Origin of the sequence: Aquirufa originis (assembly GCF_042714495.1) — a bacterium.
Lineage (GTDB): Bacteria > Bacteroidota > Bacteroidia > Cytophagales > Spirosomataceae > Aquirufa > Aquirufa originis.
Genome location: NZ_JBBKXY010000003.1, coordinates 115,343 through 230,685, shown reverse-complemented (window position 1 = coordinate 230,685; position 115,343 = coordinate 115,343). Strand labels below are relative to the sequence as shown.

104 protein-coding genes, 1 tRNA gene and 1 riboswitch (1 of these 106 cut by a window edge) are annotated in these 115,343 nt (G+C 43.3%); of the genes, 39 read left to right on the top strand and 66 right to left on the bottom strand.

The annotated features are described in order from the left end of the window. Window positions 1-198: 198 nt before the first annotated feature. Window positions 199-423 (bottom strand): membrane protein insertion efficiency factor YidD, encoded by a 225-nt coding sequence (gene yidD, locus SKC35_RS09400; RefSeq protein ID WP_377979131.1) that lies wholly within the window; start codon window positions 421-423, stop codon window positions 199-201. Between the two features lie 71 nt (window positions 424-494). On the opposite strand from yidD, the gene SKC35_RS09395 reads away from it, so the two are divergent. Both SKC35_RS09395 and SKC35_RS09390 read left to right on the top strand, forming a co-directional pair. Next, window positions 495-1,721 carry a serine hydrolase domain-containing protein gene (locus tag SKC35_RS09395; protein ID WP_377979130.1) on the top strand — a complete coding sequence of 409 codons (1,227 nt, stop codon included), beginning with the start codon at window positions 495-497 and terminating at the stop codon, window positions 1,719-1,721. A gap of 11 nt (window positions 1,722-1,732) precedes the next feature. Beyond that, on the top strand, window positions 1,733-2,251 hold the full coding sequence (locus SKC35_RS09390) for a nuclear transport factor 2 family protein (RefSeq protein WP_377979129.1): 519 nt from the start codon (window positions 1,733-1,735) through the stop codon (window positions 2,249-2,251). Window positions 2,252-2,567: 316 nt separating this feature from the next. Here SKC35_RS09390 and SKC35_RS09385 read toward each other — a convergent pair whose 3' ends face one another. Both SKC35_RS09385 and SKC35_RS09380 read right to left on the bottom strand, forming a co-directional pair. Next, a complete protein-coding gene (locus SKC35_RS09385) occupies window positions 2,568-3,395 on the bottom strand; it encodes an inositol oxygenase family protein (RefSeq protein WP_377979128.1) in 828 nt (275 codons plus the stop codon). A gap of 47 nt (window positions 3,396-3,442) precedes the next feature. Then, on the bottom strand, window positions 3,443-3,907 hold the full coding sequence (locus SKC35_RS09380; protein WP_377979127.1) for a DUF3592 domain-containing protein: 465 nt from the start codon (window positions 3,905-3,907) through the stop codon (window positions 3,443-3,445). A 292-nt stretch (window positions 3,908-4,199) separates the two neighbouring features. Between SKC35_RS09380 and SKC35_RS09375 the strand changes: the two genes are divergently transcribed. Continuing rightward, window positions 4,200-5,396: a nucleoside permease gene (locus tag SKC35_RS09375; protein WP_377979126.1), complete on the top strand. Its 1,197-nt coding sequence runs from the start codon at window positions 4,200-4,202 to the stop codon at window positions 5,394-5,396. On the opposite strand, the gene SKC35_RS09370 is transcribed toward SKC35_RS09375, so the two are convergent. Both SKC35_RS09370 and SKC35_RS09365 read right to left on the bottom strand, forming a co-directional pair. Next, a complete protein-coding gene (locus SKC35_RS09370; RefSeq protein WP_377979125.1) occupies window positions 5,383-6,168 on the bottom strand; it encodes an SDR family oxidoreductase in 786 nt (261 codons plus the stop codon). The two genes, SKC35_RS09375 and SKC35_RS09370, sit on opposite strands and share 14 nt — an antisense overlap. After that, window positions 6,152-7,252 carry a homoserine O-acetyltransferase family protein gene (locus SKC35_RS09365; RefSeq protein ID WP_377979124.1) on the bottom strand — a complete coding sequence of 367 codons (1,101 nt, stop codon included), beginning with the start codon at window positions 7,250-7,252 and terminating at the stop codon, window positions 6,152-6,154. The genes SKC35_RS09370 and SKC35_RS09365 overlap by 17 nt, the downstream gene beginning before the upstream one ends. A 9-nt stretch (window positions 7,253-7,261) precedes the next feature. Further along, a riboswitch (SAM riboswitch) is annotated at window positions 7,262-7,379 on the bottom strand. 108 nt (window positions 7,380-7,487) lie between these two features. On the opposite strand from SKC35_RS09365, the gene SKC35_RS09360 reads away from it, so the two are divergent. The 6 genes from SKC35_RS09360 to SKC35_RS09335 all read left to right on the top strand — a co-directional run bounded on the left by SKC35_RS09360 (window position 7,488) and on the right by SKC35_RS09335 (window position 10,825). Then, window positions 7,488-7,838, top strand: coding sequence for a hypothetical protein (locus SKC35_RS09360; protein WP_377979123.1), 351 nt, complete (start codon window positions 7,488-7,490; stop codon window positions 7,836-7,838). Window positions 7,839-7,889: 51 nt separating this feature from the next. Next, window positions 7,890-8,960 carry a F0F1 ATP synthase subunit A gene (atpB, locus tag SKC35_RS09355; RefSeq protein ID WP_377979122.1) on the top strand — a complete coding sequence of 357 codons (1,071 nt, stop codon included), beginning with the start codon at window positions 7,890-7,892 and terminating at the stop codon, window positions 8,958-8,960. A gap of 35 nt (window positions 8,961-8,995) precedes the next feature. Then, on the top strand, window positions 8,996-9,241 hold the full coding sequence (atpE, locus tag SKC35_RS09350) for an ATP synthase F0 subunit C (RefSeq protein WP_130894949.1): 246 nt from the start codon (window positions 8,996-8,998) through the stop codon (window positions 9,239-9,241). Window positions 9,242-9,368: 127 nt separating this feature from the next. Continuing rightward, window positions 9,369-9,863, top strand: coding sequence for a F0F1 ATP synthase subunit B (atpF, locus tag SKC35_RS09345; RefSeq protein WP_130894948.1), 495 nt, complete (start codon window positions 9,369-9,371; stop codon window positions 9,861-9,863). Between the two features lie 11 nt (window positions 9,864-9,874). Then, window positions 9,875-10,411, top strand: coding sequence for an ATP synthase F1 subunit delta (atpH, locus tag SKC35_RS09340; RefSeq protein ID WP_130922823.1), 537 nt, complete (start codon window positions 9,875-9,877; stop codon window positions 10,409-10,411). Between the two features lie 42 nt (window positions 10,412-10,453). After that, the gene (locus tag SKC35_RS09335) at window positions 10,454-10,825 is read left to right on the top strand and encodes a DUF423 domain-containing protein (protein ID WP_377979121.1); all 372 of its coding nucleotides are present in this window, start codon (window positions 10,454-10,456) and stop codon (window positions 10,823-10,825) included. Here SKC35_RS09335 and SKC35_RS09330 read toward each other — a convergent pair whose 3' ends face one another. Genes SKC35_RS09330 through SKC35_RS09310 form a run of 5 tightly spaced genes read right to left on the bottom strand, consistent with a single transcriptional unit; the run spans window position 10,826 to window position 16,463 of the window. Then, window positions 10,826-11,848, bottom strand: coding sequence for a hypothetical protein (locus tag SKC35_RS09330; protein WP_377979120.1), 1,023 nt, complete (start codon window positions 11,846-11,848; stop codon window positions 10,826-10,828). Then, window positions 11,848-13,080, bottom strand: a complete 1,233-nt coding sequence (locus SKC35_RS09325) for an MFS transporter (protein WP_377979119.1) — start codon at window positions 13,078-13,080, stop codon at window positions 11,848-11,850. Before SKC35_RS09325 ends, SKC35_RS09330 begins: the two co-directional genes overlap by 1 nt. A gap of 1 nt (window position 13,081) precedes the next feature. Beyond that, window positions 13,082-14,371: a rod shape-determining protein RodA gene (rodA, locus tag SKC35_RS09320; RefSeq protein ID WP_377979118.1), complete on the bottom strand. Its 1,290-nt coding sequence runs from the start codon at window positions 14,369-14,371 to the stop codon at window positions 13,082-13,084. Continuing rightward, complete coding sequence (locus SKC35_RS09315) at window positions 14,368-16,224, bottom strand: penicillin-binding transpeptidase domain-containing protein (protein ID WP_377979117.1); 1,857 nt, start codon at window positions 16,222-16,224, stop codon at window positions 14,368-14,370. The genes rodA and SKC35_RS09315 overlap by 4 nt, the downstream gene beginning before the upstream one ends. A 53-nt stretch (window positions 16,225-16,277) precedes the next feature. Further along, window positions 16,278-16,463, bottom strand: coding sequence for an AtpZ/AtpI family protein (locus SKC35_RS09310; RefSeq protein ID WP_130894941.1), 186 nt, complete (start codon window positions 16,461-16,463; stop codon window positions 16,278-16,280). A 68-nt stretch (window positions 16,464-16,531) separates the two neighbouring features. Here SKC35_RS09310 and porW point away from each other — a divergent pair, with 68 nt between their 5' ends. Genes porW through SKC35_RS09295 form a run of 3 tightly spaced genes read left to right on the top strand, consistent with a single transcriptional unit; the run spans window position 16,532 to window position 22,349 of the window. Beyond that, the gene (gene porW / locus SKC35_RS09305; protein ID WP_377979116.1) at window positions 16,532-18,565 is read left to right on the top strand and encodes a type IX secretion system periplasmic lipoprotein PorW/SprE; all 2,034 of its coding nucleotides are present in this window, start codon (window positions 16,532-16,534) and stop codon (window positions 18,563-18,565) included. Further along, window positions 18,562-20,883, top strand: a complete 2,322-nt coding sequence (locus SKC35_RS09300; RefSeq protein WP_377979115.1) for a penicillin-binding protein 1A — start codon at window positions 18,562-18,564, stop codon at window positions 20,881-20,883. The genes porW and SKC35_RS09300 overlap by 4 nt, the downstream gene beginning before the upstream one ends. Further along, a complete protein-coding gene (locus SKC35_RS09295) occupies window positions 20,880-22,349 on the top strand; it encodes an FG-GAP repeat domain-containing protein (RefSeq protein WP_377979114.1) in 1,470 nt (489 codons plus the stop codon). The genes SKC35_RS09300 and SKC35_RS09295 overlap by 4 nt, the downstream gene beginning before the upstream one ends. Here the strand turns inward: SKC35_RS09295 and SKC35_RS09290 are convergent. The 3 genes from SKC35_RS09290 to SKC35_RS09280 form a co-directional block, all read right to left on the bottom strand. Continuing rightward, window positions 22,346-25,831 (bottom strand): VCBS repeat-containing protein, encoded by a 3,486-nt coding sequence (locus SKC35_RS09290; RefSeq protein WP_377979113.1) that lies wholly within the window; start codon window positions 25,829-25,831, stop codon window positions 22,346-22,348. The genes SKC35_RS09295 and SKC35_RS09290 overlap by 4 nt on opposite strands. 77 nt (window positions 25,832-25,908) lie before the next feature. Then, the gene (locus SKC35_RS09285) at window positions 25,909-27,657 is read right to left on the bottom strand and encodes a RagB/SusD family nutrient uptake outer membrane protein (protein WP_377979112.1); all 1,749 of its coding nucleotides are present in this window, start codon (window positions 27,655-27,657) and stop codon (window positions 25,909-25,911) included. A gap of 31 nt (window positions 27,658-27,688) precedes the next feature. Then, a complete protein-coding gene (locus tag SKC35_RS09280; RefSeq protein WP_377979111.1) occupies window positions 27,689-30,922 on the bottom strand; it encodes a SusC/RagA family TonB-linked outer membrane protein in 3,234 nt (1,077 codons plus the stop codon). Between the two features lie 492 nt (window positions 30,923-31,414). Between SKC35_RS09280 and uvrC the strand changes: the two genes are divergently transcribed. Next, window positions 31,415-33,217, top strand: coding sequence for an excinuclease ABC subunit UvrC (gene uvrC / locus SKC35_RS09275; RefSeq protein WP_377979110.1), 1,803 nt, complete (start codon window positions 31,415-31,417; stop codon window positions 33,215-33,217). Here the strand turns inward: uvrC and nuoK are convergent. Genes nuoK through SKC35_RS09255 form a run of 4 tightly spaced genes read right to left on the bottom strand, consistent with a single transcriptional unit; the run spans window position 33,214 to window position 37,174 of the window. Beyond that, window positions 33,214-33,519, bottom strand: coding sequence for an NADH-quinone oxidoreductase subunit NuoK (gene nuoK, locus SKC35_RS09270; RefSeq protein ID WP_377979109.1), 306 nt, complete (start codon window positions 33,517-33,519; stop codon window positions 33,214-33,216). The genes uvrC and nuoK overlap by 4 nt on opposite strands. Continuing rightward, a complete protein-coding gene (locus SKC35_RS09265; protein ID WP_377979108.1) occupies window positions 33,512-34,018 on the bottom strand; it encodes an NADH-quinone oxidoreductase subunit J family protein in 507 nt (168 codons plus the stop codon). Before SKC35_RS09265 ends, nuoK begins: the two co-directional genes overlap by 8 nt. Further along, the gene (locus SKC35_RS09260) at window positions 34,015-34,761 is read right to left on the bottom strand and encodes a 4Fe-4S binding protein (RefSeq protein WP_377979107.1); all 747 of its coding nucleotides are present in this window, start codon (window positions 34,759-34,761) and stop codon (window positions 34,015-34,017) included. The genes SKC35_RS09265 and SKC35_RS09260 overlap by 4 nt, the downstream gene beginning before the upstream one ends. A gap of 1 nt (window position 34,762) precedes the next feature. After that, window positions 34,763-37,174: an alpha-ketoacid dehydrogenase subunit alpha/beta gene (locus tag SKC35_RS09255; protein ID WP_377979106.1), complete on the bottom strand. Its 2,412-nt coding sequence runs from the start codon at window positions 37,172-37,174 to the stop codon at window positions 34,763-34,765. Between the two features lie 132 nt (window positions 37,175-37,306). On the opposite strand from SKC35_RS09255, the gene SKC35_RS09250 reads away from it, so the two are divergent. Next, entirely contained in the window at window positions 37,307-37,684 is a 378-nt protein-coding gene (locus tag SKC35_RS09250) for a DUF1573 domain-containing protein (RefSeq protein WP_377979105.1), read from the top strand. A 53-nt stretch (window positions 37,685-37,737) separates the two neighbouring features. Here SKC35_RS09250 and SKC35_RS09245 read toward each other — a convergent pair whose 3' ends face one another. Both SKC35_RS09245 and SKC35_RS09240 read right to left on the bottom strand, forming a co-directional pair. After that, the gene (locus SKC35_RS09245; RefSeq protein WP_377979104.1) at window positions 37,738-39,576 is read right to left on the bottom strand and encodes a hypothetical protein; all 1,839 of its coding nucleotides are present in this window, start codon (window positions 39,574-39,576) and stop codon (window positions 37,738-37,740) included. A gap of 2 nt (window positions 39,577-39,578) precedes the next feature. Continuing rightward, window positions 39,579-41,369, bottom strand: coding sequence for a 3-keto-alpha-glucoside-1,2-lyase-like domain-containing protein (locus SKC35_RS09240; protein ID WP_377979103.1), 1,791 nt, complete (start codon window positions 41,367-41,369; stop codon window positions 39,579-39,581). A gap of 147 nt (window positions 41,370-41,516) precedes the next feature. Between SKC35_RS09240 and SKC35_RS09235 the strand changes: the two genes are divergently transcribed. The 7 genes from SKC35_RS09235 (at window position 41,517) to SKC35_RS09205 (ending at window position 47,608) form a co-directional block, all read left to right on the top strand. Next, a complete protein-coding gene (locus SKC35_RS09235; RefSeq protein ID WP_377979102.1) occupies window positions 41,517-42,578 on the top strand; it encodes a sensor histidine kinase in 1,062 nt (353 codons plus the stop codon). A gap of 1 nt (window position 42,579) precedes the next feature. Next, the gene (locus tag SKC35_RS09230) at window positions 42,580-43,332 is read left to right on the top strand and encodes a LytR/AlgR family response regulator transcription factor (RefSeq protein ID WP_377979101.1); all 753 of its coding nucleotides are present in this window, start codon (window positions 42,580-42,582) and stop codon (window positions 43,330-43,332) included. Window positions 43,333-43,366: 34 nt separating this feature from the next. Continuing rightward, window positions 43,367-44,860, top strand: a complete 1,494-nt coding sequence (locus SKC35_RS09225; protein WP_377979100.1) for a lipopolysaccharide biosynthesis protein — start codon at window positions 43,367-43,369, stop codon at window positions 44,858-44,860. After that, window positions 44,857-45,186, top strand: coding sequence for a ubiquitin family protein (locus SKC35_RS09220; protein ID WP_377979099.1), 330 nt, complete (start codon window positions 44,857-44,859; stop codon window positions 45,184-45,186). Before SKC35_RS09225 ends, SKC35_RS09220 begins: the two co-directional genes overlap by 4 nt. Then, a complete protein-coding gene (locus tag SKC35_RS09215) occupies window positions 45,183-45,473 on the top strand; it encodes a cell division protein ZapA (RefSeq protein ID WP_377979098.1) in 291 nt (96 codons plus the stop codon). Before SKC35_RS09220 ends, SKC35_RS09215 begins: the two co-directional genes overlap by 4 nt. Before the next feature lie 57 nt (window positions 45,474-45,530). Next, a complete protein-coding gene (rny, locus tag SKC35_RS09210; RefSeq protein ID WP_377979097.1) occupies window positions 45,531-47,114 on the top strand; it encodes a ribonuclease Y in 1,584 nt (527 codons plus the stop codon). A 62-nt stretch (window positions 47,115-47,176) separates the two neighbouring features. Continuing rightward, window positions 47,177-47,608 (top strand): GNAT family N-acetyltransferase, encoded by a 432-nt coding sequence (locus SKC35_RS09205; protein WP_377979096.1) that lies wholly within the window; start codon window positions 47,177-47,179, stop codon window positions 47,606-47,608. A 49-nt stretch (window positions 47,609-47,657) separates the two neighbouring features. On the opposite strand, the gene bioB is transcribed toward SKC35_RS09205, so the two are convergent. Genes bioB through SKC35_RS09190 form a run of 3 tightly spaced genes read right to left on the bottom strand, consistent with a single transcriptional unit; the run spans window position 47,658 to window position 51,099 of the window. After that, on the bottom strand, window positions 47,658-48,677 hold the full coding sequence (gene bioB, locus SKC35_RS09200; RefSeq protein WP_223131123.1) for a biotin synthase BioB: 1,020 nt from the start codon (window positions 48,675-48,677) through the stop codon (window positions 47,658-47,660). A 13-nt stretch (window positions 48,678-48,690) separates the two neighbouring features. After that, window positions 48,691-50,460 (bottom strand): signal peptide peptidase SppA, encoded by a 1,770-nt coding sequence (sppA, locus tag SKC35_RS09195; protein ID WP_377979095.1) that lies wholly within the window; start codon window positions 50,458-50,460, stop codon window positions 48,691-48,693. Between the two features lie 21 nt (window positions 50,461-50,481). Beyond that, window positions 50,482-51,099: an inorganic pyrophosphatase gene (locus tag SKC35_RS09190; protein ID WP_223131121.1), complete on the bottom strand. Its 618-nt coding sequence runs from the start codon at window positions 51,097-51,099 to the stop codon at window positions 50,482-50,484. Window positions 51,100-51,200: 101 nt separating this feature from the next. On the opposite strand from SKC35_RS09190, the gene def reads away from it, so the two are divergent. Together def and pheT are read left to right on the top strand one after the other, a co-directional pair. After that, window positions 51,201-51,773 (top strand): peptide deformylase, encoded by a 573-nt coding sequence (gene def, locus SKC35_RS09185; RefSeq protein ID WP_377979094.1) that lies wholly within the window; start codon window positions 51,201-51,203, stop codon window positions 51,771-51,773. 8 nt (window positions 51,774-51,781) lie between these two features. Next, the gene (gene pheT, locus SKC35_RS09180; protein ID WP_377979093.1) at window positions 51,782-54,214 is read left to right on the top strand and encodes a phenylalanine--tRNA ligase subunit beta; all 2,433 of its coding nucleotides are present in this window, start codon (window positions 51,782-51,784) and stop codon (window positions 54,212-54,214) included. On the opposite strand, the gene ffh is transcribed toward pheT, so the two are convergent. Next, window positions 54,215-55,549, bottom strand: a complete 1,335-nt coding sequence (gene ffh / locus SKC35_RS09175) for a signal recognition particle protein (protein ID WP_377979092.1) — start codon at window positions 55,547-55,549, stop codon at window positions 54,215-54,217. Between the two features lie 200 nt (window positions 55,550-55,749). On the opposite strand from ffh, the gene SKC35_RS09170 reads away from it, so the two are divergent. Beyond that, a complete protein-coding gene (locus SKC35_RS09170; protein ID WP_130922799.1) occupies window positions 55,750-56,979 on the top strand; it encodes an isocitrate dehydrogenase (NADP(+)) in 1,230 nt (409 codons plus the stop codon). Between the two features lie 339 nt (window positions 56,980-57,318). Here SKC35_RS09170 and rplI read toward each other — a convergent pair whose 3' ends face one another. The 4 genes from rplI to SKC35_RS09150 form a co-directional block, all read right to left on the bottom strand. Next, window positions 57,319-57,762 (bottom strand): 50S ribosomal protein L9, encoded by a 444-nt coding sequence (gene rplI, locus SKC35_RS09165; RefSeq protein WP_130894913.1) that lies wholly within the window; start codon window positions 57,760-57,762, stop codon window positions 57,319-57,321. Between the two features lie 36 nt (window positions 57,763-57,798). Continuing rightward, window positions 57,799-58,050, bottom strand: a complete 252-nt coding sequence (gene rpsR, locus SKC35_RS09160) for a 30S ribosomal protein S18 (protein WP_130894912.1) — start codon at window positions 58,048-58,050, stop codon at window positions 57,799-57,801. Window position 58,051: 1 nt separating this feature from the next. Then, window positions 58,052-58,414, bottom strand: a complete 363-nt coding sequence (gene rpsF, locus SKC35_RS09155) for a 30S ribosomal protein S6 (RefSeq protein ID WP_130894911.1) — start codon at window positions 58,412-58,414, stop codon at window positions 58,052-58,054. A gap of 93 nt (window positions 58,415-58,507) precedes the next feature. Beyond that, window positions 58,508-59,482, bottom strand: coding sequence for a hypothetical protein (locus tag SKC35_RS09150; RefSeq protein WP_377979091.1), 975 nt, complete (start codon window positions 59,480-59,482; stop codon window positions 58,508-58,510). A 97-nt stretch (window positions 59,483-59,579) separates the two neighbouring features. Between SKC35_RS09150 and SKC35_RS09145 the strand changes: the two genes are divergently transcribed. Next, window positions 59,580-60,257: a YggS family pyridoxal phosphate-dependent enzyme gene (locus SKC35_RS09145; protein WP_130922797.1), complete on the top strand. Its 678-nt coding sequence runs from the start codon at window positions 59,580-59,582 to the stop codon at window positions 60,255-60,257. Here the strand turns inward: SKC35_RS09145 and greA are convergent. Continuing rightward, entirely contained in the window at window positions 60,254-60,727 is a 474-nt protein-coding gene (gene greA, locus SKC35_RS09140; RefSeq protein ID WP_377979090.1) for a transcription elongation factor GreA, read from the bottom strand. The genes SKC35_RS09145 and greA overlap by 4 nt on opposite strands. A gap of 195 nt (window positions 60,728-60,922) precedes the next feature. Between greA and fmt the strand changes: the two genes are divergently transcribed. Further along, window positions 60,923-61,840, top strand: a complete 918-nt coding sequence (gene fmt, locus SKC35_RS09135) for a methionyl-tRNA formyltransferase (RefSeq protein ID WP_377979089.1) — start codon at window positions 60,923-60,925, stop codon at window positions 61,838-61,840. Here the strand turns inward: fmt and SKC35_RS09130 are convergent. Genes SKC35_RS09130 through SKC35_RS09115 form a run of 4 tightly spaced genes read right to left on the bottom strand, consistent with a single transcriptional unit; the run spans window position 61,837 to window position 64,994 of the window. Continuing rightward, a complete protein-coding gene (locus SKC35_RS09130) occupies window positions 61,837-62,736 on the bottom strand; it encodes a M15 family metallopeptidase (RefSeq protein ID WP_377979088.1) in 900 nt (299 codons plus the stop codon). The two genes, fmt and SKC35_RS09130, sit on opposite strands and share 4 nt — an antisense overlap. Further along, window positions 62,733-63,359 carry a LysM peptidoglycan-binding domain-containing protein gene (locus tag SKC35_RS09125; RefSeq protein ID WP_377979087.1) on the bottom strand — a complete coding sequence of 209 codons (627 nt, stop codon included), beginning with the start codon at window positions 63,357-63,359 and terminating at the stop codon, window positions 62,733-62,735. Before SKC35_RS09125 ends, SKC35_RS09130 begins: the two co-directional genes overlap by 4 nt. Then, entirely contained in the window at window positions 63,359-63,850 is a 492-nt protein-coding gene (gene purE, locus SKC35_RS09120; protein ID WP_377979086.1) for a 5-(carboxyamino)imidazole ribonucleotide mutase, read from the bottom strand. The genes SKC35_RS09125 and purE overlap by 1 nt, the downstream gene beginning before the upstream one ends. 10 nt (window positions 63,851-63,860) lie before the next feature. Further along, window positions 63,861-64,994 (bottom strand): 5-(carboxyamino)imidazole ribonucleotide synthase, encoded by a 1,134-nt coding sequence (locus SKC35_RS09115; protein WP_377979085.1) that lies wholly within the window; start codon window positions 64,992-64,994, stop codon window positions 63,861-63,863. 100 nt (window positions 64,995-65,094) lie between these two features. On the opposite strand from SKC35_RS09115, the gene SKC35_RS09110 reads away from it, so the two are divergent. Beyond that, entirely contained in the window at window positions 65,095-65,640 is a 546-nt protein-coding gene (locus SKC35_RS09110; protein ID WP_377979084.1) for a DUF6580 family putative transport protein, read from the top strand. A gap of 65 nt (window positions 65,641-65,705) precedes the next feature. Here the strand turns inward: SKC35_RS09110 and SKC35_RS09105 are convergent, their stop codons facing one another. Genes SKC35_RS09105 through rsmH form a run of 7 tightly spaced genes read right to left on the bottom strand, consistent with a single transcriptional unit; the run spans window position 65,706 to window position 74,333 of the window. Continuing rightward, window positions 65,706-66,980 carry a metal-dependent hydrolase family protein gene (locus SKC35_RS09105; protein ID WP_377979083.1) on the bottom strand — a complete coding sequence of 425 codons (1,275 nt, stop codon included), beginning with the start codon at window positions 66,978-66,980 and terminating at the stop codon, window positions 65,706-65,708. Further along, window positions 66,977-68,215, bottom strand: coding sequence for a 3-phosphoshikimate 1-carboxyvinyltransferase (locus SKC35_RS09100; protein WP_377979082.1), 1,239 nt, complete (start codon window positions 68,213-68,215; stop codon window positions 66,977-66,979). The genes SKC35_RS09105 and SKC35_RS09100 overlap by 4 nt, the downstream gene beginning before the upstream one ends. A gap of 12 nt (window positions 68,216-68,227) precedes the next feature. Next, on the bottom strand, window positions 68,228-69,412 hold the full coding sequence (mraY, locus tag SKC35_RS09095; protein WP_130894899.1) for a phospho-N-acetylmuramoyl-pentapeptide-transferase: 1,185 nt from the start codon (window positions 69,410-69,412) through the stop codon (window positions 68,228-68,230). A 51-nt stretch (window positions 69,413-69,463) separates the two neighbouring features. Then, a complete protein-coding gene (locus SKC35_RS09090) occupies window positions 69,464-70,882 on the bottom strand; it encodes a UDP-N-acetylmuramoyl-L-alanyl-D-glutamate--2,6-diaminopimelate ligase (protein WP_377979081.1) in 1,419 nt (472 codons plus the stop codon). A gap of 1 nt (window position 70,883) precedes the next feature. After that, entirely contained in the window at window positions 70,884-73,034 is a 2,151-nt protein-coding gene (locus SKC35_RS09085; RefSeq protein ID WP_377979080.1) for a penicillin-binding protein, read from the bottom strand. Beyond that, window positions 73,034-73,417 carry an FtsL-like putative cell division protein gene (locus tag SKC35_RS09080; protein WP_377979079.1) on the bottom strand — a complete coding sequence of 128 codons (384 nt, stop codon included), beginning with the start codon at window positions 73,415-73,417 and terminating at the stop codon, window positions 73,034-73,036. Before SKC35_RS09080 ends, SKC35_RS09085 begins: the two co-directional genes overlap by 1 nt. A gap of 1 nt (window position 73,418) precedes the next feature. Then, on the bottom strand, window positions 73,419-74,333 hold the full coding sequence (gene rsmH, locus SKC35_RS09075; RefSeq protein ID WP_377979078.1) for a 16S rRNA (cytosine(1402)-N(4))-methyltransferase RsmH: 915 nt from the start codon (window positions 74,331-74,333) through the stop codon (window positions 73,419-73,421). Between the two features lie 40 nt (window positions 74,334-74,373). On the opposite strand from rsmH, the gene SKC35_RS09070 reads away from it, so the two are divergent. Beyond that, a complete protein-coding gene (locus SKC35_RS09070) occupies window positions 74,374-75,678 on the top strand; it encodes a peroxiredoxin family protein (protein ID WP_377979077.1) in 1,305 nt (434 codons plus the stop codon). After that, complete coding sequence (locus tag SKC35_RS09065; protein WP_377979076.1) at window positions 75,678-76,349, top strand: phosphatase PAP2 family protein; 672 nt, start codon at window positions 75,678-75,680, stop codon at window positions 76,347-76,349. The genes SKC35_RS09070 and SKC35_RS09065 overlap by 1 nt, the downstream gene beginning before the upstream one ends. On the opposite strand, the gene nhaD is transcribed toward SKC35_RS09065, so the two are convergent. From nhaD to SKC35_RS09050, 3 genes are all read right to left on the bottom strand, one after another. Beyond that, window positions 76,346-77,599, bottom strand: coding sequence for a sodium:proton antiporter NhaD (gene nhaD, locus SKC35_RS09060; protein WP_377979075.1), 1,254 nt, complete (start codon window positions 77,597-77,599; stop codon window positions 76,346-76,348). The two genes, SKC35_RS09065 and nhaD, sit on opposite strands and share 4 nt — an antisense overlap. 1 nt (window position 77,600) lies before the next feature. Next, entirely contained in the window at window positions 77,601-78,803 is a 1,203-nt protein-coding gene (locus SKC35_RS09055; protein WP_269008768.1) for a pyridoxal phosphate-dependent aminotransferase, read from the bottom strand. Window positions 78,804-78,900: 97 nt separating this feature from the next. Next, on the bottom strand, window positions 78,901-80,736 hold the full coding sequence (locus SKC35_RS09050) for an ABC transporter ATP-binding protein (protein ID WP_377979074.1): 1,836 nt from the start codon (window positions 80,734-80,736) through the stop codon (window positions 78,901-78,903). A gap of 58 nt (window positions 80,737-80,794) precedes the next feature. Here SKC35_RS09050 and SKC35_RS09045 point away from each other — a divergent pair, with 58 nt between their 5' ends. Further along, a complete protein-coding gene (locus tag SKC35_RS09045) occupies window positions 80,795-81,700 on the top strand; it encodes a glycosyltransferase (protein ID WP_377979073.1) in 906 nt (301 codons plus the stop codon). Here the strand turns inward: SKC35_RS09045 and SKC35_RS09040 are convergent. From SKC35_RS09040 to SKC35_RS09025, 4 genes are read right to left on the bottom strand one after another with little or no spacing between them, the layout of a single operon-like run. Then, window positions 81,690-82,580, bottom strand: a complete 891-nt coding sequence (locus SKC35_RS09040) for a glycosyltransferase family 2 protein (protein WP_377979072.1) — start codon at window positions 82,578-82,580, stop codon at window positions 81,690-81,692. The genes SKC35_RS09045 and SKC35_RS09040 overlap by 11 nt on opposite strands. Further along, complete coding sequence (locus tag SKC35_RS09035) at window positions 82,580-83,455, bottom strand: glycosyltransferase family 2 protein (RefSeq protein ID WP_377979071.1); 876 nt, start codon at window positions 83,453-83,455, stop codon at window positions 82,580-82,582. The genes SKC35_RS09040 and SKC35_RS09035 overlap by 1 nt, the downstream gene beginning before the upstream one ends. Continuing rightward, entirely contained in the window at window positions 83,452-83,931 is a 480-nt protein-coding gene (locus SKC35_RS09030; protein WP_377979070.1) for an NADH-quinone oxidoreductase subunit C, read from the bottom strand. Before SKC35_RS09030 ends, SKC35_RS09035 begins: the two co-directional genes overlap by 4 nt. Before the next feature lies 1 nt (window position 83,932). Beyond that, a complete protein-coding gene (locus tag SKC35_RS09025; RefSeq protein WP_130922779.1) occupies window positions 83,933-84,448 on the bottom strand; it encodes an NADH-quinone oxidoreductase subunit B in 516 nt (171 codons plus the stop codon). Between the two features lie 61 nt (window positions 84,449-84,509). Here SKC35_RS09025 and recG point away from each other — a divergent pair, with 61 nt between their 5' ends. Then, window positions 84,510-86,609: an ATP-dependent DNA helicase RecG gene (gene recG, locus SKC35_RS09020; protein ID WP_377979069.1), complete on the top strand. Its 2,100-nt coding sequence runs from the start codon at window positions 84,510-84,512 to the stop codon at window positions 86,607-86,609. On the opposite strand, the gene SKC35_RS09015 is transcribed toward recG, so the two are convergent. Continuing rightward, a complete protein-coding gene (locus tag SKC35_RS09015; RefSeq protein WP_377979068.1) occupies window positions 86,606-87,169 on the bottom strand; it encodes a YqgE/AlgH family protein in 564 nt (187 codons plus the stop codon). The two genes, recG and SKC35_RS09015, sit on opposite strands and share 4 nt — an antisense overlap. A gap of 30 nt (window positions 87,170-87,199) precedes the next feature. Here SKC35_RS09015 and folK point away from each other — a divergent pair, with 30 nt between their 5' ends. Next, window positions 87,200-87,685 (top strand): 2-amino-4-hydroxy-6-hydroxymethyldihydropteridine diphosphokinase, encoded by a 486-nt coding sequence (gene folK, locus SKC35_RS09010; protein WP_377979067.1) that lies wholly within the window; start codon window positions 87,200-87,202, stop codon window positions 87,683-87,685. On the opposite strand, the gene bshA is transcribed toward folK, so the two are convergent. After that, on the bottom strand, window positions 87,669-88,820 hold the full coding sequence (bshA, locus tag SKC35_RS09005; RefSeq protein ID WP_377979066.1) for an N-acetyl-alpha-D-glucosaminyl L-malate synthase BshA: 1,152 nt from the start codon (window positions 88,818-88,820) through the stop codon (window positions 87,669-87,671). The two genes, folK and bshA, sit on opposite strands and share 17 nt — an antisense overlap. A 52-nt stretch (window positions 88,821-88,872) precedes the next feature. Here bshA and purN point away from each other — a divergent pair, with 52 nt between their 5' ends. Beyond that, the gene (purN, locus tag SKC35_RS09000; RefSeq protein WP_377979065.1) at window positions 88,873-89,436 is read left to right on the top strand and encodes a phosphoribosylglycinamide formyltransferase; all 564 of its coding nucleotides are present in this window, start codon (window positions 88,873-88,875) and stop codon (window positions 89,434-89,436) included. On the opposite strand, the gene SKC35_RS08995 is transcribed toward purN, so the two are convergent. Next, the gene (locus SKC35_RS08995) at window positions 89,429-89,683 is read right to left on the bottom strand and encodes a DUF4834 family protein (RefSeq protein WP_377979064.1); all 255 of its coding nucleotides are present in this window, start codon (window positions 89,681-89,683) and stop codon (window positions 89,429-89,431) included. The genes purN and SKC35_RS08995 overlap by 8 nt on opposite strands. A gap of 1 nt (window position 89,684) precedes the next feature. After that, the gene (gene carB / locus SKC35_RS08990) at window positions 89,685-92,519 is read right to left on the bottom strand and encodes a carbamoyl-phosphate synthase large subunit (RefSeq protein WP_377979063.1); all 2,835 of its coding nucleotides are present in this window, start codon (window positions 92,517-92,519) and stop codon (window positions 89,685-89,687) included. 174 nt (window positions 92,520-92,693) lie between these two features. Between carB and SKC35_RS08985 the strand changes: the two genes are divergently transcribed. Continuing rightward, a complete protein-coding gene (locus SKC35_RS08985; protein WP_130894872.1) occupies window positions 92,694-93,182 on the top strand; it encodes a dihydrofolate reductase in 489 nt (162 codons plus the stop codon). Further along, window positions 93,179-93,598, top strand: coding sequence for a molybdenum cofactor biosynthesis protein MoaE (locus SKC35_RS08980; protein WP_377979062.1), 420 nt, complete (start codon window positions 93,179-93,181; stop codon window positions 93,596-93,598). Before SKC35_RS08985 ends, SKC35_RS08980 begins: the two co-directional genes overlap by 4 nt. Here the strand turns inward: SKC35_RS08980 and SKC35_RS08975 are convergent. Then, window positions 93,581-94,621 (bottom strand): acyl transferase, encoded by a 1,041-nt coding sequence (locus SKC35_RS08975; RefSeq protein WP_377979061.1) that lies wholly within the window; start codon window positions 94,619-94,621, stop codon window positions 93,581-93,583. The genes SKC35_RS08980 and SKC35_RS08975 overlap by 18 nt on opposite strands. Window positions 94,622-94,692: 71 nt before the next feature. On the opposite strand from SKC35_RS08975, the gene SKC35_RS08970 reads away from it, so the two are divergent. Further along, window positions 94,693-95,238, top strand: coding sequence for a hypothetical protein (locus SKC35_RS08970; RefSeq protein WP_377979060.1), 546 nt, complete (start codon window positions 94,693-94,695; stop codon window positions 95,236-95,238). Here the strand turns inward: SKC35_RS08970 and SKC35_RS08965 are convergent. Further along, window positions 95,235-96,653, bottom strand: coding sequence for a hypothetical protein (locus SKC35_RS08965; RefSeq protein WP_377979059.1), 1,419 nt, complete (start codon window positions 96,651-96,653; stop codon window positions 95,235-95,237). The two genes, SKC35_RS08970 and SKC35_RS08965, sit on opposite strands and share 4 nt — an antisense overlap. Window positions 96,654-96,721: 68 nt before the next feature. Here SKC35_RS08965 and SKC35_RS08960 point away from each other — a divergent pair, with 68 nt between their 5' ends. Beyond that, on the top strand, window positions 96,722-97,381 hold the full coding sequence (locus SKC35_RS08960; RefSeq protein ID WP_377979058.1) for a phosphatidylserine decarboxylase family protein: 660 nt from the start codon (window positions 96,722-96,724) through the stop codon (window positions 97,379-97,381). On the opposite strand, the gene SKC35_RS08955 is transcribed toward SKC35_RS08960, so the two are convergent. From SKC35_RS08955 to SKC35_RS08920, 8 genes are all read right to left on the bottom strand, one after another. Next, complete coding sequence (locus SKC35_RS08955) at window positions 97,378-97,869, bottom strand: GAF domain-containing protein (protein WP_377979057.1); 492 nt, start codon at window positions 97,867-97,869, stop codon at window positions 97,378-97,380. The two genes, SKC35_RS08960 and SKC35_RS08955, sit on opposite strands and share 4 nt — an antisense overlap. Before the next feature lies 1 nt (window position 97,870). Next, the gene (locus tag SKC35_RS08950) at window positions 97,871-98,344 is read right to left on the bottom strand and encodes a hypothetical protein (RefSeq protein ID WP_377979056.1); all 474 of its coding nucleotides are present in this window, start codon (window positions 98,342-98,344) and stop codon (window positions 97,871-97,873) included. Between the two features lie 3 nt (window positions 98,345-98,347). Then, entirely contained in the window at window positions 98,348-99,121 is a 774-nt protein-coding gene (locus SKC35_RS08945; protein ID WP_377979055.1) for a (Fe-S)-binding protein, read from the bottom strand. After that, the gene (locus tag SKC35_RS08940; protein ID WP_377979054.1) at window positions 99,121-99,990 is read right to left on the bottom strand and encodes a sterol desaturase family protein; all 870 of its coding nucleotides are present in this window, start codon (window positions 99,988-99,990) and stop codon (window positions 99,121-99,123) included. The genes SKC35_RS08945 and SKC35_RS08940 overlap by 1 nt, the downstream gene beginning before the upstream one ends. Window position 99,991: 1 nt before the next feature. Next, window positions 99,992-100,981 carry an alpha/beta hydrolase gene (locus SKC35_RS08935; RefSeq protein ID WP_377979053.1) on the bottom strand — a complete coding sequence of 330 codons (990 nt, stop codon included), beginning with the start codon at window positions 100,979-100,981 and terminating at the stop codon, window positions 99,992-99,994. A 3-nt stretch (window positions 100,982-100,984) separates the two neighbouring features. Further along, a complete protein-coding gene (locus SKC35_RS08930; RefSeq protein WP_377979052.1) occupies window positions 100,985-102,253 on the bottom strand; it encodes a 4Fe-4S dicluster domain-containing protein in 1,269 nt (422 codons plus the stop codon). 81 nt (window positions 102,254-102,334) lie between these two features. Beyond that, a complete protein-coding gene (uvrA, locus tag SKC35_RS08925) occupies window positions 102,335-105,169 on the bottom strand; it encodes an excinuclease ABC subunit UvrA (protein WP_377979051.1) in 2,835 nt (944 codons plus the stop codon). Between the two features lie 83 nt (window positions 105,170-105,252). Then, window positions 105,253-108,135 carry a TonB-dependent receptor gene (locus SKC35_RS08920; protein ID WP_377979050.1) on the bottom strand — a complete coding sequence of 961 codons (2,883 nt, stop codon included), beginning with the start codon at window positions 108,133-108,135 and terminating at the stop codon, window positions 105,253-105,255. A 208-nt stretch (window positions 108,136-108,343) separates the two neighbouring features. Between SKC35_RS08920 and SKC35_RS08915 the strand changes: the two genes are divergently transcribed. Together SKC35_RS08915 and SKC35_RS08910 are read left to right on the top strand one after the other, a co-directional pair. Further along, a complete protein-coding gene (locus SKC35_RS08915) occupies window positions 108,344-109,375 on the top strand; it encodes a DUF3089 domain-containing protein (protein ID WP_377979049.1) in 1,032 nt (343 codons plus the stop codon). 4 nt (window positions 109,376-109,379) lie between these two features. Beyond that, window positions 109,380-110,441 (top strand): mannose-1-phosphate guanylyltransferase, encoded by a 1,062-nt coding sequence (locus tag SKC35_RS08910; RefSeq protein ID WP_377979048.1) that lies wholly within the window; start codon window positions 109,380-109,382, stop codon window positions 110,439-110,441. Here the strand turns inward: SKC35_RS08910 and SKC35_RS08905 are convergent. The 6 genes from SKC35_RS08905 to SKC35_RS08880 all read right to left on the bottom strand — a co-directional run. After that, window positions 110,438-111,319 (bottom strand): MerR family transcriptional regulator, encoded by an 882-nt coding sequence (locus tag SKC35_RS08905; protein ID WP_377979047.1) that lies wholly within the window; start codon window positions 111,317-111,319, stop codon window positions 110,438-110,440. The genes SKC35_RS08910 and SKC35_RS08905 overlap by 4 nt on opposite strands. Before the next feature lie 31 nt (window positions 111,320-111,350). Continuing rightward, on the bottom strand, window positions 111,351-111,989 hold the full coding sequence (locus tag SKC35_RS08900) for a carotenoid biosynthesis protein (protein WP_130894857.1): 639 nt from the start codon (window positions 111,987-111,989) through the stop codon (window positions 111,351-111,353). Window positions 111,990-111,998: 9 nt separating this feature from the next. After that, the gene (locus tag SKC35_RS08895) at window positions 111,999-112,625 is read right to left on the bottom strand and encodes an NYN domain-containing protein (RefSeq protein WP_130894856.1); all 627 of its coding nucleotides are present in this window, start codon (window positions 112,623-112,625) and stop codon (window positions 111,999-112,001) included. A 158-nt stretch (window positions 112,626-112,783) separates the two neighbouring features. Next, window positions 112,784-112,857, bottom strand: a tRNA-His gene (locus tag SKC35_RS08890). A 91-nt stretch (window positions 112,858-112,948) separates the two neighbouring features. Beyond that, entirely contained in the window at window positions 112,949-113,560 is a 612-nt protein-coding gene (locus tag SKC35_RS08885; protein WP_130922756.1) for a superoxide dismutase, read from the bottom strand. A 218-nt stretch (window positions 113,561-113,778) separates the two neighbouring features. Then, window positions 113,779-115,343, bottom strand: partial view of a hypothetical protein gene (locus SKC35_RS08880; RefSeq protein ID WP_377979046.1) — the 3' portion only. It continues 1,000 nt past the right edge of the window; only the last 1,565 of its 2,565 coding nucleotides appear in the window; the start codon falls outside the window, past its right edge; the stop codon is at window positions 113,779-113,781.

Here is a 115,343-nt window from a genome sequence, read left to right as displayed (position 1 = left end):
TAATTATAAACAGAGCCCCTATTTCAGAGGCATTTTTTGGCCAAAACCTCCATTAAAGCTCGCATTCGATTGTATTTTTTCAATAGAAACTTTTTTGAAAAAAAAATCACTTTTTTTTCGGTAATCTAATGCCAAAAATAATTTAGGATAAAATTAGAATAATACAATTAAGACAGTGCTATACTGTTGCACTAAAGATCAAGGTACCGGATCGTGGCCACTTCCACCCCACGGATGGCAACTTCCTACCCGCTTCAGGGTAAGGCGCAAACCTTCAATCAATCCGTGTTTTTGAAAGGCCTGCTTAGCATATTCGGAACAAGTAGGTGTATAGCGACAGGAATTAGGTAAAAAGGGTGAAATCATCCCTTGGTAAATACGGATTAGAAGAAGAAAAAAGAAAACAAAAATCCGCTGTAGCATCGAGTTTGAAATAAGGCCTTTTCTGATTAAATTGCTCTTAAATTTAACAAATACATTTCGCAATTTCGCATATGAATCGTAGGTCTTTGGCACTTAGTATTTTGGCATCCTTATTCTGCATGGCCTCCTGCAACAATGTTCCTAGTCATTTTTTTGCCAAAAACAGCTCAGTCGAAAAGCGAAACGACAGTATAGCTAGCTTGTTTGACCCTAAGATAGCGCAACAGAAAGCTGTTAAATTAGACACCTTCTTTAAAACCTTACAGAAGAAAACCGGCTTTAACGGAACGGTGCTTGTAGCGCAATACGGAAAGATCATTTATAAACGCGCTTTTGGAATTGCAAACAACTTCACCAAAGCCCAATTAAATACACGTACTCCCTTTCAGTTAGCCTCCGTTTCCAAGCAATTCACCGCTGTTTCCATCTTGCAATTAATGGAACAAGGGAAATTAAAGTTAGACGATCGCGTGGAACAGCATATTCCTGGATTCCCCTACGACTCCAGCATTACTATACGCAGTTTATTAACTCATAAATCAGGTCTACCTAATTACGCCTATTGTTTAGATAAATATTATGACAAAAAAGCTCCGTTAACAAATGCTAAGGTGGTTGAACTATTTAATAAGATCAAACCAGGCATCGATTACCACCCGAACCGCCAATTTCATTACAATAATACCAATTACATTTTGTTGGCTTATATCGTAGAGCGAATCAGCGGTAAAGGGTTTAGAGAATATGTAAAAGAGAACATCTTCACTCCTGCGGGCATGAGCGAATCTTTCGTATATGATCCACAGCATCCTGAATTATTGAAAAAATCAGCTACTGGCTATCAGCCTAAGCGCTCGGGACTAGCCGTAGTAGGCTTTGACCATTTAGACGGCGTTACAGGAGACAAAGGAATCTATTCCACCGTGGAAGATATGTTTATGTGGGACCAAGCATTGAATTCCGAGACCGTAGTCAAATTGAGTTCGCTGGCAGAAGCCTTCACTCCACAACATACGAAACCCAAAGTATTAACGACGAATTATGGCCTAGGCTGGCGACTGAAGCAATTAGAGAATGGCGAATGGCTGACCTACCACACAGGCTGGTGGCACGGGTTCAAAAATTATTATTTGCATAATCAAAAAGACAATTCAGCCATTATTATTTTAGGTAATATGGCGAATCATTCTTTGGCCAAAGTCAATATCGTTCAATCCATCTTGTACCCTGAAAAAGCGAAGTTATTTCTAAAGGGAGAAAATCTCCCAGCAGAAGGTGAATCTTCAGGAGGCAATTAATTTAACAAACCATGAAAAATCTATTTATTGCGCTATTATGCCTATTAGGCACCACGGCTTTCGCACAATCGGAAGACGAAGGCATTAAATCTGCCATTAACTCATACACAGAAGGCTTCACTAAAGGGGATACCGCGAGCTTAGGTCGCGCCTTTGCTAGCAACGCCCTGTTAAGAAACCTAAATACATCGACTGGAAAGATTGTAGACATGCCTTTGCGTAAATTCATCGCCGGTATGCCAGTAGGCGGCGCAAAAGCAACCGGAGCTCTATTAAATTACTCTTATGCTGGTACTTCAGCAGTGGCGACGGTGGAATTCAAATTCGACGATTTCAAATACATCGATCTACTAAGTTTGATGAAAATCAATGACGATTGGAAAATCGTTTGCCGCGTTTTCAGTCGTGTAGCGTTAGATGTAAATCTGGCGACGGGTCAGGGTGCCAAAACAGGTACAACGAAGTCGACTCCGGCAGCAAAGAAACAAACTGCTCCAGCGCCGAAGGCTAAGAAAGACGATGGATGGTGATAAAACAATATAGGGGTTCCTAAAACGGCGCAAGCACATGTTTTCGAAACCCCTACATTGTTTTATCTCTGAAAGAGAGGTGGCGATTCCTAACCCCAATCTACAATTTAGTCAGACAGTGAGATTAAAATTAAAAGACCCCGTAGAAAATAGGTGCTTGCGCCGTTTTCTTGGGGTATATTAGTTTTATGAGGCCAATTTGATCATCAACTAACAATTAGTTAAGATCGGAAAAAGAGTCCATTCTTATTGATCATATAGTTTAGGCTCCGCGGAAAACATGTGCTTGCGCCGTTTTCTAGGAGCCTGAACTATATTACCAATATATGGGCCCTTTACCGAGATACTTCTCCGCAATCGGCTTATAATACGCCTTCAATTCCTCATACACCGGAATCACTGGGGATTTGGTATACAAATCGTATTGATTAAAGTCGCGGATCCACTCAAGGTATTGCGCGTCCTTTTCGTTTAACAAAGCTTTATAGCTACCGCCTGAGTGCCAAGGATAGAACGAATGATACCGAATCATGGCCATTCCTGCTTCGGGAATCGAATTTGATGAGTGATTTTTCAGCACTTGATATAAATACTCGTCGTGTCCCCAAGCCAGATGAAGATTGTCTAGACCACAGCCTGTTTCATAAATGCCTAATTCGGTATTGTAACGAGGGTCTTGCATATCAGGATTCAAGGCGTTGAACTCTGGATAAACACAAGAGTCTGGAAGTTTGCAGCCTACGACGAACACATCACCTACTAATCCCCATTGTTCGGCTTGCGAGGTGCCATCTTCGTCAGACCCGAACAGGTACATTGCCTTGCCTAAATCGTGGATTAGGCCCACTAACTGCATCCAATCAGGGCGATTGTCCGCGCGCATGCCTTCTGCGGATTGCAAAAGGTGAATAATGTTAGGTAGATTTAAATCCGGATCGGAAACATCGATGAGGACGTTTAAGCGCTCCATCATTTCCCATAAATCCATGGGACGCTCGAAGGTGAGGTATTTGGCCTTCATGCGCTGAACATATTCATATGTTTGGCGAGAGCGCATCTTGCGGTAATGTTCTTTTACAGCAGCAGTAATATCACCTTGATCGTAATTTCTGAACTGCTCTTTTTCTTTAATAGGGGTTTCCATCGTCCTAGATTTTGGACTAATTTACAAAAAGGCTTCGAAAAATGAAATTAGGATTTCATGATCAATAGAATGATCGCGCTGGCAAGCATCAACAGGCCCATCGCAAAGAAGATCGATGGATTTAAGCCGGGAACGGTATTTTCTGCCAAAGAGGCTTCGTAGGGGTTCTCAGATAGGTAACGAACGGGAATTTCTTGCCCTATTTCACAGTTTTTGGCCAAACCTTTGTCCGCTTCGCGTCTAAATTCTAAACCATTCACATAATAGGAGACAATCGGGAAATAAATAGGGAAGCGACCGCTATGGTCATCGCGGGAATAACGCTTCGAAATTTCAACGATTTTTCCGTAAGTCATCTTTGAATTGTGGACCCACTCTTTGCGCTTTTTAAAAAGAACTATCCCAAAACCAATTAATACCACGGAGATCACCGTAAATGCTCCCAAAAACAAGGGCATCGATCCGTGAAATTCGCCTGTTGGCCGCGCCGATATTAATAAGATTCCGAACATAATGAGGGGCTGAAAACAATTCAGTCCTCAAAAAAACGACAAATAATACTGATTATCAAATAAATAGCCCGATAGCGAAAAGTGGAGTCTAGTAGTGTTTTTAGGGGATAAAATGAGATTTTTGCCATAATTACAAAAACCCGATGCAAAAACAGACTCATCTTTCGAAAAAATAGAAAAAATACAGAAAACAGGTATTCGAAAACCGACAAAATGGCCGAAAAATATATTTTCAGAAAATTTTAAATATCACACAAATTTGTATTTTTGGTCTCTCTAAACCTAAAAAACGATGAAAAGTAGTGTAAAATTCCAACTCATGTCCATGATGTTCCTAATGTTCTTCGGATGGGGCGCCTGGTATGGTCAAATGAGTAAATACTTATTAGATAATTTACACGCTACGGGCGATCAAGTGGGAAATGCTTACACCACTTTTGCGATTGCTTCCATCTTTGCTCCCTTCTTTGTGGGCCTGATTTCTGACCGCTTTTTTGCTGCTCAAAAAGTGATGGGCATTTTGAATATTTTGGGTGGTGTAATCCTCTACTTCTTGAGTTTAGAGAGAGATCCTGAGGCCTTCTTTTGGTATATTTTAGCCTATACCTTATGCTTCGCCCCTAATTTGGCCTTATCGAATTCGATTGCCATGAACCAAATGTCCAATCCAGAAAAGGAATTCCCTAGCATCCGAGTGACCGGAACCATCGCCTGGATTGTGGTGACGAATATTATTGGATTTTATGCCCTTGGAGACAAGGTGGCCATTTTTGAGATCGCGATGTACACCTCCTTCCTATTAGGAATATACTCGTTTACCTTACCCAATACGCCTCCAAAAGGCGACAAGAACGCTTCTGTGGCACAAATTTTGGGTTTAGATGCACTGAAGCTTTTCAAAGACCGCTCGTTCTTGATCTTCTTTATTTCTTCCATTCTGATCTGCATTCCGTTGTCCTTCTATTATGCGATGGCAAATCCATCCTTAACGGATGCACACATGAGCAATGTAGAGAACAAAATGTCCTTAGGACAGGCTTCTGAAGTGATTTTCATGTTGTTAATTCCGATCGCCTTTACGCGGTTAGGGGTTAAGAAAATGCTCGTAGTGGGACTTGTGGCGTGGATTATTCGATTCCTATGCTTCGGTTATGGGGATGGGATTTCGAGTGAATGGATCCTGTATATCGGGATTATTCTGCACGGCGTTTGCTACGATTTCTTCTTTGTGACGGGACAGATTTATACGGACCAAAAAGCCGGCGAGAAAATCAAGAATTCCGCACAAGGCCTCATCACTTTTGCCACCTATGGTATCGGAATGGGAATTGGCTCTAAGCTATCAGGAATCGTATTAGATTATTATACTATAAATGACGTCAAGAATTGGCAAGCGGTTTGGATGGTTCCGGCTGCGATTGCAGGAGTCGTGCTACTATTATTCGTGTTCTTCTTTAGCGAGAGTAAAAGTAAACCTACGTATTCTTAATCTTCCGAAGCATAAAAGGCATAATCGAAGGAAAGAAGCGCTTAACGAATAGGCCAAATCCTTCGAGGAAACCTCCTACAAAGAATTCATTTTTCTCTGCTAGCACGGCTTGCAAGATTTTCTGTGCGGTAACGTTGGGATCTAAGCCTTTGGCCTGATTCGGATCCATCTTTCCATAGGCCTCCCCTTTCTCGTTCATAGCGTGTAAGGAAATATTCGTCTTGATGTAACCCGGCAAAATCGTGGTCACGCGAATGCCATCATTGAAAACCTCCGCGCGAACTGAATCAAAGAATCCGATTAACGCGTGTTTCGTCGCACCATAAGCGGCTCTACGCGGAGTAGAAATACGTCCAGCGACCGAAGCAATCGGAACAAAAACGCCCGATTTTTGGGCGGTAAAGACAGGCAAAACAGCCTGTGTCAAAGAGACAATCGAAAAGAAATTCACCTCAAAAAGACGGCGATACACGTCGAATTCCGTATCTTTTACAAAAGAACGCTGAGAAACTCCGGCATTCAAAACCAAATAATCGATACGACCATAGGTTTGAATGACATCCTGCACTCGATCTGCGTGTTCTGACAAGGAAAGCATGTCGAAAGGAAGCACGTAGGCATTGTCGCAGGCTTTGGCAACCCGCTGCAATTCGGCTTCTCTTCGCGCTGACAAAACTAACAGCGCGCCTTCTGCCGCAAAAGCGTAGGCTAAGGCTTCACCGATTCCAGAGGAAGCACCTGTAATCCAAACAACTTTATTGTGAAATTTCATGGGATGCGAGTTTTGCTTCTAATGCTTGGAAGAAATCAGCCATCGGATTGACTTCGAGGCGTTGTAATTTCTGCCATAATCGAACGGCTTTGGTCATCAATCCACTTTCGATTAAGAATCCATCGTGCCCATACAGGGAGTCGATGACATGGAAAGAGGCATCGGGAATGTATTTAGCCAAAAACTCTTGCTCCACAATCGGGAACAAGGCATCGGATTTAATACCAATGACCAGCGTTTTTGATTGAATCAGTTTCAATGCAGCAATGGCTCCACCGCGATTTCTACCCACATCCTGCGAATCCATCATCTTCGATAACTGAAAATAAGAATAGGCATTGAAGCGTTGGGCTAATTTCTCGCCTTGGTAGCGCTGATAGGAAACGGCACGAAGGGAAGAACCATAGGTATTTTCCTTACGTGCTTGAGTAATTTGATAGGTTTCGTAATTCCGGTAAGAGATCAAAGCGGTCGCACGAGCAGCCTTCATCCCTTCTAAACCGGCTTTAGGCTGTGATTCTTTCCAAGAGGGGTCGACTTCGATGGCCATTCTTTGGGACTCATTAAAGGCGATTCCCCAAGGTGAATGCACGGCGTTCGTCGCTACTAAAATAAGATTTTCGATTAAACCGGGATTCACAATCGCCCATTCTACCGCTTGCTGACCTCCAAGAGAGCCTCCAATGCAGGTTTTGATGCGATTAATCTTCAATTCCTTGCGCAGAATCTCGAAACTAGAAACCACGTCGCGAATCGTCACGTCCGGAAACGAGTGAAAATAAGGTTTGCCGGTTCTCGGATCGACGGTTAAAGGGCCAGACGAACCATAATGAGAACCCAAAATATTCACGCAGACAATTAAATTATTCTCCGGATTAAACAGTTTTCCTGGACCTACGAGGCCTTGCCACCATTCTGCCACATCGTGACTTCCGGTGAAGGCGTGGCAAATCCAGACCACATTGTCTTTTTTAGCGTTGAGTTTGCCCCAGGTTTGGTAAGCTAAATCCAAAGCAGGTAATTCTCCCCCTAATTCAAGGGCAAATGGGGACGCGGAATGAAAATGATGAAACTCAGCTTGCATGCACAAAATGGTTTATATTTCCCTAAACAGGCACCGCCTGGGGTAGGAATTAGCACCGGGGTCTGCAATTGCAGACGGGTTGCCAGAAGTTCATTGAGCCTAGTCTCTCCCTTCTTCTTTATAAATCAACAAGCGAGGCTTTTTGATTTGAGGATGCAATTAACAGCCGAAATCGCTTTTTTCCAAAAACTTTGCCGATTAATTCCTTTCTACCGATATTTGTCCCATGTTAAAAATGGCGATTTTTTACGGTCTTCTAGGTGGTATTCTGTATGCTCTTGCACAGACCTCATTCCTAACCTATTTACACCCGGACTTGAAATTCATCTTTGTCTTTCTGTTGTTCCAAACCTATTTGACCTTCAACCTCGCCCAACTCGGTTTGAAAAACGAAGGCGAGAAATTCATTCCTTTTCAGATGATTTCCTTGACGATTCGCTTTATTTTAAGCGTCGTTTTTATCGGTTTCTTCGCCTATATCCACACCCCAAACCTTATCTTGTTCGTGAGCAACTTTTTTGTACTCTATTTATGTAGTACAAATTTTGAAATTTTTGGTTTGCTTCGTAACTTGCGACGTTTTTAGAAAATAGCAAGATTAATGTTTCAGATGCAGGTCAAGACTTCAACACAAAAAATGTACTTTTCGAATATACTACTAGGGCTTTTCTTAAGCTTTATTAGCCTTAATGTGTTCGCAAACGAACCAGTTGTAGCGCACGATTCTGCTCACGCAGATACGGCGGCTCACGCAGCTGCTCCTGCAGCACACGAAGCTCCATCTGAAAAATTTGATCCAGGTAAATTAATTCTTCACCACATTGCGGATGAGCACGATTGGCATTTCTTCACGATTGGCCATTTCCATGCGACTTTACCTTTGCCTTGCATCGTGTACACAACATCAGCAGGTGTTCAAGTGTTCTCGTCATCTAATTTCAAAAACGAACACCACGAAGAAATTCCTTACAACGGTTTCGTTTTAGAGCACGGAAAGATTCACGCAGAGAATGGCGAGAAAGTTTATGACTTCTCTATCACCAAGAACGTAGCTTCTTTGTTGCTTTCAGCGGTTTTATTATTGACTATCTTCATCGGTATCGGTCGCAAATACAAAGAAAATCCTCACAGAGCTCCTAAAGGATTGCAGTCGATGTTCGAACCGATCATCATTTTCGTACGCGATGAAATTGCCAAGAATAACATTGGCGAGAAACACTACCGTCGTTTCATGCCGTATTTATTGACGATCTTCTTCTTTATTTGGTTTAATAACATGTTAGGTTTGATCCCAGGTGGCGCGAACTTGACTGGAAATATAGCAGTTACTTTAGTATTAGCGATTATCGCGTTCTTTGTAACAAACTTCAATGGCCGTTCGACTTATTGGACGCACATTTTCGCGATGCCAGGTGTTCCTAAGTGGATGTTAGTTATTTTAACGCCGGTAGAGATTGTAGGTATCTTCATGAAGCCTTTCTCTTTAATGGTTCGTTTGTTTGCGAACATTACAGCGGGTCACATCATTTTATTAAGTTTAGTATCCTTGATTTTCATTTTTGAAAACGCGGCTTTAGGTCTAGCAGTAGTTCCTTTCTCGCTTTTCATGAACGTAATTGAGCTAATTGTTGCCTTCATTCAAGCCTTCATCTTTACGATGTTAGTTTCGACCTACATCGGAGCAGCGGTAGAAGAGCATCACCATTAATTTGTAAATTATTTTTTTATATAAACCCAAATCGTATGTCTATTTTATCGATTTTATTAGAAGTTTCTGTAGGTCTTGGTCTTGCAGGTATTGGTGCTGGTTTAGCTGCTTTAGGAGCTGGAATGGGTATCGGTCGTATCGGTGGTTCTGCTATGGAAGCTATCGCTCGTCAACCAGAAGCGTCTGGAAAAATTCAAGGTGCGATGTTAATCGTTGCGGCCTTCGTTGAGGCGGTTGCGTTATTCGCTGCTGTAATTTGTCTATTGGTTACTTTGAAATAAGAAACCAACCAGAATCCCCAAAGGGTTAGCCTTTGCATCAGATTCTACCCCCATTTAAAACGCAATTTGGTTTACATTAGGTGCCAAATTGCGTTTTTTGACACGATTTACAAAAAATGAACATACTATGGAGTTAATCACCCCAGACTTTGGACTTATCTTCTGGCAACTAATTGTCTTTGGAATTCTATTCTTCCTTTTAGCCAAATTTGCTTGGAAACCGATCATTCAATCGTTAGCTGAGCGCGAGCAATCAATCGACGAGGCTATCAAATTATCTGAAACAACACGTGCTGAAATGGCCGAATTGAAAGCAGGTAATGAGCAATTAATCACTTCAGCACGTGCTGAACGTGATGCGTTGATCAAACAAGCGAAAGAAGCATCCGATGCGATGATCTCTCAAGCTAAATTAGATGCACAAACAGCCGCTAACCAAGAAATCGAAAAAGCACGCGTAGCATTCGAACAAGAGAAAGCAAGTGCAGTAGCAGCGATCCGTAAGGAAGCAGCTTCTCTTTCGTTAGACTTAGCGGAGAAAGTGTTAAAAAGCCAATTAAAAGACAAAGCAGCTCAGGAAAAATTAGTGACTGAGTGGATGGCTGACGTTAAATTATCTTAATCGCATAGACCATGTCAGAATTAATTGTAGCTCACCGTTACGCTAAATCCCTGCTAGACTTCGCGATCGAAAAGAACGCGGTAGAGGCAGTAGCTAAAGACATGATTGATTTCGCAGAAACTTGCGACGCCAGTCACGAATTAGTGTTAGCGCTAAAGAGCCCAATCATTAAGCATTATACGAAATTAGCTATCCTAGCGAAGCTATTTAAGGATAAATTCAATCCAGTTACCTACGGAATCTTCGTGATCATCACGAACAAAAACCGCGAGAAGATTCTTCCTGCGGTGGCAAAAGAATTCATCTCGATGTACACGGATTACAAAGGAATCCAAAAAGCAACGGTTACCACTGCTTCTACTTTAACAGCAGATCAAAAAGCTACGGTAGCGAAAATCGTTAAAGACTACACCGGTAAAGAAGTAGAATTGATCGAACAAATTGATGAAAGCCTGATTGGTGGATTCATTTTGAAAGTAGGCGACCAACAGATTGATGATTCGATCAAGCGGAAGCTGAACGATTTAAAAGTTTCTTTAGCATCTTAAAGGAAAGGCCTTGGAAACAAGGCCTTTTTTTATCACCCTTCCATGAAAAAATTCTCGCTCTTTTCCGGTTCATTAATTGCAGGACTTTCCGTTGCCTTAGGGGCTTTTGGAGCACACGCGTGGAAGGACTATTTACGCGAGATTAATCGCCTAGAAACATTTGAGACAGCAGCACGCTACCAAATGTATGGAGGAATTACGTTGTTGATCTTAGGAGTTTGGCAGATGAACTTTAGCAATAAGCACTTGAAGACAGCGGCCTATTTTCATTTTGCTGGCTGCCTTATCTTTCCGGGTTCTTTGTATTTGATCTGCTTAACTAATCTAGGGATATTCGGAGCAGTGGCCCCTATCGGAGGATTGTGCTTCCTTATGGGATATGGACTGATGATGTGGTCCATCTTTAAAAAGTAATTAGTGACGCATCACTAATTCAAGGCTTAACCACACGATCTCTCCCATCGTTTGGCACTTCAAAAAGCGATCATCTTCATAATGCTTCGCTAATTCTGTTTTCAATTGTTCCACATTTTCTGGCGGCGCAATCTCATCTTTCGCCATCACGTTCATTAAATCGTACACGCGCTGGCTTTCTGACTTCAAACGAGAGGAAATCATTGAACGCTCTTCAATCTGGTATTGCCAAACCGATTCCGGCGTCATGTACTTCATCCCTAACTCAATTAAGGCATTATTTTGCTTGAAATACTGCGGAAGGTACACCGTTTTTTTGCCTTCGTAACACTGCTGATCAAAGTCAATCGGGCGAATCCGGTAATAAATCTCCTCAAAATCCGGAGTCGTAATAATGACAAAGTTAGCGCTGTGCATATCGCCCAATAGTTGTACAAGGCAACGCTCGTTGAACTTCACAAACTCTTTGGCAAGACGAATAGGCGACTCTAAATCCGTCTCCAAATCTTGCTTTAAAAAGGCATCGCCAGGCACACCGGCAATGTGCTCCTCGACAAGTGTATTATCGCAGGTGACGTAGTTGATGCGGTTTGGCGATAAAATATGCTCTAATTCTAGGCCATACACGCGAGAGGCATCCGCGATTTTAATGTAGAAATAATCAAAGTTATCATTCACCCGGTTCACAATCCGAATCCGGAAAGGGTGTGTATTGCCATAGGTGCAATAATCCACGCGATCGATCACTAAGTGCTTGATAACCTCCTCATTCCCATCCGTTTTTAAATCCGCATAGATCTGCTTTAGTGCCTCATACACCTCTTCCTGATCTCCTGGCGAATAAAATACGGTCTCCCAAAGCGTTTCCACCTCATTCTTATCATACAGCACGATCGCATTATCATAGCGCAACAAATCCGCATAACTGATATTCATCGCGTGCTCCCGGTTGTATTTATGCAAATACCGCCGCAGCTGCTGATTAATCCGATACAGATTTTTCTTCTTCGAGATGAGCGCCATTATTCCGTGTAGTCTAAAGATTTACCGAACGTTTCTTTCAGTTGAATAACGGAGTAGATCGCCAAAGCAAAGCATAAAACCCCTACATAAGCGGCAGCGTGAATCAAGCCCACAGATGGAATCAAAAACTTGAAGAGCAAGGAAATAGGAATCAAAGCTCCACGCACAAAATTTGGCACCGTCGTTGTCACGGTCATCCGCACATTTGTACCAAACTGCTCAGACGAATAGGTCAAAAACACCGCCCAATAGCCCCCAAAGAAGCCTAAGAGCGTAATCATCACATAGGCATGCGTCGTGGTAATATTCGACATCCCAAACAGATAATACACACAAATACCCACGGCGATAAATAAATACGTTAAAACCGCCTTTCCTCGGCTTTTCAGCCACTGACTTAAGGCACCCGAAGCAAAGTCTCCTAATGCAAGTCCTAGATAGCAAAACATAATGGCGTCACCTCCGCTAATCTTTCCATCGATACCGATCAGTTTGGAGATCTCTGGTGCTGAGAAAACGAGAATACCGATGATGTACCAGATGGGCAATCCCATCAAAATGCAATACAAGTACTTCTTGAAAGTGGCACCATTCGAAAAGAGCTGAAAGAAATTACCCCTTTCCACTTTGTCATCCATCTCCGTATACATTGAAGATTCAAAGGTACCTAAACGCAATAACAGAAGGGCTAATCCCATTCCACCACCAATAAAATAGCAAGATCTCCACCATTCTGGATCCGAACTCAAGCCGGCAATAATGGGGGCAAAAACAGCACCTGCCGCACCCACACCGGCAATGATTAAAGTCCCGATGCCTCGCTTAGATGGCGGTAAAGTTTCATTCACCAAGGTAATCCCGGCACCTAATTCTCCCGCTAAACCTATCCCAGCGATAAAACGCAAAAAAGCATACGTATTCAAATCCGTCACTAATCCATTTAGGGCGTTAGCAGCTGAATACAAAAGAATAGACCCGAACAAAACCGATTTACGTCCTTTCTTATCGCCATAAATGCCCCACAAAATTCCACCCAGCAACATCCCGCCCATCTGCACATTCATCAGGTTTAAGCCTTGATTCAACAAGTCATCCCCTTTCAGGCCAAGGCTAATCAGGCTTGGATTTCTAACCACAGAAAATAAGATGAGGTCATACACATCCACGAAGTAGCCGAGTGCGGCGACGGCGATGAGCATTTTGGCTTTGGCAGAAATTGTTTCGTTTTCCATACTAGCGAGAAAGCATATCAGACCGGTGAGAGTCTAACTTTAAAAAGATAAATAGTAAAATAGTGAAGGACCACAAAGAGGACCCGCCGTAACTGAAGAAAGGCAAGGGTATCCCCATAATGGGCATCAAACCGATCGTCATCCCTATATTAACTAAAAAGTGAAAAAACAGAATTCCTACTAATCCGAATCCATAAGCTCTGGCAAATCGGGAACGCTGCAAGTCCGCTAAATACATCAATCGCCACAGGAAACCCAAGAAGAAAAAGATCATCAACATCACACCTACGAAACCGTGCTCTTCCCCTATCGTACAGAAAACCATATCCGTACTTTGCTCCGGAACGAAATCGAATTTCGTCTGAGTACCGCCTAAAAATCCTTTGCCCCAAAATCCACCTGAACCAATCGCAATCTTCGATTGCGTCACCTGATAACCTAAACCTCGGGGATCAAAACCGGGATCAATCAAAACCCGAATTCGGTTTCTCTGGTGTTCTTTCAACACATTATTCACCACCCAATCCACTAATAAAGCAAGCGTCATAATTAAGGCTATGGCTCCTGATAGACGCAAATAGGTCTTCGGATCCCGTTGCATATAGATGGGCATAAATAAGACTAAAAGTCCTGCTAAAACAACTAAAACGACTAAGATGATCCACGCCTGGACTAATAAAGCAGAGACGAACAAGACAATGCCACCAATAAACAAGGCAGGAAAAGCCCCCGGCAAACCCTCTCGGTATAACAAAATCATAAACGAGGCGAATACCAAGGCAGACCCCGTCTCGTTCGAACCGATGATTAATATCATCGGGATACCGATAATGAGCGCTGCTTTCCATTGAAAAGGGAATTTAGTTAGGTTCACTAAAGGATCATTCAAGTATTTAGCGAGGAGCAAAGCCGTGGCTGTTTTCGCAAACTCCGCCGGTTGGATGGTCACAGACCCAAATTTAAACCACGAATGGGAACCATTAATGGTTACCCCGAGAAAAGGTACGGCGATTAACAGTAGCAATAAACCGAGGTAAATAAAGAGGGCAAAGGATTCGAAAAAACGAAAATCAATCACCAGAATGCAGACGATTAATACGAAACTTGTCCCGATCCAAACGAGTTGCTTACCCGCGTTGGAATTATAAAAAGCGGGATCAGAAAAAGCCAATGGGGCGTCCGGGCTGTATACAGCCGAATAAATATTCAACCAGCCTAAGCCCACGAACAAGACGTAGAACCCCACAGTGATCCAGTCAATCCGGCCTTGTATGTGATTCGAATCTGTCATTTTTTCTTGGAATCTGGGGCTGCCTTTTTGCGTACCACACTGTAGGCATTAGGCAGGTAATTCATATTCATAAACTTGGTTTCCACCGCCTTGCGGTCGACTTTTCGTTTCAAGTATTTTTCTACCACTAAAGAGGCAATCGGTGCCGCTGCAGATCCCCCAAAACCGGCGTTCTCCACAAATACCGCAATCGCAATCTTCGGATTATCGCGTGGAGCGAAGGCGATGAAGATGGAGTGATCTTTACCTTTTTGGTTTTGGGACGTACCCGTCTTACCCACCATCTTGATATCCGGAATGCGACCATCTGCCTCTACCGTTCCGTGCGTCACCGCATCTTCCATTCCGTCGATGACGACATTGAAATATTTAGACTCTACCCCTACCTTCACTGGCGTCTTGTAGAAAGGGTCAATTGATTTCTGAAGTCCCACACCTTTCACCACATGCGGCGGAATATACCAGCCCCGATTCGCAATGATCGCCGCTAAATTGGCCATTTTCAAAGGACTCACCACGATTTCTCCCTCTCCTATACTGATCGAATAAATGTTCGAAAACTTCCACATTTTTTCGCCTTTGTAGACGGAGTTATAATATTCTACATTGGGCAAAATACCCTTCTTTTCATTTCCTAAATCGACCCCTAGTTTACGTCCAAAACCGAAATTAGCCACTAAATCTGCCCAACGCTGCAAACCTTTCGCGGAGCGTTCATAGGTGTCACCCGTTGTATTATCGTAAATCATCTTACGAAATGCGTGGTAGAAATACGGATTGCACGAAACCCGAATCGCCCCGCGCAAATCCACCGGTCCGTGGCCATGGCATTTCACCGGAGCCCCGGCATGTGAGAATACCGTTCCTGGCCCTATAAATCCTAATTGCTGTCCCACCAGAGCTTGTACTAGTTTAAAGGTAGAACCCGGGCGATAATAAGCCGATGGCGGACGGTTCAGCAAAGGCTTCATTGGATCTAAAGCAAGCTGCTGGTAGTATTTGGAAAAATTGTTCCCCGTTAATTGACTCGCATCGTAAGAAGGGGCAGAAACCATCGCCAAAATTTCCCCCGTCGAAGGCTCAATCGCCACTAAACTCCCCACCTTGTGCTGCATCAAACTATCCGCATATTCTTGAATCGAGAGATCAATCGAGGTATACAAATTATTTCCTGAAACCGGATTTATATTCAATGAGCCATTTTTATAGTCCCCTTTTTCTACCCCATTGCTATTCACCATGCGGTACTTCACCCCACGTTGACCGCGTAATGTTTCTTCATAAAAGGACTCTATTCCAGAGATCCCCACATAGTCGCCCTGGCGGTAATAATCATCTTTTTGATCCACTAGGGCATTTGGACTAATTTCTGCCACGTAACCTAAGGCATTCGAAAACGAGTGAGATTGGTAGGTGCGGAAGGCATTGGTTTCAAAAAAGAAGCCTGGAAAATCCACCATCGCATCTTGTACGCTAGCAAAATCTTCCTTGGACAAATGCTTTAAAAACAGACTCGGTTTCACCCTCGAATAGGCACGAGCGCGCTGAGTCGTTTTGATAAAATATTCCTTAGTCACCCGAAAAACCCGACAAAAATGATTCGTATCCTTCACCACCGCTTTGCGGGGAATCATGTACAAATCGTACACTGGCGTGTTGTAGACAATTAATTTTCCGTAACGGTCATAGACTTCGCCTCTAAAAGGAATCTGGATAATCTTGCGAATTGCGTTATTATCTGCGGCTTTTTCATAGGTATCATCGATCACCTGTAGGAAAAATAATTTCCCAAGGAACAGGAGCCCCACGATGCCGAAGAACAAGAAGATGAGATTTCGCCGCTGAGTAAACAAATGAATTAGATTTTAATGACAAAAATAACGAATTTCCTGCGCTTCTGCGAACGCTATTTCGGAAGACTTTTGATGAGTGCCAAAAGCGCAAAAGCAATCGATCCCAGCGAGAAAATGATCGTAAACCAGGGCTTGTCTGTAAAAAAATAAGCATCTAAATAGCGGCCTGCAAAAACGCCCGCTACAATGGTGACTAGCATCTGAAATGCGGCGCCCAAGAATTTTTGGTAAGAATTCATATTCACCTAAAATTATCCAATTTTCGGGAAGATAAATCGTAAATTTGAAAATAGTTCTTTTGAACCTTATGCACCGGAGTCTTGTCATTCTTTTTCTAGCCCTCAGCACTTGGTCTTGTTCTCAATACAGCAACAAGCCTATGGCCGTTGCCTTTCACAATGTGAATGCGAAATACAATGCCATTTGGCAAGCTTCTAGATTAGATAAAGAACTTCAGAAAAAATATTTCCAGGAACGCAAAGAGAGCTACAATTCCGTTTTACCCATTGTCATCCCACGCGATTCTAGCTTCAAACAAGGGAATGAAAAAGATATCAAGGAATTGATTCGCAAAGCTTCTTTGGTGATTGATCGGCACCAAAATTCCCATTTTATAATTGACGCCTACTTGTTAATTGCCCGTGGTCGGTTATACCAAAATGACCTAAAAAATGCGATTGAAACGTATAAATACGTTAATTCTCTTGATATCAGACCGGAGGCTTTACTCGCCTTATACGAGATCTATCTGCAACAACAGGAATTTAGTTCTGCTGAAAAAATAGAAGAATTCCTGAGCGAAAATCCCTTGAATACAAGCGAGAAAAAACAATTTCTCCTCTTAAAAGCCTATTCCTTTCAGCTTCTAAACGAACCCATTAAAGCCGTTGCCGTATTACAAGAGGCTCAGCGCTACTTGAAAAAAGGCGAAGAAAAAGCGCGCATCTCCTTTATTATGGCGCAGTTATTGAGCGACAATAATCAGCCTACTTTAGCCTTAGAAAACTACCGAGGCGTATTAAACAACAAACCGAGTTACGATTTACAATTGCAGGCAAATCTGGCCATCCACCAGCAAGAGGGAAACCTAGAGGCTTTACTCAACATGCTGAAGGATCCTAAAAACGAGGAGAGTAAATCTTTCATCTATGTTAAATTAGGTCAATACTATTACACGAAGAAAGACTTTAAAAAGGCCAAAGAAAATTGGGAAAAGGGAGGCGAAAACAATCCTAACAAAGGTGAATTATACTATCAATTAGGAGGTTTATTTGCCAAACAAATGAAGGATTATGACCTGGCAGCGCACTATTACGATAGCGCCGCTACCTATCTGCCTGCGAATCATCCCGATTATGCAAAGGCCCAAAAACTCAAAAAGTCCTGGGGGAATTACAGCGGCTTTGCGAAACAAATTAGTCTGCAAGATTCCTTGCTACGCTTGGCAAACCTAAGTCCAGAAGCGTTGCACGTTTTGTTTTTAAAACAGCAAAAAGACACCGTTAAAACCGTTGTACAAAAAACAGCTGCGCCTATTTTTACCCGACGCCCCTTTAACGCAGATCAACAAAACTTCTATTTCAATAACGAACAAGCCCGTATTCAAGGGGCGATAGAATTTAGTAACCGCTGGGGGAATCGATCACTAGAGGATTTTTGGAATCGAAAAAACAAAAACGCCACGATGACGCAAGCCGTTGCAAGCACGGTAACCGTTGAAAAAACGGTCCGCACAGCATCAGTGCTGGAAGAGAACTGGCTAAAAGCCATTCCTTCGACGCCCGCGGCTAAGTTAAAAGCCACAAAAACGATTGAAGAATCCTTGTTCAAATTAGGCAAATTAGCCCGCTTGGAATTAGGTGAAAATGAATTAGCAAATACTACTCTGAAACGCTTATTGGCAGAATATCCGAGCACGGCCTACGAAGCGGAAGCTTTGTATGTGCTTTATTTAAGCAATGAAGGCGCAGCGAAAACGGCCTTCCGTTCCCAATTATTTGAACGCTACCCTGGTAGCTATTTTAAGACCATGATTCTCAAATTAGAGAATGGCACCTTGTCTGAAAACAAAGAAATTCTCGCACAAAAGAAATATGAGGCAGCTTTTGAACGCTTTAAAGCTGACCAATTCACTGAATGTTATGAAGCCTGTTTATTCGCACAACAAAACTACCCGGGTAGCAAATTGGAAGATAAAATCGTATTTTTAATGGCGCTTTCAAAAGCAGGATTACATGAGACGACAGAAGCGAAACGAATGTTGGAAGATTTTGTCCAATTATTCCCCGCAAGTCCGCTTGTAAAAGAAGCTTCTGAAATGCTAAAGTTGATTAACAAATGATAGAACCTAAAAAGGAATCTAAATTGAATAAAATTACCTTAGCCTACAAAATCTTTGGAGGCACACTCCTATTTGCCATCCTGTTTATTACGGCGGTGAACTATAATTTTCTGTGGCTTTTTGGGGGAATGCCCAGCTTACAGGAATTAGAAAACCCGAAGAGCCAAGAAGCCTCTCTTTTGATCTCAGAAGATGGGGAGGAAATAGGCAAATACTTTAGAGAAAATCGTAATCCGGTGGAATTTGAGGAACTATCTCCCATCTTGGTGAACACCTTGATGGCGACGGAAGATGCGCGTTTCATTAGCCACTCCGGCATTGACGTGCGCTCTATGGCGCGCGTATTGTTTTCTTTTGGAACATCCGGCGGAGGTAGTACGATTTCCCAGCAATTAGCGAAGAACCTCTTCCATACGCGTTCCTTGGAATACGGGGAAGACGATCCTATTTATATGGGCTTGCTGATGAAGGTGGGTGGTTTGAAGACGGCGATTGCCAAAATCAAAGAATGGATTCTGGCCATCAAATTAGAACGTCGCTATACGAAGCAAGAGATTTTGGCGATGTATTTGAATGAGGTCAGCTTTGGTAATAATGCTTATGGTATTCAAGTTGCCTGTCGCACCTATTTCCAGAAAAACGTACAAACCGTCACCTACCCAGAAGCGGCGACCCTGATCGGTTTATTACAAAATCCATCCTTGTATGACCCGCGCATTCGCCCAGAACGTACTTTGGCACGTCGCAATACCGTTCTAGGTCAATTAGCCAAATATGAATATGTAACAGAAGAAGATGCCGAAAAGATGCAGGCTGATCCTTTGAATTTGAAATACAAAGTAGAGAATCAAAACACAGGCGCTGCACCGTATTTGCGCGAATCCATCCGCAAGGAAATTTTAGGTATACTAGCAGAGATCAACAAAGACCGACCAGAGGACCAGCAATTAAATTTGTATACCAGCGGCTTGCGCATTCATACGACTATCGATTCGCGGATGCAGAAATATGCGCAAGATGCCGTGCAAGAGCACATGAAGGCCCAGCAAATTACGTTCAACCAGCATTGGGCTGGCAGAAATCCGTGGGTGAACGAAAAAATGCAAGAGATCAAGGGCTTTATTTCTTCAGCCATGAAGCGGACACAACGTTACCGCGACTTGATGGAGGCCTATACTAATGATGAGATGCGGGTTTGGGAGGAATTGAATCGTCCTATCAAAATGACCGTTTTCTCGTACCACGGGGATATTGACACGACTTTGAGCCCTTTGGACTCGATGCGCTACTACAAACGTATTCTAAACGTAGGTATGATGTCCATGGATCCTACGAATGGCCACGTGAAGGCTTGGATCGGCGGCATTAATTACAAATATTTCAAGTATGATCATATCGCCCAAAGTAAGCGCCAGCCAGGCTCTACCTTCAAACCATTCGTTTATGGGGCAGCCATCGAAAACGAGATTGCTACTCCTTGCGATAAATACGTGGATGAACCGGTGACTTTTGGGACAGAGGATGGATTAACAAACGATACGTGGACTCCCCAAAACTCCGATGGCAAATACAGTTACGAAAGTTTAACCCTTCGCCGCGCGATGGGTCGTTCGATTAACACGATTTCGGCTAAACTAATGAAAGCCTTAGGCGCCAGCAAAATCGCGGACTTTGCCCACAAAGCAGGTATTACGAGCTCCCTTTATGAAGGGCCATCTCTGTGTCTAGGAACCTCCGAAGTATCCGTTTTCGAACAAGTGTCAGCCTACAGTACCTTCGCGAATGGAGGGGAAAAAATCGATCCCATTATCATCTTAAAGATTACGGATAAAAACGGCGTCGTGTTACGTGAGTTCTCTCCTACTGCTAAAGCCGTTATGAAGCCCGAAACGGCTTATTTGATGACGTTCATGTTGCAAGGCGCGGTACGCGAACCAGGTGGAACGGCCGAAGGATTGAACCGCAGCTTTATTGCTGCCGGCAATGAAATCGGTGCTAAAACCGGTACCACTTCGAACTTCTCCGACGGTTGGTTCATGGGTGTCACCCAGAAATTAGTGACTGGCGTTTGGGTAGGTGGAGATGACCGAAGTATTCACTTTAGAAATATTCAACTAGGACAGGGTGCTAAAATGGCCATGCCAGCCTTCACGAAATTTATGGAAAAAGTCTACGGGGATCGTTCCCTCGCTTTAGACGGCTACCAAAAAATGCCTTTTATCAAACCTGAAAACTTAGCCTTTGACTTTAGTTGTGTGGGAGGAATCGGAGGAGATTCCACCCTGACTAGTTCAACCGCAACCGCCTTACCTGAATGAGAATTGTAGCCTTTGTATTCCTTGCCTTATTAACCTTCGCCTGCAGCACAAAAAAGACCGGTGAAGAACTCGCGAAAGAAAACTGTAGTTCTTGCCACAAGTTCCCGGATCCGAGCCTTTTGGACAAAAAGACCTGGAACGACCACGTTTTAATCGAAATGTCCTACCGCCTAGGGATGCGCAATAAATTTGAATTATTGACCAAAATCCCCGAAGAGCAATTTCAATCCGCCGTTGAATTAAATATCTACCCAGACACGCCGGAAATGAGCGTCGAAGATTGGCAGTCCATTGTGGATTATTACACTAAAAATGCACCAGAGAAACCGCTACCCCAAAAAGCGAGAAGTGCCATTTCAACTAAGCCCTTACATTTCACCCAAGAGACATTCATCTATCCCCAAGTCAACTTAGGTGGTGTAACCTCCGTGAAAGTGCATCCCTCAAAAGCAGAAGCTTGGATCGGTATGAACACAAATGAGACCGTAGTTTTGGATAGCAAACTGCACGTTAAATCAAAAATAAGAAGCCAAAGCCCAAACGTCAATACCGCCTTCATTCAAGGAAAAACCTTCTTGCTAGGTATAGGCAAAATGTATCCTAATGATCAGAAATTAGGTAGTCTTTACCAATTGAAATCAGACGGAAAATTAGACAAGCTCGTGGATTCATTGAAGCGTCCCGTCGATATGCAATTAGCGGACTTTAATGGCGATGGAACACAGGATTATTTGATTTGTGAATATGGTTTTGAAGCGGGGCAATTGGTTTGGGTAGATGGAAAATCAAAGGAACGTCATTTGTTAAAAACCCAAGCTGGTTCTAGAAATGTTATCATCAAGGATTATTCTGGTGATGGGAAACCCGATTTATTGGTCTTAATGGCGCAGGCTAGAGAGGGCGTATCGTTGTTCATCAATAAAGGAATGGGGCTTTTTGTCGAAAAACCCATTTTGCAGTTCGATGCCGTTTGGGGAAGTAGCTTTATGGAAGTTGCGGACCTGAATAAAGATGGCTTCGATGATATCATCATTTCAAATGGCGACAATGCCGATTATTCGCATTCGAAGAAGGCCTACCACGGGGTTCACGTATTTTTAAATGACCGGAAAAACAATTTCAAGGAAGCCTACTTCTACCCTTCTTATGGCGCTTCCAAAACCCTTGCGCGCGACTTTGATGGGGATGGCGACTTGGATATGGCTTTGATTTCTTTCTTCGCAGAAAACGACAAAGGAGTGAATGAATCGTTTCTGTATTTCCAAAACCAAGGAAATATGACCTTCCAAGTCAGCAATCTAAACGTACCAGAAGATGCGCATTACATCGCGATGGATGCGGGGGATTTTGACAAAGACGGAGACATCGATCTCTTATTAGGAAACTACCAATTTGGAAAACCAAAGCCAGGCGTTAAACTAACACCTGGCCTTCAGATTAGACTCTTACGAAATACGATTCGTTAATTCAGTTTCGCTCCCTTCGGGATGAACGCTTGCGCGCTGGCGCTTTGGCTTAAATAAGAAGTACCATAGTTCCAATCGATCTTTTGTTTATGTCCGTTTAAGGTATAGCTAAAGGATTGACCTTGTTTCACAGGGGCTTTTACAAAAGAACCCTGAGGCTTAAATACTTTCATTGGCCCTCTATTCTGTAGAGCAATAAACGCTAGTTCTGAACCTACTTGAATACCCACTAAAGATTTCGCATCAGCCGGAACCATTATCCCTGAATTCTGAGCATACGTAAATCCTTTACCGTTGCCTAAAAGAACCCCACCATTCGACGCATCGTAGCGACCCATGGCCACTTCATTGGCATAATTATTACCTACATAGAGAATATCTAAATAACCGTCCGCATTAATATCCAAAATCTGCATACCATTCAGTGACGACAGCTGAGCCATATCTGGCAAAGCCTGCGCTTTAAAATGTCCTCCACCCAGATTCTCGATATACATCGAGGCATTCTCCGTAAAAGACAATTTAGACGCTTTCGCTTTTTCTTTCTCCGTCAAGAAATCATCTTGCGTGATCTTACCATAATCCTTGTAATACACCCAGCGCTGACGCGTCGAATTCAATTGTTTATGAACGTCATCTTTACCAAACAAAGGCGCAGAAACAGGCACCCCTGACGCACTTTGGAAATAAACGAACGGAAATACATCATACACACCATTTCCATCCACATCTCCATGCAATACATCCACTGGCTGTTTCGCATTCGCGCGCAACAAGGTATTTTTACCCATATTGCCTGCCACTAAATCCATATCTCCATCTTGGTCAAAATCAGCCGCAGCCACAGAACCCCAAAGTCCTGTCATCTCCTCTAATCCTGTTTTTTCTAATTTCACTAAATGGCCTTTCTCATTCTGATACATCTGAATCGGCATAAACTCTCCAGCCACGACTAAGTCAGACCAGCCATCATTATTCAAATCCGTCCAAATCGCATCGCATGCTAGCGCCGGTTTCAATAAATCAGGAGCCCATTGAGCTGTGGCATCGGTATATTTAATCGTTCCTGCCTTCGAATCATTGCGTAACAAACGGGATGGAGTTCCTTGCGGATAAGAGAATGGCACATTACGTCCACTCACAAAAAGATCCAAGTCGCCATCCTTATCAAAATCCACCGCTCTCACCGCCGCATTACTCTCTGTGAAACTAGGTAAGGCCGTAGCGACTAAACTAAAGTTCCCTTTTCCATCATTCGCATACACCACATCTTGAAAACTCGCTGCTCCTATTTTCCCCTCTGTTCCACCTCTAGCAATGTATAAATCCAAATCCCCATCACGGTCCATATCAATTAAGAGCGAACCTAAGTCCTCTCCTAATTTCTCCTTCTTCTCCGCGACTCCCTCCAGGTATTTAGCGCTAAACTTTCCTGTGGCTTGTTGTAAATAGAAAATACCTGAATTAAACTTCGCGCCTCCCACAAAGAAGTCTTCCAAACCATCGCCATTCACATCACCCACCGAAGCACCGGGCCCCAGTTGAGACATCTTGAATGGAATCAAACTTTGGAAATTGAAGTCAATAAAGTCCATTTCTTTGTGCACATCGGTTAATTGCATTTGATCTGTCACATCTTGTAATAACGGGGCATGCGTTTGATATAAGGAAACATACCGTTGTTTCGCATCACTCATTTTCACTTTCAGAATTTGATCAATACCCGGTTTTAAAATCACCTGCATCGAATCATTAGGCCAAATAACCCGCAATTCTTTAATCTTCTGCTTAGCGCCTAAGCCGATATGAGCCACCGCCTCCACGCTAGACAAATAACCTCTATAAGGCGAATTCTCATAATAGAAATACGTACCATCTGCATAAACACCCTCGATGCGCGTTCCAATTCCTTGCGTATTTTGGCCTTTGCCCTCAAACTTCACCCGTAAATAATGTCCCTTATCCGCATTCGTTTCTACTGTATTATTTTTATACACAAAAGCTTCGTCATTAATATTATTCACTACATAATCCAAGTCCCCATCATTATCCAAATCCCCATAAGAAGCTCCATTCGAGAAAGATGGACGCTGTATTCCCCATGCCGCACTCACATCGTCAAAGTGCATACCTCCCTTATTCTTAAAGGCATAATTATTTACTTTAATGACTGGCATCTGCTCTAGCAAAATGGCATCAGACGCTAAACGAGCTGAATTAGCTCGGTATAACATGAAGTCGCGATCCGTTACGTCCCTCGGGAAACCATTCGTAATCATCAAATCGCGGAAGCCATCGTTATCAAAATCAGCTAACGACGGACACCAGCTCCATTCCGTCTCCGCCATTCCCGCCATCAAGCTGATTTCTTGAAAAGGCGCGGGTGAACCATCTGCTTTTTTCCCGGCGTTTAACTGCAAAGAATTGCGCATATACTGGTAAGTATAGCCATTCAGATCACTGTTTTGGTAGGACTGATAGCTGTTAGGTGGCGCTAATTGCTTCTTACGCTCGTTGTCCTTTGGCAACATATCCAAAGCTACGATATCTGGACGGCCATCGTTATTGATATCAGCTACGTCGTTACCCATGGCGGATAAGCTCGTATGCTTGAAATACGCTTTGGCCTGATCTGTAAACGTGCCATCGTGATTATTGATGTACAAAATATCATCCGACACATAATCATTCGTCACATAGATATCTGGCCAATTATCTTGATTGATATCACAAATATTAATCCCTAAACCATATCCTTCAATCGTAATGCCAACCTCTTTCGAAACATTCGTAAACACGGGGTGATTTTTCTCTTTTGACCACTCATTGCGGTACAAACGGTCCGTATTTGGATACGACCCATCGGTTACTTTGGGGCGATACAAGGATGGGAATTGATCGATTACGTCTGTCAAAACATATAAGTCCAAATCACCGTCCCGATCATAATCAAAGAACGCCGCGTGCTCACTATGTCCATTGTCGTTAATTTCATAATCGGCAGCCATCTCCTTAAAGCTCGGTTTCCCGGCCTTAATTCCTTGGTTCACAAAAAGCATGTTTTGGCGATCGCGTTCTGCATTTTTCATGGTCGCAGATACATATACATCCAACAATCCATCTCCATTGATATCCACAATACTGACACCAGAACACCAGCGATCTTTTGTATCTAAACCAGAGGCCTTACCTAACTCTTCAAACTTCATCTCCCCCTTGTTTAAATACAAAGCTGCATTTGCCTGAGATCCAGAGAAAAAGAGATCCAAAAGCCCATCATTATTGAAATCTCCCATACCCACACCGCTTCCGTTGTAGAGGTATTCATACTTCAAAATGGTCAAAGAATCGTTCTCCACGATCTTGTTTGAAAAATGAATACCGGTATCATCACCGGATAAAAGCTCGAAAGTAGTGGCGTTTTTACAAGAGAAAACGAATAAGGAACAAGCAACGAATAAATAGGCGTATATAGGCTTCATAGGGCAATTTTAAACTTAAGCGAAAATAAAAAAGGTGGGATTAATATCCCACCTTTTTTAAGAAAAATTAGAACAAATTAATATCCTGCGTTTTGCTTCAAGATAGAAGTACCTTGGATATCGATTTGAGCTTGAGGGATAGGTAAATACTTATCCGTCGCTTGGTAAGATGCTCCACCAAACTTAGTTACTAAGAATTTAGACTCATACGCTAAATAAGCATTTAACGTAGTAACGTCTGTACCCCAACGAACTAAGTCGAAGAAACGGTGACCTTCTGTTGCTAATTCTAACATACGCTCCATACGAACCGCTTTAGTAGCAGCAGCCTTATCAGCAAATGCTGTGTAAGGTGCGATTACGTAGTTCGCTTCAGCTACACCACCTTTCATTACGAAACCTGCAGGGTTAGCCGCACGGTTACGAACTTGGTTGATGTAACCTAAAGCAGTTGTTAATGAACCAGCTTCGATCTCCGCTTCAGCAGCCATTAATAACACGTCTGCGAAACGAATGATGTTGAAGTTCATAGTTGCATAACCACGTGTCCAAGAAGAACCATCCGTTAATGTATTCTCTTGACGCTTGTAGTAAACGTATTTCTTAGGAGAATATGGACCTGCATAATCTTGCTTACGAATCCAGTTAGCACCTGGGTGCTCGATCCAGTCTAAGTATTGGATACCACGACGACCGATTGTGTGGTCAATACGTGGATCTAATGCACCTGCATCTTCAGTGAACGCTGCAGAAGAGTTAACACCAAAGTCATTCTTCACTGCGTTAGCAGCTAAGTTATAATCTGGTGCTCCAGCCGTTTCCGTCAAGATAGGTAAACCACCTACTGTACGGTATGCGTTAGCTAAAGAGAACGAAGGTTGGAAGAATCCGCAGCAGTTACCTGGACCATCAGAACCCGTGTTGTATGGGTAGTTCAAGTCATCGAAACCATTCGCGTTATTCACGTTACCTGTGTTCATCGAAGATTGGATAGCGAATACAGCTTCCTCGTTGTTGTCATTCTCCGCGTTGAAGATTTCAGCAAACTTAGGAACTAAACCATATTTCTTACCATTCGTAGTTGTACCGTTCGCGATTACGTCTGTTAACTTCGCTTTCGCATCAGCAAACTTTCCTTGGAACAATAACACTTTACCTAAATAAGCTTCAGCAGCCCATTTATTAGCACGACCTGCAGATGAAGACGTTGCTGGCAAGTTTGCAAATGCAAATGCAAAGTCAGCTTCGATTTTATCCCAGAATGCGTCAGTGTTAGCTACTTTTTCGATTCCTTTACCGTAATCTAATGTTTCGTCTACGTAAGGAACTGAGTTAAATAATTTCTTCAACTCAAAGTAGAAGTGACCACGTAAGAAACGAGCCTCCGCAACAATACGAGTCTTATCAGCTGCAGATAATTCTTTCGAACCATTCGCTAAGTTGATAGTCGCATTTGCACGAGCAATACCTTCGTATTTCGCTTTCCATGTATCATTCAAGTCACCGTCAGTAGCCTGAACTTCATAACGTTGCATGGTGTTGATATTCGAGTAGTCACCTGGATCGGTACCTTTATTGTTCTCACCACCACGGATAGAACCCCAAACCCAGTTATTACCTGCAGCAAGACGTGAATAGCCTTTTGCAGCTAATTGAGCGTAAGTACCGATTAAGGCACCTTCTACACCAGCTTTAGAAGACAATTGCGCTTGAGCCAAAGAGGCGGTAGGCGGAACTTCTAAAAACTGATCCTTACAAGCGAAGGTCAACGTAAGAGCTGACACACTCACTAAAGCGATTCGCTTAAAAATCTGATTATTTTTCATTTTCTTATTCATTAAATATGGCTTTCGCTAATTAAAAAGTCAAGTTGATAGATGCGTTGAATGAACGAGTCACTGGGTAGTTACCCACATCGATACCAAATCCTGTATCTGCAGCTCCACCTACACCTGGATCTAAACCTTTGTATTTAGTTAAAGTCAAGATGTTGTTAGCAGAAACAGTAAACTTCGCACGCTTGATACCTAACTTAGAAGTATAAGCTTTAGGAATGTTGTATCCTAATGAGATGTTTTGAATACGTAAGTAATCACCATTCTCTACATACCAAGAGTTCGCACCAGCTGAAGTTGACATGTTAGAAGCTGATTCCCAAATCGGAGCAGCAGCGCTGTTTCCTAATTCTGGAGTCCATGATTGCTTCGCGCGCTCACCTTTACCTGATCCTTCAAACGTTCCGTAGAAGTCTGTAAACCACTTAGATTGGTTCCAGATTTTGTTTCCTGCAGACGCATATAAATACGTAGAGAATTCAAATTCACGGTAAGTTAAACCTACGTTGATACCACCTGTGTAAGTAGGAACAGGAGAACCTAAGAACGTACGGTCATCAGTCGTAATTTTTCCATCACCGTTGATATCAGCATAACGGAAACGACCTAAGCCTTTACCATCTTGTGCCGGAGAAGAAGCAACTTCAGCAGCTGTGTTGAAATATCCAATTACTTGGTATCCGTAGAAAGAAGATAAAGATTGACCTACTTCCATACGTACTGGTGTGATTCCACGGAAAGCACCACCTGTTAAGTTCGTAATACCTGGAGCAAATGCAACGATTTCATTTTTCAAGAATGAATTGTTGAATGTTAATTCATATTTCAATTCAGACGTTAAGTTACCACGGTTAATGATTTGGAAATCAATACCTTGGTTACGCATTTTCGCTACGTTCACAGATGGAGCAGAAGCAGATGGTCCTACAACCGCTGGAAGAGGCACGTTGAATAATAAATCACGTGTATCTTTTCTCCAAACGTCTAATACGATTTCCCACTTACCATTGTAAAGAGTTGCATCAAAACCAATGTTCATTGTTTCTGAAGTCTCCCACTTCGCAGCTGGGTTACCGATACGAGAACGGTAGTATCCTTCGTTAGCTCCTGATGATTGACCATCGATTGGGTAATAAGAAGAACCTTTGTTAGCAGCATATAAAGAATACTGGTTAGCAGGGTCTACGTTATTCGAGTTACCCATTAAACCCCAACCACCACGGATTTTCAAATCAGAGATAGCAGGAAGATCTTTCATAAATTCCTCAGAAGTTACTCTCCAAGCAGCAGAAACTGCAGGGAAGATACCATAACGATTCTCAGAACCGAAACGAGATGATCCGTCACGACGAACAACTCCCGTTAAATAATACTTCTCGTTAAAGTTATAATCTAACTTAGAGAATAAAGAGTAGAAATTAACACCAGAATACAAACCTGAGTTAACTACAGGAGATTGTACTGATGATAAAGTTACGAAATCCGTATCCATTGAGAATGGGTTGATACCTGAACCAGAGATCTGACGACCAGCTCCTGTGTTCAATGCTTCCATACCAATTAACGCATTTAAACCATGTTTTCTCCACTTAGTTTTGTAAGCAGCTGTGTTAGTAAAGGTATAAGCGAAGTTATAACCTGAACCTTCATAGAATGAATCTGACGCCTCTGGCTCAGAATCCCCTAAGTATTTGTAGTTATAATCTTTGTAACCATAACCAGCATATTGACCACCGATTGAAGACTTGATGATCAAATCTTTGATTGGCTCATACTCAACGTATACATTACCGAATGCAGATGCATTGTAGTTATTATCGTTAGAGTTGTTACGCATGATTTGACGAACTGGGTTACGAGGGTTGTTGAAACCAGCTGCTTTTGTAGAAGCATAGCTACCGAATTCATCAAATACTGGAATCGCTGTAGGCATACGGTAAGCAGATAAGATTACTGATTCATCACCAGCAACACCTAAACCATTGTTACCACCTGCTTGACCACGAACGGAACGGTACGTGAATTGTAAGTTTTCACCCACACGTACTTTCTTTCCTAAATCAAACTCTGAGTTGAAACGTGCTGAATAACGTTTGAAATCATTTTCGATCAAGATACCTTGTTGCTCTTGTCCAGATAAACCTAAGTAGAAACGACCTTTGTCAGTTCCACCTTGGATACCTAATGAGTGACGCATTGTAGAACCGAAACGAGTGATTTCATCGTACCAGTTAGTACCTGCTTTATTTGTTTTGATTACGAAAGTAGTCAAAGGGTTAGCAGCGTAAGCTGCTTGAGCCGCTGCCATATCACCAGAGTTCACACCATTTGCGCCATTGAAGTGCAAGTAAGTAGGTAAAGTAGCTTGCGCTGAAGTACCATACTGAGGGTGAGTGTAAGCCACTGCAGTTCCGTTAGCTGCCGCATTGTTACGGTATGCTACGTGAGTCCAGTCTGCTTGCTCTTGAGGAGTTAACATTTTAGCCACACCACCTACGTTAGGATCTGTACCACCGTACAATCCATCATAAGTAACAGTGATACCTTTGTTACGCGCGCCACGCTTAGTTGTGTAAACGATTACACCATTCGCTGCACGAGCACCATAGATAGAAGCAGCAGCCGCATCTTTCAATACAGTTGTAGACTCGATATCATCTGGAGAAAGGAAATCAGTAGATCCTACTGGAACCCCATCAACAACATACAATGGTTCGTTACCACCAAATGCACCGAAACCACGTACACGGATGATACTTGCAGTACCTGGTTGTCCGTTCGTGATCAAAGTAACACCGGCTACACGACCTTGTAATTGTTGCTCTACGTTACCTGAAGGTGCGATTTGCAAATCCTTCGCTTTAACGATAGAAGCAGCAGCTGTAGATTCCTTCTTATTAGTTACTGAGTAACCTGTTACGATTACCTCATCTAACTGAGAGTTATCTTCTGCTAAAGTAACATTGATAGATGATTGAGAACCTACTGTAATTGATTGAGACTTATAGCCTACAGCTGAGATATTCAAAACAGCTGTTGCAGATTTAACAGTTACAGAGAATGCACCATTAACATCTGTAGTAGCTCCTGTGTTTGTTCCTTTTACTAAGATACTTACACCCGGAATTCCCTGAGAATCTGTCCCAGAGACTTTACCTGTAACCTTACGGTCTTGGGCAAATGACGAAAAGCTTCCTAGCATCACTATCGCTAGCAAAAGAAAGCTTCGTAGACTTTGGTAAAAATTGTTTTTCATAATAAAGATTAAGTTAGTTTTTAAATTAAATTTTGGGTTTCATGTGTTAAAATTCGATAGGCCTCCTTTCTGATAATGGTTAATAAAGTTTTTAAGTATTTAAATAGGTTTATTCGTCAAACAAATCTTCAAATAGTACAACATGTAACAAGAAACGATTCGGAAATAGAATACCTTTCTTAACTATGCTACACTATTACATACAGTCAAATATGTCCAATTCTTACAACCTGCACAAGTTTTCACTCGATATTTTTTCATTTTTTTTATTTTAAATAGCAGTATTCTCTTAATGCGCTCTCAGGAGGCCTATTTCATCATTTGTATACAATATATAAGATGGCTTTGGTCGGCAGAAAAGCGGTTTTTGTCGTGATTTTACCTTCTCCTACTATGTCGATAATAAAGAGATAATACAGGTAAATGACAGAAGAGCCCACCTTAGATAATTACAAAAAATACAAAGAAGAGAATTTTGCTTAATTTTGGCCTATGTCCACCTTTGACCCTAAATCTATCCTTCCTACCTTACCCGAAGATCCGGGGGTTTATCGCTACTTTGATGAAAGCGGAACTATCATCTATATAGGGAAGGCGAAGAATTTAAAGAACCGGGTTAACTCCTATTTTACGAATACCAAAGGCAAGGATAACAAGACGAGGCGACTGGTTTCACAGATTCGAAAGCTGGAGTTCACGATTGTCCATTCGGAATTTGATGCGTTGCTTTTGGAGAATACGCTTATCAAGCAGTTTCAGCCGAAGTACAATATCCTATTAAGAGACGACAAGACCTATCCGTTTATTTGCTTGACCCGCGAGCGTTTTCCTCGCTTGATGACAGAAAGAAGAATTAATCATTCGTTAGGAACGTTTTTCGGCCCCTATGCGAATCCAAAATTAATGAATGCCCTGCTCGAGATGCTGCACCAGCTGTATCCGCTGCGGACCTGCGCGCTGAATCTAAAAGAGGCAAACGTAGAGGCGGGAAAATACAAGGTTTGTTTAGAGTACCATATTGGGAATTGCAAAGGGCCTTGCGAGGGTTTAGAGCAGGAGGCGCGCTATATGGAGTATATTGATCAGGTGTCGCAGATTTTGAAGGGAAATTACCAGAAGGCGAAGACCTTTTTTATTGCTCAGATGCAAGAAGCCTCCACCCGGCTCGCTTTTGAGCAGGCGCAGGAGTGGAAAGAGAAGTGGCAATTGCTAGAAAACTTCCAGGCGAAGTCGACCGTCGTGAATCCGTCCATCCACGATGTGGATGTATTTTCAATGGTGTCAGACGAGTCTTTGGCCTATATTAACTTTATGAAGGTCATTAATGGGACGATTTTGCAGTCGCAGACCTGGGAGGTGAAAAAGAAATTAGAAGAAGATGAGGCGGAGTTGTTGACGATGTTGATTTGGGAGAAGCGTGATCAGTTTCAGAGTAAGGCTAAAGAAATTATCACCAACATCCCCATGTCGATCGAATTCGAAGGTGCGAAAAATACGCTGCCCAGTCAAGGCGACAAGCGGAAGCTTCTAGATATGTCGCTAAAGAACGTCTTGTACTTCCGCAAAGAGAAAGCGGATCGCAAGGCGGCGGAAGAAAGTGGTGGCGATCGCAAGATGCGCGTTATGATCAAGTTGAAAAACGATTTGCGCCTGAACGACTTGCCTAAACACATTGAATGTTTCGATAACTCGAACTTGCAAGGCACGAATCCGGTCTCTGCGATGGTGTGTTTCAAGAATTCGCTACCATCTAAGAAAGATTACCGCACCTTCACACCTAAAACGGTCGAAGGTCCGGACGATTTTGCGACTATGTACGAAGTGATTACCCGTCGGTATACACGACTTTTAGAAGAAGAAGCCGAATTACCCGATTTGATTATTGTCGATGGAGGAAAGGGGCAGTTGAGTTCGGCGTGTGATGCCTTAAAAGCCATTGGTTTATATGGCCAAATCCCCATCATCGGGATAGCGAAGCGTTTAGAAGAGATTTATTTTCCTGAGGATAGCTTGCCTCTCTATATAGATAAGAAATCCGAGTCACTGAAACTGATTCAGCAGTTACGGGATGAGGCGCACCGGTTTGGGATTACGGCGCACAGAAATAAGCGAAGCAAGAATTTCATTGTATCGCAATTGGAGACGATGGATGGGATTGGAAAGTTAACGGCGGCTAAGTTGTTGAAAGCTTTTGGGACGGTGGCGCAGCTGAAAGAAGCTTCGGAAGAGGATTTGGCCAAAGTCTTAGGCAAAATGAAAGCCCTCAAATTCAAAAAGCAATTAGAAAACCTCTAGTATTCTGATTTGAACTGATCCACCTCGATCGCGCGGTAGTTTCGATACACTTGCAATACAATCGCCAAGGCAATCGCCATTTCGCAAACACCCACGACTAACACGAAAATACTTAGATACAAGCCTTGCAGCGAAGGATCATTTTTAGAAAAGGCGACCAAGTTCAAATTCGCTGCATTCAAAATCAATTCGATTCCCATTAACACGAAAATCGTATTCTTCTTCAATAGCAAAATCGATAATCCCGTCGCAAACAGAAACGCAGACACCCACAAGAAATAGATTACCGGAATATCAGTCATGGCTCTTCGCGACAAAAGTGGCGCCTATCAAGGCAATCAATAAAAAAACGCCTGCTAATTCGAAAGGGAAGGCATATTCAGTCAACAAGCCTAAACCTACTTCCCGTAATTTAGACTCCCCGGTTACAGGCAAATTATGGATCCAAGGTCCTTTTGTGAATAACCAAAAGAGGCCTAAGAAAAAAGATAATCCAATCGAAATAGGCAATAAACGAGCCGACTCCCGCGTCATCAGGTGATTCTTTCCTGTGGCTGGGTCAGTTTGATTCGTTAGCATAATTCCAAAAAGAATCAGAATTAGCACCCCACCCACATACACGAGTAAGTGTGCGACCGCTAATACGTCCGCATAAGCTAACACATAAAGTCCGGCTAAGCCGAGCATCGTTAAGAACATCGCCAAAGCCGCGTGCAACAGATTCTTTGTCCACAACATCGACAACGCGCTTCCGCAGGTCAATAAGGCTAACACCAAGAAAGCGAGAACTAAGGGGCTCATTCGGCGTCAGGTTTAGGCTTCGGTTTAAAACTAGGCTTGAAAGCGGGCTTGAAGGCTGGTTTAGGAGTAGCAGATTTTTCCTCCGTGTTTGTTTGCTCGGTTTCAGTCTGAGCGGGTGCGGCCTGCATAGGTGCGGCCGGCTGCGGTGCGGCCTGCATAGGTGCTGCTGTTTTCGCTGCCTCTTTCGCCGCTTCCTTCTCTGCCACAAATTGCTCGTACAACGCGCGCTTTTCAGCCGCTTGTTCCGGGGTCAAGTTCGCGAATTCAAAATTATGTTCCTTCACATCGAAGACAGAGAAATCGTATTCTGAGGTCATTGTCAAACATTCCGTCGGACAAACCGTGGTACAAAGGCCACAGAAGCAACATTTGGACATGTCAATATCGAATTTCGCGGCATATAAACGAATGGGCGAACCATCCGATGCCGTTCCTACTAAGCCCGTCGCTTTAATTGGGTCGATTTCGATGCAATCTAACGGACAAACCTTCACACATTTATCACAGACAATGCAATCATCCATTTCATTATGTAACTGGTAGCGTCCGTTAACGGGAGTAGGTATTTGTTGTTGGGGATATTGAAGTGTGACAATACCAGCCTTCTGATTAAAATATTCAGGATTTTGGATATTTTGGATGCTTCGCTGATTCCGAGCGGCCCAGGCGTGTTTCCACGTCAAAGCCATCCCCTTTCGAGTGCTCTGAATTCCGTCCCAAATAGCCTGAAAATACGCTTTCATCTTAAAAATAGATAGCTGGATAGGTCGACGGATCCGATTCCCGCATGATTTCGTAGACGGCATCCACGACATTTTCCGTGTTCGGTTTAGAGAAATAATCTCCATCCGAACTATAGGCAGGACGGTGAGCCGTTGCCGCGATACAAACGGCTGGACTTTCTAACCAGGTAAAGGCTCCTTGTTTATCTAAGACCTCCTGCATCATATAAGCAGATGCTCCACCCGGCATATCTTCATCTGCGAAAATCACGCGATGGGTCTTTTGAATCGAAGCTAAAATGCTGTGGTGTCTGTCAAATGGCAATAAAGTTTGGGCATCGATTACTTCCACGGAGATTCCTAATCCCGCTAAGGTCTCCGCCGCTTCCATCACAATTCGGCACATCGATCCATACGTTACTACCGTAATATCCGTACCCTCGCGCAATATTTCAGGAATGCCTAACGGCACCTCGATCTCAGTTAAATTCGACGGCATCGGTTCTTTCAAACGGTATCCGTTCAAGCATTCAATCACAATACCTGGATCATCGCCCTTTAAAAGGGTGCGGTACATCCCAGCTGCTTGCGTCATATTACGAGGCACACAGAAATGCACGCCGCGTAATCCGTTAATTAAAACGGCCATCGGACTTCCTGAATGCCAAATCCCCTCCAAACGATGCCCCCTCGTGCGAAGGATCATCGGGGCTTTTTGGCCTCCTGCTGTACGGTAATGTAAACAAGCCCAGTCATCTGATAATACAGGGAAGGGATAAAATATATAATCCAAATATTGAATCTCAACAATCGGGCGCAAGCCACGCATCGAAGCACCGATTCCCTGACCCACAATACTTACCTCGCGAATACCTGTATCAGTCACTTTCAGCGGGCCAAATTTATCTTGTAATCCGGCTAGGGTTTGGTTCACATCCCCTATTTTTCCCACGTCTTCTCCTAGGATAAATACGCGAGGATCTTCTAAAAACTGAGAAAATGCCTTATTTAAGATCTCTCTCCCGTCCACTAAAACGGGCTCTTTTTCATAAGTCGGCTTTATACCTTGAATTAACAAGGGAGACTCATCTGACTCACTCATTTGATGTGAGCTAAAACGTCTACGGTTTAATTTTTCAAGGTCATCTAACCATTTACGCAGTAATTTAACGGCAGGACCTTGGTAGAATCGGAAGGCACGTAAAGTCTTGCGACCAGCGCGCACTAAATCACTAAAAATAGGATAAGGGAGCGCGTTAAGCTCATCAATGATGGGCTGCAATAAACTAGGTTCATTCGTGGACTCTAATAGGTTCTTCGCGATGCGCAAGAAACCTTTTTTATCTACTTCAACTGAGGCCATATAGGCCGCAAAAGCTTCTTTCTGGTACTTGCGCGCTAAAACTGCTGCCTCCTCGTCAATCGCTTTTAAGGCGTCTTCTGAGGCGATATTTTGGTTTAATACCCATTGACGGAACAACACATTGCAATCTGCCTCTAATTCCCAAGCTAATCGTTCCGCTGACTTGTAACGTTCGTGTGATCCTGACGCAGAGTGGCCTTGCGGTTGCGTACATTCTACTACGTGCACTAGGCAAGGAACAAAGTCCTTGCGCGCTAGATCTGCCGCCTTTTGGTATGCCGCTACTAAACCGGGGTAATCCCAGGCTTTTACTTGTATAATTTCTAATCCTTTCTCCTGCTCATTACGCTGATAACCCGCTAGAGCCTTCGAAATAGACGATTTTGTCGTTTGAAACTCAATAGGAACCGAGATGCCATAGCCATCATCCCAAACCGAAAACACGATTGGAATCTGTAACACACCTGCGGCATTGATACACTCTAGAAACATTCCTTCAGACGTGGATGCATCCCCAATCGTAGTAAAACAAACTTCTTGACCTTGTTTAGAGAATAACGCCGCGTGCTGTTTTAAATCCGCCCTTTCACGGTACATTTTAGAGGCGTAGGCGATGCCTAAAGCACGTGGAATTTGACCAGCTGTGGACGAAATTCCGGCCACGGTATTGTATCGAGAGGTCTGATCTAGCCATTTACCGTCCTCATCTAACCAACGGGTGGCGTGGTGATTATTCATCTGACGTCCACCAGAATGGGGGTCAAATTGAATGTCCGGATGACCGTATAATTGGGCAAAATACTGTGGCCAAGTTAAATCCCCGATGGCCGCACCAATGGTTTGGTCCCGATAATAACCGGAGATATAGTCTCCTGGGCGCATAGAACGCGCTAAAGCAATTTGACACAACTCTTTACCATCCCCATAAATACCAAACTTCGCCCGGCCAGAAAACACCTCTTTACGTACCAAAAGACTACAAGCACGGCTGATAGCAGCCAGGCGATAGTCCTCGAGCACTGCAGCAGGATCGAAGGAAACGGTTGGATTAGAAAAAGTAAATGAATTCAAATGCTTGGTCTTAATAAACACGTAAAAATACAACAAAATCCTCGGCCTCCAAACAGAATCCGGACAAGAAACTTGTCGAAATCTTTTATTGTTTATAGATTTGAACTGTATATAAAACCAATGAAATTAGATATGAAAAAATTAATCGCCCTATTTGCGCTTGTTTTAGGCTTTGCCTTCACTTCGAACGCGCAAGGTGCTTTAAAATTCAAACAAGAAAAGCACGATTTCGGAACCATCACAGAGGGAACTATTGCTACGTATAGCTTTGAATTCACAAACACAGGAAAAACACCTGTTGTTATTTCTAACGTACAACCATCTTGCGGATGTACTACTCCAGATTGGACAAGAGAGCCAGTTATGCCAGGTAAAACAGGTAAAGTAACGGCTTCTTACAATTCAGCTGGTCGCCCAGGAAACTTCAATAAAACGGTAACCGTGATGAATAACGGCGAAGTTTCTCAAATCGTTTTAGCGATTCAAGGTAGCGTTGCTGCTAAGAAATAAGCTTTCTATCATTTACAAAAAAGCTCTCTGTTCATCGCAGAGAGCTTTTTTATTTAGTCGTGGTTCTTCAGACCTTCTGTTTCTCGCAGACCATTAATCCAGCCTGCAATCTTCAGTACATCCGCCTTAGGCACGTGACTCATCGGTGCCATTTCGGTGGCAAAGTCTGGCCAGTTTTGGGGATTAGGTTTGTAGACTAACTCCAAAATTTTCTGGTTCGAATAATTCCGCTTGGCGATTTCCGTAAAGGCAGGCCCTATCAATTTACTGTCTTTCGCGTGGCAAGCAGAGCACGTATGTTTCTTCAATAGACCCGCAATGCCTAATTCATAGCCCATTGAATTTTTAACGGTGCGAGTTGTCACTATCACTTTGATTTCCGCTTCAGGTGCCGCCGCCACTAAAGCTGGCCCCGCCGGAATCTCATTTAAGGTGTAATAAGCCGTCTCGTGCAATAAAGGCTCCCCTTTGTCATTCAAAACCCCTTTCAGCGTAAATTCATGAATGAAGAAGCGGCGAATACCGTCTATCGAAATGCGTACTTTCTTGCGATCTGCTGACACTTCTACCCCTTTGATTTTTAAGTCTTTCAACTCAATTATTGGGCTACCATATTGATGCTGGTATTTGTAGATATACGATCGAATCGCATAAGAAGCAGCTTTTTTCACTGAATTCACATCGACTGGCTGTGTAAAACTAAACTCAAAACCATCTGACTTGGCCTTGATCATATCGATTTCAAATGGCACATTACCGTTCCAAAACAAACGTTGCAAACCGAAATCATCCTTCCCTGTACTTCCCCAGCCACGAGATGTCATTCCCACGAACATGCTGCCATCTAGGCCAAAACGTTCGCGCAAAATACCCGACTGGAAGCCTTCCCGGTAATTGATGGCAAATCCTTGGTAAACACCGTTCACTTTCTCAAGACCCATCCGCATCACTTTGGATTGTCCTTGATCTGCCACGAAATACTGGCCAGGAAACGGACTAAATTTACCTTTTGTCGTGTCTTGTAAAACGTCTGAAGTGGAAATACCCATGATGGCGTGAGGAAACCAAACAGCGGGTAATTTGATCTTGGGATTTTTCTTAGCCGCTTCGAACATGGGTGAACCATTATCTTGAATCTCTTCTAAGCTAAGTTTCAAGGGGCTATTGGGTTCTTTCGCCCATTTAAGGCCGCCTGGATTCCCTGCAAAGTCACCCTTTGCTAAGTGCGTTACCCGACCAGAACCTACCCAATCTCCCTGGTTTTCGCCGTAGAATAAGTCTCCTTCATCATTAAAACTGTAACCCGCTGGAGAGCGTAAACCACCCGCAAATGGCTCTAATTTACCTTCAGGTGTGATTTTCACGAACCAGCCGCGCCATTTGGCAAACTTACCTTCGCCAAAACCTACCCACGCCAAATTCAAACTCACCCACATATCCCCATTCTTATCGATCACGGGACCGTAAGTGTATTCGTGGTAGTTTCCAGATAAATCAAATTGGTAGATCGGCTCATATAAATCCGCTACTCCATCGCGATCCGTATCCGAAATCTTTGTCAACTCACCGCGTTGCGAGCAATAAAATGCGCCATCCTTGTAAGCCAGGCCTAACACCTCGTGTAATCCGCTCGCGAAACGACGGTAATAGGTTTGATGACTTGTTTTTTGGTAGGGGTTTTCCACAATCCAAATCTCCCCTCTCCGCGTACTGACCGCCAAACGGCCATCTGGCATCGTTGCCAAGCCGCCCACCTCTAGATAGATCTCTTTCGGGATCGAAAGGGTCTTAATTTCGTAATAATCTTGCTCTTTTTTAGGAGCCGGTTTTGTTTGCGCAAACGCCCCTAGGGTCACTGCAAACAATAAAACAAAGGCTGTATATTTTTTCATCGTTACCAAATCAAGTCATAAGTGAATTGTGCTCCAGTAAAAGGCACACGAATCTCTTGCGCGCCGGAAGCTATTTTCAATAATTCAGCGGAGGCACCTTTCCATTCGATAAAGTTACCAGGCTGTGAAGCCAAACCATTTTGTAGGATAGACAAATGATGTCCAGTAGCTAATACAGCCTCCACATCGGTTTTTTGCGGACTTGCACCTACCAAGGTCAACGTACGCTTTAACCCATTTCCTGCTGGCTGAATGCGATCTTCCACCCGCAACTTCGCCGCCGTCCACTCATACATAAAAATGGGACGACCCGCCTCTAAACGATAGCCTTTATAAACTAAATCAGTTGAATCTGCTTGTGCTTGATGCGCTAAAGCTAAGGGGAATTTTCCGTCTTGAACTACGGTTAAACCTAAAGGCTCTGAAGTCTGAGGCTCGCCGCGGTTGTCCCACATTTGGGTAGCATCTAAGAATTTACCTCGCCAAACTTGAAGAATCGCTCCTTGTTTTAAGTCGTAGCTGTAATGCAATCCAGCAGGGTCACCTACGTGAATCACGTGTGTCTTTTTCTTTCCTTGATGAAAGGCAAATGAACGTTGCAATACCGGTTCTGCATTCGCCTTCACCTCGATAAGACCTACTGCATCTGGATCGAGTAGCGATGTTCTCTCGTGAAGGGAAACCAAACGAGAGCCAATGCGCTTCACGTTCAAACCTAAAGCCTTAGGTCCCCAAGGGAAATCTTTGATGTGAACTATTTCCAATTGATGTTTACCGGCTTTTAAGAATGTGGACGCCGGCACCATTTCGTTGAACCAATGTGCCCCCTTATTTAATACGACACCATCCACCTTCAATTCTCCAGAACCCGTCCAATAGGTCTGAAACTCGTAATTATCATCCTCCGGAATCGATAATTCTGCCTTGTAATGAATCAAATAATCATTGTTTACCGGAATGACACGGTAGGTCAAGGCAGGCAATTTACCTGAGGAAACTGGCTTAGTAGTAGGGACAATTGGGTCAGTAAATTTTCCTGTGTAATAGTCATAGGAGACCTCTCCTAAAGAAGCTGTAGGCTTTTCATAAGTCTCAAAACGCAGATTTCTAAACGCCACGGGACCATGATCGCCTTGGATTAAGATAGGACCAAAAGGCGCCTCCTTATCGAAAATCGCTCCGCGCGTCATCCCAGAAACTTCGATATTTTCCTGAACGACTAAACCGTTTAGGATCACTTTTTTAAAGATCGCATTCGCGATTTTTTTACCATTCGCATCAAAACGAGGGGCTTGAAAATCAATCTCTAAAGTCTGCCATAAGCCGGGAGCTTTACTCGCATTTTGGCGGGGAGCATAACCCTCGTAACCTTCTTTTCCTTTACCGCGCGAATCATCCCAACGTTCGTAAATACCTCCACAGTCATCGTATTTCACGGTTTTCTTTCCCCACGAATCGTACAATTGTACCTCGTAGCGACCTTGTAAATAAATGCCGGAATTCATTCCTCTAGGCAACATAAAGTCGACTAATAATCGGATGTCACCGTGCTGCATTTTGGACTTCAAATCATCCGTGCGATGGTATTTCCCGCCTCTCAACGTGTTAACCAAAACACCGCTACCAGGACTTACCTGAAATAGCGTATCCGAATACTTGGCAAAAACGGCCTGTTCAATCGTCCAGTTCTTACTAGGCTGGTCAAAAGCAGACAAATCTGTGAGGGGAATCGATTGCTGAGCCCAAACGCAAATGGGCGTGGCGAGCAGCAACGAAAAGAGGAATTTCTTCATGGTTAAAATGTAGGTTTGATCAAATCTACCGAAAATCATTTGGCCTTTTCATCGGCACATTCAGTACAGTGGTAGAAATTATAATGGAAATATAAGGAAGATTATCTTAATTTGAATTCGCTGATTATAAAAAGCACCCTAAAACCCATGATAAATAAGACGTCTACATTCAGGAACCTGTTATTGCACCTGTTTTTTTGGGCTTTCCTGATTGCACTACCTATACTTTTAGGGCCGAATACAAATTCAAATAACGCAGAAGAAATTCGCCGCTCCTATTTTTGGATCTTCTACATGACCAGCTTTACGGTTATCAATATCCCCTTTTTCTATTTAAACACCGAGATCTTACTCCCTAAGTTACTGAGGGCCAAAGGTGTCATTATCTACCTATTGACTCTTATTGGAGCCATTGTATTTATGCTTTGGATCCACGAAGAGGTATTTCATTGGTTTTACACCCATTTCATACATCCAGATAGTCAAGGCGGTGGTGGTGGACCTCGTAGAGGAGCCTTAATGCGTATGATCTTTCAATTGTTGTTCTACGCAGCCATTGGAACCTCCTATCGATTGATTTCGGACCGCATGAAAGAGGATGAGCAAGTCAAAGAACAAGAAAATGAGCGCTTGAAATCGGAGCTCTCCTTTTTACGCTCACAGATCAGCCCGCATTTCATGTTTAACGTATTGAATAGTGTGGTTTCGTTATCCCGAAGAAAACCCGAAATGGTGGAGCCCGTGGTGGTAAAATTATCGGAATTAATGCGCTACATGATTTATGAGACGAATGATTCCATCGTGCCCATCAGCAAGGAATTAGTGTATTTAGAAAGTTATATCGACTTACAGAAGATTCGTTTTGGGGATGATATACAAATTGATTTCAAGCATGCATTAGGGCCAAAATCAAGCCATATCGAGCCCATGTTATTGATTCCTTTCGTGGAAAATGCGTTCAAGCATGGGGTGGGGTTCATCGAAAATCCTACCATCGAGATTGAATTAAAAGATAGTGCAACGGAACTATATTTTAGAGTTGCCAATAAAAAAGGCACAACGATAAACGAAATTAAGGACGAAAGTTCTGGTATAGGTCTAGCGAATGTAAAACGTCGTTTGGAGCTATTATATCCTACAAATCACCAGTTAGACGTTAATGATTTCGGATCAGAATTTATCATCACACTCACCATTCAACACGTATAACATGTCAGAAGAAAATCTAGTGGAAATCCCGGGTACGATTTTGAAGTGCTTGGCGGTAGATGATGAGAGTTTGGCTTTGGACTTAGTCGAAGATAATATCTCCAAAGTTCCCTTTTTGCAACTCGTGAAGCGTTGCCGAAACGCGATGGAGGCCGTGGAATACTTAGAGAATAATCCAGTGGATTTGTTATTTCTGGACATACAAATGCCCGGAATGACCGGCCTACAGTTTCTAGAGAGCTTGACCACAAAACCCATGGTCATCTTTGTGACCGCCTACCAACAATATGCCTTAGATGGATTCAATTTAGATGTGATCGATTACGTACTAAAACCGATCAATTTTGAGCGTTTTTTAAAGGCCAGCCACAAGGCCCTAGACTATCACAAGAGCAAGCTAGTGCTAAATAAACCGGCAGAAGCTCCTAAATTAGAGTTCATTTTCATTCATGCGGATTACTCGTTGATGAAGATTATGCTCGAAGACATTCTCTACATCGAGGGTTTAAAAGACTACATTAAAATCCACCTAAGAACCCAAAAATTCCCAGTCGTTTGTCGCATGACGATGAAGTCCATCGAGGAAAAATTACCATCAACTGATTTCATTCGGGTACACAAATCGTTCATCGTTTCACTCAGTAAGATGGAGTCTATTCGCAGCCAAAAAATCAAAATAGGCGAGAATCATATTCCGATTAGCGAAAGTTATTCTGAGCATTTTTACCAAATCATCGGCTATCAAAAGCAATAAATTGTAACTTTGAGAATTGACCGAACATTCACGCATGTCCATTCTTAAAAAATTAGCTGGCGAAACCCTTTCCTATGGATTCAGTACGATCCTAGGGCGTTCCCTGAATTTTTTATTGGTTTTCATCCATACCGCCGCCTTTATGCCGGCTGCCTTGGGTGTTAATGTCAAACTCTATGGTTACGTAGCTATCGCCAATATCATCTACACTTACGGAATGGAAACGGCTTATTTTCGCTATGCGAAAGAGGCGCCAGAACGCTACTATAATATCATTTTAACGGCCATCATCCTGACATCTGGCCTATTTACTGTGGGATTATTTGTCTTTGCAGATCCTTTGATGGCGCAACTCGGGTACGAAGGTAAAGGTCAATTCATGCGCTGGCTTGCCTTGATTTTAGCTATTGATGCCGTAACAGCGATCCCTTTCGCGCGTTTAAGACTGGAACGTAAAATTCAATTATTTGTCAAGGCAAAAATCGTTTCCATCCTGATTAACGTGGGGTTAAATCTCTTCTTTTTGGCTCTGTTAAAACCCATGCATGAAGGACATTGGGGACCTGCTTTTTTACAGAATCTCTATCTCCCTAGCATCGGAGCTGGCTATATTTTTCTGGCTAATTTGCTCGCAAACGCTAGTCTCTTTTATTGGTTACGCTCCTCTTTTGCGGATTTCAAATGGACTTGGGATGGCGCCGAAATGAAGAAATTGTGGGTTTACTCCTACCCCATCATGTTCATGAGTTTAGCAGCCATGTTCAATTTAATGTTTGACCGCTTGCTACTTGAAGAGTTTCTACCAGCGGGATTTTATCCAGGCAGAAGTTCGGAAGACGCCTTAGGGATTTACGGTAATTGCTACAAGCTTTCTGTATTTATGAGTTTAGCGATCCAAGCTTTTAAGTACGCGGCAGAGCCTTTCTTTTTAGGTTCGAAGTCTGCGGAAAATTCACAATCCAATTTAGCCCTGGTGAGCCATTGGTTTGTCATTGTTTGCTTGATTTTGTGGGTGGGTGTGAGCTCGAATTTATTCTGGATTCAGGGACTATTTTTGCGTCAATCCATCTATTGGGAGGGCATTGGGGTGGTGCCTGTTCTCTTGTTAGCGAACTTGTTTTTAGGAGTGTATTACACGCAGTCAGTTTGGTTTAAAAAGACGAACAAAACCTATATGGGAACAGTGATTACGGTGACTGGCCTGGCTGTTACTTTGATTGGGAATGTCATTTTTATCCCTATCTATGGCTATATGGCTTGCGCCTATTCTTTCTTGACTTCAGCGATTGTGATGACATTATTGTGTTATGTAGGGGGCCAAAAATACGATCCCGCACCCTACCGCTGGATGGCAGCCATCGTTTACATCTGTTTAGGTGTTGTAGCGATTCAAGCTGGGTCAATCCTAGCGAGCCTACAAATTCCGATGATCATCAGTCAGAACATCGGATTTATTTGTATTTTGGCCTATATTTTAATCAAAGAATTCTCCTGGAAAAACGGAAAACCTAGCTTAGCCCTGAAATGAAAAGTGAATTAAAAATGCAATACCTGAACCTCAAGCTGAAGATCAGCGGGATGGTAGCGCGTTTACACGAATTTCAAGGCACATTGGTCCAAAAACAGGCTGAACTGGAAGATCTACAACAAAAGCTAGCTGTAAAATCTGAGGAACTCGCGAAAACCCAAAGACGGCTAAAAGAATTGGAGAAAAACTTTAAAAAATCAGATAATTTCGCTAAAATTGTAGCTAGTACAGATAACACAGCAGTTCCCACCGCTGAGTTGAAACAAAAGTTAGAAGAATATATTACAAAAATAGATCATTGCATTGACCAATTACGCAATCCATGAATCCTAAAATCCCTTGTAATCTACTGGTAGGCATACAAAGTGTTGCCTTAAGGGTTAGTCCGGGCGAGGAGGCTTACGTAAGAAATGCAGCATCATTAGTGAACAAACTGGTTCGTTATTACGAACAAGAAACAAATAGTTCAGATCCCGCAGCCGTGATGGCGATGGTGGCACTCGATTTAGCCATGTGTGGTTTGAAATTTGACGCAGAACACAATTCACTCCAAGACGATGTTTTGGAAGAAAACAATGAATTGTTATCACTTGCGGCTGAGTTCACAGTATAATTTTCCTTTTATTTCGATTTTTCCGGGGACTACTGTATAAACACACATTCGTTCTATATGTCCACTATATTAACTTTTATTCTCCCTCTTATCGCTGCGGCCGGAGGGTTATTTGCCGGAAAAGTATTCTACTCGAAAGTAAATAAAAACATCGAAGGGGATGCGCAACGCAAAGCGGAAGACATCCTAAAAAATGCAGAACTCTCTGCAGAAAACATCAAAAAAGACCGTATGCTTGAAGCGAAGGAAAACTTCCTACGTCTTCGTGCTGAATTCGAAGAAGAGTCTCAAAACAAAAAGGGAATTCTTTTAGAGAACGAACAAAAACTACGCGAAAAAGAGCGCGTATTAGCACAACAGGCTGAGCAACAACGCACGGCAGAACAAGAATTACATTCCGCAAAACAGAGCGTACAGGCTAAGGAAGAAAACTTCCGCAAGAAGCTGGAAGAGGTGGAGAAGAAACGCGAGGAAGCAGAAGCGATGCTGGCGAATCAAATCAGCCAATTAGAGAAAATTGCAGGTCTTTCTGCTGACGAAGCTCGTCAACAAATTATGGATGCCTTGAAGGCTGAGGCAGAATCGAAAGCAAGTTCTTTAGTGAAACAAGCGATCGAAGAAGCTAAATTGACGGCTACGAAAGAAGCGAAGAAAGTCGTGATCGAAACAATTCAACGTACGGCAGCTGAAAATGCGATTGAAAACTGCGTATCTGTTTTCAACATCGAATCTGATGATATCAAAGGTAAAATCATTGGTCGCGAAGGTCGTAACATTCGGGCACTTGAAGCTGCGACAGGTGTGGAATTCATCGTAGATGATACACCAGAGGCTATTATCATTTCAGGTTTTGATCCCGTACGTCGTGAGATTGCCCGTTTATCTTTGCACCGTTTGGTACAAGATGGCCGTATTCACCCAGCTCGTATTGAAGAGGTCGTGAATAAGACTCGTAAGAACATCGACGATGAGATCATCGAAATTGGTGAGAAGACCGTAATTGATTTAGGTATTCACGGATTACACCCAGAATTAATTAAGATGGTGGGACGTATGCGTTTCCGTTCATCTTATGGCCAAAACCTATTGCAACACTCGCGCGAAGTCGCAAAACTTTGTGCAACGATGGCAGCTGAATTAGGATTGAATGCAAAACTAGCGAAGCGTGCAGGTCTATTGCACGATATTGGTAAAGTCTGGCATGAAGAGCCAGAACTTCCTCACGCATTACTAGGGATGGAACTGGCTCAGAAATACAAAGAGCATCCAGAGGTATGTAATGCGATTGGAGCTCACCACGATGAGTGTGAAATGACTTCCATGATCTCTCCTATCATTCAGGTGTGTGATGCGATTTCAGGTTCACGTCCAGGTGCGCGTCGCGAGATGATGGAGTCGTACATGAAACGTCTTCGTGATTTAGAAACATTAGCGACCTCATTCGATGGTGTTCAGAAGTGCTATGCGATCCAAGCGGGTCGTGAGCTTCGTATCATGGTCGATTCAGAGAATGTAAGCGATGAAAAAGCGTCTAACTTATCATTTGATATTTCTCAAAAAATCGAGAAAGAGATGCAGTATCCTGGTCAAATTAAAGTAACGGTGATTCGCGAAATGCGCGCCGTGAACTTTGCAAAATAGGATCGAAATCGAGTATATTTATGGCGCCACCCGCAGGGTGGCGCCATTTTTTTTACACTACAATGCTAGAAATAAAATCTCCCCAAACCGACTCGGACTGGAAAGCCTACTACGCCTTGCGTTTTAACGTATTAAGAGAACCTTGGAGTCAACCGCTTGGCTCTGAAGTGTTGGCAGATGAAGGCCAAGCCATTCATGCCATCGCAGTGGAAGGCACAAAGGTATTAGGCGTAGCGCGTATGCATGAGTCCGCTGAAAAGCAAGGACAGGTGCGTTGTGTCGCAACAGCAACTGAAGCTCAAGGAAAGGGAATTGGTAAAGCGATTATGGCTTACTTGGAAGAGAAAGCGATCCAAAAAGGCTGGACTGAAATAGTCTTAGAAGCAAGGGAAAATGCGGTGCCCTTTTATGAGGCAATTGGCTATACTATTGTCGCCGAATCCTATCTATTGTTCGGCGAAATCCAACATTACCGAATGCAGAAAAGCCTATAAAAAAAGCGCTACCTCTTTCGAAATAGCGCTTCATTTATGTTTGTAAAAACTAGTGCTTATGCTCTAGGCCTTGTGCACTTGGAATCTGGTTAAATTCAATCCCTGATTTACGTGCATCTTTGAATGCTTCTTTCGGCTTGATACTCAAGATTTGGAATAATTCCGCATCTGATTTCGTATCCGGGTTAGGCGTAGTTAATAAAACATCACCAGAAAAGATCGAATTTGCCCCTGCCATGAAACAGAAAGCCTGGCCCTCGTAGTTTAATTCTAAACGACCGGCAGATAAACGAACCGCGGACTTGGGCATCATAATTCTAGCTGTGGCGATAACCCGTACTAGATCCCAAACAGAGGCTGTCTTTTGATTCTCAAAAGGTGTTCCCTCAACTGGTACCAGATTGTTCACTGGAACAGATTCTGGATGTTCTGGCAAATTCGCTAACGTCAAAAGCATTCCAATGCGATCTCCAGCACTTTCGCCCATTCCGATGATACCACCTGAACAAACAGATAACTTCGCTTTACGTACGTTCCCTAGCGTCTCTAAACGATCATCGTAGGTACGCGTTGAAATAACATCGTCGTAATATTCTTCACTCGTATCGATGTTGTGGTTGTAGGCATAAAGACCCGCATCCTTTAATTTCTGCGCTTGCTCTTCAGATAACATGCCTAACGTACAGCAAACTTCCATACCTAGTGAGTTCACTCCCTTTACCATGTCTAACACACGGTCAAAGTCCTTGTTATCACGCACCTCGCGCCAAGCCGCTCCCATACAGAAACGAGAACTACCACTATCTTTCGCACGATTAGCTGCCTGAATGACCTCCTCGTAAGGAAGCAACTTCTGAACCTTCACATTCGTGTGGTAACGAGCTGCCTGCGAGCAATAAGAACAATCCTCTGGACAACCACCCGTTTTGATGGAAAGCAACGTAGAGATTTGAACCTCATTCGGGTCAAAATTCTCGCGATGCACCGTCGCAGCTTGATAGACCAAATCCAAAAAGGGTTGGTTGTATATTTTTTCTACCTCTTCTCGAGTCCAATTATTACGTACCATATAAGCTTTATTTCTATTCAAATTCCATTAAATAAGGCATCATTGCTAAGAAGCCTTCTCTCTTTTTCCAACGGTTCACCTCTAAAACAGACGAAGCCCAAGGAATATTTTTAGCTAGTAAACGCTCTGAAAGCGATGTTTCAGACGTCGCTGAATTCAACAACTCGTCTACGAATGATTTCGCCTTCGGATAAACCGAAACCTTGTAAGTACCCGGCTTTAATTTCACCTTAGCAGCCGCAATTTCAATTGCCTTATCTAAACCACCTAATTCATCCACTAAGCCAATCTGCTTCGCTTGTGCACCTGTCCAAACACGTCCACCAGCTAACGATTGCAAACGCTGCAATGTCATCTTACGGCCTGCAGCTGCTTTGGTAGTAAAGGACAGATAGCCCTTGTTCACCGAATTCTGAACGACTGATTTTTGGAAATCCGTCAATGCCCCAGCCGAATTCATAAAATTCGAATTCGCATGCGTATTTACGTGATCTTGTGTGATACCCAAGGTATTTTTTAAGAAGTTGTCCACGTTAAACCAAGCGGCAAAGATTCCAATTGAACCTGTAATCGTCGTTGGTTGTGCCACAATCACATCCGTTCCCATCGCCATATAATAACCACCTGAAGCTGCATAGTTCGACATAGACGAGATAATCGGCTTTACCTTCTTGGTCAATTCAATCTCGCGCCACATGATATCGGAAGCTAAAGAGGATCCACCCGGAGAATCAATACGAAGCACAATCGCTTTCACTGATTTACTCTCGCGTAATTTCTTCAATTCCTTTACGAAATCATCGGAACCAATATTTCCCTCACTTGCTCTCGTTCCAGAAATCTCACCCTCTGCCACTAATACGGCAATGCGATCCTTTCCTTCTACTTCATCAATTGGATTTTTTGCCTTCAAATAATTATTTATCGACACATAAATCACTTTCTCTTTCTCACCCGAAGCTTTCTTCATTAAAGCCTCAAACTCATCCCAATACCCTTGCTTCACCATTCCTAATTTCTCTGCATTAGAAGGTTCAAAAGCCTGTAAACTATCGGCAATTTGATCTAATTTACGAACCGGAATATTTTTAGAACGCGCAATTTTATCAAACACATACGTGTTAATCGATTGTAAGAAAGAGGACGTCTGGGCCTTGTTTTCTTCGCTCATATCTTCGCGAATAAATGGCTCAACGGCTGACTTATAGGTACCTACTCGGAACACCAAAGGTTCAATTTCTAATTTGTCTAAAGCTTTCTTGTAGAACGTATATTGAACGCTAATACCATTGAAATCCAATAAACCATTCGGATTCAAATACGTCTTATCCGCCACAGAAGAAATGTAATACCCTTTTTCTGTATACGAATTGGCATAGGCATAAACGAATTTGCCCGACTTTTGGAACTTCTGAATCGCCTCGCGAATTTCTGATAATTGCGCATATCCAGCGATCGGAAAACTAGCATCTAAATAGATCCCCTTGATTTTGGGATCGACTTTGGCCCGCTCTAAAGCAGACAAAACCTGAATTAATCCCAAATTCTCCGGCGGAGCAAAATACAAATCTGTTAAAGCCGCGAAGGGATTATCTTCCGTCGTTGCGTTTTCAACGATAGGGCGATTTAAATCTAATTTCAAGACGGAATTATCTTTCAAATCATAGACCTCATCGGAACTACCCATGGCAGCACCTACGCCTGCCAAAAGCAATAAGGAGACGATCGCAAAAAGGAAAAGTCCAACGACTGTCGCTAACGAATATTTGACAAATTGCCACATAGCATTACATGTTAAGGTTTTCTAACCAAAGTTTTTACGGTAATCCTCACGTGCCTGGCGAATCACTTCGAACGCCACCTCGCGACCATAAATATCATCAATATCTACCGCATTGGAGGTAGTTTCTCCTGGCAACATTTTGTACGTCCAGAAATAATGTCTCAAGCGCTCCACGATATCTTTAGGCGCATCCGCAATGTCTTTCCATTTGCCATAAATCGGATCATCCTTTAATACCGCAATGATTTTATCATCCGCCTCACCCTTATCAATCATGCGAATTCCACCAATCGGAATCGCTTGACACAAAATATCTCCATGCGTAATCGCACGCTCAGAAAGCACTAAAATATCCAATGGATCACCATCCCCTCTTTCAATATCCTTACCAGAATACTTACGAGCTAATTCCGCGATACCATCTGAACAGTATGTTTGTGGCAAAAAGCCATATAAAGCAGGCACAATATTCGAAAATTTCTGCGGACGGTCAATCTTCAAATATCCCGTTTGCTTGTCAATCTCGTATTTAACAGTGTCCGTAGGAACAATTTCAATAAACGCGGTCACTAATTCAGGCATTTGGTCACCTATTTGAACGCCATGCCAAGGATGTGCCTTAAAGAAGTTTCTATTCATAATCTTTTTATTAAATCTAACTTAGGTTAAAAATCCCTGCAAATTACGAAAAACAAAGGATAAATTCTGCTAAATTTGTTGTTTGCATTGCGCTAATAGACATGATTTATCCAATTATACCCTACGGGGACCCTGTTTTAAGAAAAGTCGCATCCCCTATTGAATTAGGGAGCATCGATTTAATCAAATTATCGGAAGATATGTTTGAGACCATGTATGCGGCCAGCGGCGTTGGTTTAGCTGCGCCTCAGATCGGAATGGACATTCGCTTGTTTGTGGTAGACGGCCGTCCCATGAACGAGGGAGAAAAGGACGAGGACGTAGATGAGTCTTTAATCGGCTTTAAGAAGGTGTTTGTGAATCCGACTATTTTGGACGAAACAGGCGACGAATGGGGATTCGAGGAAGGATGTCTTTCGATCCCAGGTATTCGCGGCGAGGTGTATCGCCCAGAATACGTAAAAATTCACTACTGGACAGAGCAAGGCGAAGAAAGAACGGATGTATTCGAAAGCTTAGCTGCTCGCATTATCCAACATGAATACGATCATATCGAAGGAATTTTATTCACAGATCATTTGAATCCAGTGAAAAAACGCCTCATCAAAAATAAGTTAAGTGATATCACGCGAGGAAAAGTTTCCGTGGATTACAAAATGAAGCTTACTCGTTAATTAGACAGATGAAAATTTCCCTTAATTGGTTACGCGATTTTATTGATATTTCGAAGCTTCCTGCCCAAGGTAGCCCCGAAGAATTAGACGTTTTATTAACTAACACTGGACTGGAAGTGGAAGGCATTGAGCCGCACGATAAGGTTCCGGGTGGATTGAAAGGGTTCGTTGTGGGTGAAATTTTGACCTGCGAAAAATTCGAAGTAAAAGAGAAGACCTTGAGCCTGACGACGGTAGACGCAGGTTTAGATGAAATCTTAACGATTGTATGTGGAGCTGCGAATGTAGCAGCAGGCCAAAAAGTGATCGTCGCCACTCCTGGCACCCAATTATACGATAAAGAGGGCAAAGAATTATTCAAAATCGAGAAGCGCAAAGTCTACGGACAGCCTTCCGAGGGAATGATTTGTGCAGAAGATGAAATCGGCTTAGGAACATCACACGATGGGATATTAGTATTAGACACTCAGGTGCCTAACGGAACCCCAGCAGCTTCATTTTTTGACATCGCAGGAGATTTAGTACTAGAAATCGGATTAACACCAAACCGCGCAGACGCTGCCTCTCACTGGGGTGTAGCACGCGATATTCGTGCTGTAACGGGTCTTCCCATTCAATTGCCATCGCCAGCCTTAGTGATCGAAAGTAACGCGCATCCCATTGCGGTTGAGGTAAAAGACTCCGGTTGTGATCGCTTCTGCGGCATCTCGATGGATGGCATTCAAGTAGCGCCTTCGCCAGCATGGTTACAGGAACGTTTAACAGCCATCGGATTGCGTCCCATCAATAACGTGGTCGATATCACCAATTTCATCTGCCACGGATTAGGCCAACCGATGCACGCCTACGATTGGAATGAAATCAAAGGGGGTAAATTAATCGTCGATACTTTAGCAGCTGGTACCGTATTCAAAACCTTGGACGGCGTTGAACGTAAATTAACCGGCGAGGAATTAATGATCTGCGACGCATCAGGCGCTATCGGCATGGCCGGTGTAATGGGCGGAGAAGACTCAGGCATTAAAGACAGCACCACGCGTGTATTTTTAGAAGTCGCTCACTTCAAGCCGGAGCGCATTCGTAAGGCAAGCCAAATCCACGGACTTAAAACCGATGCTTCGTTCCGTTTCGAGCGTGGCACGGATATTCAGGCGAAATTATTCGCTTTGGAATACGCAGCCCAATTAATTCAAGAGTTAGCTGGCGGAAAAATCACCTCTGAGCCGATTGATTATTACCCAACCCAGGTTGAATTAGTTCGCATTCCTGTCAGCGTTCGCCGCGTGCAACAATACATCGGTATTGAATTAGCGGCTGAAAGAATCAAGGAAATTTTGACGCTTTTAGATTTTAAAATCGAGGCAGATAAAGGTGACGAATTCGTTGCGATCTCCCCTGCTTACCGCGTCGATGTGACCAGAGAAGCAGATATTATCGAAGAAATCTTGCGTATCCACGGTTTGGATAACATCCCGTTATCAGATCATTTAAGCGCGAATTTTATCTCGGAATTCCCTTTATTAGACAAAGAACGCGTGCAGTTGAATATCTCACAGATTTTGACGGCCAAAGGTTTCCAAGAAATCATCACCAATTCATTGACGAAAGCCGATGCGCACTCTGCCATCGCGAAAGATTTACAATTCGAAACGGTGGAAATTCTAAATCGTCTTTCTGAAGATTTAGGCGTGATGAGACAGCACATGTCTTTCGCCGGATTAGAGGTATTAGCACACAATATTAACCGCCGTCAAAAAGATTTGAAAGTCTTTGAATTTGGCAAAACCTACCATAAAAAAGGCGCTAAATACATCGAGAAGAAACATTTAGCTTTATTTACGACGGGGTTATGGGCCGGAGAAACCTGGTCAAGCGCGCCTACTAAAACCGCGTTACACCACTTATACCAAGTCAGTATCGAGCTAATGCGCTCACTTGGGGTAACCGAATTTGAGACAGATACGATCGAAAATTCAAGTGTTTTTGCCTTTGGGTTGCGCATTTCCATCAACAAGAAAGCTTGCTTGGAAGTAGGGATGATTCACCCGAATTTAGCCAGTAAATGGGAGGTAAAACAAGACGTATTCTTCGCTGATTTCGACTGGGATTACTGGGTGAAGCAAGAAAAGGCAGACTTCGTCTACCAGGAGATTTCTAAATTCCCTGAGGTTCGTCGTGACTTATCACTTGTCGTTGACAAAACGGTTAGCTACCAAGCGATTCGCAAACTTGCGGAGCAATACGAGAAGAATTTACTGAAAAACGTATCGATATTCGACGTCTACGAGGGCAAAAACTTAGGCGAAGGCAAGAAGGCTTATTCTGTAAGCTTTACGCTACAGGATGAATCTCAAACCTTAACAGATAAGGTAATTGAGTCCACCATGGATCGCTTAATGAAAGGATTCGAGAAGGAAATAGGAGCGCTAATTCGAAAATAATTAGCGCTTGAACATGCCTCCTAAATTAGGCATCTTCATCTTTCCATCTTGAACCTTGTTCATCATCTTCATCATTTTGCGCATGTCTTCGAACTGTTTCAACAGGTTATTCACCTCTTGAATCGATGTTCCAGACCCAGCTACAATCCGATTCTTGCGCGATGGGTTCAAAATATCTGGATTCTGACGCTCCTTCGGAGTCATCGAACTGATGATCGCTTCAATAGGCTTGAAGGAATCGTTGGAAATATCTACATCCTTCACGGCCTGACTCATTCCCGGCACCATTCCCATCAAATCCTTGATGTTACCCATCTTCTTGATTTGTTGTAGTTGCGCGTAGAAATCCTCAAACGTAAAGTTGTTTTGGCGTATTTTCTTATTTAAACGAGCCGCTTCATCTTCGTCAAAAGCCTGCTGCGCACGCTCCACTAAAGACAACACGTCTCCCATTCCAAGGATACGGTTTGCCATACGATCAGGATAGAACTGATCCAAGGCTTCCATTTTCTCCCCTGTAGAAATGAATTTGATTGGTTTATCTACAATTTGACGGATAGAAAGGGCCGCACCACCGCGAGAATCCCCATCCAATTTCGTTAAGACAACGCCATCAAAATTTAATCGATCATTAAAGGTCTTTGCCGTATTCACCGCATCTTGACCAGTCATGGAATCCACGACGAACAAAATCTCAGTCGGTTTAATCGCCTCCTTCACGGCTGCAATCTCATTCATCATCACCTCATCCACCGCTAAACGACCCGCTGTATCGACAATGACTACTTTTTTACCCATTTTACGGGCATAAGACAACGCGTTCTCCGCGATGCTAACGGCATTCTTATTTTCAGGCTCAGCGTACACTTCCACCCCTACTTGCTCTCCCAATACTTTCAATTGGTCAATCGCCGCTGGACGGTAAATATCACAAGCTACTAATAGCACATTGCGCCCCCCTTTTTTAATGTATTGAGCTAATTTACCCGAGAAAGTCGTCTTACCAGAACCTTGTAAACCCGCGATTAAAACGACCGATGGATCGCCTTTTAAGTTAATATCCTGCTTTTGACCACCCATTAACTGGGTTAACTCTTCGTGAACGATTTTAATCAATAATTGACCAGGCTCGACGGAGATCAAGATTTTTTGGCCCATTGCCTGGTCCTTAATGCGATCAGTAATCTCTTTTGCCACCTTATAGTTAACGTCCGCGTCCATTAAGGCACGGCGAATTTCCTTTACCGTAGCGGCAACGTTAATATCTGTAATTCTGCCATTCCCCTTCAGGGTACGCATAGCAGTGGTCAACTTCGAACTTAAATTCTCAAACATAGTATCTAAAAAAAGGACTGCAATTTACGCTTTTTCAGGCAAATTTTAATCAAATAATGAGCTTGAACTTTCCGTGCTTATTTGGCAAGAAAAAATATCCACTATTTTAACAAAAATACCCCAAAATAATGGAGGAAAAAAGATTTAGTCTTTACCTTTGCAAGATTAACACAACCTATCAAAATTTTGATATAACAAAAATGGAAAAAATTAAAGTTGCCAACCCAGTCGTTGAATTAGACGGCGACGAAATGACTCGAATTATCTGGAAATTCATCAAGGATAAATTAATCTTACCTTATTTAGATCTAGACATTAAGTACTATGATTTAGGTGTAGAATACCGCGACGAGACGAATGACCAAGTAACTATCGAAGCAGCTGAGGCAATCAAAAAATACGGTGTAGGTATCAAATGTGCTACCATCACTCCTGATGAGGCTCGTGTAACGGAATTCGATTTGAAACAAATGTGGAAATCTCCTAACGGAACGATCCGTAACATCCTAGATGGTACTGTTTTCCGTGAGCCAATCGTTTGTGCAAACGTTCCTCGTTTAGTCCCTAACTGGACTGCTCCGATCATGATCGGTCGTCATGCGTTTGGTGATCAATACCGCGCAACTGACTTCGTCACCAAAGGAAAAGGTAAATTAACCGTTACATTCCAACCAGAAGATGGTGGTGCAGCTCAAACGTTCGAAGTATACAACTTCAAAGGCGATGGCGTTGCGATGACCATGTATAACACAGACGAATCAATCAAAGGTTTTGCGCACTCATGTTTCAACATGGCATTAAGCAAAGGATGGCCTTTATACTTATCGACTAAGAACACGATCTTGAAGAAATACGATGGTCGTTTCAAAGATATCTTCGAAGAGATCTACCAAGCAGATTACAAAGCAAAATTCGAAGCAGCGGGCATCGTGTATGAGCACCGTTTGATCGATGACATGGTTGCTTCTGCATTAAAGTGGAATGGTAACTTCGTTTGGGCTTGTAAAAACTACGATGGAGACGTTCAGTCTGATACCGTTGCTCAAGGTTTCGGTTCATTAGGCTTAATGACGTCTGTATTGATTACTCCAGACGGAAAAGTAATGGAAGCGGAAGCGGCTCACGGAACGGTGACTCGTCACTACCGCGATCACCAAGCTGGAAAGCCTACTTCTACGAATCCAATCGCGTCTATCTTCGCTTGGACTCGTGGTTTAGAGTTCCGTGGTAAATTAGATAACAATGCGGCTTTGATTAATTTCTGCCAAACATTGGAAAAAGTATGTGTAGCTACTGTAGAGTCAGGTAAAATGACCAAAGACTTAGCCGTTTGTATCCATGGTAATAAAGTTACTCACGGAGAGCACTACTTATACACAGAAGAGTTCTTAGAGGCTTTAGATACGAATTTGAAGGCTGCGTTAGCGTAAGTCGCCGCAAGCGGCTTAGTCGCGACTACGTCGCTTAGTCGTTGCTTCGCAACTTAGTCAAAGAGTCCGGAGGCTGGCTTCGCCAAGTCTGAAGGAAAAGAGTCCGGAGGGGAAGAAATCCCTCTTCGGATTTTTTTTGCTGACACATTCGACTAAGTCCGCAGGACGACTAAACGACATCGCTGCGCAGCAGTGCCGACTAATTCCCTGCGGACTCTCCTCCTCCGGACTCCGGACTAATTCCCTGCGGACTATTTTTTTATTTTAAGCCCTGGCTTAAAATAAAAAAATCGCGCCGATTGCTCAGCGCGATTCCTTCTTATCGTTTTGTTTCAAATACTATTCTGAAACCACAGAGAAAGCAATCTTGTGTTTTACTTCTTTGTGTAAGTCAAGCGTAGCAGCATAATCGCCGGTTGTCTTCACTTCTGTATCGAATGAAATCTTCTTACGATCGATATCGAAACCTTTTTCTTTCAACATCTCTGAAATTTGAAGGCTAGTCACACGACCAAAGATTTTTCCGCTATCACCTGTCTTTGCAGGAATAGTTAATGTCATTTCACCGATAGCTGTAGCTAAATCGAATGCATCTTGACGAACTTTCTCCACTTTGTGAGCAGCTTGCTTGATGTTTTCCGCTACAACCTTGCGGTTAGACGGAGTCGCCATGATAGCGAAACCTTGTGGAATTAAGTAATTACGACCGTAACCAGCTTTCACTGCAACGATATCGTTTTTGTAACCTAATCCAGCAATATCTGTTTTTAATATAATTTCCATCTTATGTTTACAATCAAATGTTTATTGGATAAGGTACTATTTTAAACCGTCAGCCACGTAAGGCATCAAAGCCAAGTGACGAGCACGCTTGATAGCTTGTGCCACACGACGTTGGAATTTCAAAGAAGTTCCAGTGATACGACGAGGTAAGATTTTACCTTGCTCGTTCACTAACTTCAATAAATAATCAGGGTTTTTGAAATCGATGTATTGAATACCAGATTTCTTGAAACGGCAATACTTTTTGCGGTTTCCGTTCTTATCTACAGGTTCGTTAACTAGTGTCATATTATGCTTCTGTTTTTTCTGGTTTTCTACCTACTAATCCTTTTCTCTTTTTTTCGTTATAAGCTAATGCGTGCTTATCTACCGCTAGGGTTAAGAAACGAATCACACGCTCATCACGCTTGTATTCTAATTCTAATTTAGCGACTAAAGTAGGAGCTGCTGCAAATTCGAAAATTTGATAGTATCCAGTGTGCTTGTTCTGAATCGGGTAAGCTAACTTACGTAAGCCCCAAGCGTCTTCATGAACGATTTGCGCACCGTTTTCTACCAACAGATTCTTGAATTTCTCAACAGTGTCCTTTGTCTGTTGTTCAGACAAAACGGGAGTTAAAATGAACACCGTCTCATAGTTTTTTAATTCCATAAAAAAATTGTTGTTTAAAAACTGGTAAAAATTTGGACTGCAAAGGTACGAATATTCCTTCACAATCAAAACGTTAACAACAAAATTTTAGGATTAGCGAACTTCGAAGGTTCCCAAACCGATCAGATAGCCCTCCGCATAAAGCTCAATTTCGTGCTTTCCTGCTTTGAAACCATTCGGTCTAGAATAGATGAATTCCACCGATTGGTGGTTATTTTCATAGAAAATACGCTGGCGACTGGTGAATGTTAATTCACGTCCTTTAAAGTCAAAGGTGCCTGAGCCTAGATTGTAATCAGAAATGGTCGTTCCGGTAGGTTCAATGATACGCAGGAACACCGTTTTGATCTCTTTATTCGCTAAGGTATTTTCTTGCAAATGGAACATCACGCGGATTTTATCAACTTTACGCGCCTTCTGGTTATTCACCGAAGACTCTTTACCGCGCGAAGAAATCGCATAAACGTTCACCCCTTCTGCACGCAAGGCAGCGGCAGCGCTTACCTTTTCGGTTAATTCCTTATTTCTAATTTCCAACACACGTGACTTCTCACTTAGTTCTCTTTCTTTTAGGCCAAAAGTCTTACTCGAATCCTCTAGTGCCTTTTGGATATTCACTAAACCCACTTTTAGAATTTGGGCTTCGCGGCTTAGGGAATCGTTGCGCAGAATTAATACGACGTTTTCCTTCTTCAATTTTTTGATTTCCGCATCCTTTTGACCCAAAAGGTGCAAATAGTAACTTAGTTTCTTTTGGAATTCGGCTGGATCGATGTCGCTTAAATGCTTTTGATCGCCTAGGATTTGAGCTTTGGCCTTTTCTAACTCATTGACTTTACCGCCTAATTTTTTAATTTGGACTAAACGCAAATTCAACTGTTCTGCTACCGAATCCAGCTTCACCTGTGCATTTTCCACAAATTCCGCTTGAGAAGGTTGCGTAAATCGATCCAGCAAACCAAATTTATCCACTAGGATATAGGCCAGCAATAAAAAAACCAACAGCGTTAACCAGGTCACGCGACTCTTCAAACTACTTTCGTTTCCCCTCGAATTATCCGATTCCATTTATTTGCTTTATTTGATCTTTTACTCCTGAATCAAAAATAATAAATTAATTTTAATATTATTTTTTAGTCCAAACAAAATTTAGCCTTAACGCCCTATGGCCATCGCAGAACAAATTTCCTTGATTAACAAGCAATTAAACGACAGCACTGCTCGACTTATTGTAGTCACAAAGACGAGAAGCATCGAGGAGCTGCAAGAAACGTATGCGGCGGGAGCGATTGAATTTGGAGAAAACCGCGTGCAAGAGATGGTCGAAAAGCAGGCGGTGTTGCCTGAGGACATTCTTTGGCATCAAATCGGACACTTACAGACGAACAAAGTCAAATACATTGCGCCCTTCGTGCACCTGATTCATTCTGTGGATTCGCTGAATTTATTGAAGGAGATCAATAAGCAAGGGGCGAAAAATAACCGCGTCATCCACTGTTTGTTGCAGATTTTCATTGCGACGGAGGAAAGTAAGTTTGGTTTGGATTTTAAGGAAGCCGAGGCCCTTTTAGCAGATGCCTCATTTGCAGAGATGAAACACATCCGCATCGTGGGTTTAATGGGAATGGCGAGTTTCACGGCAGATGAGGATCAGATTCGACGCGAATTCAAGAGCCTGGCGGATTTTTTCCAGCAGCTCAAAAACAACAAAACCGGCGTTTCGACCGGTCTTGTAGAATGGACTGAATTGTCCATGGGTATGTCTGGTGATTACTTGATTGCCGCTGAACTAGGAGCTACCTTAGTTCGAGTGGGATCAGCAATCTTCGGTCCTCGTCACTAACGCGTTAAGGACATAATCTCAAATTCCAATTTTCCAGCCGGGGCAGTGATTTCTGCTAAATCCCCTACTTTCTTGCCTAATAAACCTTTTCCGAAAGGAGACGAAACCGAGATTTTTCCCGCTTTCAAGTCTGCCTCTTCCTCCGATACAATCGTATAGGTTACGGTCATTCCAGTTTTAGTGTTCTTAATCTGAACAATGGAATAGATTGAAACAACCGATAGATCAATTGTCGATTCGTCCAAAACACGCGCAATTGAAATGATTTCCTCCATTTTAGAGATCTTCAATTCCAATAAGCCTTGTGCATCTTTCGCCGCATCATACTCTGCGTTCTCACTTAAATCGCCTTTATCGCGCGCCTCTGCGATTTGTTTGGCCATATCTGAACGACCTGTAATCTTCAAATAATGTAATTCCGCTTTTAATTTATCTAGCGCCTCTGCCGTGTAATATTGAAACTTTGCCATACTCTTTTTAGGGTTTTACCTCCGTGCTTAAAAACAAAATAGAACGGCCTCCGACCGTTCTACCTAATTTATTTGTAGTTTTGTTTCGGATTCGCAACTAAAGTTTTTGTTTTTCTAACAGCACGTATTGGTTGTTTTGTAGAGGACAAAGATAATAAAAATTCAGACGGATTCCACAAACTATCAAGATCAAGGATGCGGATTATATTTTTTGGAACCCCAGAGTTTGCAGTGGCCAGTTTACAAGCCTTAGTTGAGGCTAAACTGGATGTAGTGGCCGTAGTGACTGCCCCAGATAAACCTGCAGGCCGTGGACAACAGATCCAATCTTCCCCGGTGAAAGCGTATGCGGTTTCCGTAGGCTTACCCGTTTTGCAGCCGGCAAAATTAAAAGATCCTGCCTTTTTAGAAGAATTGGCTGCGTATAAGGCTGACCTTCAAATAATCGTAGCCTTCCGAATGTTACCGGAAGCTGTTTGGAATATGCCTCCTAAGGGTACGTTTAATTTGCACGCTTCCTTGCTTCCTCAATACCGCGGTGCGGCGCCTATCCACTGGGCAGTGATTAATGGGGAGACCGAAACCGGGATTACGACCTTCTTTTTACAACACGAAATCGACACAGGGGACTTATTGTTCCAAGAGACTGAACCGATATCAGAGACTGACACCACAGGGGAATTGTACGAACGATTGATGAATAAAGGTGGCGCATTAGTAGTTAAAACGACTAGAGCGATCGAATCAGGCGACATTCATCCGAAGCCGCAGCAAGAAATCGAAGAACTGAAATCAGCTCCTAAATTACAACGCAGCACCGGCGAAGTGCATTGGACGCGCGCGGGACGCGATATCGTGAATTTAGTACGCGGAATGAATCCATTCCCGGGGGCTCATACGGTATTTCAAGGCAAAAATTGCAAGCTAATTGGCGTGGAATTCCATCCGGAGATTATCCCTGACTTAGGAGTGGGTGTTTGGGATACGGATCAAAAAACGTTTCTACGCGTGGGCTGCAGCGATGGCTACATCAACATTCTAGAGTGGCAAATGGAAGGTAAAAAGCGATTGAAAATCGAGGACTTTTTACGTGGATATAATTTTAATTTCTAGTCTAGCTTCCAGCGACCTGTCGAATAAAAGTAACCATAGGAGCCTTTTTGGATAAAAATATAATTTTCCTGCAGGTTTGCTAAGACAGTAATGGTATACGGTTTCAATTGGAGACCCGAAGCAGACGCTGGAAAAGGGATTGCCTGAGAGCAAGCGCAGGGCTTATTTTCGCGTAACAGATTCAGTTCAATCAATAAATCGCGGGAATCCTCCACTAGCTCTTCCCTACCTAGATCCACTTTTTTGAAATAGTTTCGTTCATAGGCATTCTTGAAAGGCTCGTACTCCAATGCAACCTCTGGATATTTCTGAATTAAAGTAGCTGAATTTAAAAAGGCCTGAATATGACCGGGGTCTGGGAAACCCACAAAATCACCACCCCAAAACAAACCAATCTCCTTTGCTTTCATACCATACTGATCATAAATAGCCCCGCGACGTAAATGTCTACCCTTACGAGCGATGGCACCATCAGCCGCTAATCCGAAGTTATGAAAGGAGATAAAGGCTTTGGAAAAGCCCTTCTTCTGCAAAGCTAATTGCTGTTTCTTATTTCGAGTGGTGGAAGTATATTTTAAGCGATAAGGCGCATGGATACGCTTGATTAAACTGTCCCGTTTTACTTCGAATGAATCGATTTCAGAAGCCAATAAATCCGTCCAAGGCTGGTGTAATTCTGACACCTCTCGTGCCTCACGCGTACCATCTGGATTAATGCGAATAAAGACATAGGACGCAATAGAATCCCCTGAAAAAGTGGAGTCTTGCTGCTTATAGAGCCACTTAAACTCGTCCCAATCCAGCGACGCTAGCTTAGTGGGCTCACATTTACGTGCTTGAGCCGCCGTATTCTCCAAGAAAAGCAATAAAAGCTGAAATAGACCAATTAAAATCATTTTTTCAACGGAATGACAAGCACTTCACCACGAAGTGTAATATCATCTTTCTTATGATTCGCGTCCATAATAGCTTGTTTACTCACGCCATATTTCTCCGCCACTTTGCGCATGATATCGCCAGGTCCTACCGTATGAATTGCTTGAATCTTTACGTTCAATTTTGTCGAACCACTTTTAATTCCATCCGGATTTACTCCTGGATTTAAGGCTTTCAATTGATCTACCTTCAAACCAAACTTCCGAGCCACAGCAGAAAAGGTTTCCCCTTTCTCCACGGTAATGGCATGTGATTTACCGGCTGGCGTTGCTACCTCGGGAACGACTTCAGCTTCCGCTTCTTTCTTTTGTTCCGCTAATTCTTCTTCGTCAGACTTGCTGATAATGGAATCCTTGGGAACGATCAATGAATCCGCTGGATCTTGCGTAGAATCGATCACTACTTGTGATGCTTCCGGCAACACCTCTTCCTCTGTCTCAACAAATTTCTCAGCCTTAATTAATTCGTCCTTATCTGGACTAACAAAATGCTCAAATCCTACGGCGATTAAGCCAACTAAGGTCAATAAAAGAATACCCAAGGTGATGACAGGCAATTTGCTGCTTTCTTCGTTCTCACTCATTATTTGGAAAATTTAGCTTTCGTTTCTTGGCTCATCTCAGCCACTTTATCTTCTAATTCTGCTTTGTAGGCGGTGTATTTTGTTGCCAAAATCTCATCCGCAATCGCCAACATTTGGATCGCTAGTAATCCTGCATTTTTAGCCGCATTTAGGGCAACCGTCGCAACGGGGACGCCATTAGGCATTTGTAAAATAGATAAGACGGAATCCCAACCATCGATAGAATTCGAGGATTTTACGGGAACCCCAATGACAGGCAAAATAGTCGCTGAAGCCACCATTCCTGGCAAATGAGCTGCCCCGCCTGCACCTGCGATGATCACCTGAATGCCGCGAGACTTTGCTTGCTGTGCATAATTCATCATTTTAACTGGGGTGCGGTGTGCAGATACAATATCTACTTCATAGGCCACTCCAAAATCCTTACAAACCTGAATGGCCTCTTGCATTACTCCAAGATCCGAGCTACTGCCCATTATAATTCCTACCATAGCTAGCTATTTATGCGATAACGCGTATGCTTTGTTTTACTTGTTCTGCTTTTTGTTCAATCTCTTCGCGGGATTCCCCTAGCAAAGTGATATGCCCCATCTTGCGAAAAGGCTTCGTTATTTTCTTCCCATATAAAAATGGATGAACGCCTGATATACCTAAAATCGTATCCAAACCTTCGTATTTAGCTGGACCCGTAAAGCCGTCTGCTCCTAATAAGTTTAACATCCCAGAGAAAGAATGTGCCTTCGTGTCTCCTAAAGGCAAGCCGGTAATCGCTCGTAAATGTTGTTCGTATTGAGAAGTATCGTTTGCTCGGATGGTTTGATGACCAGAATTATGTGGTCGCGGAGCGACTTCGTTGATGAGGATTTTCCCGTCTTTGGTCAAAAACATTTCCACCGCTAAAACACCCACTAATCCCATTTTATCTATTAAACTGACGGCTATTTGCTCTGCTTCTTTTTCTATTTCAGGCGAAATGGCTGCGGGGGAAACGAGGAATTCTACCAGGTTTTGGACCGGATGAAAAACCATCTCCACCGCCGGAAACGCTTTTATTTCTCCTTGCGGATTACGCGCCACAATCACGGCTAATTCTTTATCGAAATCAATGGCCTTTTCTAATAGACCCGGTGCGTCAAAACCTTTAGAGGCATCCGCCGCTGTCCCTATAAATTGTACGCCTTTTCCATCATAGCCTCCTTTACCTAACTTATTAAAAGCAGGCAAGAAGTCTTCGTTAGCTATAATTTCAGTAGCTGATTCGATTAATCTGAAATCAGCTGTAGGAAAGCCGTGGGTTTGGAAAAAGGTCTTTTGAATGCGCTTGTCCTGAATCATGCGAAGCAGATGAGGTTGCGGGTAGACTTTAATTCCCTCCGCTTCTAATTGCTCTAGCGCTTCGATGTTCACATGTTCGATTTCGATGCTGATTAAATCGAATTGTTTCCCAAAGTTGTACACTGTATCATAATCCTGGAATGACCCTTGCGTAAACTGGGTCGTCAAGGTGTGACAAGAGGCTTCAGGATCTGGATCAAGGCAAGCAATCTGCAAGTCTAAGTCGATGGCTGCTTGTAAGAGCATTCGTCCTAGCTGACCGCCGCCTAATAATCCGATTTTGGGAAGTGATTTAGACATAAATTCGAATTCAATGGGTAAAATTACGGCTTTTGTTTTACCTTTGGAAATTATTTAGACCTCGAGAAAAAATATTCTTGTTGGATACCGATTAAAGATCATGACAAAAAGAAATACTACGATTATCGCTTTCATTTTACTTGCTATTGCGAGTCGTCTGTTGATTTTAGCTGGACCAGGTTGGGCAAACTTCTCACCTATGGCTGCTATGGCTCTATTTGTGGGCGCCTATCTGCATAACCGCAAACAAGCGGTGGCTTGGACCTTATTAGCGGTTTGGGGATCAAATTTGATTCTTAATAACACCCTATATGACTCCTTTTTCCCAGGATTCTCCTTCGGATTTGATGGCTATCACATGCTAGCTTTCGCATTAATCGCTTTATTAGGCCAAAACGCCACAGCAAGCGCCTCTCGTTTCATTGGAACGAATGTGGTAGCTGTAATCGGATTTTTCCTTATTTCTAATTTCAATTCGTTTGTTTCACCAGATCATACGTATACGAGAGATTTCGCAGGTTTATTAAATTGCTACGCGGCGGGTATCCCATTCTTAAAGAACACTATTGCTAGCCAGTTTTTATTCTCCGGTTTATTCTTCGGAGCTTTTGAAGTATTGAAAAAACAAGTTCCAGCTTTACGCTAGAACTTTAAGCATAAAAAAAGGGTCGGCTTGCAGATGCGAGCCGACCCTTTTTTGTTGATGTCTATCTAGTTTTTATAGACCTTTCCGTCTTTCATTACGAAGTTCACCTTTGTCATGAGTTTTACGTCAGCTACTGGATCACCCGGAACAGCGATGATATCTGCGGCCTTCCCTACCTCGATAGAACCGATCAAGTCACTTTGACCCAAAAGATCTGCCGCATTAACTGTCGCTGACTTAATGGCTTCTAATACAGGCATTCCTGCTTCGTTCATCAAGATAAACTCATAGCCGTTCTTTCCATGGCCAAAAACGCCCGCATCTGTACCAAACGCAATCTTAACCCCCGCTTTATACGCTTTACCGAACGTTCCTTGAATGATCGGGCCAATCGCCGCCGCTTTCTTGGCCACCATTTCTGGGTAGTAATTCGGGATTTTAGAAGAATCCGCTACGGAACGACCTGCAATCACAGTAGGTACATAGTAGGTTCCCATCTTTTTCATCAATTCCATCACTTCTTCATCCATATACGTTCCATGTTCGATCGAAGATACACCACCCAAAACGGCACGTTTCATGCCCTCTTTTCCGTGAGCATGCGCCGCTACTTTAAAACCGTAGTCTTTCGCTGTTTGAACAATCGTACGCACTTCTTCTTCTGTGAATTGTGCACCTGAACCATCTTTGGCATAACTTAAAACACCACCTGTAGCCGTGATTTTAATTAAATCCGAACCCTCTTTATAGCGCTGACGCACCGCTTTCGCCGCATCCGCGATGCCGTTTACTACGCCATCTTCTGGTCCTAAATCCTTTTTGAATGCTTCATTAATACCATTTGAATCATCCGCATGACCACCAGTAGTACCAATCGAAACACCCGCCGTAAAGACGCGTGGCCCTTCTACAATCCCTTTGTTAATCGCGTTACGCAAACTAATCACGACATGGCTACCGCCTAAATCACGCACCGTGGTAAATCCTGCTAGTAAATTCTTCTTCGCATAAACCAATGCCTGGTAAGCCACATCACCCGGATTTTTCACAAAGCGATCCAAATAGGCCCCCGGATTTGTTTCCGATTCTAAGTGTACATGGGAATCAATCAGACCTGGCATCACCGTTCTGTCTTTCAAATTGACCACCACATCGCCTTTGGCAGGACTAAGGTATCCTTCCGAAACTGCTACAATTTTCTTTCCTTCCACCACAATGGAACGGTTTTTTAAGACTGTTTGCGTTTTCACGTCGATGAGTGAGCCACAATGTAAAATAGTTTTTTGGGCAAAACCAGCAAAAGCCAATAGGCTTAAACCTAAGGTCAATACTTTTTTCATAGGGTAGAGGTTAATAAGATTGAAACGTGTTTCCAGAAGCTGGGGTAGCTTTTATTGACTACAGAAGGATCTAATAAGGTAATTTCTTTCTGCATGGCCACCGGCGCAAAGGCCATCGCCATCCGGTGATCATCATAGGTTTCGATAGGTTCGATGACTGAAACGGCCGCAAAATCTCCTTTCACTTCATATAGGTGATTCGCTTCTTTCTCTACTAAACTCGCCCCTAATTTCTTTAATTCATTCTGCAGAGCTAAAACGCGATCTGTTTCCTTCACTTTTAAGGATTCCAACCCGGTTAAAGTCAACGGAATATCCTTTACAGCGGCGATGACGCAGATGGTTTGGGCCAAATCTGGGCAATCCGTGAAGTCCCAAGCTAGGGAAGCCTGAGCTGGGATTTTGGTCAATAAATAACCGCGCCCCGTATACGTACTTTTTACACCCAATGGCTCCATAATGGCTTTAATAGCGGAGTCCCCTTGCAAGGAATCCTCTTTTAAGCCTAGTAATTCCAATGAACTATCTTCAAATGGCGACAAGGCCACCATCGAATACCAATAGCTGGCTCCGGACCAATCCGATTCTACGGCAAAGGGTTGTAAGGTATATGTCTGGGCAGGAATCTCAATGCTTCCTTTGGACCAATCCGCTGTAGCCTGAATCCCAAAATGCTTCATCTGAGCCAAGGTCATCTCGATATAAGGCTTAGACCCTAACGCACCCGTGATTTGCAATTTTAATCCTTCTGGTAATAAAGGTGCGACCATCAAAATCGCGGAAATAAACTGCGAACTTACATCGCCACGGATGGAAATCTCCCGGTTCCCTTTAAAGGTGAACCCATTTAATTGCATCGGAGGATAACCCTCTTGGTTCAAATAGGTAATATCTGCTCCCAAAGCACGTAGAGCATCCACTAATATACCTATCGGGCGCTCACACATGCGAGGCGTTCCTGTCATCTTTTTAATCGCTCCTGTTACCGCATAATAAGCAGTCAAAAAACGCATCGTTGTTCCCGCGTCTAACACATCAGCCTCCGGACCATTCTCCGATAACAAGCGAATCATGGTTTGCGTATCACGCGCCTCCGCTAGATTGGAAAGATTATCAATCGTTCCATTGGCTAAAGCATTGATCACTAAAGCCCGATTGCTCTCTGATTTGGAAGCAGGCAAAGGGATAATTTCTGAAAAAGACGACGTACGAGGAAATAAAGTAATTTGACTCAAAACAGGGTTGCGTTAACGCAATTTTAAAGTGACTAATGATAAAACAGCTAAGATGATTCCCACGATTAAGAAACGAATAACGATCTTCGATTCGTGGTAATTTTTCTTTTGAAAATGGTGGTGCAATGGCGACATCAAAAAGACGCGACGCCCCTCCCCATATTTGCGTTTTGTATATTTAAAATAGGCCACCTGAATGATGACGGATAAATTTTCGATTAAGAAGATACCACATAATACCGGAATCAACATTTCCTTACGGATTACGATGGCTAAGGTAGCGATTACGCCACCCAACATCAAACTTCCCGTATCGCCCATAAATACCTGAGCCGGATAGGCGTTATACCAAAGGAATCCGATACAAGCACCCACAAAGGCGGCACAGAAGACCGCGAGCTCACCAGAATTAGGAATAAACATCACATTCAGGTATTGTGAAATCACCTTGTTACCTGAAACATAGGCTAAGATGGCTAAAGCAATACCAATAATCACCGATGTTCCTGCTGCCAATCCATCAATTCCATCCGTGATATTCGCGCCATTCGAAACCGCTGTAATGATGAAAATAACGACTAAAACATAGACAATCCACACGTATTCGTCCGGAATAAAACTAGGCAATAACATATTGTAATCGAACTGATTATCCTTCATAAAAGGCACAGTTGTCAAAAGCGATTTATGATCCACAAAAGTTCCGTCCGCCGCAAATTCACGTACTTTAATGTGCTGGTTAAAATACATCGTCAGACCCACGATGATTCCAAGGCCGATTTGGCCAACCACCTTAAATTTACCCGATAAACCTTCTTTATTTTTCTTGAATACTTTGATGTAATCGTCTGCAAAACCCACCGCACCTAACCAAATAGCCGAAGTGACTAATAGAACGATGTACACGTTCGTTACCTTCGAAAAAAGGAGGGTTGGGATCAATAAAGACAACAAAATAATGAAGCCTCCCATCGTAGGAGTGCCTTTTTTAGCCATTTGGCCTTCTAAACCTAAATCCCGAATTTCCTCCCCTATTTGCAATCTTTGCAAACGGTAAATCACCGACTTACCCCAAATCGCTGCAATACCTAAAGACGTAATGATCGCCGCAAAAGCGCGGAACGTGATGTATTGAAACACGCCGGCGCCCGGGATATTCAAGGTCTTGTCTAAGTATTCGAAGAGGTAATAAAGCATCTAAATGGGGTTTAATTTATAAAATTGCAAAAAATCGAGGGGAATTCAAACTTAGCTAAACGCCTCTCCCAGGACTAGTTTATCATCAAAGTCGTATTTCACTCCTTGAATATCTTGGTAATTTTCGTGGCCTTTCCCTGCCACTAAAATGATATCACCCGCTACGGCTAATTCCCGAACTGCGAAAAATATACCTTCCTTGCGATCCGAAACGCGGTGCACTTTGGATTTCAACTCCACTGGAACACCCGCTTCCATCTGATCCAAAATCAATTCCGGATCTTCCTTACGCGGATTATCCGAGGTCAATACCACGGAATCACTGTATTTAGCCGCTAATTCAGCCATAATTGGACGTTTCCCTGTATCCCGATTTCCACCACATCCCACTACCGTAATGATGCGCTGCGACTTATCGCGAATCGTTTGAATCGTCTTCAAGACATTTTCCAAGGCATCTGGAGTATGCGCATAATCCACGATCCCCATTTTGTTCTGAGATCCAGCCAATTGCTCAAATCGACCAGGAGCCGTTTTTAAGGCCGAAATCTGCACTAATACTTCATGTGATTCCTCGCCTAATAAAAGTGCCGCAGCGTATATTCCCAATAAATTGTAGGCATTGAAAGTCCCAATTAATTGCGCGTGTACTTGCTGGTGATCAATCTCTAACTGCAATCCGCCTACGCCGTTGCTGATAATCTTCGCTTTAAAATCTGCCGCGTTCAATAAACCAAAACCATATTTCTTTGCCGCTGTATTTTGCAACATCACCATTCCGCGCTTGTCATCTACGTTTGTTAACGCGAAAGCAGTGGCGGGGAGGGCATCGAAGAAACCTTTTTTGGCCTTAATGTATTCGTCAAAGGTTTCATGAAAGTCCAGGTGATCGCGTGTGATATTGGAAAAAATACCACCACTAAATTGCACCGCATGAATCCGCTTTTGTACCACCGCGTGCGAACTCACCTCCATGAAGGCATGGCTACAGCCCGCTGTAACCATATCCGCTAACAAAGCATTCAAGCTCAGCGCGTCTGGGGTCGTATGCGTCGATGGAATAATTTTATCTTCAATCTTATTCACCACCGTCGAAATCAATCCGCAGCGATGACCTAAGCGCTTGAACAAATCAAAAAGTAAAGTAACGGTCGTCGTTTTTCCATTCGTCCCGGTGATCCCTACTAGTTTCAATTTCTTAGAAGGATGTCCATAGAATTCCGCTGCAGCCTCCGCTAAGGCTTGATTCGAATCAGATACCTGTACACAAGTTACATCGGCTGGAAGCTCTAGCGGGGCCTTTTCCACCACCCAAAGTTTACAACCTTGCTCGTACACTTGAGGCAAAAACGAATGCCCATCCACTTGTGTACCCGGAATGGCAAAAAAGACAGAACCGGCTTTGGCCTGACGCGAGTCAAAGCACAAATGTTGAATTTCAATTCCTGGAAATAACGTGATTTGCGCCATCTTAATGCAGTTGAATAAAGACTAAACTATTTTTCGCGGCAGCGGTACCAGCCGGGATGGATTGATTTGTCACCGTCCCAAAACCGTTCGCCCGCACCTTCAACCCTTTATTTTCCAAAGCGAACAAGGCGTCACGTAAATTCATACCCACCACGTTGGGAACCGTTTTAGGGGTCATGGTGATGGCTTGATTTCTTACGGTCTTCTTCTCTAAATTAAAGTTCAACCATTGGCCGTTTTCTTCCACTTTAGGCAAACCTAAATGCGAGAATAGAATATTTTGATCTGCTGGATGAAGTGTACTTGACAACTTATTCTTGTTCAAAGAGTCTGGCAAATAACCACGTAAGGTTTGTTGCAATTTCATATCGCGCAAATAAATTCGATCAGCAATTTCCTTGAAAACTGGGGCTGTCACTTGACGAGCATACGTTCCTTCTGAATTACCCTTAGGCTCATCTACTGCGATAATGATCGAGTATTTGGGATTCTTAACGGGAAAATAACCTGCAAATGTCGTGTAGTAATTTCCTTTTCTATAGCCCTTAGCGCCGGTTACCGTACGTTGGGCAGTACCCGTTTTGCCAGCAATACCATAGACAGAACCTTTGATGTTATTCGCGGTTCCTTTGGTCACCACCCCTTCTAACATGATTTTCAATTTCTGTAAAGTCTCTGGTGAGCACAAAGGCTTCGAATCACGAACCTGAGATGCCATATAATCCGTCACGACTTCATCCCCACGCGTAGCCTTGCTGACAATTATGGGTTGAATCCAGTACCCATTATTCGCAATCGCATTATAGAAAGCTAAAATCTGCAATGGCGTATACTGGGTTGAATAACCTACAGAAGACCACAATAACTGCAAACCATCCCATTTAGAAGGCACAGGAAAAACGGGTTTTCTACTCGGTTTCAATTGAAAATCAAGCGATTCAATTAAATGGTATTTCTTCAGGTAATTGTAAAACTTCTCGTTATTCGTTGTCCCAAAAGCCTCTTGAACCAGCTTCATCGTCCCTACGTTCGAGGAACTTTCAATGACTTGTTCTAATGAAATCGTACCTAATGGATGAGAATCCGACATTACACCGTTATACAATCGAAATTTACCATCCCCCGTATTCACCATCTTCGTCAACGGATAGTTTTTCTCTTCCAATACGGCCATAATGGATGGCAACTTGAAAACAGAACCCGGATCACGCGCCTCAAGCAAGGCATAATTATAGGTTTCAGAATAGCCGGTGGGCGAAAGCGGATTAGCCGCAATATTCGACAAGGCCTTAATCTTACCGGTCGAAACCTCCATAACGATGGCTACCGCGTAATTACCTTTAAATTTCTTCATCCCATTTAAAAGAGCAGATTCCACAATCTCTTGAATATTAATGTCCAAAGTCGAGTGCAAATCCACCCCTGCTACCGGCAACTTAGGCTCATCGCCGGGCTCTGGACGCCAAGTATTATTATCCATTTTCTCATACATCCCCTCTCCAAACTCACCACGTAACTCTTTATCAAAACTATTCTCAATCCCCACACGCCCCTTATCTCGCAGATCCTTCAAATACCCCACGGTACGATAGGCCATTTGGCCAAAGGGTGCGTAGCGCACATTGATCTTATCAAACACCACCCCTGATTTATTGGAATTTTTAGCCTCTTTAAACAAGGGAAAGCTCAACACCTTTTTCTTTTCTTGGAAGTCTAACAAGCGATTATTCAATAACAAATAGGTCCGACCACTGCGTCTAGCTGCCGCAATCTTCTCTTTGTATTCATCCGCTGTGCGATCTTTAAAGAAATTCGCTAATGCCGCAGCTAAGCCATCAATGTGTTGTTTATAGAATTCATCCGCCTTCGCATTCCCCGTCAAAACAGAGGGATCCATCCCTAAGCGGTATTTAGGTAAAGTGGTAGAAAGCAAACTTCCATCATCCGAATAGATATTACCACGCGTAGCTTCGATCTTCCGTTTTTTCACATAAGTCGCCATGGCTTCTGAACGAAACTTAGGCCCTTTCAGCACCACCACTTTGTACAAACTGAACAGCAGGTACAAGAACACAGCCAAAATAATGATAAAAAACGTATAGAAACGTCTTGTAATTAAGCCCCGAATATTAGGTCTTTTCTCCTTCGCCATTATTGCTCTTTATTGACTTGAATGATGATTTTAGTGGGAGGAAGCGTACTCACCCCGATTTGATAACGCTTCAATGTCTCTTCCAAATTCGTTTGCTTGCTCACCTTCATATACTCCGCCTTCTGCGTGGTATAATCAGCGCGATCTTCCTCTAAAGCACTTTTTTCTTTCTGAATTTGGTGCAACTTACCGTCAGCTAACATCGAATAATAGATATTGACTAGGGTCAAAAAAGCCACAAAGGCAATTCTTTTTACCCACATCACCGGCAGCTCGCCTCCCGTAAAATAGTCGATATTGAAAATGGAATCAAAAATCCCTTCCTTCTTGGGTGAAGAGATTCGTTTAGGCCCTGTTTCTTTCGGTTCGATCGGTGTTGCCATGTTATAATTTAGACGCTATTCTTAATTTCGCACTTCGAGAGCGCGGATTCAATTTCAATTCTTCTTCTGAGGCCGTAATCGGCTTTCGAATCACAGACTCTAGTGGACGATGCACTACCCCAAATAAATCCTTATCCTCTTTCCCTTGCACATTTCCGGCTTTGATAAAATTCTTCACTAAGCGATCTTCCAATGAATGGAAAGACATAATCACCAATCTTCCTTCCGGCTTCAAAATAGCAGGTGCTTGGGCTAAAAATTCCTCGATTACGGCTAACTCCTGATTCACTTCAATTCGAATCGCCTGAAAGACCTGTGCGAAGTATTTAAACTCGCGGTGTTTAGGAGCTAATTTATTCAAAATTTCTTTAAATTCTTGCGTTGTTTCTAAGGCTTTTCGGGTACGGGCCTGAATGATTGCTTGGGCCAAAGTCCGCGCATTCTTCACCTCCCCATACATCCCTAAAATGCGCTGTAATTCATCTGCCGAATAGCTGTTTAACAACTCCGCCGCAGTCATCGACGCTGAAGGTCCCATTCGCATATCCAAGGGGCCATCAAAACGAATGGAGAATCCACGTTCCGGCGCATCTAACTGAAAGGACGACACTCCGAAATCCGCCAAAATCCCATCCACCTGCTTCACGCGATGCAAGCGCAAATATTTTTCTAAATAGCGAAAATTAGCCGTAATGAGCGTCAAACGCTCATCATCGATCTTCTCCGCTTGTTCCCAAGCATCCGGATCCTGATCAAAGGAGAATAATCTTCCCTCTGGTCCTAGCTTGTCTAAAATCGCCTTCGAATGGCCTCCTCCACCAAAGGTCACATCCACATAGGTTCCCGCTGGATCAATGTGCAAACCATCGATGCATTCGTGCAACATGACGGAGGTATGGTAGGTGTTTTCTGGCATAATTTTGGATGAAAACAAAAATACAAATTATCCCTCGGCTATGCCATCAATTCACGAATTTGTATATGATTTTTTTGTGACAAGTTTCGAACCCGTATCTTTGTTCAAACGCCTACGGGATTCACTGATGAAAAAGACCTTATTTGCTCTCCTATTTGCTCCTTTATTGAGCTTAGCCCAAGCACCTGTTACGGGACTTTGGCGGGCTTCTCTTGCTACACATGGCGGCGAATTACCCATTCAATTTGAAATTAATCCTGGTTCAAAAACGGGAAATTTAGATATCAAACTGGTAAATGGTGCGGAGAAATCCACGTTAGGAGAATCCTATTTTAGAGCAGATTCATTAGTCGTCCCTTTTGACCTATACGAAGCTGAGCTCGTTTTCCAAGTGACAAAAGCCACTGAAATGAAAGGCTATTTCGTCAAGAAAAGAAATGGAAAAACCGCCTATCGCTTACCCATTTCAGCGCTTGCAGGCCCAGCAGACAGATTTCTTAACCTACAACCTGCTACCGTAAACGTGAGCGGAAAGTGGATGGCAGACTTCTTTAGCGATGCCACTAACCACAGTCCTGGTGTGGGTGTTTTCGAACAAAAAGGGAACCAAGTTACTGGAACTTTTCTACGTACATCGGGTGACTACCGCTTTTTGCAAGGCAACGTAAGCGGGGATAGTTTGTTTCTAAGCTATTTCGATGGAAGCGGGGTTAACATGTTACGCGCGAAAATAAGTGGCTCACAATTTACGGGACGATTTACTTCTGGATTGAGTGGGGTTAGGACGGTTGATGGGAAATTAGACCCAGCGGCAGCTTTACCTGATTTAAAGAAACTAAGCTTTTTAAAACCGGGTTTCGACCGTATCGATTTTACATTACCCACTACCTCAGGCGAACAAATTAGCCTACAAGATGATCGCTATAAAAACAAAGTCGTAGTGATTGAATTAATGGGATCATGGTGTCCGAACTGCCTGGATGAATCTCGTTATTTAGCCCCCTTCTATACAAAATACAAAGACAAAGGCGTAGAAGTGATCGGCATTGCCTTTGAGAATTCAGCCGACATCACAGTATCAGGGCCTAAGATTAATAATTTCCAAAAGAAAATCGGCATTAGCTATCCCCTGCTTTTTGCAGGTACGGCAGAGGACAAAACGATCGAGAAAGTATTACCTATGCTGAGTAAAATGAACGGCTATCCAACTACGTTCATTATCGACAAAAAAGGCATCGTACGAGAAATACACACCGGCTTCTCTGGGCCTGGAACGGGAAAATATTATGCCGATTGGATCTCCGATTTTGAACATACGATCCAAAGCCTTTTAGCTGAAAAATAATGAGAATCATCGCCCTAATATGCCTGATTACCTTTTCTGTGCAAGCAGAAAAACCCTCTTTTAAAAAGTGGAAGACGCCCTTAGCTTTAGGCATCGCCAGTGGATTGACGTATAATCCGTTTGCCAAACAAATTCAAACGAAAATTGTGGCCCAGGGTCATGTCACTCCGCTGGATGACTATATTCAATACGGACCTGCAGCGATGTATGTAGGCTTGAATATTGCTGAATTTAAGAATAAAGAAGAGGCTTTCGATCAAGCAGGAGTATTTCTTCTAGGTACCGGAATTTATGTAGCGACTACACAAGGATTAAAAGCAGCGATCACAGAGGCTAGACCAGACGGAACGGAAAAAACGTTCTCTTCTGGACATACAGCCACCGCCTTTTTCGGGGCGACTGTTTTAGCGCATGAATACCGAGATACACATCCCGAGTTTGTGATAGCGGGCTATACCATAGCGACCGCAACGGGAGCATTACGTATCGCTAATAACAAACATTGGGTAACAGATGTGTTAATGGGTTCGGCGATTGGTATAGCTTCGGCAGAATTAGCCTATATTTTATATCCTAAAGTGCGTCATCAGTGGCAAAAGCTGAATCGTTTTACCTTGACTCCTCAAGTGGCCCCAGCTTACTACGGCGCGAGTATGTCGATTGGATTTTAGTGCAATAATAGATACAAACCGGCCCCAGCGAAATACCCTAGCAAGGCCAGGAAGCCTATTTTCTTCAGGTACCAGCCGAACTCGATTTTCTCCATTCCCATCACCGCAACTCCAGCTGCAGATCCGATGATCAGGATACTGCCACCCGTACCTGCACAGAATGCAAGGTATTCCCACATTTCGTGATCCATCGGAAAATCGGTCAACGTATACATTCCCATCGTAGCTGCCACTAAAGGCACATTATCCACTACCGCTGATGCTAATCCAATGAAGGTGACGATTAAGTTTTGATTACCTAATGCGTGTGCTAATTGATCTGAAAGCGCGTGCAGATAGCCAAAGGATTCTAAACCGCCAATCGCTAGAAGAATCCCCAAGAAAAAGAGAATGCTAGAAGTATCGATTTTGGTCAACGCATATCCCACACTCAAGTGTTTCTTCGCCTCCTCATCTTTCTCTGAATGCAAGAGTTCAGACAAAATCCACACTAATCCTAAGGCTAATAAAATGCCCATATAGGGAGGCAAATGCGTCAACGTTTTAAAAACAGGAACGCCTATTAATGAACCTGCACCAGCGAAAAGCATAATCTTTCCATCGCGTTCTTCTGTTGAACTTAAAGCTTCTAATGCCACTGGTTGACCAATGGATTCCTTTTTCAACACATAAGAAGCGATGAATAAAGGAACAACAAGGGAAACTAAAGCAGGCAAAAATAAGCCCTGCATGATACCTGTGGCAGATATTTGACCTCCTATCCACAACATCGTCGTCGTTACGTCACCAATGGGTGACCAGGCGCCACCAGCGTTCGCCGCGATGACCACGATTCCTACAAAATACTTACGCGTTTCTTTATTGCTGATCAACTTCCGAAGCAAAGTGACCATCACGATCGCCGTGGTCAAATTGTCTAAAACGGCAGACATAAAAAAGGTGATCAAACCCACTATCCATAGCAGTTTAATCACCTTATCTGTTTTAATTAATCGAGAGACGAAGTAGAAACCCTGGTGGGCATCCACTAATTCCACTAGCGTCATCGCACCTAACAGGAAGAATAAAATCTCCGAAGTAGACGCTAAGTGATGACCTAATTCAGAGGCATCTCCTTTAGAAATTGCATAAACTGTCCATACTAAAACGCCCGTCAATAAAGCTGAGGCTGTTTTGTTTATCTTCAAGGGATGCTCGAAAGCAATGGCCAAATAGCCCAGAATGAAGATAACTATGGACGCGATTCCCATCTTATTTTAATTTAGCCACGGCCGCTTTAATGCGATCGCAAGCTTCTACTAATTGCTCATCTGCCGCAGCCGTTGAAATACGCATACAATCCGGTGCTCCAAAACCTGAACCAGCCACTGTAGCGACAAAAGCATCCGCTAATAACCAAGAACAGAAATCATCTGAATCTTTGATCAGCGTAGTGCCATCTGTTTTACCGAAATAGTAAGAAATATCTGGGAACGCATAGAATGCGCCATCTGGCATATTTACCTTGAAACCTGGGATCTCACGTAATTTTTCTACCACTAACTTACGACGGCGATCGTAGGCCGCTTTCATTTCGTAAGCGTGATCTAAACTACCATTGAAGGCTGCGACTGCCGCTTTTTGAGCGATCGAGTTCGTGCCTGAAGTCACTTGACCTTGTAATTTTTCGATACCATCTGCAATCCATTTAGCCGCAGCGATAAAACCAATTCTCCAACCCGTCATCGCGTGACCTTTTGCCACACCGTTCACCGTGATCACACGTTCTTTGATTTCTGGAATAGATCCGATCGAGAAGTGCCCCCCTTGTGTGAAGTTGATGTATTCGTAGATTTCATCCGCTAGGACGAAGATATTTTCGTGACGTGCTACCACGTTTGCGATGTCACGTAACTCTGATTCTGTGTAAACCGATCCTGTTGGATTATTAGGAGATGCGAACATCACCATCTTAGTTTTAGGTGTGATCGCAGCCTCGAATTGCTCTGGAGTCACTTTGAAGTTATTATCAAAAGCACCTTGAACGATTACCGAAGTTCCTTCCGCTAATTTCACCATCTCAGAGTAAGAAACCCAGTATGGAGAGAAGATGATTACTTCGTCACCTGGATTGATTAAAGCTGCAATCGCGTTCGCTAAGGAATGTTTTGCACCCGTGCTCACCACGATATTTTCTGAACCCCACTCTAAGTTATTATCACGCTTTAATTTATTCGCGATCGCCATACGCAAGTCTGGATAACCTGCTACCGGTGAATACCCGTGAAAACCATCATCAATCGCCTTTTTAGCTGCCTCACAAATGTGAGCTGGTGTTTTAAAATCCGGCTCTCCTACGGAAAGACTGATTACTTTGTGACCTTGAGCTGCTAATTCGCGCGCTTTTTTCGTCATCCCTAAAGTAGAGGATTCTTCTAATGCTTGAATTCTTTGGGCTAATTGTGCTTGTGACATGGTATTTAGAAACGAATATTTGGGTATTAATTTAGTATATAAATCGACTGCAAAATTACTTTTTTGCAGACGGATATGCTAATAAAATTTGCAATAATTAGGCTGATATACCTTGTGCCAAAACCGCGTATGCCCCTTTCTCGATCTTCATCAATTCTTCGTGAGTCCCACGTTCGATGATTTCGCCTTGTTGTACGACTAAAATTTGATCAGCGTGTTGAATCGTAGACAAACGGTGCGCAATAACTAAAACCGTGCGATTCTCCATCAAATGACTCAAAGCCTCTTGTACTAACTTTTCGGATTCGTTGTCTAAGGCACTTGTGGCCTCGTCTAGAATCAAGATAGGAGGATTTTTGAGAACGGCGCGGGCGATGGAGATGCGTTGTCTTTGGCCCCCAGATAATTTAGAGCCCCTATCTCCGATGATCGTTTCGTAGCCTTCCGGATTCGCCGAAATAAAATCGTGTGCATTCGCAATCTTCGCCGCGGCCTGAACCTCTGCTAAAGTAGCCTCCGTCCCGAAGGCAATGTTATTAAATATCGTATCATTGAACAAGACCGATTCCTGGGTCACAATTCCCATTAAGCCTCTTAAGTCGTCCAAAGGAATGTTTTTCAAAGGGATTCCATCCAAGGTAATCATACCCGACGATGGATCGTAAAAACGCGGCAATAAATCCGCTAGCGTAGACTTCCCGCCACCGGAGGCGCCCACCAGGGCAATCGTCTTTCCTTTAGGAATATCGAAACTCACTTCTTTCAACACAGAGCGCCCCTTCACATATTCGAAACCGACTTTTTGGAAGCTAATTTTATCTGTAAATTCATCCACCTGCGTAATCGGATCCTCTGCTACAATTTCAGATTGCGTATCCAATATTTCAATAATACGATCAGCCGAAGCCACCCCACGCTGAATGCCACTGAACGCATCCGCGATGGCTTTCGCCGGACGCATTACCTGCGAAAAAGTCGCAATAAACGCGATAAACGTCGAAGCGGATAATTCACCTTCTCCACTAATAACTAAACTACCGCCATATAATAAGATACCTGTAACCACTAAAACGCCTAGACTTTCAGAGGTGGGGGATGTTAGTTCTTGGCGGAATACCATCTTCAACAAGGAATTTCGGTAGCGATCATTCCCCGCTTGAAAACGTGCATCCATCATCTTCTCAGCCCGAAAGGCTTTCACCACTCGCATGGCCCCAAAGGTCTCATCCAACAAACTGATAATTCCACTCAAATGCTGTTGCACTTCTCCGGCTGCACGACGTAAACGTCTTGTAATCGTCGCAATCACTGAACCCGAAAGGGGCAATATGATCAACGAAAACAAAGTCAGCTTCACCGACATACTCGCCAGAAAAACGAAGAATAAAACCAGCGTAAAAATCTCTTTAAAAGTTGCCGTGAAGGCGCGGCCAATACTATTCTCCACTTCCTGAACGTCTGTCGTTAAACGGGACATCAGGTTGCCCTTTTTCTGCTCTGTGAAATAACTAAGGTCTAGGCGAATCGCTCGCTCAAAAACCGCTTGACGCAAAGAAGCAATCGTATCGGCTTCGACTGTTTTTAGGACTCTTTGGGAAAAATACCGAAAGAAATTCGACAAAATCACCGAAACCATAATCGCCCCACAGGCATATTTCAGCGCTCCGATCCGTCCAAAATCCTCCAAAGCACCATAGAAATAGTGGTTAAACAAGAACGAAAAATAAGAGGGAGTTAGCGAAAAAGCGGGTAAAACGCGGTAAATCTGAATATTTTCAGGAGCTGATTGGTTGAACAAGACATTCAACAAAGGAATCAGCAAAGTAAAATTAAGAATGCCGAACAAACTCGCTAGCAAGGAAAACCCGAAGTATGGAAATACATACTTGCGGATCGAAACGGCGTAGCTTAATAAGCGAAAATATGTTTTCAATGCGGCTTTTTATCGAAATTTTGGTCAAATTACGACAATTTTCAGAAACAATATCCGAATGTCGCCCTTAATTTCCATTGTGATGGCCACCTATAACGGGGAAAAATACCTCCGGGAGCAAGTGGACAGCTTGTTAGCTCAAAGCTATCCGTCTTTGGAATTTGTATTTGTGGACGACGCCTCCTCTGACGAGACTCTAGCTATTTTACAGGAATACGTTTCGCGAGACCCGCGAATTCGCTTGATAATAAACCCTGTCAATCAAGGCCTACTAGCCACTTTCGAAACCGGAATCAGGGCTGCAAAAGGCAAAATGATCGCTCTAGCGGATCAGGATGATGTGTGGATATCTGATAAAATTAGCTTATTAGCCGGTGCCATTGATTCGCATTCTATGATCTATGCAGACTCTGCTTTGACAGATGCTGCTGGCGTGCGCACAGGTAAATTCTCTGATCGAAATCATCTGTGCAATTATCCGACAGCTTTGCACTACGTTTTTGGGACCAAAGCGATGGGGCACGCGATGCTATTTAAGCGCGAAATCATCGACATTGCGTTGCCTTTTCCGGATTATGTGGGGCACGATTATATCCTGGGTTTTGCCGCAGCTGCATTAAATGGAGTTAGCTATTTCCCCGCGACTTTAGTGAATTACCGCCAACACAGCAGCAATACCATGGGGGCAGACTTGAGTAAAGGAAAGAAAAATTATAACACGAGAGAGGAGCGAAATGCTCGGATTGTGAAGCGACTTAATTTACTCGCAGATCGCTGTCCTGACGGCGATGAACGGGAAATTTTGCAGGCATTAGCTCAGGATTTTGCGTCAGGTGGCATCGCGGCCCGCATACGAAGATTCTTCACCGTCGCTACACACCACCGAGCGATGTTAGCCTATAAAGGAAAATCGGCGCTAGGCAGTTTCCTATATAGCTTCAAACTGTTGTTCTCTATTTTCTAAAAGGGAGACTGAGTCGGTAATACAGATTCTTCAAATGCACCGTTAACGGAATCGGGCGTTGCACTAAAGGCCCATCGAACGTATCCCCGCGTCTCAGGTAGTATTTTGACAAGGTAGACGAAGTCATCCCCCATTTGCGAATAAACTGGTAATATCCCTTGTTTTGCTTCACACGCTTCACGGAAATGGACCCAAAATGATAAACCCTACTCCGCGAAATCCCTTTAAACAAGCGAACGCCCGCCTGCCAGCATTTCATAGAGAAATCGGGATCTGAATACATTCCCGGCGTAAATTCATTCGAATAGCCTCCCACTTTATCCCAAAGCGACCGGTGCACCACATTGGGCGGCCAAGTCGCTCCTTGCCAATCTGCAAAAGGGAATGAGTCATAGCTTTCAAGTAATCTCGCTTCCTCGAAAGTGGCTAATGAGCGGCCAAAATCGGCCTGAATAGAACAAGCACTTTGGGCTTTGGGCTCTATTGCCGTGGCCGATAAAAAGAATTCCGTGTGACCGATGAGTTCGATTTCTTCTTTCAGAAAACCATCCCAATGAGGCAGCACGTACATATCGTCATTCAAATACAAGAAATAATCCGCGCGAGCCAGTTTGACCATCGCGTTCATCGCGTAGCAAACGCCCACATTGATGGGGCTATACGAAAAAGCGATATCTTCTTGGGATTCCACCCATTCTTTGGAACCGTCTTTTGCCTCATTTAAGTGCAAGATAATTTCAAAGGAAGTCTTCGAGTGTTTTCGGATGGCCGCGATGCATAATTGCAAGTAGGCCAAATTATTCCAGCTCGGAATGAGGATAGAGAAATAGGGTTTTTTAGGCGCCTTAGATGCCGGGAAAAATTGAATCGACTCTTCCATTACAGCATGCGGTAGTTTTTGTACTCGCCTACGCGGTACCCCGTGAGGTCTTCGATCTTCTGCAAAATCTTGCGACGCAGGGTCATTTTCTTTTCTAATTCGACCGGATCAAAATAGAATGGCCAGTTCGATCGCGCTACTCGGTCCGCCATCACGGCTGGATGCGTGCCTTCAAATCGGAACAATCGTTCCGCATTACCGTAATCAAATTGGTAATCTGCCGGCACATTTTCGGCTAACCAAGCGTCATCGTGGTAGAATTGCGTGAAGTTACGCACCTTATTATTCAAACCTTCTGGCGGTTTTACCCAGCCATAATGGTTAATATAAGCCGGAATTAATTTCACTTTCAGCTTCTTGCCGTCTTTTCTAAAACCCTGTGCATCCTTATACGAATGAACACCTGGATGCATTTTTACGACCCGAATTTCTCTTCTATACCAACGCCGTGACACCGCCACGTGGCCATAAGAACCGTAAAAATGGCGGTAATGAAAGAGTAAACCTTCTATGTTCGAATCAGTCAAATTCGCCTCCATCGCCGCTTTCACGATGGGCAAATCCGCCTCATGCACGCATTCGTCCCCTTGGATGTAGAAAGCCCAATCGATGTCTTTGGAAATGGCCTGAAGCGCTTTATCTGTTTCTAAGGCAAATGTGGCGCCGCCTTCTCTTTTGGAATCATCCCAAACCGTCTCCACGATTTTGATTTTATCCGACGGAATCGATTGAATTAAGGCCAAAGTCTCATCTTCCGACGCCCCTACCGCCACCACGAACTCGTCGCAGATCGGTAAAATCGACGTAATGGCTTCCACGATGGCATAATCGTTCTTTACCGCATTCCGTATAAAGGTAAATCCGGCTATTTTCATCGATCGTATTTCACTTGAATACCGTGGTATTTCGTTTGTTCCACGTAATCTTTACGCAATGGATGTCCCTCCCAGTCTTCTGGAAGCAATATTCTGCGTAAATCAGGATGACCTGTAAATTCAATACCAAAGAAATCAAAGGCCTCTCTCTCGTGCCAATCCGCCGTTCTCCAGACAGAAGATACAGAAGAAACCACGGGTGCCGAGCGTTCTAAAATCACCCGCAAATGCAAAGTAATATGATTCGGGATGGAATAAAGCGTATAAATAACTTCCATTTTTCCCGCTTCTGGCCCTTGATCGATGGCCGTGATGCAGGAAAGAGAATCAAAATAGGTAGCTGGGTTTTTCCAGAGAAAATCACAAACTGGCAATATCTGCTCCGCAGGCAAAGTCAAACGACTTAATTCCTCCTCCCACTGGGATTCAAAACCAAATTCTGCTTGCAAGAATGATTGAATTGCTGACAGTTCCATCCTATTTGTTTAAGGCTTCTAATATGCGTGTAGGAGCCACAAGGGTCTCCTGACTGATCTTTTGTTGTAATTTAATGATGCCACCTAAAAGTGCTTCCGGACGGGGTGGGCATCCCGGAACATAAACGTCCACGGGAATAATTTTGTCCACTCCTTTCACCACGTGGTAGCCGTGTTCCCAATAAGGACCACCGCAATTCGCACAAGAACCCATAGAAATCACATACCGCGGCTCTGGCATTTGTTCGTAGAGACGACGAATCCGATCTGCCATTTTAAAGGTCACTGTTCCGGCCACAATCATCACGTCAGATTGACGCGGGGAAGGACGAGGAAACACCCCAAAACGATCTAAATCGTAGCCTGAAGCAAAGGCTTGCATCATTTCGATCGCGCAACACGCTAAACCAAAGCTCATGGGCCAAAGCGAACTCGCCCTCGCCCAATTAAATAAATCTTCGACATTGCTGAGCACAAAGCCGTCGGATTCAAATTCTTGGTCTAAAAAACTCTTCATGTTTGGGGTTATTTTCGCAATCGTTCTGTAAATATACCTAAATTCACAAAATTTTTCGTGCATGTCACTCGTACCTTTTTTCGATACTGATTTAGCCAAACTTCGTGGGATGACCCCTGCGAAGCTTACGTTGCTACAGACCGAACTAGGAATGTTTACCTACGGTGACTTGATTCAATATTTTCCATTCCGTTACGAGGACCGCACGGTAGTTCATCCCATCGCCTCCATCACGGACGAAATGGACCACGCCCAGTTTGTGGGTCGGATTCGTTTCAAAGAAAAAATAGGCGCTGGCCACCGGCAACGCATCGTGGCACAGGTCTGTGATGCGACCGGCTGCATTGAAATCGTTTGGTTTCAGGGAGTGAAATGGCTCGAAAAATCCTTGAATACAGGTGTCGACTACCTCTTTTATGGCAAGCCGACCAGCTTCAATGGCACGATTCAGATGACCCATCCAGAGATGGAGGTCTACAAAGGCGAACAAGCATCGGGCAAGTATTTCCAACCCGTTTATCCTTTGACGGAGAAGCTTCGGAAGAAATACATCGATAGCAAGGCGATCGCCACCCTACAAAAAAACTTACTAGAAATAGCGTTTCCTTACATAAGAGAGACTTTACCGGGGGATGTTACCTCCCAGTTTAAGTTGATTTCGAAGCAGGAGGCCTTATACCATATTCATTTACCCCAAAGCGAAACCTGGCTTCACCAGGCCCGTCGCCGACTGAAATTCGAGGAGTTATTTTACAATCAATTGCGCTTGATCAAGCAGAATTTGATTCGAAAAGTCGCTTTCCCAGGACAAGTCTTCTCTTCAGCTGCCTTATTAACGACGTTCTACCAAGAACACATGCCTTTCGAATTAACCAATGCACAGAAACAGGTGATTCGGGAGATATTCGCCGATATGCGGTCTGGGAAGCAAATGAATCGCTTGTTGCAGGGAGATGTGGGATCAGGTAAGACGATTGTGGCCTTTATATCGATGCTTTTAGCGATTGATAATGGGGCTCAGGCCTGTTTGATGGCGCCTACGGAGATTTTGGCGGATCAACATTACCAAGGTTTAAAACAATTTGCGGATTTATTAGGCATCACGATCGCGAAGCTGACCGGTTCTGTCAAGAAGAAAGACCGCGTGGGATTGCACGAAGATTTGCAGTCAGGTAAATTACAGATTTTAGTGGGTACGCACGCTTTATTCGAAGATTCTGTTCAATTCAAGAACCTCGGAATGTGCATCATCGATGAGCAACACCGGTTTGGGGTGGCGCAGCGGGCGAAGCTTTGGGACAAAAACAAAACGTTCCATCCCCACATTTTAGTCATGACGGCGACGCCGATTCCAAGGACTTTAGCGATGACGCTCTATGGAGATTTAGATATTTCGATAATTAACGAATTACCCGTGGGTCGCAAGCCCATTCAGACGACGCACCGCTACGATACCCATCGCTTGCAAGTCTTTGCTTTCATCCAAAGTGAGCTCAGCAAAGGCCGCCAAATCTATATCGTCTATCCTTTAATCGAAGAATCCGAGAAAATGGACTTCAAAGACTTGATGGATGGTTACGAAAGTATTTCACGGGCGTTCCCAGAGGTGCCTTTGGGGATCTTACACGGTAAAATGAAGCCGGCAGATAAAGACATTGAAATGGCTCGCTTCGTGAAAAACGAGACCAAAATCATGGTCGCCACCACCGTGATCGAGGTAGGCGTAAACGTGCCCAATGCCTCCATTATGGTGATTGAAAGCGCTGAAAGATTTGGTTTATCTCAATTACACCAGCTAAGAGGTCGCGTAGGTCGAGGAGCAGAACAGAGTTATTGCATCTTGATGACCGGCTTCAAAATCAGCGCAGATACGAAGAAACGGATCGAAACGATGGTGAAAACCAATAATGGATTCGAAATCGCCGAAGTGGATTTGCAATTGCGTGGACCGGGTGATATTTCCGGCACTCGCCAAAGTGGCGCCATCGACCTCATGATCGCTGACCTCGCTAAAGACGGTGAAATATTGAAAGTAGCCCGAGAAACGGCTCAAAAAATCTTAGAAGAAGATCCAAACCTCGAAAAATCCGAATACGCGATGATTCGTGAGCAAGTCAGAACCCAGCGTAAAGACACAACCAACTGGGCGCGTATCTCTTAATTCAAATTGGGATCGTCTGGATAGGTGGAGAGGACACGAAAGTCCCCGCCTTTGGCATGCAGAATCTTTCTCCACAACCGGTCATGTGGCTCATCAAACACCAATTTATCATTCCCTGGATGCAAAATCCACGCATTCGAACGCACCTCGCGCTCCAGCTGACCCGCTCCCCAACCCGAATACCCAATAAAGAATTTGATTTCATCGAATCCGATCTCTCCCGCCACGACTTTATCAATAGCGACTTCGAAACTCCCAGACCAATAAATACCTGGACCTATCAAAACGCCATCTGGAATTAAATCAGGCCTACGGTGCACAAACTGCATAATCGTAGGATCCACTGGCCCTCCTGAATATAAGGGAACATCCTCTAACACCTTTTCGTCCACAAAGGAATCAAACACAATTTCTTGTTTGTTATTCAATACTAGCCCAAAAGAATGTGCCGTTGTATGCTCGCAAAGTAAGATAACCGAGCGATGAAAGGACGGATCCTCTAGAAAAGGTTCCGCCAGCAAAAGCATCCCTGGCTGTAAATCATCTGCGGTATAACTCATTGCATCGCGCTTTTTTCGTAATTTTAAGGAATGACACAGCATCTCTTCCTCTCTTTAGGCGGCAATCTAGGAAATACCCGGGAAATTTTCGAGGGAGCCTACCCGCTTATTGAAAAAAAAATAGGAAAAATCTCGGTTTACTCCTCCATTTACCAAACCGAAGCCTGGGGTCCCATCCCCCAAGCTGACTTCTTAAACCAAGTAGTGCTCGTAAGCACTTCGTTAAAACCTGAAGCCTGTTTAACGGAACTACTCGAAATTGAACGGCAATTTGGGAGGGAACGCAAAGAACGTTGGGGGCCGAGAACACTTGACCTTGATATTTTATATTACGGTGATGTCATCATAGCAGAATCCGATTTGAGTATCCCGCATCCACGGATTGCGGAACGCAAGTTTATTTTGACACCTTTGGCAGAAATTGCACCCTTATTTGAAGATCCGGTATTGCGCAAATCAATGATGGCTCTTTTAGCGGCTTGCGCAGACGAAAGCCAAGTTAATCGTTCTGTTTAGGGAATTTCCAGCTTTTGGAGGTAATACGCTCGTAATACTTTTCGTACAAAGGCAGAATTTTAACGATGTCAAATTCCTTCGCCCGAGCTAAGGCATTCGCCTTCATCTGGTCATGCAATGTAGGATCTGATAACATTTTGATGGCATTCGCAGCCATGTCTTTCACATCACCTATCTCACTTACATAACCCGTCACACCGTGGATATTTACTTCTGGAATACCACCAGCATTCGATGAAATGACAGGCACTTCGCAGGCCATTGCTTCTAAAGCTGCTAGTCCAAAACTCTCTTTCTCAGAGGTCAGCAAAAATAAATCCGCTAATGAAAGCGCCTCTTCAATCCCATCCATCTTTCCTAAGAAACGGACATCACATTGCACCTCTAACTCGCGACATAATGCCTCGATACCGGAACGTTCAGGACCATCGCCTATCAACACTAATTTAGCAGGAATCTTCTTACGAACTAAGGCAAAAACACGCACTACGTCTTCTATACGTTTTACGGCACGGAAATTAGACGTGTGCATTAACAACTTCTCCCCGTTAGGGCAGAGGGACTTTTTGAAGTGCTCGTGCGGACGTTTTTGGAAACGATGTAAGTCAATAAAATTGGGAATAACCTCGATGTGACTCAAGATCTCGAACTCATCGTAAGTATCTTTCTTCAAACTCTCTGAAACCGCTGTAACTCCATCTGATTCGTTGATGGAGAAGGTAACCACCGGTTCGAAAGACGGATCACGCCCCACTAAAGTGATATCTGTTCCGTGCAAAGTCGTGATGACCGGCACGTGAATACCTTTGTATTTGAGAATTTGCTTGGCTAAATACGCAGCCGAAGCATGTGGAATCGCGTAATGCACGTGGATTAAATCCAACTTCTCGTTGATCGTCACATCCACCATTTTACTGGCTAAGGCAGACTCATAAGGGAGGTATTCGAATAAGGGGTAGGACGCTACCGAAACCTCGTGATAGAAGATATTTTCCGAGAAAATATCTAAACGAGGGGGTTGCGTATAGGTAATAAAGTGCACCTGGTGACCAGCTAAGGCCAAAGCTTTGCCTAATTCAGTCGCCACCACACCACTTCCGCCATACGTCGGATAACAAACGATCCCTATTTTCATACCTTAAATTTAGCTGAAAGAATGTAAATTTGTAGTAAACAACTGATAACCTTTGAAAAATCTCGTCTTATTTGCGTCTGGTTCGGGTTCTAATGCCGAAAAAATCATCGAACATTTCAAAGGATCCGATCAGGTTCGCATCACTCATATTTACTGCAATAACCCTTCAGCGGGGATTATTCAACGGGCGGAGCGATTAGGCATACCATGTCGCGTGTTTGACAGAGAATCCTACAAGAACGGAACGGTGTTGAAAGAAGTTCAATCTTTACGGACGGATTGGATCATTTTAGCCGGCTTTTTGTGGTTAATCCCCGCCGAATTTGTAAAAGCTTTCCCTCAACGCATCGTGAATATTCACCCGGCCTTATTGCCTAAGTTTGGCGGAAAAGGAATGTATGGCCATTTTGTACACGAGGCGGTGGTAGCTGCAGGCGAAAAGGAATCAGGGATTACCATTCACTATGTGAACGAGCATTATGATGAGGGCGGAACGATTTTCCAAAGTTCCTTCGAGGTTTTACCGAGTGATACTCCAGAAGATGTTGCCAAAAAAGGTCAAGTGTTAGAACACCGCGATTTCCCGAAGGTGATCGAGTCACTTGTTACTACTTAATTTCCTCGTAAGGCACATAATCTCCATCATCCGCTGGCTTAGTCTTCGTTTTAGAGGCTGATGGTGGCACAAAATCCACATCAATACTTCCCTCTTTACGTGCACGCGCGGCGTTTTGCTTCGCCCGTATTTCTTGCTCAGACATCATTTTATGCGCTTGTGTGATGACGAACCCCTTCAACAAAAATCGAAGAAGTGGCATCACCACATACACCATCACTAAAATGATTGCAATTATTTTAAGCATCTTATCTACTTAGATATAAGTTTCTTTCACCGTATACTTTGCGGAAGAAATCATCTTTCAAATCATCGATGAAATAGATTGCTTCACCCGTTGACTTCATTTCTGGCCCTAATTCCATGTTTACGTTCGGGAATTTAGAGAAAGAGAATACCGGAATTTTGATCGCGTATCCCTTTTTCACCGGCTTGAAATTGAAATCCTTCACCTTCTTGTCCCCTAACATTACTTTCGTTGCGTAATTCACGTAAGGCTCTTGGTAAGCCTTGCAAATGAATGGAACAGTACGAGAAGCACGAGGGTTCGCTTCGATGATATACACCACTTCGTCTTTCACGGCGAACTGAATGTTTAACAGACCTTTGGTCTTCAAAGCCACCGCAATTTTACGCGTGTGATCTTCGATTTGCTTCATCACATTCTCTGATAAATCGAATGGAGGCAAGACCGAGTGAGAGTCACCTGAGTGAATACCCGCTGGCTCGATGTGCTCCATCATTCCGATGATGTATACGTCTTCGCCGTCGCAGATGGCATCTGCCTCCGCCTCGATCGCATTCTCTAAGAAGTGATCCAATAAAATTTTATTGCCTGGAATATCGCGTAAGATATCCACCACGTGTTGCTCTAATTCTTGTTCGTTGATGACGATTTTCATCGACTGACCACCTAATACATACGATGGACGAACTAATAATGGGTAACCTAATTCGCGACCTAATGCCACCGCATTGTCTGCATCTTCACACACACCAAACTTCGGGTATGGAATATCCAAGTCTTTCAACAAGCTCGAGAATGCACCGCGGTCTTCTGCTAAATCCAAGGCCTCGAACGAAGTTCCTAAGATTTTGATGCCGTATTTCGAAAGCTTTTCGGCTAATTTCAAGGCTGTTTGGCCTCCTAATTGAACGATAACGCCTTCTGGCTTTTCGTGTTGGATGATATCATATACGTGTTCCCAGAATACCGGTTCGAAGTATAATTTATCTGCGATATCAAAGTCTGTCGAAACTGTTTCTGGATTCGAGTTGATCATAATCGTCTCGTAACCCGCTTCTTTCGCAGCTAAAACGCCGTGCACACACGAGTAGTCAAACTCAATACCTTGACCAATACGATTAGGGCCTGAACCTAAAACAACTACTTTTTTACGTCCTGAGGACACTGATTCGTTATCTAAAACCGCCGATGCTCCTTCTTGACCGAAAGTCGAGTAGTAGTACGGAGTCTTCGCTTCAAATTCCGCCGCACAAGTATCTACACATTTGTAAATACGTTTGATACCTACCGCGTTACGCTTATCGTAAACTTCTGATTCTAGGCAACGAAGCGTGTGAGCGATTTGGCGATCTGCGAAACCTTTGTGCTTCGCTTCCTCTAATAAAATCGTAGGGATATTGTGGATGGAATATTTCTCCATCTCTTTTTCCACGCGCACTAGATCCTCGATTTGGTTCAAGAACCATTTGTTGATCTTTGTTAATTGCTGAATCGTTTTGAACGAAATGCCCATTTTGAAGGCATCATAGATGTGAAACAAACGGTTCCAGGACGGATTCGCAAGCGAGTGCATAATCGCATCTTGATCGCGCAATTCTTTTCCATCTGCACCCATTCCGTTACGCTTGATCTCTAGCGATTGACACGCTTTTTGTAAGGCTTCTTGGAAATTACGACCGATACCCATGGTTTCACCCACTGATTTCATTTGCAATCCTAAGGTGCGATCTGCCCCTTTGAATTTGTCAAAATTCCAACGTGGCACTTTCACGATCACGTAGTCTAAAGCCGGCTCGAAATAAGCAGACGTCGTACCCGTAATCGCATTCGTTAATTCATCTAAATTATAACCGATCGCCATTTTCGCAGCGATCTTCGCAATCGGATATCCGGTTGCTTTAGAGGCCAAAGCCGAAGAACGAGACACCCGTGGGTTAATCTCGATCGCGATAATTTCATCTGTTTCCGGATTCAACGAGAACTGTACGTTACATCCACCCGCAAACTGACCAATGGCGTTCATCATCTTGATGGCCATGTCACGCATGCGTTGGTAGATCGTATCTGGAAGCGTCATCGCTGGCGCTACCGTAATCGAATCACCTGTGTGAATACCCATCGGATCGAAGTTTTCGATCGAACAGATGATAATCACATTGCCTAAATTATCGCGTAAAAGTTCTAATTCATATTCTTGCCAACCCATGATGGATTGCTCTACTAACACCTCATGTGTAGGAGAGGCATGCAAACCTTTGTTCAAGGCCGCATCAAAATCTTTCGGATCGTGCACGAAACCGCCACCCGTTCCACCTAAAGTAAACGATGGGCGAATCACTAACGGGAATCCTGTTTCTTGTGCAATCTCTTTTCCTTCCAGGAACGAACGTGCGGTGCGTCCTTTACAAACCCCCACCCCAATTTCTAACATCTTCAAACGGAATTTCTCGCGATCTTCCGTCGTTTCGATGGCTTTGATATCCACACCGATGATGCGCACACCATATTTGGCCCAAATCCCCGCCGCATCACAATCGATCGCTAAGTTCAAGGCTGTTTGACCTCCCATCGTAGGCAAAACGGCATCCACTTTGTGATTCTCTAAGATGTGAATGATCGACGCTTTCTCTAAAGGCTTCAAATACACGTGATCCGCGTTCATCGGATCGGTCATGATCGTCGCCGGATTAGAGTTAATCAAGATCACCTCGATGCCTTCTTCCCTCAGGGAACGAGCGGCTTGGGAACCAGAGTAATCAAATTCACAAGCTTGACCGATCACAATAGGACCAGAACCAATAATTAGGACGGATTTAATCGAGGAATCTTTTGGCACAGGGGTATAAATTAAATTCTGAAAGGATATGTGTTTTTTGGCTTGCTTGGGTAAGCTCCAAAATTGTGCAAAGTTAGCGTTTTAAGGTCGATTTGCAAAATAAAAAATAGACTTTCGTTAAGGTTCGGCAGAACCCAAAATTTCCCTTATTTTTGACAACAAATTGTAGAAATCGTGATAAAAATACTCGTTGCTTTTGATGAAAACCGGGTCATTGGAAAAAACAATGAACTGATTTGGCATTTGCCGGCGGATCTGAAAAGATTCAAGGCCTTAACCACGGGTCACGTGATCATCATGGGGCGCAAAACCTATGACTCCATTGGAAAGCCACTTCCTAATCGCACCACGATTGTTATTTCACGCACGCCTGGCCTACAAATCGAAGGCGTCATCTGCACGACTTCCATCGAAGAGGCCATCTTAAAGGCAAAATCGTTAAGCCGCGAAGACATTTTCATCGTGGGTGGCGCTGAAATTTATGCGCTTTCCTTAGCGGTAGCTGATCAGATTTTAGTCACTCAACTGCATGACATTTTCGAGGGAGACGCGTTTTTCCCTGAAATTTCCGCAGATCAATGGACCGTAACGGAAAAAGAGCGCGGGGTGACAGATGAAAAAAACACCTATCAATATAGCTATTTGACCTACAGTAGAAAATGATTCACAAAATCGACTTAAGCGCGGAAGCGATTTCGATCGACCCCTACTACCAATTCTTGCAGGATCCGGTGGCAGGTGGCATTTGTCTGTTTATAGGTACCATCAGAAATAAGAATCAAGGAAAAGAGGTCAAGGCTTTGACGATGGAGGCCTACCCTCCCATGGCTTTGAAGCAAATCGAATTATTATGTGATCAAGCGGCTAAAAAATGGCCCATCGAGCGTATCGCTTTAGTTCATAGAACGGGTCCTTTGGAAATCGGAGACATTGCCGTATTGATTGGAGTAACCTCCGTACACCGTGCAGAAGCTTTCAAAGCCTGCGAATGGTTGATTGATACCTTGAAACAAGAAGTGCCTATTTGGAAAAATGAATTCTACGAGGACGGCTCATCGTGGCTAGTTCCCCATCCCTGAAACCATCAGACTGCATCCGCGCATTTCGGAATTATCGAAACGGCCTAGTACTTTAAATCGGATCCCATCGTCTTCTAAGGAACCTAAATCCCGTGTTTCGATGAAGGAACAGGAATCGATATTGCCTAAATCAGCCACCTTAATCCCCCCCGTTTTATGCGGTTGTGTCACTAGAGCAAACGGATCGCCCACCTCCCGCAAACAAACCCTCATCGTATAAGCCGGTGAAAATATCCCCTGAGATTTCGCATAACCCTGCGAAAACAACTCGGTCATCCCATATTCAGAAGCAATCGAATCCAGTCCCATCTTTTCTTGTAAATAGGCATGCACCTTATCGCGAATCCACTCTTCGCGGCGACCTTTCATTCCACCCGTCTCCATCACAATCAAGCGTTCTTTATGCTCCTGCATGAAAGATAAATCAATACCTGAATCCACTAAATCCAACAAACCAAAGGTCACGCCCATCAACCAAACTTTCTTGTCTGTCGCCAAGGCTTTCCGCAAAGCTTGCACCAGCTCTTCGTACTGATTCAAATAAAAACCAGACAAGTCTGACCCTGATGATTTGATAAAATGATCCATCATGAAGACCAGCGAAGAAGTCGAGCGCTCTAAGTAGGAAGGTAACAAGGCAAAGATATGGTAATCGCTGAGTGATCCATACTCCCGCTCAAAGGCAATTTTGGAAATTTCTTGGTAGAATCCGGGATCACAAACGGGATGTTTGGAGGGGATTTGACCGGTCGTTCCGGAACTTTCAAAAGAGAATAAAACGGGCTCAGAACCGGTTAAAACTTGGTGATTTTTGAATAATTCAATCGGCAAAAAAGGGATCTGCGTCCAATGCTCCACCTTGTCTGGCAATACACCGGATAGTTGAACATACTGCTGGTAGAGCGGATTATACGCATACTGATAACGAAACACATCCAAAGCAAGCGCGTCAAAATCAGCTGCCTGCATGTGCAAGACCCGACTTTTTAAACTCTCCCTTTCCTGTGCGATCGTTTGATCCATTTGATTTAACCTGATGTAGCGCAAAATTAACGCAAATCATTAACTTTACTGTTGAAAATTTCAATGAATCAATGCGAAAATTAATCGGAATTGTAGCGATTACCTTATTGAGTCTGGGTGCTTGTGTACAAGAACCTAGTTTTAGCTCTACACCTGCGATTTCATTTAAGTCGATTCAAAAGATCACAAAATCGAGTAATGATGGTTTTGGAGGCACGACGAAAATCGATTCGGTTATTATGAGCATTAACTTCCAAGATGCGGAAGGCGATTTAGGGCTTACGGAAGCCCAGTTAAAATCGGATCCTAAGTACAAGGATTTTCGCAATTTCGAAGTGGCGGTCATGTTGCAAAAGAATGGCGTCTTTATTCCCATCACGTTCACTCCGGCATTAGGAGGCTTGATGAATTTTAATTTCAAGCCAAATCAAAAAGCAGGCCCCATCGAAGGTAGCATCGATTATTCAACGCAATTTGTGTACGCCTTCTACAAAGGATACAGCCCGCAGTTTACGGCAAAGAATGATACGTTAAAATTTAAGATTTTCATTCGGGATAATGCGTTCAATCAAAGTAATACGATTGAAACCGATCCCATCGTTATTTTCAAAGACTAAAGCGATTTCAGCTTTTTATAAATTTCTGGTTGCAAACGGTACGTAAACATCCGCTGATCCCGCTCATCTAATTGTACGTCTAGTATGTCTTGATCCGTAAAAATCAAACCCAGTGTCTTGGTAAAATTCTCGATTAACTTGGCTCTAAACTGCCTTTGAGATTCTGGAGAGCTTTTATGTTTGCCAAAGAAGGCGATAATCTGATGACCATTCACAAAGCCCTGTTCATAATTTAAAATTAGGAAGTCCAAGAACAGGCGTTCATTTGCGCCAAGCATAAACCGAATCGATTTCTTCAATTTGTTTTGTTGATATCGACGGTAGAGTTGTATACCCACCAGCAAGATCAATACGGAAACAAGCGAAATCAAGGCAACTGAAAACTTTTCATACCAAGGACTCTCGTCTAACGTTCCTAAATAAGAAGACTCGCGCAAAACTTGACTAATAAGCAAGTGGGAAAAAGCTAATTCCCGATTAACGGTTCGCTCAATTTGGCTAGACCAAATCAAACTATCTCCTTTCACTCGCATATACGTTTCCACTTCTTCGCCACCATGGGTATTTAAGAAAATACGGTGCGGATTAGTCCATTGATACACTTTGAAACCATCCTCTATATCAATAATTAGCATCGTATCGTAAGGATACTCTTGGTTAGGCTTGTCTGGAATAATAAAATAACGACCAGTGAAATAATAATGCTTTGACGCTTTCGTATTCAGATAGTCACGTATTTCCTGCAGTTTTACCTCCCCAATGCGCGTGAATTTTTGATTAAAGAAATCGTATTCATACATCCCATAATCGCGATTGAAAGCCGTTTTCTTCTCCGTATCATTCATTTCCACGGTGCTCAATACATAGAAACGGTCTTTTTTGGGTGCATATCCTACTAACCCATCGAATATAGAGGCAGGAACATCGCCATCCGCAGAGATAGAGAGCCATTCTTTCCCTATAAAATCATATTTGGTTAAAATATTCGATGAATGCCAAAACCCATAGCCACCAAATGAATACAACTCATCCCCCCGCATAAAAACACTATTTTTACAGTTTGCCCCACGGTAAAAGGTTTTATCTAAGCGCTTAAGTGACCAATTTGACTTATCTAATAGATAGACCTGTCCCGTACAATGAATGGTCAAATAGAAGGTAGATGTTTTGTTAATTCTGAATTCAACAACCCCTTCAGACGTGGGCATTAAATCTTTAAAATCGACATCCTCCGTATGAAGAGTGTCTAGGCGCATCCAACCTGTTTTAGGGTTAAAACGCGAAATTTCGTGGGAATTTAAATTCAGTCGTAAAAAACTCGAGGAATTCTCCTCTTGCCATTTAATAAACTGAGCCTGCGCCGAAAAGCCGAATAAGATGAAAAACAGAAGGAACAGACTCGCTTTTTTTAGCATGTTATTGTGGTTGCGTCCCCAAAAATAACTAATTTTGTAAATTAACAAGGTTATTTAGCATTCAACGTATGACATTACATAGAGAAGGACGGACCCTATTACTCACTTCATTACTCATCGTATTAGGTATTAATGGCCTGGTTGCGTATTTCTTTCCTGAAAATGTCTATGTAAGAGAGGCCATTGTGGTCATCACCTCTTTATTTTACTTAATCATCTTGCAGTTTTTTCGTGTTCCTAAGCGCCACACGGTGCTGGACCCTAAAAACATCATCGCTCCAGCTGACGGCAAGGTAGTCGTTATTGAGGAAACGGTCGAAACAGAATATTTCAAAGGTCCACGCCGCCAGGTTTCGATCTTCATGTCACCCATCAACGTACACGTAAACTTCAACCCGATCTCGGGCATTGTATCTTATTTCAAATACCACCCAGGTAAATTCCTTGTAGCTTGGCACCCAAAATCAAGCACCGAAAACGAGCGCACAACTTATGTTGTGAAGCATGAAAATGGAACAGAAGTGCTATTCCGCCAGATTGCTGGAGCTCTTGCAAAACGTATTTGTTGGTATGCAAAAGAAGGGGATGCTGTTGTTCAGGGAACGGAATTTGGATTCATCAAATTTGGTAGCCGCATCGACATCTACTTGCCTTTAGACGCAGAAATCTGCGTAAACATCGACGACAAACCAGTGGGTGGCGAAACGGTGATTGCGCGATTAGCTTAGGCCCAAGAAGTCCAAGACTCCTCGATTAATCGAATTATTTTTTCTAGTCCTTGCTGATCCACCTCAGAAAAGTCTGCTAATTGGTCTGAATCTAGATCAAATACGAGCACGACTTCGCCTTTCACGATCGCTGGTAATACAATCTCTGACTTCGAAGCGGAAGCACAGGCTATATGTCCTGGGAATGCCTCCACGTCCGGCACTAACACCGTTTCTTTTGTGGTATACGCATGTCCGCAAACTCCCTTGTGAAAGGGAATTCGAGTGCAAGCTACTGGACCCTGGAATGGCCCTAAGACTAATTGGTTCTCCTTTGTGAGGTAGAAACCTACCCAGAAAAAGCCGAATACCTCGTGCACCGCCGCCGCGATATTCGCTAGGTTCGCGTATTTGTCGGTTTCTCCAGCTAGGAGCGATTGAATTTGGGGATATAAGGACGTGTATTTTTCTGCCCGCGTTCCCTCGATTTTGAGTAGATCCTCTGCCATCTTATGCGAAATAACGTTGTAACCAAGTGGTATTTGCGGCTTGTAACCAGCCCGCGCGGTAAGCACCTAATGATTCCGTTTGCAATGGAATAATCTGGGTAGCTGGCGAAAGCAAAGGATTGTTTTTCAACGCTGTTAACGGAATCAAGGTAAGTTCTTCGCCCTCCACTACCGCCGTGCTGCGATCGAAGAAGTCGATTCCTAGATTTGTTCCCATCTCCTTGAACCAGCGCGTTGACGCATCGATAGAGCAGCCGGAGGCCGCATTCACGGTTTCGTCCACCGCGATGACGATCACTTGTTGAAAGCGAATCTCAAAGGAAGCATTTAATCCAGCTCCGTGTGCCGCCCATTGAGTTAAGGCTGGCGCTAAATAGTCCTGGATGGCTTGGGTTTCTGACGCGGTAAAAGGTCGGTTCGCCTGATAGACCCATACGCGGGAATGATCGGGCATTTGTTCAATCGGTAAATACATATATTACATGGATTGCTGCACTAACTCAGCTAAATCTACTACTTGGATGTGTTTTTCTTTGCCTACTTTATTCAGGCCGTCCTGGACCATGACCATGCAGAAGGGGCATGCTAAGGCCACTTTACTGACTCCAGAATCGACCATTTCTTGGACTCTTTTCACCTGCACGTCTTCGCCGCCCGCTTCCGGTTCTTTGAATACTTGTGCGCCGCCTGCTCCACAGCAGAGGCCTTTTGTTCTACAACTTTTTAACTCGATTAGTTCCTTTTTCAATCCGGAAATAATCTCGCGCGGTGCTTCATAGACCCCATTTCCTCTACCTAAGTAGCAGGAATCGTGGTAAGCAACTTGCTCTAAGGAAGAACCGTCAGAAGCTTTTATTTTTCCTGAGTTGATTAATTCTGCCAAAAGCTGGCTATGGTGAATCACCTCATAATTCCCGCCCAACGTAGGGTATTCATTTTTTAAAGTATTAAAACAATGCGGGCAAGCCGTCACTATTTTCTTAACGGCATAGAGGTTTAGCACCTCGATGTTAGACATGGCCTGCATTTGGAATAAAAACTCATTTCCTGCACGACGCGCCGGATCACCGGTACACGATTCTTCTGTACCTAGGACAGCAAAGCTGATGCCTACCTTTTGCAAAATTTCCGCAAAGGCGCGCGTCACTTTCTTGTGGCGGTCGTCAAACGAACCCGCACATCCTACCCAAAAAAGAAATTCCGGCTGCTCCCCCGCTGCGGCGAACTCAGCCATCGTTTTAATCGTCTCCATTATTTCTTTTGTTGCTCGCGCATTTGCGTAACCGTTAATCTACTTCCATCGTCACTCCAGCCTGGAGGACCAAAAATATACCCAAACACCGCTTTCATACTTTTTGCGTTGGCAACATCCTTGACGATTTGAACCCATTCGTAAAAAGCAATCTTTGCTGGATTATAGCTCTCAATCTGCTTGGTTAAGCCATATTGTGGGCGCTGATTTTCGCTAACAAAAGAGCCAAACATCCGATCCCAAATAATCAATACCCCCGCATAATTCGTATCTAAATAATCCAAATCCGTTCCATGGTGCACACGGTGGTGCGACGGCGTATTCAAGATATATTCAAACCAACGCGGCATCTTGTTAATCAATTCCGTGTGAATCCAGTATTGATACAGCAAACTCGTTTGCTGGAAGAACATCACGATAAACGGATGCACCCCGATCAAAGGCAACCAAAGCCAGAAGATAAAACCGCCTGACAGATTCCCTGTCCAAGTTTGGCGCAAGGCCGCGGCTAAATTATAATGAGGTGACGAATGATGCACCATGTGGGAAGCCCAGTAAAAACGAATCTCGTGGGAGATGCGGTGCACCCAATAATAGGTTAAATCCTCTCCGAAGAAAGCCAATACCCAAACGGGCCAGGTTTGGCCTAAATCAAACAACTTCCAGTTATTATAGACGTAGAAAGACGCTCCGAATGTAATCGCCTTCGTCACAAATCCAATGCCTAAATTCCCTAAACCCAAACCGATCGACGTCATCGAATCTTTCGCCTCCACGTAATCGCGGTGCATCTTGTAGACGATATAGGATTCCAAAATAACTGTGAAAAGAAAAAATGGAACGGCGTATAAAATTAAAGTAGGACCCATCTTAGTTTAGTTTAACTACATTGCGCAAGAAAGCCTCCGACGATGCAATTGGTTTATCCGTTAATTTACCGAGTAAGTTAGACGTAATCACGTGATTGCCCGAATTAGGAAATGCCTCTTCCCTTTTCAAAGCAGCAGGTGTTCCTAAAGCAGCATACATTTCTTTCATCGCAACCACCGAAACCACGTTATCTTGGTGCGCCTCGTCCTTGTAATAATAACCCATAAATACGGGGATTTTCACCTTTTCAAAGACTTCTTTTGTCATCGCATGCGTCAACAAATTCTGCACTGCCACCACGCCCTCCAGTCTATAATGCAAACTCCAATTCTCTGCGTGTCCTGGCGCCATCACCGGAATATCCCGGTAGTCGCTTCCCGTAATCAAATGAGCCATTTGCAAGCCCCACGGATTATCCAATAAGGTCGCATTCGGATCTTTGATCGCAATGCAAGGCCCATAGAGCATCAAGGCTTTAATTTCTGGATGGTTAGCCGCTAAAACGAGTGACATAGCACCCCCAAAAGACGTCCCTAAAACGACCACCTCATCACCCAATTTCTTCGCGATCGCATAGTAGTTTTCGACACTTTGGTAATATTCATCCGCTGTCACGGTAGCGTAAGTGGAATCCGAATCTGGCACCCCATGACCCGCCACACGGGCTAGCAATAGATTAGCCCCAAATTTCTTCGCCACCTCACGGTGCAAAGGATCTCCTTCCATGGGTGACGCTGAAAAGCCGTGCACATACATAAAGACGATTTTAGTCTTGGTAGGCTGAGTTGAATCCGCCCAAATAACTCGCGCCTCATTCCCCGGCTTCAACACTGTCTTCGATTCTTTGGCTGCGATGTAGGTATCGATTTGACTAACAGAATCCGGAATATCCGTCCAGCTCGCAATAGGCGTGAGTACCGGCGTCTCTGGTTTTGGCCCTACGAAATAGGCGCCTATTAATAGGATTAAAACACCTAATATTTTCTTCATAGCTTATTCTTTTGCCCAATTCAAACGATCGGCAGGGTTAAATTTCCACGGACTTTGGTTCGTCTCCACATTCGCAAACATGGCATTCCATGCCCCCGGTGCATCTGAAAGCTCCATAATCTGGAAGCGACGCATTTCTAAGATGATATTCAAGGGCGAAAGCTCCATCGGACAAGCTTCCACACAGGCCTGACAAGACGTACAAGCGCGTAACTCTTCGGCGGAAATTCTGTCAAACAAGGATTTCCCATCGTCCACAAAAGCCCCTCTATTCGCTTTCAAAATACCACCCACTTCCTCTAATCGATCCCGGGTGTCCATCATAATTTTACGTGGTGACAAGGCGCGACCGGTTTGGTTCGCCGGGCATTGCTCTGTGCAACGGCCACATTCCGTACAAGAATACGCATCTAAGGCGTTCTTCCAGGTTAAGTCCATTACATCTTTAGCACCAAACTTCGCATTCGTAACTGGCTGCTCCTCCACCGGCTGGCCTAACATCAACTTGACCTCGTGCATTACCGCTGGCATCGCGGACATCTTCGCAGACGATTCTAGACTTGAAAAATAAGCAGATGGGAATGCAAAAAAGATATGTAAATGCTTTGAATAAGTCACATACTGGGCAAAGGACAGAATTCCCAAAATGTGAAACCACCAGGCCCCGCGTTCAAGTAGGACTAAAGCTGAAGTAGATAGTGTCGATAAAAACCCTGTTAAATGACCCGATATTATAAAAGATCCCACGGATTGGTAATGTTCCACCCCTCGCGTTTGCAACACCGAGTCCGCTCCGTTCATCGTCCACAAGGCAAGCATTAAAACAACCTCAATCAGCAATATTTGATATGCATCCTTTACGGGAAAACCGACTAACTCTTTATGATTAGCGGCTTGTAAACGACCGGTGCGAAATACCCCACGACGGAGAAAAAAGAATACGCAAGCCAAGAAAACGCCACCCGCTAAGATCTCGAAAAAATTCATTAAACCGGAGTAAAAAGAGCCTATAAACGGCGCAAAAAGGCGATGAGTCCCTAAAATACCATCTAAGATAATTTCGAGAATCTCGATATTAATGAGTACAAATCCGATGTAAATCAGGAAGTGAAAAAAGCCGACAAGGGGCTTATTGAACATTTTCTTTTGACCGAAAGCCAAAAGCGCCATGCGTTTAAATCGTTCAGACGGATGATCTGACAATTCCACTGGACGAGCTAAGCGAATCGTCTGTATGATAAGCGAAAAACGCTGAAAAATCAGGTAAGACATTCCCCCTAAAAGGGTGATAAATAGTATCTGAGGCAAATAGTTCATCGTTGATGTAGAAAGTACATAAATGTACTAAAATTTCTACGATAATTCCTTTTTCAAAAAGCGTCCCGTGTGACTATTTTTTTCTTTGGCAATCTGCTCTGGCGTTCCGCTAGCTAATAATTGCCCTCCTGCGTTTCCGCCCTCAGGACCCATGTCGATGAGGTAATCGGCCACCTTGATGACGTCCATATTGTGTTCGATGATCAAGACCGTATTTCCCTTATCCACTAATTTCTGCAACACATCTAAAAGAAGACGTACATCCTGAAAATGTAACCCAGTCGTAGGCTCATCCAAGACATAGAGAGTCTTACCTGTGTCTTTTTTGGAAAGTTCTTCTGCTAATTTAACGCGTTGCGCCTCACCCCCAGAAAGGGTGGTCGCGTGTTGCCCTAAAGTGATATAGCCTAAACCTACTTCGGCCAAAGTCTGTACCCGACGGAAGATACGCGGTTGGTTTTCGAAGAATTCCAAAGCCTGCTCCACCGTCATATCTAATACATCAGAGATCGATTTGCCCTTAAAGCGAACTTCTAATGTCTCGCGATTGAAGCGTTTCCCTTTACACGTCTCGCATTCTACTAATACATCCGGCAAGAACTCCATCTCAATCTTCTTGCGACCTGCTCCTTCACAACCTTCACAACGGCCACCTTTCACATTGAAACTAAATCGTCCCGCCTTGTATCCGCGAATCTTCGATTCCGGCAATTCACAATACAGCGTACGAATATCGCTGTACATATTCGTATAGGTAGCTGGATTAGAGCGGGGTGTGCGGCCGATGGGACTTTGGTCCACTTCGATTACTTTATCGATATTTTCCAAACCCACAATCGACTTATACGGCATCGCATCCCGCTTCGTACGATCGAAATGCTGCTTCAATTTCAATACTAAGGTATCGTGAATCAAAGTCGATTTACCAGACCCTGAAACCCCAGTCACCACCGTCAAAGTCCCCAGCGGAAACTTCACCGACACGTTCTTCAAATTATTCCCAGTCGCCCCTTTTAACTCGATGCTCAGACCATTGCCTTTGCGGCGAACGGCTGGCACCGCAATCTCCAGCGCACCATTCAAATAAGCCGCCGTGGGCGTCTTCAGTTTCAAGAACTCAGCTGGTGTACCGGAACCCACCACATTTCCTCCATGGCGACCCGCACCCGGACCGATGTCCAAAATATAATCAGACTCCAACATCATATCCTTGTCGTGTTCCACGACTAAGACCGAATTACCTAAATCTCTTAAATCTTTTAAGGCCTGAATCAATTTCTCATTATCGCGCTGGTGCAGACCAATACTCGGCTCATCCATGATGTATAAAACACCCACGAGTTGCGTCCCTATTTGAGTCGCTAAACGAATCCGCTGCGCCTCTCCTCCAGAAAGACTTTTCATCGGTCGATCGAGCGTGAGATAAGTCAACCCGATTTGAGTTAAAAAGCCCACCCGTTTTCTAATTTCCTTCAAAACTTCTACCCCGATCTGCTGCTGACGATCGCTCATCCGTGTTTCCACGTCAGCGAACCAAGCCTCCAGTTCATTGATATCCATTTGGGCTAATTGCCCGATGTGTTTATCCGCGATACGGAAGTGCAAGGATTCTTTCTTCAAACGATACCCATCGCAATCCGGGCATTTTTTGATGATCATAAAATCCTTTAACCAGTCTTGCGTCTTTTCAGAACCCGACTCTTGTTGGCGTTTTAGGAAATTTACGATACCATCGTATTTCGTATTCCACTCTGTGCCCTCGTATTTCTTAGAAGGCACCGCGACTGGCGCATCCGAACCATATAGCATTAACTCCACAGCCTCCGCTGGGAATTTTGCAATGGGAGTCGAAAGACCTACTTTAAAGGGCTTTAAGAGCACCTCTAATTGCTTGAATATCCAAAGTTCGCGGTATTCCCCAATCGGCGCGATGGCACCACGGATAATGCTTAAGGAACGATCTGGAATGACTGAATCTTCGGTAATTTCTTCTACTACGCCCAGGCCGTTGCAACAAGGGCAGGCGCCATAAGGGCTATTAAATGAGAAAGTATTCGGTGCGGGTTCATCGTAGGACAAACCGGTCGCCGGATCCATTAAGGTCTGGGAGAAGTAATGTAATTTATTCTTGGCATCTAGGACGTAGACCTGTCCTTTGCCTTGGTTCATCGCGGTTTGTAGGCTTTGGGATAAACGCAAACGTTCGTCTTCTGCCACCACTAAACGATCCACCACTATTTCAATATCGTGTACTTTAAATCGATCGACCTGCATCTTAGGTTCGATGTCCATGATTTCTCCATCGATACGCACCTTCGTATATCCCCATTTCGCGATTTGGACAAACAACTCGCGGTAATGTCCTTTACGGCCTTTGACTACGGGCGCGAGTAATACGACTTTGCCTTTGTTGAATTGGGTTAATAAGGTCTCGATGATTTGGTCGACAGACTGCTTGACCATTTTCTCCCCTGAAAGGTAAGAAAATGCCTCCCCGGCACGCGCGTACAGCAGACGCAGGAAATCATAGATTTCCGTGGTCGTACCTACCGTAGAACGCGGGTTTTTAGAGGTGGTCTTTTGTTCGATGGAGATCACCGGCGAAAGGCCTTCGATCTTGTCTACGTCCGGGCGTTCCATGTTTCCAAGGAAAGAACGAGCGTAGGCGGAGAAAGATTCCATGTAGCGTCTTTGGCCCTCTGCATAAATCGTATCAAACGCCAAAGACGATTTTCCCGACCCCGAAATACCCGTCACCACCACGAGCTGATTGCGCGGAATGGAAACGTCAATATTCTTTAAATTATGCTCGCGTGCACCCAGCACTTGAATGTGGGAAAATCCGGTAGAATCAGACGCTTTTGAAGCCATAGTTTGGGAATCGATCGATCCACAAAGGTACAAAAAAAGAGGCTGCCCTTTTAGGGGCAGCCTCAACATAATTTCAAAAAATCTTATTTGTTCAACAATTCGTCGAAAGTGATGCTTACATAGTACATGCTTCCGATTAATGGGTTACCCCATCCTGTTGTATAAGCAACTCCGCCTAAGTTCGTACCACCTACTTTGATGATCGACTTAATCTCAGATACTTTCTTGCTTACTTGCATATCGAACGTTGAGAACGCAGGAATCACAGATAATTGTTGTTGATTCACTACTTGGTTCACGAAAGATGATTGCCAAACAAATTGATCTTGGTATCTCCAAGTCGCATTGAAGCCCCAACCAGAATTTCCGATGTTACGGTTTCCTAAAGAAACGTTCGTACGGTAGTTCGGTGTGTTGAAACCTAATTGGTAATCCGCTAATCCACCGTTGTCTTTTACTGCATTGTAAGAAACGTTTGTTCCTAATGCCCAACGATTTCCTAAATCATAGTCAATGCCTAATCCCCAACCGTTCGTTACTACTTCGTTATCTACGTTAGATGGGAAAGAGAAGTAGTTTAATGAACCTGCCAAAGTCGTGCTAGGTTGCGCTACCACTTGACCTGCTGAGAAGTTCGTGAAGTTAGATTGGTAGGCATAGAAATCAACAAACATTTGTGGTGTGATCATTCCTTTGTAACCTAATTCAACTGTTTGAACTTGTTCTGGCTTCCAAGCCTTCGACTTGTAAGTCACCCACTTCGTAGGATCTGTTTGGTTTGCTAAGATCGATTGTAACGTATAGGAGTTACCTGATAATTTGTAACGATCTTGAACTACCGCTAAACCACCTAATAAACGAGCAGATGGAGTTAACAAGTTAATGTATTGATCCTGTGTTGTAGGAATACGGAAACCTGTTTGTAAAGACGCACGGAAGTTTGAAGTTCCTTGTGTTAACACACCCGAAATACGTGGGCTAAAAACGCCATCGAAATTTTCGTTCTTGTCATAACGAAGTGAACCCGTTACTTTCAAGTGATCAGCAAATAATTTCTTAGATGCTTGTGCGTAAGCACCGTATTCGTTGATCGAGAATTCGCTACCGTTATCTTGCAAAGCAAATAACGTTCCTTCAGAATTCAAGGCATACTGACGGATGTTAGCTCCTACGATCAATTCTACTTTATTATTCAATTTCTCCGTGAAGTTATACATACCTTCTAAGTGGTATAAAGCTGACTTATCTGTAAACTTAGCCCCTTGAGGAAGTGGCTTTCCTTTGATAGCATCAACCGCTGCGTTAAACGCTGCTGTACCTGGCACTAAACGACCTGCATCAGAAACTGCGCGAGCTGTTCCGTGGTAGTAAGGGAAAGAAGATTGTGTACTAGCTACTGCTAAACCAACTGCTGAAGCTGGAGCCACACCTTTCAATAAGTTTGTTTGTAATACGGTTCCAAAGTTTGTCAATGCCAAACCTGCGAAAGTCGAGAAGTATTGAGGATACCAAGCTGTTGATGGCTTAGCTGCTTCGTTTACTAATTGACCTAACGTACCTGTTGCATACGCATCACCTGAATTCTCTTGAGTTGTATAAGCACGAACGAAGAAGTTAGAACCTTTTAATTCTGCCTTGTATTGTCCCATTGAGAAATTCTTGATCGAATAACGATCTGCTCCTGTGTACATCGTAGTACCTTGACCATATGATCCTTGTAAGATCAACTCTACTTTATCGTTAAAACGGTAGTGTAAAGCGGCGTTAAATTTGATGTTACGGTTTGCATAAGAGGATAAATCACGCTCAGCATATCCTTCACGAGAAATGGCTACGTTAGGAACAATGTATCCTAAGATCGCAGATGGAGTTAATAAACCACCTGTAGCAGCAGAGATCTGATTGATACCTGCAGTCAAAGGATTCGTAGGAACCCCTAATAATGGCTTTAATGAAGTCAACATATTCACATTTGTCTCATCACCATATACACTCACACCGTTGTAAGCTAAGTTCGTTCCACGAGAACCTGCACCTAATACCGTACCATTCAATAATGATTGGTCACGTGTATCCGTTGACTGCCAGTCATCAGCAGTCAATTGGTTGAAGTTTAATTTAAACGCTACTTTGTTGTTGAATGCTTTAGCAAAACGAATCGAGATATCTCCATAGGGAGTAGTCGTTTCTGTACGATTGCTAGCATACATTGCTCCTGTTTTCACTTGAGCAGATAATCCTTGGAATAAGAAAGGTGATTTCGAATCCATTAAGATGATACCGTTCATCGCGTTAGGACCGTATAAAGCAGACGCTGCTCCTGGCAATAAGTCTACTGATTGTAAATCCAATTCAGAAATACCTACGATATTACCTACTGAAAAGTTCAAACCTGGCGCTTGGTTATCCATACCGTCGATTAATTGAACCACACGTACGTTACCGTTGCTATTAAATCCACGCATACCGATAGATGAGAAAGACACCGATTGTGCACTTACCTCAACTCCTTTGATATTACGCATCGCATCATAGAATGAAGCGGCAGGAGTTTCACGAATCGCACGAATGTCTAAACGTTCTACTGAAACGGGTGACTGCATAACGCTTTCCTCTACACGTGACGCAGAAACGACTACGTCTTGAGCCAAAGTAGCTTGCTCTTTTAAAGCGATTTGAAAATCGGTCTTATTTCCTTTTACAGGAATCTCTTGGCGCTCATAACCTACCATCGAAACGACAATTGTTAAAGCTCCTGGTTTGTTCGTTGATAGCGAGAAGTTACCTTTAGAATCTGAAATTGTTCCAGTTACTGCTCCTTTTACGCCGATACTAACACCAATTAATGGCTCTTTAGAATCTGCATCCGTTACCTTACCGCCTATTTTAGTCTGAGCAAAAGTGGATGCACTTAAGAACAGAATAAGCGCAAGGCTAGGTAAAATCTGTTGTATAATTTTTTTCATAATGGGTGTTTTTAATGACACAATTTGTTTTGGATACTCGAATTACAACAAAAATAAAGAAGATTTCAGTATTCAACACTATGTTTGTATTAAAAAATTACTAGTTTTTCAGAAAATAATTTAATCGCTTATCTACAAAGTCGACCGCTCAATCATTTAATTTTAAAAAGGGGGATTAAACTAGTAGCTTTGTGTATAAATTAATTCTATGAGAGCTCTTGCTTTTTTATGTGTAGTTTTCCTGAGCGCTTGCGCTAGTAATCAAACGCCTTATGTGCTGAGCACCAGGTGGAAAGATGCGCCGCAGCCCGCTGAAATGGACTATGCAAATCCGGCCGCTTGGTCTGCTTTGCCATCTCGTTATGACGCTGCCGATTTAGTCCCGCGCAAGTCTTCTTTGAAAGATGAACAGGCGACTGCTAAAGCCGATGTCTTCTTCATCCACCCTACCATTTTCACTTACAAACCCGTCAACGAATACGTTTGGAATGCCTCCATGATAGATGCTGCATTGAACACCAGCGTAGACAGTTCGACGATTCTAAATCAGGCCACCGCATTTAATGCCGCTGGACGCATTTTCGCTCCCCGGTACCGCCAGGCACATTACCAAGCTTTTGTAACCTCCTATAAAGAAGACAAAGACGCGGCTTTGGATTTGGCCTATTCTGATGTAAAAAGAGCATTTGATTATTACTTAGCGCACGAGAACAAAGGCAGACCGATTATCATCGCCAGCCACAGCCAAGGAACTGTGCACGCTACGCGACTAATGAAAGAATACTTTGATGGAAAAGAATTAGGCAAGCAACTAGTAGCGGCTTATATCATCGGAATCGCGACTCCTAAAAATACGTTTACAAACATTCCCGTTTGTAGCTCTCCTGAGCAAACAGGTTGTTTTGTCGCTTATACTACCTTTTTGCAAGGTTATCTACCACCTTGGCATCCAGGAACGGTGACAGAATTAGCCTCCGTTAATCCATTGACGTGGTCTACCGATGAGAATTTTGTTTCGAAAGAAAAGAACATCGGTGGCGTATCCTATGGTTTTAAATACGTGAAAGAGTTCGCGGATGCACAGAATCATTTGGGGGTTCTTTGGACAAATACCCCCTATGTACCCGGTCGCGCATTTGTTAAGTTGAAAAACTGGCACAAAGCGGACATTAATTTATTTTACCAAAATATTAGAGAAAACGCTGTCTTACGTGTGAACACGTTCCTCAGCCAAAAATAAGCGTATGCCTAACTGCCTTGTAATTATGGCGGGTGGAATCGGAACCCGATTTTGGCCCATCTCCAGAAGTAATTATCCCAAACAATTCCACGACGTATTAGGCGTGGGAAAAACGATGCTGCAACAAACCGCAGAACGTTTTGAAGGAATTGTGGCGCCTGAAAATATCTACGTCGTTACTAGCGAAGAATTTGCAGGTATCGTACAAGAACAATTGCCTTTCTTAAGCCCAGATCAAATCTTAAAAGAACCGCAACGCAAAAATACAGCCCCATGTATTGCTTATGCGGCCTACAAGATCAGTAAAAAGCACCCAAAGGCGAAATTAATTGTAGCTCCTGCAGATCACGTCATTTTAAAAGAGGAGGCATTTAAGGCGCGAGTAAAGGAAGCATTAGAAGCGGCGAAAGAGCCCGTTCTAGTCACCTTAGGCATCGTCCCTACGCGACCTGACACAGGTTATGGCTATATTCAATACCAAGAATCGGCCGAAACAGCAAAAACGGTGAAGACCTTCACGGAGAAACCGAACGTGGAATTAGCCCAAGCTTTTTTAGAAAGTGGAGACTACGTCTGGAACGCCGGATTGTTCGTTTTCGCCATTCCCACCTTCAAAAACGAATTAACAAAACATCTTTCGCGCCTGGCAGAGCAATTTGAAGAAGGTCGTGCCTTTTATTATACCGAAGAAGAGCCTGAATTCATTCGGAAGGTTTATGCCGTTTGCAAGAGCATTTCGATGGACAACGGGGTGATGGAGAAAGCACGCGAGGTGAAAGTGATTTTAGCGGACATCGGTTGGTCTGATTTAGGCACCTGGAAATCCTTGCACGAAATCAATGAAAAGGATGAGTTGCAAAACGCTGTAGATGCGCAAGTGATGCTATATGAAACGACCGATTGCATCATCAAGGCGCCTAAGGATAAATTAGTGGTGATTCACGGCTTATCGAATTACATCGTAGCGGAACATGGAAATGTGTTGATGATTTGTCCCAAAGATCAGGAGCAGCAAGTGAAACAATTCGTGGAAGATGCGACAAAGCTAGATCCGAACTTCAGCTAGGACTCAATCAACTGAATCAGGGAATTGAAGTCGCTTATCAATTGAATTCTAGCTGGAATGGGCTCAGGTGAATGCAGCACATTATATCCCGTTAACATAATCGTTGCCTCTGGTAGGTGCTTATCTAAATCTGCCACATAAGTGGGCAAGACATCTTGGGAAGGTTCGGTCGTAAAAACACTGAATATATAATCCGGTTGATGTATTTCGTAGGCCAAACACAATTCATCGAAGGGTAAAGATTGTCCTAAATAAACCGCTGAATGCTGTCGTGCACGGATTAAATAACTCGCAAAAAGCAAGCCAATTTCATGCAATTCCCCTTCTGGAAGGTATAGTAAGAATTTCTTGGCATTCGCCCTCGGCTTAGCCATTTGAGAATCGATGGCTGCGATGATTTTTTGGCGAATTAAATGCGTAATGAAGTGCTCTTGTGCTGGGCCCACAGAACCAGAAAGCCACAAAGTGCCTAGACGCGTTAAGAACGGGTAAATCACTTTTAGCATGAAGTTCTCAAAACCATAAGCCTTGGTAATGGACTTCGCCAATTCCTGAAAACGGTACTCATCTAAATCCATCATGGCCACCGTAATGGCCTGAATGTGCTCCGGATAATCTAAATCACCCCCTGAAAGCTGTAAAATTTTCTCGGAAATTTCCGCTTCGGATAATTCGGCAATCTTGGAAATCTTGATTCCTCCTTTATTTTGGAGGGTTGCAATATTTAAAATTCGCTTTAACTCTACATCAGAATAGGTCCGTATGCCGGTCTCAGTACGCACAGGACTCAGCAAATGGTAGCGCTGCTCCCAAATACGTATGGTATGGGCCTTGATACCACTGAAATTCTCTAAATCCTTTATGGAGTATACGTTCATTATAGTGGTAACACCAGGTTAATGAAAATGTTTAGAAATTAAATTGCAAAAATAGCCAATGTCCTAAAAAGAACAAAAATTGCAGGGCAGCAATGAGTCTAAATAGGCTAGATTTCGACGGGAAGGGCGTATTTTGATAGGCCAAATGAAAAACAAAAGAGGCAAACCACCAGGCAATAAAATTTTGGGTGGGCACTTGGACTCCAGCCCAGGTCCAAAAGTCAAAATGCACAGCCACTGGCTCAATTAAGAAATCCAAAGCCGTCATTAATCCCGCGCCTAAGGCTGCTTTACTGATTTTTCCGGCTATGTTCCACTCTTCTACCAGCGCATTCGTTGCTACTACCAGCACTAACCAATTCAAACCAATTGTAATAGGCACATTCAATACTTGAAAACCTAAGGTCTTACCATAAGAGTACTGACCAAAAATTTGACCCGTTCTCACACCTTGCACCTCTAAATACCAAGCCGCAATCGCCAATACACCTAGAAAAAGGTAGGCTTGAAACGAAGGTTTGGGAAAATACACCAGACAAATGAAGGCCGTAAACCAAAGGGTCAATGGAACGAGTGACGTAAACAAGGCCGCTGTTGCAGGTAAATGCATCCCGATTAAACCGGCCGCATACAAGACAATCAAAAAACGTTTCAGAAATACAGGATTCATAGGATTAATTTACCAGCCTTCCGGCTTTTCTAAGACATATCCATCTACTTTCACCACTTTAGGGGGAAATTGACTTTCAACTAATTTAGGGCGGCCAATGATTTGATTTGCCCGAGCGACCTCTGCCACTGAATTATTGTGCCGTCCCGGAGGAAAAAATACGACCACCGACTTATCTAAAAAGGTCGTATTCACGGCCTCGATGCAGGGGACAAAGTCACTATCCCCAGAAACAACAATGGCTATATCGTACACATCTAAATGCGCGTCCATGATCAAGTGAGTCGCTAAATTCACGTCCGTCATCTTCTCAGAAGGTACGACCCATTGATGCCCGCATTCCCTGCAATCCTCGAATTTCGCGTGATAAGAACCATAAATCAGCTCTACACCTGTCGATTCAAGCGCTTCTAAGTAAGTGGTTTGACGCTTCTCTTTGGGCGGATTATGGGTAATTCGACTGGTAAAAAACTTCACCCCCACTAGTTCTTGATTCGAACGAACAAAGCTCTTCATCAATTGATAGACATTTAACCACTTGCATTTGCGAGCGCCGGATTCAATCATCCCAAAATACAAGTTAGACCCATCTACATAGGCCATTACTCGTAATTTTTTCTTTTCATCTGCTTGCATTCGCCTGTGCTTAAATTTATCTTTGTGTTGAGCTCCCCCAAAGATAGCATCTTTGGGCCGATGCCCCGCCTCGGTGGGGCATTTACTATTTTAAGAGCATCCTAATATAAGAAAAAAAACCACAAAAAATGCCCCAGTATTTCTACTGAGGCATTCTGGGCGGATGATGGGATTCGAACCCACTACCCCTGGTACCACAAACCAGTGCTCTAACCGAGTGAGCTACAACCGCCATTTGGGACTGCAAAAATACGCAAAGCTTCCAATATTGCAAAAGAAAGCCGAAAAAAACGGGAGAATTTTCATCCTCCCGTCCAATTGTATTATTTCTGAGCCGCTTGGTAACGCGCTTCTGCTTTGTTCCAATCCACTACACTCCAGAATGCATCGATGTAATCAGGACGCTTGTTTTGGAATTTCAAATAGTAAGCATGCTCCCAAACGTCTAATCCAATCACAGGGAAGCCTTTTACATCAGCCACATCCATCAATGGATTGTCTTGGTTAGGCGTGCTTGATACCGCTACAGAACCATCTTTCTGCGCTACTAACCACGCCCAGCCTGAACCGAAACGCGTTAAACCCGCTTTCTTAAACTCTTCTTTAAAGGCATCAAAAGAACCAAATTTCGCATCAATCGCTTTCGCTAAAGTGCCTACAGGAGCTCCACCACCGTTTGGCGATAAGATATTCCAGAATAAATCGTGGTTAAAGTGACCACCACCGTTGTTACGAACTGCCGGAGATAAGGTAGAGATAGAAGTGAATAATTCTTCCAAAGACTTTCCTTCTAATTCCGTTCCAGCTACCGCTGCGTTCAAATTCGTCACGTACGCATTGTGGTGACGATCATGGTGGATTTCCATGGTTAATGCATCGAAATGCGGTTCTAACGCATTGTTTGCATAAGGTAATGGGGCTAATGTAAATGACATAATAGTATGATTTAAATGGTGAATGGTAAGTGGTAAATGGTGAATGTAGCGTAAATACCGCCTAGCGCATTATCAATTAACCGATTAAAATTAGTTTTAAATTGAATGCCGAAGTTAGGTATAAAACTGAAATATTCGTGAGTTAGTTCCACAATTTCGTTTACTGCAAACCACTAAACTTAACTTATTTATGCTCTGGAAAATTCAACTCAACTAGGTTATAATGAAAAGAGAATACCTAAAGAAATCATTCTACCTACCAAATTGTTTTTAAATTCAGATCTTGAATAATCGTTAATCACATAAAAATTACGTTCTCGTACATCTAGTAGATTGTGCAAATTAATTGAATAAGTCAATTGACTGTTTTTCGATTTCAAATCGAAACCCATTCCGAAAAAATGCAAAAATGGTCCCCCTGAATAAAATTGATAAGAGTTTAATTGTAGAAAACTATTGACTCTATTTTTTACAAAATATAATTGCATTTCATTTCTATACAAGGTGTTTTTGAAATCGGTAAATTGATTTTGAAAATCACTTTGCTCAATCGTAAAAGCTTGATAAAAATTAAATGCTTTTATGTAGCCAGATTTTACACTAAGGGTTAATGACTGGTTAGTAGAAAGATTATTTCGTAAGATTCCATCATTAATTAAATTGGCAAATTTATAGATTGAATACGCTCCTTTTGTTTTAAAAGTAATACCTAGCTCTTTCGAGTAAAATGCTAGTTCGCCTTGAAGTAATTGTTGCGACGACTGAATTTGCAACCATTGGTTTTTCTGTAGGCTAAACAAATTAGAGACCAAATTATTATTAAAAAAATCTCCTTCTGAATGATTCACAGAATACGATAATTCGTAATGCACCTTGGATAAAAAGTAATTTGACAAATTAAAATTCCATTTTTCTACCACTGGGAATCCAATTTGGATAGAATCAATCCGTTGATTTCTACTGTCTATATACAAGGTGTCGTTTAAATAATAATTCCGATAAGTAGGGTTTATTCTGCGCGAGTAATCAATACTAAAGCTCTGTTTAAATAACTTGGAATTAATCGCTGCATCAAAATTAAATCGCTGAAAAGAACCACTTAAGTTATTGTTATAAACTTTAATGCGAGCATTTTCTACACTCATTCGATAAACCCACCCATCCAAATTTCCCTTAAACTCCTGGCGGACAGTAGACCGTTCCTCTTCAAATCTAGAGGCCTCTTTTTGAACTCTTAGTAAGCTTTGTGTGAGCCTAAAATTTTCATAGGAAGTTTCAGCAATTAGAATTCTTGGAATCCATACTTTTATCCATTTTCCTGTACTTTTATTCTCTTGATATTGATGAAGCAAATTCTGATTGATTTTTAGGTTAAGTGGATTTTGGTAAGCCATTCGCAAATCGACCTCATTTTGACTCGCTAAATTTTGAATCAACAGTTGAAATGCAGAATTTTCCCCAGTCTTTATCGTGCTCAATGTTTCTACATAATAATCCTTGATTAGACTTTTTTGATTGGACTCAAATCCTAATTCGGTATTAATTGTTTGATTAGTGACATATTGAATTTCACCTCTATTCAAATAATACTTTCCTTCCATTATGACATACCCATTAGGTTGATATTTTAAATTAACTGATTGTCCCCATTTTTTAGGTAAGGTGTGAAAATCATACACATCAGAGGTAATAAAACTATATCCTGGCAGTTTGATTTCGGTATGATTAGCATTTTGATTAGAGAATTCGTCATTCAAATAAGTAGTAAATAATTTAAGGGTAA

Bases quoted from the DNA above. Each gene is read 5' to 3' on its own strand.
- yidD (WP_377979131.1), bottom strand. From the start codon at position 423: ATGCTACAGCGGATTTTTGTTTTCTTTTTTCTTCTTCTAATCCGTATT.
- SKC35_RS09030 (WP_377979070.1), bottom strand. From the start codon at position 83,931: ATGGAACTGTCAGCAATTCAATCATTCTTGCAAGCAGAATTTGGTTTT.
- SKC35_RS09295 (WP_377979114.1), top strand. From the start codon at position 20,880: ATGAGAATTGTAGCCTTTGTATTCCTTGCCTTATTAACCTTCGCCTGC.
- SKC35_RS09395 (WP_377979130.1), top strand. From the start codon at position 495: ATGAATCGTAGGTCTTTGGCACTTAGTATTTTGGCATCCTTATTCTGC.
- SKC35_RS09240 (WP_377979103.1), bottom strand. From the start codon at position 41,369: ATGAAGAAATTCCTCTTTTCGTTGCTGCTCGCCACGCCCATTTGCGTT.
- recG (WP_377979069.1), top strand. From the start codon at position 84,510: ATGTCACTCGTACCTTTTTTCGATACTGATTTAGCCAAACTTCGTGGG.
- SKC35_RS09235 (WP_377979102.1), top strand. From the start codon at position 41,517: ATGATAAATAAGACGTCTACATTCAGGAACCTGTTATTGCACCTGTTT.
- nuoK (WP_377979109.1), bottom strand. From the start codon at position 33,519: ATGACTGATATTCCGGTAATCTATTTCTTGTGGGTGTCTGCGTTTCTG.
- SKC35_RS09035 (WP_377979071.1), bottom strand. From the start codon at position 83,455: ATGAAAATAGCCGGATTTACCTTTATACGGAATGCGGTAAAGAACGAT.
- uvrA (WP_377979051.1), bottom strand. From the start codon at position 105,169: ATGGCTTCAAAAGCGTCTGATTCTACCGGATTTTCCCACATTCAAGTG.
- SKC35_RS09250 (WP_377979105.1), top strand. From the start codon at position 37,307: ATGAAAAAATTAATCGCCCTATTTGCGCTTGTTTTAGGCTTTGCCTTC.
- SKC35_RS08900 (WP_130894857.1), bottom strand. From the start codon at position 111,989: ATGAATCCTGTATTTCTGAAACGTTTTTTGATTGTCTTGTATGCGGCC.
- purE (WP_377979086.1), bottom strand. From the start codon at position 63,850: ATGGTAGGAATTATAATGGGCAGTAGCTCGGATCTTGGAGTAATGCAA.
- SKC35_RS09285 (WP_377979112.1), bottom strand. From the start codon at position 27,657: ATGAAAAATAATCAGATTTTTAAGCGAATCGCTTTAGTGAGTGTGTCA.
- SKC35_RS09365 (WP_377979124.1), bottom strand. From the start codon at position 7,252: ATGCAAGCTGAGTTTCATCATTTTCATTCCGCGTCCCCATTTGCCCTT.
- SKC35_RS09070 (WP_377979077.1), top strand. From the start codon at position 74,374: ATGCCATCAATTCACGAATTTGTATATGATTTTTTTGTGACAAGTTTC.
- SKC35_RS09145 (WP_130922797.1), top strand. From the start codon at position 59,580: ATGGCCATCGCAGAACAAATTTCCTTGATTAACAAGCAATTAAACGAC.
- SKC35_RS09370 (WP_377979125.1), bottom strand. From the start codon at position 6,168: ATGAAATTTCACAATAAAGTTGTTTGGATTACAGGTGCTTCCTCTGGA.
- SKC35_RS09280 (WP_377979111.1), bottom strand. From the start codon at position 30,922: ATGAAAAACAATTTTTACCAAAGTCTACGAAGCTTTCTTTTGCTAGCG.
- SKC35_RS09290 (WP_377979113.1), bottom strand. From the start codon at position 25,831: ATGAAGCCTATATACGCCTATTTATTCGTTGCTTGTTCCTTATTCGTT.
- SKC35_RS09375 (WP_377979126.1), top strand. From the start codon at position 4,200: ATGAAAAGTAGTGTAAAATTCCAACTCATGTCCATGATGTTCCTAATG.
- SKC35_RS09215 (WP_377979098.1), top strand. From the start codon at position 45,183: ATGAATCCTAAAATCCCTTGTAATCTACTGGTAGGCATACAAAGTGTT.
- SKC35_RS08935 (WP_377979053.1), bottom strand. From the start codon at position 100,981: ATGAAGAAAATATTAGGTGTTTTAATCCTATTAATAGGCGCCTATTTC.
- SKC35_RS09330 (WP_377979120.1), bottom strand. From the start codon at position 11,848: ATGGCGCTCATCTCGAAGAAGAAAAATCTGTATCGGATTAATCAGCAG.
- SKC35_RS08965 (WP_377979059.1), bottom strand. From the start codon at position 96,653: ATGCTAAAAAAAGCGAGTCTGTTCCTTCTGTTTTTCATCTTATTCGGC.
- SKC35_RS09190 (WP_223131121.1), bottom strand. From the start codon at position 51,099: ATGAATAGAAACTTCTTTAAGGCACATCCTTGGCATGGCGTTCAAATA.
- SKC35_RS08915 (WP_377979049.1), top strand. From the start codon at position 108,344: ATGAGAGCTCTTGCTTTTTTATGTGTAGTTTTCCTGAGCGCTTGCGCT.
- SKC35_RS09040 (WP_377979072.1), bottom strand. From the start codon at position 82,580: ATGGAAGAGTCGATTCAATTTTTCCCGGCATCTAAGGCGCCTAAAAAA.
- SKC35_RS09310 (WP_130894941.1), bottom strand. From the start codon at position 16,463: ATGAATTCTTACCAAAAATTCTTGGGCGCCGCATTTCAGATGCTAGTC.
- SKC35_RS09045 (WP_377979073.1), top strand. From the start codon at position 80,795: ATGTCGCCCTTAATTTCCATTGTGATGGCCACCTATAACGGGGAAAAA.
- folK (WP_377979067.1), top strand. From the start codon at position 87,200: ATGACACAGCATCTCTTCCTCTCTTTAGGCGGCAATCTAGGAAATACC.
- rny (WP_377979097.1), top strand. From the start codon at position 45,531: ATGTCCACTATATTAACTTTTATTCTCCCTCTTATCGCTGCGGCCGGA.
- SKC35_RS08975 (WP_377979061.1), bottom strand. From the start codon at position 94,621: ATGGATCAAACGATCGCACAGGAAAGGGAGAGTTTAAAAAGTCGGGTC.
- SKC35_RS08905 (WP_377979047.1), bottom strand. From the start codon at position 111,319: ATGAACGTATACTCCATAAAGGATTTAGAGAATTTCAGTGGTATCAAG.
- SKC35_RS09360 (WP_377979123.1), top strand. From the start codon at position 7,488: ATGGCGATTTTTTACGGTCTTCTAGGTGGTATTCTGTATGCTCTTGCA.
- SKC35_RS09055 (WP_269008768.1), bottom strand. From the start codon at position 78,803: ATGTCACAAGCACAATTAGCCCAAAGAATTCAAGCATTAGAAGAATCC.
- SKC35_RS08885 (WP_130922756.1), bottom strand. From the start codon at position 113,560: ATGTCATTTACATTAGCCCCATTACCTTATGCAAACAATGCGTTAGAA.
- SKC35_RS09065 (WP_377979076.1), top strand. From the start codon at position 75,678: ATGAGAATCATCGCCCTAATATGCCTGATTACCTTTTCTGTGCAAGCA.
- uvrC (WP_377979110.1), top strand. From the start codon at position 31,415: ATGTCCACCTTTGACCCTAAATCTATCCTTCCTACCTTACCCGAAGAT.
- atpB (WP_377979122.1), top strand. From the start codon at position 7,890: ATGTACTTTTCGAATATACTACTAGGGCTTTTCTTAAGCTTTATTAGC.
- rplI (WP_130894913.1), bottom strand. From the start codon at position 57,762: ATGGAAATTATATTAAAAACAGATATTGCTGGATTAGGTTACAAAAAC.
- SKC35_RS08950 (WP_377979056.1), bottom strand. From the start codon at position 98,344: ATGTATTTACCGATTGAACAAATGCCCGATCATTCCCGCGTATGGGTC.
- SKC35_RS09230 (WP_377979101.1), top strand. From the start codon at position 42,580: ATGTCAGAAGAAAATCTAGTGGAAATCCCGGGTACGATTTTGAAGTGC.
- SKC35_RS09300 (WP_377979115.1), top strand. From the start codon at position 18,562: ATGATAGAACCTAAAAAGGAATCTAAATTGAATAAAATTACCTTAGCC.
- SKC35_RS09115 (WP_377979085.1), bottom strand. From the start codon at position 64,994: ATGTCTAAATCACTTCCCAAAATCGGATTATTAGGCGGCGGTCAGCTA.
- nhaD (WP_377979075.1), bottom strand. From the start codon at position 77,599: ATGGGAATCGCGTCCATAGTTATCTTCATTCTGGGCTATTTGGCCATT.
- SKC35_RS09125 (WP_377979087.1), bottom strand. From the start codon at position 63,359: ATGAGTGAGAACGAAGAAAGCAGCAAATTGCCTGTCATCACCTTGGGT.
- atpH (WP_130922823.1), top strand. From the start codon at position 9,875: ATGTCAGAATTAATTGTAGCTCACCGTTACGCTAAATCCCTGCTAGAC.
- SKC35_RS09245 (WP_377979104.1), bottom strand. From the start codon at position 39,576: ATGAAAAAATATACAGCCTTTGTTTTATTGTTTGCAGTGACCCTAGGG.
- SKC35_RS09325 (WP_377979119.1), bottom strand. From the start codon at position 13,080: ATGGAAAACGAAACAATTTCTGCCAAAGCCAAAATGCTCATCGCCGTC.
- porW (WP_377979116.1), top strand. From the start codon at position 16,532: ATGCACCGGAGTCTTGTCATTCTTTTTCTAGCCCTCAGCACTTGGTCT.
- rpsF (WP_130894911.1), bottom strand. From the start codon at position 58,414: ATGGAATTAAAAAACTATGAGACGGTGTTCATTTTAACTCCCGTTTTG.
- SKC35_RS08945 (WP_377979055.1), bottom strand. From the start codon at position 99,121: ATGGAGACGATTAAAACGATGGCTGAGTTCGCCGCAGCGGGGGAGCAG.
- SKC35_RS09080 (WP_377979079.1), bottom strand. From the start codon at position 73,417: ATGGCAACACCGATCGAACCGAAAGAAACAGGGCCTAAACGAATCTCT.
- SKC35_RS08920 (WP_377979050.1), bottom strand. From the start codon at position 108,135: ATGAAAAAAATTATACAACAGATTTTACCTAGCCTTGCGCTTATTCTG.
- SKC35_RS09380 (WP_377979127.1), bottom strand. From the start codon at position 3,907: ATGTTCGGAATCTTATTAATATCGGCGCGGCCAACAGGCGAATTTCAC.
- bshA (WP_377979066.1), bottom strand. From the start codon at position 88,820: ATGAAAATAGGGATCGTTTGTTATCCGACGTATGGCGGAAGTGGTGTG.
- greA (WP_377979090.1), bottom strand. From the start codon at position 60,727: ATGGCAAAGTTTCAATATTACACGGCAGAGGCGCTAGATAAATTAAAA.
- SKC35_RS09015 (WP_377979068.1), bottom strand. From the start codon at position 87,169: ATGAGTTATACCGCAGATGATTTACAGCCAGGGATGCTTTTGCTGGCG.
- SKC35_RS09385 (WP_377979128.1), bottom strand. From the start codon at position 3,395: ATGGAAACCCCTATTAAAGAAAAAGAGCAGTTCAGAAATTACGATCAA.
- SKC35_RS09105 (WP_377979083.1), bottom strand. From the start codon at position 66,980: ATGAAAAAAGTATTGACCTTAGGTTTAAGCCTATTGGCTTTTGCTGGT.
- SKC35_RS09205 (WP_377979096.1), top strand. From the start codon at position 47,177: ATGCTAGAAATAAAATCTCCCCAAACCGACTCGGACTGGAAAGCCTAC.
- SKC35_RS08895 (WP_130894856.1), bottom strand. From the start codon at position 112,625: ATGCAAGCAGATGAAAAGAAAAAATTACGAGTAATGGCCTATGTAGAT.
- SKC35_RS09260 (WP_377979107.1), bottom strand. From the start codon at position 34,761: ATGAAAGCGTATTTTCAGGCTATTTGGGACGGAATTCAGAGCACTCGA.
- SKC35_RS09335 (WP_377979121.1), top strand. From the start codon at position 10,454: ATGAAAAAATTCTCGCTCTTTTCCGGTTCATTAATTGCAGGACTTTCC.
- SKC35_RS08960 (WP_377979058.1), top strand. From the start codon at position 96,722: ATGACATTACATAGAGAAGGACGGACCCTATTACTCACTTCATTACTC.
- SKC35_RS09170 (WP_130922799.1), top strand. From the start codon at position 55,750: ATGGAAAAAATTAAAGTTGCCAACCCAGTCGTTGAATTAGACGGCGAC.
- pheT (WP_377979093.1), top strand. From the start codon at position 51,782: ATGAAAATTTCCCTTAATTGGTTACGCGATTTTATTGATATTTCGAAG.
- SKC35_RS08930 (WP_377979052.1), bottom strand. From the start codon at position 102,253: ATGTCTTACCTGATTTTTCAGCGTTTTTCGCTTATCATACAGACGATT.
- SKC35_RS09130 (WP_377979088.1), bottom strand. From the start codon at position 62,736: ATGATTTTAATTGGTCTATTTCAGCTTTTATTGCTTTTCTTGGAGAAT.
- fmt (WP_377979089.1), top strand. From the start codon at position 60,923: ATGCGGATTATATTTTTTGGAACCCCAGAGTTTGCAGTGGCCAGTTTA.
- SKC35_RS09225 (WP_377979100.1), top strand. From the start codon at position 43,367: ATGTCCATTCTTAAAAAATTAGCTGGCGAAACCCTTTCCTATGGATTC.
- SKC35_RS08955 (WP_377979057.1), bottom strand. From the start codon at position 97,869: ATGGCAGAGGATCTACTCAAAATCGAGGGAACGCGGGCAGAAAAATAC.
- SKC35_RS09090 (WP_377979081.1), bottom strand. From the start codon at position 70,882: ATGGCGCAAATCACGTTATTTCCAGGAATTGAAATTCAACATTTGTGC.
- SKC35_RS09390 (WP_377979129.1), top strand. From the start codon at position 1,733: ATGAAAAATCTATTTATTGCGCTATTATGCCTATTAGGCACCACGGCT.
- SKC35_RS08910 (WP_377979048.1), top strand. From the start codon at position 109,380: ATGCCTAACTGCCTTGTAATTATGGCGGGTGGAATCGGAACCCGATTT.
- rsmH (WP_377979078.1), bottom strand. From the start codon at position 74,333: ATGCCAGAAAACACCTACCATACCTCCGTCATGTTGCACGAATGCATC.
- SKC35_RS09265 (WP_377979108.1), bottom strand. From the start codon at position 34,018: ATGAGCCCCTTAGTTCTCGCTTTCTTGGTGTTAGCCTTATTGACCTGC.
- ffh (WP_377979092.1), bottom strand. From the start codon at position 55,549: ATGTTTGAGAATTTAAGTTCGAAGTTGACCACTGCTATGCGTACCCTG.
- bioB (WP_223131123.1), bottom strand. From the start codon at position 48,677: ATGGTACGTAATAATTGGACTCGAGAAGAGGTAGAAAAAATATACAAC.
- SKC35_RS09220 (WP_377979099.1), top strand. From the start codon at position 44,857: ATGAAAAGTGAATTAAAAATGCAATACCTGAACCTCAAGCTGAAGATC.
- rodA (WP_377979118.1), bottom strand. From the start codon at position 14,371: ATGACAGATTCGAATCACATACAAGGCCGGATTGACTGGATCACTGTG.
- SKC35_RS09150 (WP_377979091.1), bottom strand. From the start codon at position 59,482: ATGGAATCGGATAATTCGAGGGGAAACGAAAGTAGTTTGAAGAGTCGC.
- SKC35_RS08980 (WP_377979062.1), top strand. From the start codon at position 93,179: ATGATTCACAAAATCGACTTAAGCGCGGAAGCGATTTCGATCGACCCC.
- SKC35_RS08995 (WP_377979064.1), bottom strand. From the start codon at position 89,683: ATGCTTAAAATAATTGCAATCATTTTAGTGATGGTGTATGTGGTGATG.
- atpF (WP_130894948.1), top strand. From the start codon at position 9,369: ATGGAGTTAATCACCCCAGACTTTGGACTTATCTTCTGGCAACTAATT.
- SKC35_RS09110 (WP_377979084.1), top strand. From the start codon at position 65,095: ATGACAAAAAGAAATACTACGATTATCGCTTTCATTTTACTTGCTATT.
- def (WP_377979094.1), top strand. From the start codon at position 51,201: ATGATTTATCCAATTATACCCTACGGGGACCCTGTTTTAAGAAAAGTC.
- SKC35_RS08940 (WP_377979054.1), bottom strand. From the start codon at position 99,990: ATGGGTCCTACTTTAATTTTATACGCCGTTCCATTTTTTCTTTTCACA.
- SKC35_RS09025 (WP_130922779.1), bottom strand. From the start codon at position 84,448: ATGAAGAGTTTTTTAGACCAAGAATTTGAATCCGACGGCTTTGTGCTC.
- atpE (WP_130894949.1), top strand. From the start codon at position 8,996: ATGTCTATTTTATCGATTTTATTAGAAGTTTCTGTAGGTCTTGGTCTT.
- rpsR (WP_130894912.1), bottom strand. From the start codon at position 58,050: ATGACACTAGTTAACGAACCTGTAGATAAGAACGGAAACCGCAAAAAG.
- sppA (WP_377979095.1), bottom strand. From the start codon at position 50,460: ATGTGGCAATTTGTCAAATATTCGTTAGCGACAGTCGTTGGACTTTTC.
- mraY (WP_130894899.1), bottom strand. From the start codon at position 69,412: ATGCTTTATTACCTCTTCGAATACTTAGACAAGACCTTGAATATCCCG.
- SKC35_RS08970 (WP_377979060.1), top strand. From the start codon at position 94,693: ATGCGAAAATTAATCGGAATTGTAGCGATTACCTTATTGAGTCTGGGT.
- SKC35_RS09085 (WP_377979080.1), bottom strand. From the start codon at position 73,034: ATGGCGAAGGAGAAAAGACCTAATATTCGGGGCTTAATTACAAGACGT.